Origin of the sequence: Bradyrhizobium cosmicum (assembly GCF_032290525.1) — a bacterium.
Taxonomy (GTDB): Bacteria; Pseudomonadota; Alphaproteobacteria; order Rhizobiales; family Xanthobacteraceae; genus Bradyrhizobium; species Bradyrhizobium cosmicum_A.
Window position 1 is genome coordinate 112,932 of the sequence record NZ_JASXTA010000004.1, and the last position, 113,978, is coordinate 226,909.

At 64.3% G+C, this 113,978-nt stretch carries 104 protein-coding genes and 1 pseudogene (2 of these 105 cut by a window edge); 61 read left to right on the forward strand and 44 right to left on the reverse strand.

Translation table 11 applies throughout. The features are described from left to right. Positions 1-263 carry the end of a DMT family transporter gene (locus tag QSV46_RS09060; protein WP_314949978.1) on the forward strand. Its footprint begins 679 nt before the window's first position, so the window shows 263 of its 942 coding nt (coding positions 680-942); its start codon lies off the left edge, out of view; the stop codon is at positions 261-263. Between the two features lie 132 nt (positions 264-395). Here the strand turns inward: QSV46_RS09060 and QSV46_RS09065 are convergent, their stop codons facing one another. Next, positions 396-857 carry an Lrp/AsnC family transcriptional regulator gene (locus QSV46_RS09065; protein ID WP_314949458.1) on the reverse strand — a complete coding sequence of 154 codons (462 nt, stop codon included), beginning with the start codon at positions 855-857 and terminating at the stop codon, positions 396-398. A gap of 135 nt (positions 858-992) precedes the next feature. Here QSV46_RS09065 and QSV46_RS09070 point away from each other — a divergent pair, with 135 nt between their 5' ends. After that, positions 993-3,356 (forward strand): transketolase, encoded by a 2,364-nt coding sequence (locus QSV46_RS09070; RefSeq protein WP_314949460.1) that lies wholly within the window; start codon positions 993-995, stop codon positions 3,354-3,356. A gap of 301 nt (positions 3,357-3,657) precedes the next feature. Then, positions 3,658-5,088 (forward strand): aldehyde dehydrogenase family protein, encoded by a 1,431-nt coding sequence (locus QSV46_RS09075; protein WP_314949462.1) that lies wholly within the window; start codon positions 3,658-3,660, stop codon positions 5,086-5,088. A gap of 169 nt (positions 5,089-5,257) precedes the next feature. On the opposite strand, the gene QSV46_RS09080 is transcribed toward QSV46_RS09075, so the two are convergent. Then, the gene (locus QSV46_RS09080; RefSeq protein ID WP_314949463.1) at positions 5,258-6,226 is read right to left on the reverse strand and encodes an SMP-30/gluconolactonase/LRE family protein; all 969 of its coding nucleotides are present in this window, start codon (positions 6,224-6,226) and stop codon (positions 5,258-5,260) included. An 88-nt stretch (positions 6,227-6,314) separates the two neighbouring features. On the opposite strand from QSV46_RS09080, the gene QSV46_RS09085 reads away from it, so the two are divergent. Next, entirely contained in the window at positions 6,315-7,139 is an 825-nt protein-coding gene (locus QSV46_RS09085) for an NAD(P)-dependent oxidoreductase (RefSeq protein ID WP_314949464.1), read from the forward strand. A gap of 708 nt (positions 7,140-7,847) precedes the next feature. On the opposite strand, the gene mddA is transcribed toward QSV46_RS09085, so the two are convergent. From mddA to QSV46_RS09105, 4 genes are all read right to left on the reverse strand, one after another. Continuing rightward, positions 7,848-8,621: a methanethiol S-methyltransferase gene (gene mddA / locus QSV46_RS09090; protein ID WP_314949466.1), complete on the reverse strand. Its 774-nt coding sequence runs from the start codon at positions 8,619-8,621 to the stop codon at positions 7,848-7,850. Between the two features lie 77 nt (positions 8,622-8,698). Beyond that, complete coding sequence (locus tag QSV46_RS09095; RefSeq protein WP_314949468.1) at positions 8,699-8,980, reverse strand: hypothetical protein; 282 nt, start codon at positions 8,978-8,980, stop codon at positions 8,699-8,701. Between the two features lie 139 nt (positions 8,981-9,119). Next, a complete protein-coding gene (locus QSV46_RS09100) occupies positions 9,120-9,533 on the reverse strand; it encodes a hypothetical protein (protein WP_314949470.1) in 414 nt (137 codons plus the stop codon). 47 nt (positions 9,534-9,580) lie between these two features. Continuing rightward, the gene (locus QSV46_RS09105; RefSeq protein WP_314949472.1) at positions 9,581-9,886 is read right to left on the reverse strand and encodes a nickel-binding protein; all 306 of its coding nucleotides are present in this window, start codon (positions 9,884-9,886) and stop codon (positions 9,581-9,583) included. Positions 9,887-10,041: 155 nt separating this feature from the next. Between QSV46_RS09105 and QSV46_RS09110 the strand changes: the two genes are divergently transcribed. Further along, entirely contained in the window at positions 10,042-11,835 is a 1,794-nt protein-coding gene (locus tag QSV46_RS09110; RefSeq protein ID WP_314949473.1) for a winged helix-turn-helix domain-containing protein, read from the forward strand. A 77-nt stretch (positions 11,836-11,912) separates the two neighbouring features. Here QSV46_RS09110 and QSV46_RS09115 read toward each other — a convergent pair whose 3' ends face one another. Then, positions 11,913-12,620 (reverse strand): GntR family transcriptional regulator, encoded by a 708-nt coding sequence (locus tag QSV46_RS09115; protein ID WP_314949475.1) that lies wholly within the window; start codon positions 12,618-12,620, stop codon positions 11,913-11,915. 173 nt (positions 12,621-12,793) lie between these two features. Here QSV46_RS09115 and QSV46_RS09120 point away from each other — a divergent pair, with 173 nt between their 5' ends. Next, positions 12,794-14,512, forward strand: coding sequence for an IlvD/Edd family dehydratase (locus QSV46_RS09120; RefSeq protein WP_314949477.1), 1,719 nt, complete (start codon positions 12,794-12,796; stop codon positions 14,510-14,512). A gap of 29 nt (positions 14,513-14,541) precedes the next feature. On the opposite strand, the gene QSV46_RS09125 is transcribed toward QSV46_RS09120, so the two are convergent. Further along, positions 14,542-15,336, reverse strand: coding sequence for an enoyl-CoA hydratase/isomerase family protein (locus QSV46_RS09125; RefSeq protein ID WP_314949478.1), 795 nt, complete (start codon positions 15,334-15,336; stop codon positions 14,542-14,544). Positions 15,337-15,580: 244 nt separating this feature from the next. Here QSV46_RS09125 and QSV46_RS09130 point away from each other — a divergent pair, with 244 nt between their 5' ends. Then, a complete protein-coding gene (locus tag QSV46_RS09130; RefSeq protein ID WP_314949480.1) occupies positions 15,581-16,801 on the forward strand; it encodes an NAD(P)/FAD-dependent oxidoreductase in 1,221 nt (406 codons plus the stop codon). A 147-nt stretch (positions 16,802-16,948) separates the two neighbouring features. Here the strand turns inward: QSV46_RS09130 and rbsK are convergent, their stop codons facing one another. Together rbsK and QSV46_RS09140 are read right to left on the reverse strand one after the other, a co-directional pair. Further along, positions 16,949-17,866, reverse strand: a complete 918-nt coding sequence (gene rbsK, locus QSV46_RS09135) for a ribokinase (RefSeq protein ID WP_314949481.1) — start codon at positions 17,864-17,866, stop codon at positions 16,949-16,951. A gap of 17 nt (positions 17,867-17,883) precedes the next feature. Next, complete coding sequence (locus tag QSV46_RS09140; RefSeq protein WP_314949482.1) at positions 17,884-18,777, reverse strand: sugar kinase; 894 nt, start codon at positions 18,775-18,777, stop codon at positions 17,884-17,886. 209 nt (positions 18,778-18,986) lie between these two features. On the opposite strand from QSV46_RS09140, the gene QSV46_RS09145 reads away from it, so the two are divergent. The 11 genes from QSV46_RS09145 to QSV46_RS09195 all read left to right on the forward strand — a co-directional run bounded on the left by QSV46_RS09145 (position 18,987) and on the right by QSV46_RS09195 (position 32,393). After that, positions 18,987-19,835 (forward strand): VOC family protein, encoded by an 849-nt coding sequence (locus QSV46_RS09145; RefSeq protein WP_314949484.1) that lies wholly within the window; start codon positions 18,987-18,989, stop codon positions 19,833-19,835. Between the two features lie 231 nt (positions 19,836-20,066). Beyond that, the gene (locus tag QSV46_RS09150) at positions 20,067-20,726 is read left to right on the forward strand and encodes a TetR/AcrR family transcriptional regulator (RefSeq protein WP_314949980.1); all 660 of its coding nucleotides are present in this window, start codon (positions 20,067-20,069) and stop codon (positions 20,724-20,726) included. Between the two features lie 279 nt (positions 20,727-21,005). Beyond that, on the forward strand, positions 21,006-21,815 hold the full coding sequence (locus QSV46_RS09155) for an ABC transporter permease (RefSeq protein ID WP_314949486.1): 810 nt from the start codon (positions 21,006-21,008) through the stop codon (positions 21,813-21,815). Positions 21,816-21,872: 57 nt separating this feature from the next. Next, positions 21,873-22,865, forward strand: coding sequence for an ABC transporter substrate-binding protein (locus QSV46_RS09160; RefSeq protein WP_314949487.1), 993 nt, complete (start codon positions 21,873-21,875; stop codon positions 22,863-22,865). After that, positions 22,862-23,710: an ABC transporter ATP-binding protein gene (locus QSV46_RS09165; RefSeq protein ID WP_314949489.1), complete on the forward strand. Its 849-nt coding sequence runs from the start codon at positions 22,862-22,864 to the stop codon at positions 23,708-23,710. The genes QSV46_RS09160 and QSV46_RS09165 overlap by 4 nt, the downstream gene beginning before the upstream one ends. 4 nt (positions 23,711-23,714) lie before the next feature. Then, a complete protein-coding gene (locus QSV46_RS09170) occupies positions 23,715-25,112 on the forward strand; it encodes a hypothetical protein (protein WP_314949491.1) in 1,398 nt (465 codons plus the stop codon). Then, positions 25,109-26,260, forward strand: a complete 1,152-nt coding sequence (locus QSV46_RS09175) for a Gfo/Idh/MocA family oxidoreductase (protein WP_314949493.1) — start codon at positions 25,109-25,111, stop codon at positions 26,258-26,260. Before QSV46_RS09170 ends, QSV46_RS09175 begins: the two co-directional genes overlap by 4 nt. A gap of 9 nt (positions 26,261-26,269) precedes the next feature. Further along, on the forward strand, positions 26,270-27,460 hold the full coding sequence (locus tag QSV46_RS09180; RefSeq protein WP_314949496.1) for a dihydrodipicolinate synthase family protein: 1,191 nt from the start codon (positions 26,270-26,272) through the stop codon (positions 27,458-27,460). Continuing rightward, the gene (locus QSV46_RS09185) at positions 27,460-28,323 is read left to right on the forward strand and encodes a sugar phosphate isomerase/epimerase family protein (RefSeq protein ID WP_314949498.1); all 864 of its coding nucleotides are present in this window, start codon (positions 27,460-27,462) and stop codon (positions 28,321-28,323) included. The genes QSV46_RS09180 and QSV46_RS09185 overlap by 1 nt, the downstream gene beginning before the upstream one ends. A 239-nt stretch (positions 28,324-28,562) precedes the next feature. Continuing rightward, positions 28,563-29,003: a YybH family protein gene (locus QSV46_RS09190; protein WP_314949500.1), complete on the forward strand. Its 441-nt coding sequence runs from the start codon at positions 28,563-28,565 to the stop codon at positions 29,001-29,003. A 27-nt stretch (positions 29,004-29,030) separates the two neighbouring features. Then, positions 29,031-32,393, forward strand: coding sequence for an adenylate/guanylate cyclase domain-containing protein (locus tag QSV46_RS09195; protein ID WP_314949502.1), 3,363 nt, complete (start codon positions 29,031-29,033; stop codon positions 32,391-32,393). Between the two features lie 631 nt (positions 32,394-33,024). On the opposite strand, the gene QSV46_RS09200 is transcribed toward QSV46_RS09195, so the two are convergent. Next, positions 33,025-33,321 (reverse strand): hypothetical protein, encoded by a 297-nt coding sequence (locus tag QSV46_RS09200; RefSeq protein ID WP_314949504.1) that lies wholly within the window; start codon positions 33,319-33,321, stop codon positions 33,025-33,027. Between the two features lie 20 nt (positions 33,322-33,341). Here QSV46_RS09200 and QSV46_RS09205 point away from each other — a divergent pair, with 20 nt between their 5' ends. Continuing rightward, positions 33,342-33,578 carry a hypothetical protein gene (locus tag QSV46_RS09205; protein WP_314949506.1) on the forward strand — a complete coding sequence of 79 codons (237 nt, stop codon included), beginning with the start codon at positions 33,342-33,344 and terminating at the stop codon, positions 33,576-33,578. A gap of 170 nt (positions 33,579-33,748) precedes the next feature. Here the strand turns inward: QSV46_RS09205 and QSV46_RS09210 are convergent, their stop codons facing one another. Continuing rightward, complete coding sequence (locus QSV46_RS09210; RefSeq protein WP_314949508.1) at positions 33,749-34,945, reverse strand: Spy/CpxP family protein refolding chaperone; 1,197 nt, start codon at positions 34,943-34,945, stop codon at positions 33,749-33,751. On the opposite strand from QSV46_RS09210, the gene QSV46_RS09215 reads away from it, so the two are divergent. After that, the gene (locus QSV46_RS09215) at positions 34,937-35,278 is read left to right on the forward strand and encodes a hypothetical protein (protein WP_314949510.1); all 342 of its coding nucleotides are present in this window, start codon (positions 34,937-34,939) and stop codon (positions 35,276-35,278) included. The genes QSV46_RS09210 and QSV46_RS09215 overlap by 9 nt on opposite strands. Positions 35,279-35,874: 596 nt before the next feature. Here the strand turns inward: QSV46_RS09215 and rocD are convergent. Next, positions 35,875-37,089: an ornithine--oxo-acid transaminase gene (gene rocD, locus QSV46_RS09220; RefSeq protein WP_314949511.1), complete on the reverse strand. Its 1,215-nt coding sequence runs from the start codon at positions 37,087-37,089 to the stop codon at positions 35,875-35,877. Between the two features lie 121 nt (positions 37,090-37,210). After that, entirely contained in the window at positions 37,211-38,443 is a 1,233-nt protein-coding gene (locus QSV46_RS09225) for a cytochrome P450 (RefSeq protein WP_314949513.1), read from the reverse strand. Between the two features lie 106 nt (positions 38,444-38,549). Between QSV46_RS09225 and QSV46_RS09230 the strand changes: the two genes are divergently transcribed. The 9 genes from QSV46_RS09230 to QSV46_RS09270 all read left to right on the forward strand — a co-directional run bounded on the left by QSV46_RS09230 (position 38,550) and on the right by QSV46_RS09270 (position 49,403). Then, on the forward strand, positions 38,550-39,104 hold the full coding sequence (locus QSV46_RS09230) for a phosphonopyruvate decarboxylase (protein ID WP_314949515.1): 555 nt from the start codon (positions 38,550-38,552) through the stop codon (positions 39,102-39,104). Continuing rightward, positions 39,101-39,691, forward strand: a complete 591-nt coding sequence (locus tag QSV46_RS09235) for a thiamine pyrophosphate-dependent enzyme (protein ID WP_314949516.1) — start codon at positions 39,101-39,103, stop codon at positions 39,689-39,691. Before QSV46_RS09230 ends, QSV46_RS09235 begins: the two co-directional genes overlap by 4 nt. 88 nt (positions 39,692-39,779) lie before the next feature. Further along, positions 39,780-40,481, forward strand: a complete 702-nt coding sequence (locus QSV46_RS09240; protein ID WP_314949518.1) for a TetR/AcrR family transcriptional regulator — start codon at positions 39,780-39,782, stop codon at positions 40,479-40,481. Position 40,482: 1 nt separating this feature from the next. Next, positions 40,483-41,676 (forward strand): efflux RND transporter periplasmic adaptor subunit, encoded by a 1,194-nt coding sequence (locus QSV46_RS09245; protein WP_314949519.1) that lies wholly within the window; start codon positions 40,483-40,485, stop codon positions 41,674-41,676. Positions 41,677-41,744: 68 nt separating this feature from the next. Then, on the forward strand, positions 41,745-44,840 hold the full coding sequence (locus QSV46_RS09250) for a multidrug efflux RND transporter permease subunit (RefSeq protein WP_314949521.1): 3,096 nt from the start codon (positions 41,745-41,747) through the stop codon (positions 44,838-44,840). A gap of 125 nt (positions 44,841-44,965) precedes the next feature. Further along, a complete protein-coding gene (locus tag QSV46_RS09255; RefSeq protein WP_314949523.1) occupies positions 44,966-47,014 on the forward strand; it encodes an ATP-binding protein in 2,049 nt (682 codons plus the stop codon). Beyond that, positions 47,011-47,400, forward strand: coding sequence for a response regulator (locus tag QSV46_RS09260; protein ID WP_018315558.1), 390 nt, complete (start codon positions 47,011-47,013; stop codon positions 47,398-47,400). Before QSV46_RS09255 ends, QSV46_RS09260 begins: the two co-directional genes overlap by 4 nt. Further along, positions 47,397-48,647: an adenylate/guanylate cyclase domain-containing protein gene (locus QSV46_RS09265; protein ID WP_314949546.1), complete on the forward strand. Its 1,251-nt coding sequence runs from the start codon at positions 47,397-47,399 to the stop codon at positions 48,645-48,647. The genes QSV46_RS09260 and QSV46_RS09265 overlap by 4 nt, the downstream gene beginning before the upstream one ends. A 9-nt stretch (positions 48,648-48,656) precedes the next feature. Beyond that, complete coding sequence (locus tag QSV46_RS09270; protein ID WP_314949549.1) at positions 48,657-49,403, forward strand: hypothetical protein; 747 nt, start codon at positions 48,657-48,659, stop codon at positions 49,401-49,403. Here QSV46_RS09270 and QSV46_RS09275 read toward each other — a convergent pair. From QSV46_RS09275 to QSV46_RS09330, 12 genes are all read right to left on the reverse strand, one after another. After that, positions 49,400-50,287 (reverse strand): ABC transporter permease, encoded by an 888-nt coding sequence (locus QSV46_RS09275; RefSeq protein WP_314949552.1) that lies wholly within the window; start codon positions 50,285-50,287, stop codon positions 49,400-49,402. The genes QSV46_RS09270 and QSV46_RS09275 overlap by 4 nt on opposite strands. Before the next feature lie 3 nt (positions 50,288-50,290). Then, complete coding sequence (locus QSV46_RS09280) at positions 50,291-51,232, reverse strand: ABC transporter permease (protein ID WP_314949555.1); 942 nt, start codon at positions 51,230-51,232, stop codon at positions 50,291-50,293. Between the two features lie 31 nt (positions 51,233-51,263). Then, the gene (locus QSV46_RS09285) at positions 51,264-52,775 is read right to left on the reverse strand and encodes an ABC transporter substrate-binding protein (protein ID WP_314949557.1); all 1,512 of its coding nucleotides are present in this window, start codon (positions 52,773-52,775) and stop codon (positions 51,264-51,266) included. 23 nt (positions 52,776-52,798) lie between these two features. Next, complete coding sequence (locus QSV46_RS09290; RefSeq protein ID WP_314949559.1) at positions 52,799-53,899, reverse strand: dipeptide ABC transporter ATP-binding protein; 1,101 nt, start codon at positions 53,897-53,899, stop codon at positions 52,799-52,801. Then, entirely contained in the window at positions 53,899-54,888 is a 990-nt protein-coding gene (locus QSV46_RS09295) for an ABC transporter ATP-binding protein (RefSeq protein WP_314949561.1), read from the reverse strand. Before QSV46_RS09295 ends, QSV46_RS09290 begins: the two co-directional genes overlap by 1 nt. After that, complete coding sequence (locus QSV46_RS09300; RefSeq protein WP_314949562.1) at positions 54,885-55,595, reverse strand: DUF1028 domain-containing protein; 711 nt, start codon at positions 55,593-55,595, stop codon at positions 54,885-54,887. The genes QSV46_RS09295 and QSV46_RS09300 overlap by 4 nt, the downstream gene beginning before the upstream one ends. Positions 55,596-55,605: 10 nt before the next feature. Further along, the gene (locus tag QSV46_RS09305) at positions 55,606-57,411 is read right to left on the reverse strand and encodes a gamma-glutamyltransferase family protein (RefSeq protein WP_314949563.1); all 1,806 of its coding nucleotides are present in this window, start codon (positions 57,409-57,411) and stop codon (positions 55,606-55,608) included. Between the two features lie 87 nt (positions 57,412-57,498). Beyond that, positions 57,499-58,488: an oligopeptide/dipeptide ABC transporter ATP-binding protein gene (locus QSV46_RS09310; protein ID WP_314949566.1), complete on the reverse strand. Its 990-nt coding sequence runs from the start codon at positions 58,486-58,488 to the stop codon at positions 57,499-57,501. After that, on the reverse strand, positions 58,485-59,471 hold the full coding sequence (locus tag QSV46_RS09315) for an ABC transporter ATP-binding protein (protein ID WP_314949568.1): 987 nt from the start codon (positions 59,469-59,471) through the stop codon (positions 58,485-58,487). The genes QSV46_RS09310 and QSV46_RS09315 overlap by 4 nt, the downstream gene beginning before the upstream one ends. A 13-nt stretch (positions 59,472-59,484) precedes the next feature. Continuing rightward, positions 59,485-60,456: an ABC transporter permease gene (locus QSV46_RS09320; RefSeq protein ID WP_314949569.1), complete on the reverse strand. Its 972-nt coding sequence runs from the start codon at positions 60,454-60,456 to the stop codon at positions 59,485-59,487. Between the two features lie 10 nt (positions 60,457-60,466). Continuing rightward, a complete protein-coding gene (locus tag QSV46_RS09325; protein WP_314949570.1) occupies positions 60,467-61,447 on the reverse strand; it encodes an ABC transporter permease in 981 nt (326 codons plus the stop codon). A 103-nt stretch (positions 61,448-61,550) separates the two neighbouring features. Next, complete coding sequence (locus tag QSV46_RS09330; RefSeq protein ID WP_314949573.1) at positions 61,551-63,146, reverse strand: ABC transporter substrate-binding protein; 1,596 nt, start codon at positions 63,144-63,146, stop codon at positions 61,551-61,553. Positions 63,147-63,464: 318 nt separating this feature from the next. Between QSV46_RS09330 and QSV46_RS09335 the strand changes: the two genes are divergently transcribed. The 6 genes from QSV46_RS09335 to QSV46_RS09360 are packed head-to-tail and all read left to right on the forward strand — an operon-like array spanning position 63,465 to position 71,096. Then, positions 63,465-63,722 (forward strand): DUF6489 family protein, encoded by a 258-nt coding sequence (locus tag QSV46_RS09335; RefSeq protein WP_314949576.1) that lies wholly within the window; start codon positions 63,465-63,467, stop codon positions 63,720-63,722. Next, positions 63,722-64,522, forward strand: coding sequence for an esterase/lipase family protein (locus tag QSV46_RS09340; protein WP_314949577.1), 801 nt, complete (start codon positions 63,722-63,724; stop codon positions 64,520-64,522). Before QSV46_RS09335 ends, QSV46_RS09340 begins: the two co-directional genes overlap by 1 nt. 47 nt (positions 64,523-64,569) lie before the next feature. Next, a complete protein-coding gene (locus QSV46_RS09345) occupies positions 64,570-66,120 on the forward strand; it encodes a wax ester/triacylglycerol synthase family O-acyltransferase (RefSeq protein WP_314949579.1) in 1,551 nt (516 codons plus the stop codon). 10 nt (positions 66,121-66,130) lie between these two features. Next, entirely contained in the window at positions 66,131-67,126 is a 996-nt protein-coding gene (locus tag QSV46_RS09350) for an alpha/beta hydrolase (RefSeq protein ID WP_314949581.1), read from the forward strand. A 31-nt stretch (positions 67,127-67,157) separates the two neighbouring features. Then, positions 67,158-70,391, forward strand: a complete 3,234-nt coding sequence (locus QSV46_RS09355; RefSeq protein WP_314949584.1) for a bifunctional cytochrome P450/NADPH--P450 reductase — start codon at positions 67,158-67,160, stop codon at positions 70,389-70,391. Between the two features lie 30 nt (positions 70,392-70,421). Then, the gene (locus QSV46_RS09360) at positions 70,422-71,096 is read left to right on the forward strand and encodes a spermidine synthase (protein WP_314949587.1); all 675 of its coding nucleotides are present in this window, start codon (positions 70,422-70,424) and stop codon (positions 71,094-71,096) included. Between the two features lie 141 nt (positions 71,097-71,237). On the opposite strand, the gene QSV46_RS09365 is transcribed toward QSV46_RS09360, so the two are convergent. Continuing rightward, positions 71,238-71,702, reverse strand: coding sequence for a nuclear transport factor 2 family protein (locus tag QSV46_RS09365; RefSeq protein WP_314949589.1), 465 nt, complete (start codon positions 71,700-71,702; stop codon positions 71,238-71,240). 128 nt (positions 71,703-71,830) lie between these two features. Beyond that, positions 71,831-72,745, reverse strand: a complete 915-nt coding sequence (locus QSV46_RS09370; protein WP_314949592.1) for an alpha/beta hydrolase — start codon at positions 72,743-72,745, stop codon at positions 71,831-71,833. Between the two features lie 166 nt (positions 72,746-72,911). Here QSV46_RS09370 and QSV46_RS09375 point away from each other — a divergent pair, with 166 nt between their 5' ends. From QSV46_RS09375 to QSV46_RS09450, 16 genes are all read left to right on the forward strand, one after another. Continuing rightward, positions 72,912-73,295, forward strand: coding sequence for a hypothetical protein (locus tag QSV46_RS09375; RefSeq protein ID WP_314949595.1), 384 nt, complete (start codon positions 72,912-72,914; stop codon positions 73,293-73,295). Beyond that, a complete protein-coding gene (locus QSV46_RS09380) occupies positions 73,292-74,374 on the forward strand; it encodes a PHA/PHB synthase family protein (protein ID WP_314949598.1) in 1,083 nt (360 codons plus the stop codon). The genes QSV46_RS09375 and QSV46_RS09380 overlap by 4 nt, the downstream gene beginning before the upstream one ends. Then, on the forward strand, positions 74,371-74,964 hold the full coding sequence (locus QSV46_RS09385) for a GNAT family N-acetyltransferase (RefSeq protein WP_314949601.1): 594 nt from the start codon (positions 74,371-74,373) through the stop codon (positions 74,962-74,964). Before QSV46_RS09380 ends, QSV46_RS09385 begins: the two co-directional genes overlap by 4 nt. A 190-nt stretch (positions 74,965-75,154) precedes the next feature. Continuing rightward, complete coding sequence (locus QSV46_RS09390) at positions 75,155-75,610, forward strand: phasin (protein ID WP_314949604.1); 456 nt, start codon at positions 75,155-75,157, stop codon at positions 75,608-75,610. Positions 75,611-75,767: 157 nt separating this feature from the next. Further along, positions 75,768-77,054, forward strand: a complete 1,287-nt coding sequence (locus QSV46_RS09395) for a DUF445 domain-containing protein (RefSeq protein WP_314949605.1) — start codon at positions 75,768-75,770, stop codon at positions 77,052-77,054. A gap of 201 nt (positions 77,055-77,255) precedes the next feature. Further along, the gene (locus QSV46_RS09400; RefSeq protein ID WP_314949607.1) at positions 77,256-78,026 is read left to right on the forward strand and encodes an alpha/beta hydrolase; all 771 of its coding nucleotides are present in this window, start codon (positions 77,256-77,258) and stop codon (positions 78,024-78,026) included. Positions 78,027-78,158: 132 nt separating this feature from the next. Then, on the forward strand, positions 78,159-79,025 hold the full coding sequence (gene paaX, locus QSV46_RS09405; RefSeq protein ID WP_314949609.1) for a phenylacetic acid degradation operon negative regulatory protein PaaX: 867 nt from the start codon (positions 78,159-78,161) through the stop codon (positions 79,023-79,025). Between the two features lie 76 nt (positions 79,026-79,101). Continuing rightward, a complete protein-coding gene (gene paaA, locus QSV46_RS09410; RefSeq protein WP_314949611.1) occupies positions 79,102-80,094 on the forward strand; it encodes a 1,2-phenylacetyl-CoA epoxidase subunit PaaA in 993 nt (330 codons plus the stop codon). 10 nt (positions 80,095-80,104) lie between these two features. Beyond that, positions 80,105-80,392 carry a 1,2-phenylacetyl-CoA epoxidase subunit PaaB gene (gene paaB / locus QSV46_RS09415; RefSeq protein WP_008136594.1) on the forward strand — a complete coding sequence of 96 codons (288 nt, stop codon included), beginning with the start codon at positions 80,105-80,107 and terminating at the stop codon, positions 80,390-80,392. Beyond that, positions 80,392-81,168: a 1,2-phenylacetyl-CoA epoxidase subunit PaaC gene (gene paaC / locus QSV46_RS09420; RefSeq protein WP_314949636.1), complete on the forward strand. Its 777-nt coding sequence runs from the start codon at positions 80,392-80,394 to the stop codon at positions 81,166-81,168. Before paaB ends, paaC begins: the two co-directional genes overlap by 1 nt. Beyond that, positions 81,162-81,665 carry a 1,2-phenylacetyl-CoA epoxidase subunit PaaD gene (gene paaD, locus QSV46_RS09425; protein ID WP_314949638.1) on the forward strand — a complete coding sequence of 168 codons (504 nt, stop codon included), beginning with the start codon at positions 81,162-81,164 and terminating at the stop codon, positions 81,663-81,665. The genes paaC and paaD overlap by 7 nt, the downstream gene beginning before the upstream one ends. A gap of 2 nt (positions 81,666-81,667) precedes the next feature. Then, positions 81,668-82,750, forward strand: a complete 1,083-nt coding sequence (gene paaE, locus QSV46_RS09430) for a 1,2-phenylacetyl-CoA epoxidase subunit PaaE (RefSeq protein ID WP_314949640.1) — start codon at positions 81,668-81,670, stop codon at positions 82,748-82,750. Positions 82,751-82,805: 55 nt separating this feature from the next. Then, positions 82,806-83,255, forward strand: coding sequence for a hydroxyphenylacetyl-CoA thioesterase PaaI (paaI, locus tag QSV46_RS09435; protein ID WP_314949641.1), 450 nt, complete (start codon positions 82,806-82,808; stop codon positions 83,253-83,255). A gap of 32 nt (positions 83,256-83,287) precedes the next feature. Beyond that, on the forward strand, positions 83,288-84,619 hold the full coding sequence (gene paaK / locus QSV46_RS09440) for a phenylacetate--CoA ligase PaaK (protein WP_314949642.1): 1,332 nt from the start codon (positions 83,288-83,290) through the stop codon (positions 84,617-84,619). A gap of 51 nt (positions 84,620-84,670) precedes the next feature. Further along, positions 84,671-85,675, forward strand: coding sequence for a zinc-binding alcohol dehydrogenase family protein (locus tag QSV46_RS09445; protein WP_314949643.1), 1,005 nt, complete (start codon positions 84,671-84,673; stop codon positions 85,673-85,675). Positions 85,676-85,677: 2 nt separating this feature from the next. After that, the gene (locus QSV46_RS09450; protein WP_314949644.1) at positions 85,678-86,733 is read left to right on the forward strand and encodes a YeeE/YedE family protein; all 1,056 of its coding nucleotides are present in this window, start codon (positions 85,678-85,680) and stop codon (positions 86,731-86,733) included. Here QSV46_RS09450 and QSV46_RS09455 read toward each other — a convergent pair. Continuing rightward, positions 86,712-87,626: a DMT family transporter gene (locus QSV46_RS09455; RefSeq protein WP_314949645.1), complete on the reverse strand. Its 915-nt coding sequence runs from the start codon at positions 87,624-87,626 to the stop codon at positions 86,712-86,714. The two genes, QSV46_RS09450 and QSV46_RS09455, sit on opposite strands and share 22 nt — an antisense overlap. Positions 87,627-87,726: 100 nt before the next feature. Here QSV46_RS09455 and QSV46_RS09460 point away from each other — a divergent pair, with 100 nt between their 5' ends. Beyond that, positions 87,727-89,157: a PLP-dependent aminotransferase family protein gene (locus QSV46_RS09460; protein WP_314949981.1), complete on the forward strand. Its 1,431-nt coding sequence runs from the start codon at positions 87,727-87,729 to the stop codon at positions 89,155-89,157. A 10-nt stretch (positions 89,158-89,167) separates the two neighbouring features. On the opposite strand, the gene QSV46_RS09465 is transcribed toward QSV46_RS09460, so the two are convergent. Genes QSV46_RS09465 through QSV46_RS09485 form a run of 5 tightly spaced genes read right to left on the reverse strand, consistent with a single transcriptional unit; the run spans position 89,168 to position 93,929 of the window. Next, positions 89,168-90,391 carry a bifunctional alpha/beta hydrolase/OsmC family protein gene (locus QSV46_RS09465; RefSeq protein ID WP_314949647.1) on the reverse strand — a complete coding sequence of 408 codons (1,224 nt, stop codon included), beginning with the start codon at positions 90,389-90,391 and terminating at the stop codon, positions 89,168-89,170. 28 nt (positions 90,392-90,419) lie between these two features. Beyond that, a complete protein-coding gene (locus tag QSV46_RS09470) occupies positions 90,420-91,082 on the reverse strand; it encodes a sulfite oxidase-like oxidoreductase (RefSeq protein ID WP_314949648.1) in 663 nt (220 codons plus the stop codon). A gap of 3 nt (positions 91,083-91,085) precedes the next feature. Next, on the reverse strand, positions 91,086-92,408 hold the full coding sequence (locus QSV46_RS09475) for an MFS transporter (RefSeq protein ID WP_314949649.1): 1,323 nt from the start codon (positions 92,406-92,408) through the stop codon (positions 91,086-91,088). Positions 92,409-92,440: 32 nt separating this feature from the next. Then, entirely contained in the window at positions 92,441-93,661 is a 1,221-nt protein-coding gene (locus QSV46_RS09480; RefSeq protein ID WP_314949650.1) for a cytochrome P450, read from the reverse strand. Positions 93,662-93,719: 58 nt separating this feature from the next. After that, on the reverse strand, positions 93,720-93,929 hold the full coding sequence (locus QSV46_RS09485; RefSeq protein WP_045008980.1) for a ferredoxin: 210 nt from the start codon (positions 93,927-93,929) through the stop codon (positions 93,720-93,722). Positions 93,930-94,084: 155 nt separating this feature from the next. Here QSV46_RS09485 and QSV46_RS09490 point away from each other — a divergent pair, with 155 nt between their 5' ends. Further along, a complete protein-coding gene (locus QSV46_RS09490; protein WP_314949651.1) occupies positions 94,085-94,732 on the forward strand; it encodes a TetR/AcrR family transcriptional regulator in 648 nt (215 codons plus the stop codon). Here QSV46_RS09490 and QSV46_RS09495 read toward each other — a convergent pair. The 4 genes from QSV46_RS09495 to QSV46_RS09510 form a co-directional block, all read right to left on the reverse strand. Next, positions 94,729-95,379 (reverse strand): arylsulfatase, encoded by a 651-nt coding sequence (locus QSV46_RS09495; protein ID WP_314949652.1) that lies wholly within the window; start codon positions 95,377-95,379, stop codon positions 94,729-94,731. The two genes, QSV46_RS09490 and QSV46_RS09495, sit on opposite strands and share 4 nt — an antisense overlap. A 146-nt stretch (positions 95,380-95,525) precedes the next feature. Continuing rightward, complete coding sequence (locus tag QSV46_RS09500) at positions 95,526-96,539, reverse strand: amino acid ABC transporter substrate-binding protein (RefSeq protein ID WP_314949654.1); 1,014 nt, start codon at positions 96,537-96,539, stop codon at positions 95,526-95,528. A 12-nt stretch (positions 96,540-96,551) separates the two neighbouring features. Then, positions 96,552-97,901, reverse strand: a complete 1,350-nt coding sequence (locus QSV46_RS09505; RefSeq protein ID WP_314949656.1) for an aspartate aminotransferase family protein — start codon at positions 97,899-97,901, stop codon at positions 96,552-96,554. Between the two features lie 3 nt (positions 97,902-97,904). Further along, positions 97,905-98,774, reverse strand: coding sequence for a MurR/RpiR family transcriptional regulator (locus QSV46_RS09510; protein ID WP_314949657.1), 870 nt, complete (start codon positions 98,772-98,774; stop codon positions 97,905-97,907). 88 nt (positions 98,775-98,862) lie between these two features. On the opposite strand from QSV46_RS09510, the gene QSV46_RS09515 reads away from it, so the two are divergent. Next, positions 98,863-100,050 carry an ABC transporter permease subunit gene (locus tag QSV46_RS09515; protein ID WP_314949659.1) on the forward strand — a complete coding sequence of 396 codons (1,188 nt, stop codon included), beginning with the start codon at positions 98,863-98,865 and terminating at the stop codon, positions 100,048-100,050. A 2-nt stretch (positions 100,051-100,052) separates the two neighbouring features. Then, positions 100,053-101,159 (forward strand): amino acid ABC transporter permease, encoded by a 1,107-nt coding sequence (locus QSV46_RS09520; protein ID WP_314949660.1) that lies wholly within the window; start codon positions 100,053-100,055, stop codon positions 101,157-101,159. Between the two features lie 156 nt (positions 101,160-101,315). On the opposite strand, the gene QSV46_RS09525 is transcribed toward QSV46_RS09520, so the two are convergent. Then, positions 101,316-102,734, reverse strand: coding sequence for an amidase (locus QSV46_RS09525; protein ID WP_314949662.1), 1,419 nt, complete (start codon positions 102,732-102,734; stop codon positions 101,316-101,318). 126 nt (positions 102,735-102,860) lie between these two features. Beyond that, positions 102,861-103,638, reverse strand: a pseudogene (locus tag QSV46_RS09530) (SDR family oxidoreductase). A gap of 156 nt (positions 103,639-103,794) precedes the next feature. Between QSV46_RS09530 and QSV46_RS09535 the strand changes: the two are divergent. Next, positions 103,795-104,868, forward strand: coding sequence for a tartrate dehydrogenase (locus QSV46_RS09535; RefSeq protein WP_314949665.1), 1,074 nt, complete (start codon positions 103,795-103,797; stop codon positions 104,866-104,868). A 71-nt stretch (positions 104,869-104,939) separates the two neighbouring features. Here QSV46_RS09535 and QSV46_RS09540 read toward each other — a convergent pair whose 3' ends face one another. The 4 genes from QSV46_RS09540 to QSV46_RS09555 all read right to left on the reverse strand — a co-directional run bounded on the left by QSV46_RS09540 (position 104,940) and on the right by QSV46_RS09555 (position 109,234). Continuing rightward, the gene (locus QSV46_RS09540; protein ID WP_314949666.1) at positions 104,940-106,013 is read right to left on the reverse strand and encodes a malate/lactate/ureidoglycolate dehydrogenase; all 1,074 of its coding nucleotides are present in this window, start codon (positions 106,011-106,013) and stop codon (positions 104,940-104,942) included. Between the two features lie 11 nt (positions 106,014-106,024). Next, entirely contained in the window at positions 106,025-106,936 is a 912-nt protein-coding gene (locus QSV46_RS09545) for an NAD(P)-dependent oxidoreductase (protein WP_314949668.1), read from the reverse strand. 12 nt (positions 106,937-106,948) lie between these two features. Further along, positions 106,949-108,199 carry a Zn-dependent hydrolase gene (locus QSV46_RS09550; RefSeq protein WP_314949670.1) on the reverse strand — a complete coding sequence of 417 codons (1,251 nt, stop codon included), beginning with the start codon at positions 108,197-108,199 and terminating at the stop codon, positions 106,949-106,951. Positions 108,200-108,316: 117 nt separating this feature from the next. Continuing rightward, positions 108,317-109,234, reverse strand: a complete 918-nt coding sequence (locus tag QSV46_RS09555) for a LysR family transcriptional regulator (protein ID WP_314949672.1) — start codon at positions 109,232-109,234, stop codon at positions 108,317-108,319. A gap of 119 nt (positions 109,235-109,353) precedes the next feature. Here QSV46_RS09555 and QSV46_RS09560 point away from each other — a divergent pair, with 119 nt between their 5' ends. From QSV46_RS09560 to QSV46_RS09580, 5 genes are all read left to right on the forward strand, one after another. Continuing rightward, positions 109,354-110,169 (forward strand): putative hydro-lyase, encoded by an 816-nt coding sequence (locus QSV46_RS09560; RefSeq protein ID WP_314949673.1) that lies wholly within the window; start codon positions 109,354-109,356, stop codon positions 110,167-110,169. 89 nt (positions 110,170-110,258) lie between these two features. Beyond that, the gene (locus QSV46_RS09565) at positions 110,259-111,503 is read left to right on the forward strand and encodes an ABC transporter substrate-binding protein (protein WP_314949675.1); all 1,245 of its coding nucleotides are present in this window, start codon (positions 110,259-110,261) and stop codon (positions 111,501-111,503) included. A 195-nt stretch (positions 111,504-111,698) separates the two neighbouring features. Beyond that, positions 111,699-112,532 carry a branched-chain amino acid ABC transporter permease gene (locus QSV46_RS09570; RefSeq protein ID WP_314949982.1) on the forward strand — a complete coding sequence of 278 codons (834 nt, stop codon included), beginning with the start codon at positions 111,699-111,701 and terminating at the stop codon, positions 112,530-112,532. Next, complete coding sequence (locus QSV46_RS09575) at positions 112,532-113,515, forward strand: branched-chain amino acid ABC transporter permease (RefSeq protein WP_314949677.1); 984 nt, start codon at positions 112,532-112,534, stop codon at positions 113,513-113,515. The genes QSV46_RS09570 and QSV46_RS09575 overlap by 1 nt, the downstream gene beginning before the upstream one ends. Then, a protein-coding gene (locus tag QSV46_RS09580; RefSeq protein ID WP_314949678.1) for an ABC transporter ATP-binding protein crosses the window boundary here: on the forward strand, positions 113,512-113,978 show its 5' portion. The gene runs 265 nt beyond the window's last position; only the first 467 of its 732 coding nucleotides appear in the window; the start codon lies at positions 113,512-113,514; its stop codon lies off the right edge, out of view. Before QSV46_RS09575 ends, QSV46_RS09580 begins: the two co-directional genes overlap by 4 nt.

The following is a 113,978-nucleotide window of genomic DNA, read 5'->3' on the forward strand; positions in this document are numbered from 1 at the left end:
TGATCGGCGTCGCCTCAACCGTCGGCCAGTGGATCATCGTGCTGGCCTATCGCTATGGCGATGCTTCGGTGCTGGCGCCGTTCTCCTACACGCAGCTGCTCTGGGTCAGCATCTTGGGCTTTTTCCTGTTCGGCGAAGTGCCCGACGTCTGGACCGTTACCGGCGCTGCGTTCATCGTCGCCAGCGGTCTCTACATCGCCCATCGCGAGCGCATCCGCCGCGCCCAGCTGCTGGTGCTGGAAGAGCGTTCCCCGAACCCCTGACGCAAGATCGCACGTCCCGCTTCGTGCTATCGTCGGCTCCAACGCCATGGGAGGAGCCGGATGCGCGCTGCGATTTTCAGGAACGGCGAGATCGTCGTCGACAGCATGGCTGAGCCCAATCCGGCGACGGCGTCACACCGGCAGCGCAATCGAGTACTTCACCTGGCTCAGCGCAAAGCTCGACTCGATCGAGGCGATCCCGTCGAGCCGGGTCAGCTTGGTCTTCAGGAAGGTCTCGTAGGAGGCGAGGTCGGCCGCCACCACGCGCAGCAGATAGTCGCGGTTGCCGGTCATCAGATAGCACTCCAGCACCTCGTCCCATTTCGAGATCGCGCGCGCGAAGCGGTTGAGGTCCTCCTCCTTCTGTCGCGCCAGCTTGATCGAGATGAACACGCTGACATGCAGGCCGAGCGCCTTCTGGTCGACGGTTGCGACATAACGCGAGATCACGCCGCGCTGTTCCAGCAGCTTGACCCGGCGATGGCAGGGCGACACCGAGAGCCCGACCTTGTCGGCGAGCTCCTGCATGGTCAGCCGGCTGTCGTTCTGGAGCAATGCGAGGATCTTGCGGTCGATGGCGTCGAGTTCGGGCATTGGGATGAAACCTGTCTGAGGCGCAGTTCCACTGATAAACTATCCCAATATTTGGGGGTATAGCGCGAAAAATTGAGAAGTTTGGCGCCCTCCGCAGGCGTATCATGGTGCAACCTGTTTCCGGGAACATTTGCCATGCCCGTTGATACCGCCCGTTTGGACACATTGACCGCGCTGGCCCGCAAGGCGCTGTGGCTGTCGTCATGGACCATCCACCACGCCAACCACATCCGTTCCAACGCGGACGGCCTCAAGGTCGGGGGACACCAGGCCTCGTCCGCCTCGCTCGCCACCATCATGTCTGCGCTGTATTTCAGCGTGCTGCGGCCCGAGGACCGCGTCGCGGTGAAGCCGCATGCGAGCCCGGTGTTCCACGCCATCCAGTATCTGTTCGGCCGGCAGAGCCGCGAGAAGCTGGAGAACTTTCGCGGCTTCAAGGGCGCGCAGTCCTATCCGTCGCGCACCAAGGACGTCGACGACGTCGATTTCTCGACCGGCTCGGTCGGCCTCGGCGTCGCGCAGACGTTGTTCTCGTCATTGGTGCAGGACTACGTCAAGGCGCATGGCTGGATGAAGGACCGCCGCGAAGGGCGGATGATTGCGCTGGTCGGCGACGCCGAGATGGACGAAGGCAATATTTGGGAGGCGCTCGCCGAGGGCTGGAAGCACGGCCTGCGCAACACCTGGTGGGTGGTCGACTACAACCGCCAGTCGCTCGACGCGGTCGTGCGCGAGGGTCTCTGGGAAAAATTCGAGACCATGTTCCGCAATTTCGGCTGGGACGTGGTGATCGTGAAATACGGCCGCCTGATGCGCGAGGCCTTTGCGGAAGCTGGCGGCGAGGCGCTGAAGCGCTGGATCGACAATTGCCCCAACGCGCTCTACGCCGCGCTGTGCTTCCAGGGCGGCGCCGCCTTCCGCAAGCATCTGCACGACGAGATCGGCGACCAGGGCCCGATCACGAAACTGATCGACAAGCGCAGCGACGACGAGTTGCTGGCGCTGATGTCGAACCTCGGCGGCCACGACATGGCAAGCATGCTGGACGCCTTCGAATCCATCGACCACGATCGCCCGGTCTGCTTCATCGCCTACACCATCAAGGGCGTCGGCCTGCCGTTCCAGGGCCACAAGGACAACCATGCCGGCCTGATGACGGTCGCGCAGATGGAGAAATATCGCGAGAGCCAGAACATCCGGCCCGGCCACGAATGGGACAAGTATGAGGGCCTCGCGTTAGCTCCCGCCGAGCTCGATGCGTTTCTCGCGCGCGTGCCGTTCAACCGGGACGGTCGCCGGCTCACCGCGCCAGTCGTCGAGGTGCCCTCGCAGCTCACCTTCAAGCCGTCGGCGCAGATGTCGACCCAGCAGGGCTTCGGCCTCGTGCTGAACGAAATCGCGCGCGGCGACAGCGAGCTCGCAAAGCGCATCGTCACGACTTCGCCCGACGTCACCGTCTCGACCAATCTCGGTCCGTGGGTCAACCGGCGCGGCCTGTTTGCGCGTGCGGAGAAGGCGGACTTATTCCGCAGCGAGAAAATTCCGTCCACATTCAACTGGGATGCCTCGCCCAAGGGCCAGCATCTCGAGCTCGGCATTGCCGAGATGAACCTGTTCATCATGCTCTCGGCGCTCGGCCTGTCGCACCAGATCAACGGCGAACGGCTGCTGCCGGTCGGCACGCTCTACGATCCCTTCATCGAGCGCGGCCTCGATGCGCTGAACTATGCCTGCTACCAGGATGCGCGCTTCATGGTGGCGGCGACGCCATCGGGCATCACGCTCGCGCCGGAAGGCGGCGCGCACCAGTCGATCGCAACGCCTTTGATCGGCATGGCCCAGGACGGCCTTGCCTCGTTCGAGCCGGCCTTCGTCGACGAGCTCGCCGTGATCATGGCATGGGGGTTCAATCACATGCAGCGCGATCCGGGCGAGGGCGGTTCCGTTTACTTGAGGCTCTCGACGCGCAGCATCGAACAGGCGCAGCGCATCATGACGGGCGAGCTCGCGCAGGGCATCACCGACGGGGCCTACTGGCTGCGCAAGCCGGGCCCGAATGCCGAACTCGTGATCGCCTATACCGGCGCGATTGCGCCGGAGGCGATCGAAGCGACCGGCTTCATCGGCGAAAGCCGGCGCGACATCGGCCTGCTCGCGATCACTTCGGCGGATCGTCTCCATGCGGGCTGGACCGCCGCACGGAAATTACGTCGCGACCGGCGCGGCGTGCAGCATCTCAGCCACATCGAAAAACTGCTGGCGCCGCTGCCGCGCGACTGCGGCATCGTGACCATCATCGACGGCCATCCGGCAACCCTCGGCTGGCTCGGCAGCGTCCGCGGCCATCGCGTCGAGGCGCTCGGCGTCGAGCAGTTCGGCCAGACCGGCACGATCGCTGACCTGCATCGGCACTACGGCATCGACGCCAACGCCATCATCGATGCGGCCGAAAGCCTCACCACCGGCGCGCCGGTGCTGCATCGGAAGATGGCGGTGTAGTGGGGGTAACCCGGACGCATGGGCCCCGGCTCTGCAGCGCATCACTGAAGAAGTGCTGCGCTGCGTCCGGGGCACGAGAGGTGTTTGCGCTCGTTCTAATCTCGTGTCCCGGACGCGGCGCGGCATGAAATGACGCGACGCTGAGCCGGGACCCACGGCGCTTGCCTCGGTTCAAACCAAGTCCCATATTCCGCCCGTCCGCAGCAACGCTGGCCCCGCATATGGCGGGTTCAATTGCCGGCGCTTTCGTGCAAGGATGCCTCCGAAACGCCCCCACCAAGCCCCCAAGAAGAGGTTAACGATGGTCAATCGCATGCAATTCTACATCGATGGCGCCTGGGTCGATCCCGCCGTCAAGAAGTCCACCGCCGTGGTCAATCCGGCGACGGAAGAGGCGATGTACGAGGTTGCGCTGGGCTCGAAGGCCGATGTGGACAAGGCCGTTGCCGCCGCCAAGCGCGCCTTTGTGACGTTCTCCCAGACCAGCCGCGACGAGCGCGTCGCGCTGCTCACCAAGGTCATCGAAATCTACAAGGGCCGCCTCAAGGACATCGGCGCCGCCGTCTCCGACGAGATGGGCGCGCCGCTGCCGATGGCGGAGAAGCTGCAGGCCGGTGCCGGCCTCGGCCATCTCATGACCACGCTCGACGTGCTCAAGAACTATCATTTCGAGGAGCCGGTCGGCACCGCCATGGTGCTGCGCGAGCCGATCGGCGTGGTCGGCATGATCACGCCCTGGAACTGGCCGCTCAACCAGATCGCCTGCAAGGTCGCGCCTGCGCTTGCCGCCGGCTGCACCATGATCCTGAAGCCGTCGGAGTTCACGCCGACCTCGGCCTTGATCTTTGCGGAAATCCTCCACGAAGCCGGCGTGCCGAAGGGCGTGTTCAACCTCGTCAACGGTCTCGGCCCCGAGGTCGGCGCCGCCATGAGCGAGCACCCCGACATCGACATGATCTCGTTCACCGGCTCGACCCGCGCCGGCATCGACGTGGCCAAGCGCGCGGCTCCGACCGTGAAGCGCGTCAGCCAGGAGCTCGGCGGCAAGTCTCCGAACGTCATCCTCGAAGGCGCCGACCTCACGAAGGCGGTGACCGGCGGCGTGATGCACATGTTCAACAACTCCGGCCAGTCCTGCAACGCGCCCTCGCGCATGATCGTGCCGCTGTCCAAGATGAAGGACGTCGCCGCGATCGCGAAGGCGGTCGCCGACAAGACCAAGGCCGGCGATCCCCGCGCCGAGGGCACCACCATCGGCCCGGTCGTCAACCGCGGCCAGTGGGACAAGATTCAGGGCCTGATCAAGAAGGGCATCGACGAGGGCGCAACGCTCGTCGCCGGCGGCCCGGGCCTGCCCGAAGGCGTCAACAAGGGCTTCTATGTCCGCCCGACCATCTTCGCCGACGTCACCCCCGACATGACGATCGCCCGCGAGGAAATCTTCGGACCGGTGCTGACCATCATCGGCGCCAAGGACGAAGCCGACGCCGTGCAGATCGCCAACGACACGCCCTATGGGCTTGCCGGCTATGTCTCGGGCGCTTCCGTCGAGGACGCCAAGCGCGTCGCCCGCCAGATCCGCGCCGGCAACGTCAACCTGCAGGGCGTGCCGAACGACCGCACCGCGCCGTTCGGCGGCTACAAGCAGTCCGGCAACGGCCGCGAGTGGGGCAAGTACGGCCTCGAGGACTTCCTCGAAGTGAAGGCCGTTGCCGGCTTCAACGCGGCGTAAGTCTTATCGCCTGAACGAACGAAACGCCGGAGCGGGAAACCGCTCCGGCGTTTTTGTTTGTTCGTCATTGCGAGCGAAGCGAAGCAATCCAGGAATCTTTCCGCGGAGACAGTCTGGATTGCTCTCGTCGCAAGTGCTCCTCGCAATGACGAGGAGGGAGTTGGGGGGTCTATCCCCCGACCGCGCCCTGCGTGTTCACATACAGCGCGTAGATCGACTGGCTTGCGGCCATGAACAGGCGGTTGCGCTTGACGCCGCCGAAGCAGAGATTGGCGCAGCGCTCGGGCAGCGCGATGCGGCCGATCATGACACCGTCGGGCGCGAACACCACGATGCCGTCGAGCTCGGGATCGCCCATGCCCCAGCCGCACCAGAGATTGCCGTCGATGTCGCAGCGCATGCCGTCAGGCGTGCCCGGACCGGCATCGATGTGCACGCGCTTATTGGAAATCGTGGTGCCGTCAGCGGAGACGTCATAGGCGAGGATTTTCCGGTTCGGCACGCCGCGGGATTCCACGACGTACAAAATCTTCTCATCCGGCGAGAAGCACAGCCCGTTCGGCCCGAGCACGCCTTCGGCGACGATGGTCGCCTTGCCTGTCTCCGGATCGAGCCGGTAGACATTTGGATCGATCTCTGGCTCCGCCTTGTAGCCCTCGTAATTGCCGAGCAGGCCGAAGGTCGGATCAGTGAACCAGATCGAGCCGTCGGATTTCACCACGACGTCGTTCGGCGAGTTCAGCCGCTTGCCGCCAAACGAGTCCATCAGCACGCTGATGCTGCCGTCATATTCGGTACGCACCACGCGCCGCCCACCATGCTCACAGGTGACGAGCCGGCCCTGGCGATCCCTGGTATTGCCATTGGCGAAATTGGAAGGCTTGCGGAACACCGAAACGGTGCCAGTCTCTTCCTCCCATTTGATGATGCGCTGGTTCGGGATGTCGCTGCACAAGAGATAGCGCCCGTCGCCGAACCACACCGGCCCTTCGGCCCAGCGCAGGCCGGTCGTCAGCCGCTCCACCGCCGAGAGCTTCAGCCAGTATTTTTCGAAGCGGGGATCGAGTGTTTTTATCGCGGGATCCGGGTAATAGGTCGCCGGCCGCCAGCCTTGGTTACGGGACGATGCCTCATTCATGTCGGTTCTCTCGTTTCGTTCCCTCTGGACAATCCTGCTATCATTAGAGACATGTGACCGCAAATCGGTTGCACATACGAGGAAAGACATGCTGCGCATCTTGATGACGGGAGCTTCGGGCGGGATTGGAACGCGTCTGCGAAAACTATTGCCGCCGATCTATCCGGACCTGCTGCTCAGCGACATCCGTCCTCCTGCGGATCTCGGTGCGAACGAGCAGTTCAAGGCGGCGGACCTGTCCGACCTTTCGCAATGCGAGGCGATCTGCGAGGGCGTCGACGGCATCATCCATTTCGGCGGCTATTCGGTCGAAGGCCCGTGGGACGACATCCTTCAGGCCAACATCATCGGCGGCTACAATCTGTTCGAGGCCGCCTACCGCAAGGGCGTCAAGCGCGTGGTGTTCGCCTCGTCCAATCACGTGGTCGGCTTCTATCCGCGCCACCACAAGATCGGCACCGACGTCACCGTGCGCCCCGACGGCCGCTACGGCGTCAGCAAGGTGTTCGGCGAGGCGGTCGGCGCGCTCTATGCCGACAAGCACGGGCTGAAGGTCACCTGCATCCGCATCGGCAATTGCGACGAGCGGCCGCTCGACCATCGCCGCATCGCGATGTGGCTGAAGCCGGAAGACCTGGTGCAGCTCTGCCAGATCGGCCTCGAGCATCCCGACATTCATTTCGAGGTGTTCTACGGCGTCTCGCTGAACGAGCGCGCCTGGTGGGACAACAGTCGCGCCTACGAATTCGGCTATCGCCCCACCGGCCGTTCCGAGGATCACGTCGCGCACGCGATGGCTGAGCAGGCCAAGCTGAAGCCCGATCCGATCGGCGACCATTTTCAGGGCGGCTCGTTCGCCAGCAACGAGTTCGATGGCGACACGAGCCGGATTATCGACTGGAACAAGCGGTAACGGACAGGTTGACGATTGCGGCGAACAGCTGCGCTGCCTCGCCCCGCTCACGGAGAGAGGGCGAGGTGAAACGGAGTCTTAGGGACGGTAGCGGCCGGACCCGCGAAGACGGCGGCGCGACTCCGCTGAGGTCCTGAACGCGCCGGATGTCTATCGACGGTTCTTGTTTCGCTCGCAGAACAGCAATCCAGCGGTCTTGGATGTTTTTGCGCTACCAGATGCGTCGGCCACCGCCGTGTTGGCCGGGCCCCCGGCACCTCGTCCAAGCTGGAAAGAGTCGCCAACTCCGACGACAAAGGCCCCTGCGGCGGGGGCATATTCCGTCCAGCCCTTCGGACAGGCAGGCAGATTGAATGCCAGGACCGTATGCTCCGGCAGATCTTGTGCAGTGGCGGGAAAAGTGGCGGCGCTGAGAACGACTGTCGCAAGCAAAGCTGCAATTCGCATTTGAAAAACCCCAGTTGGCCGCCAAAACGGCGGTGGCCAACCATAATTCGGAGTGCGCAGCTCCGCCCGCCTAAATAAGGACGTCGGTGCCTATAATCGCGCCATGCCGGCAAAAGCATACCGGCCGTCGCCGGGTCCTGTTTGTTGGCGGTCAGGTTCTAAGCGCGGCCGCTCCGGCGTCGTTGCAAGCGGACCCTCAACGCCAGGAAGAGGTAATCAACCCCTCCTGATCGTCGAGCGGCATGGTAAGCGTTTGCCCAATCAGAACAGACCCGGGATCAACATGGCGACCTTCTCTCTGTAATGACGGTACTGATCGCCGAACAGCGCCACCAGATCGCGTTCCTCGAGCCAGATGCCGACGAAGATGTAGGCCGTCGTGACAACCGCAAAAAACAAGTGCCCGAGCGTCATGTGCGGCGTCGACCAGAACGCAACGATGAAGCCGAGATAGATGGGATGCCGGATCAGGCCATACCGCCCCGGCGTCCTGAACATCATCGGGTGGGCGAGCCGCCCCACAAAATGACTGATGACCTGTGTCAGCCCGAACAACTCGAAATGACTGATCAGGAACGAGCTGTACAGCACGATCAGCCAGCCCGCGAAGCCGCCCGCAACTGCGGCATAGGCAAGCGTCGGCGTATCGATGGACCAGATGACGGCCGTCATCGGCTGCCATTGCCAGAATAGCAGGATCAGGCTCAAGCTCGCCAGCAATACATAGGTGCTGCGCTCAAGTGCTGGCGAGGCGACGCTCGCGAACAATTTCTTGAAGCCTCGGCGCGCCATGCCGCTGTGCTGGACGGCAAAGAGCGACATCAGCGCGAGATTGACGATGAAGGCATGTGCCGTAGAGGTCGTCGCTCCACTGTCGATCGTCTTCGGCACGATGAGCTGTGAGATGAAACCGGCTGCGTAGAGGAAGGTGCCGAAGAAGACGAAGTAGGCGAGCACGCCGTAGCCCAGCACAAAGCTTCGTGCGGCGAGCGAGCTCTGGGCCTGGGTCGGTCCGTGCTGCAGGGTGATGGACATGACGGATCTCCTGATGTGCGGTGGGGTATCGACGGCCGCGGGCGACAGCTGACATTCGCCCGCGGCTCAGGTCGGGGTTAGATGCAGGCGGGCCCAATGCAGACCTTCTTCACGTTGCAAAGGTTGCCGAGGCAATCGACCGGGTTGCGGTTGCCCGGCCTTTCCCGGACGGTGACTCCACCACCGCCTGCGCTGCGATGATCGCGAACGTCGGGCTGCCCTTCGCGATGTTCGCGGACGACCGGCTTGTCGCGGTGGTCGCGGACCGTCGTCGCAGCCGACGCCGCGGCGAGGCTCATCACCACGCCGATGATTGCAATGGTCAGGGTGGTTGTCTTGGACTTCAGGAGCGAGTTCATGGGTTCTTCCTCATGTGGGGGACTCTGTTGCAGTGACGCGTGCTCTGACGGCGACGGCCGATTTGCCTTCGCCGGCGGAGTTGGTGATGTACGACGCTTGATGCGTCGGTCGAATCTTCAAGAAAGGCACGGGCCGGACTCAGCGCGAACGATGGTCGCGAATTGTCGGGTTGCCCGCTGGCGTGACGCAGCCACCATCCGGCGTATGGGTGTGGTTGCGCGTGTCACAGACCGTCCGGGACGCCTGCTGGGCTCGGCCGCCGCGATGATCGCGGACGACCGGCACGTCCGCTTTGGCCGCGGCAGGCGAAAGCGACCCGGCAACGATCATACCGAACAGCGCGGCGCGGACACTCAGGCGGCGGCCATAGCGGCTGTCGTCTTTCAACCGGCCATGCCCAGGTTTCGTCAGCATGAATTGCGTTGCCGCCCGTTCGCGCTTGGCCAGCATGCCGGCAACCGACCGATCGATGAACCGCCGCAGGCGGATGAGGACGGCGGCAAGATAATTGTGCGACGAGTTCAGCGCGGGCGCTTGGAATGGCGTAGGCATTTGGTTTCTCTTCGATGAGTTGGTGAGGACGGCACCCGCGCTGAATGCTATTCGGCGGCGGCCGTTTGTTGAGCGGGATCGCTGCGCACGACGACGGTGGCGGCGACCTTGTAGAATTCCTCGCCTGGCATGCCGACGCGACGCGCATGCTCGCGGATGGAATCGCCGTCGCGGGCCTCGTAGATGCAGAAGGTGCCGATGCGACCGTCCGCCTCGTGGACCACGTAGCTGCGGATCCAGCGGACGCGATCTGCCATCTGCTCGTTGCCGATCTGCGCTGACTTCGCGCCGGCGGCTTCCAGTTCACCCAGGTTGGCCCAGGCGTTCGGGCGACGAATGACGTAGAGTTCCATTTGATATCTCCTCTGTGTTTGGATCGTTTGACCCAGCCGGCCGCGAGGACCGCATGAGGAGCTATAGGCGCAGGCAGCGCTGACCGTCCTTACCGCGGCCTGATCATTTCCTGATCCTTGTCTGAACCTTCTCCGTGCTGCCCAGACATAACGACATGACCCTCAGGTTTGGGCCCTTCGAGCTCCACGAAGCGAGCCGCGTCGTCCTGTACGCGCGGCATGAAGTGCCGTTGCAGCCGCGGGTGTTCGACCTGCTCGTGTATCTCATTCGCAACCGAGAGCGGGTCATCGCGAAAGACGAGCTTCTGGACGCCGTCTGGCCGCGCGTGACCGTCACCGACAATTCGCTGCAGCGGGCCGTGAGCATGCTTCGCACCATGCTGCGCAAGGGCGGCATGGACAGCGCGATCCGAAGCGTGCCGGGGAAGGGATATCGGTTCTGTCTCGAGGACGAATGCGGGCCCCAAGGTCAGGCGCCGGACATCTTCGCTGAGAACGCGTCAGACGCGCGGACCCGGGCGCGGGGCGCCGCCGCCTCGCATGCGTGGGTCGAGGCCGCAACGCTGTTCGAGACTGCGGACGCCGCGCAGCTGCTCGAGGGCGAAGATCTTCATCAATGGGCTCTGGCTCTTCAGTGCACCGGCAAGACCGATGCCGCCATTCCGCTTTTGGTCCGCGCCGTCACCGCACACACCAAGGCCGGTAATGTGACGTACGCCGCAATGGACGCCGTCGCGCTCTCGGGCCTGCACTTCGAGCGTGGCCAGGCGGCGATCGCCAAGGGCTGGCTGGCGCGTGCGGAGGATTGGGCCGCCGAGGTCGACGATCCCGCGACGACAGCACTGATCCTGTGGATGAAGTCAAAGGTCGCCGCGTTCGACGGCGAGCCGGAGTTCGCGTTGTCACTCGCCGACGCGGCCTACAGCGCGGTCCGGCACAAGGACGCCCTCAATATCGAGGCACTGTCCCTGGCCTACCGCGGCTTCTATCGGCTATGCCTCGGCGATACACGCGCAGGACTGGCCGACCAGGATCATGCCGCCACGCTCGCACTCTCCAGCACCCAGCTCGATCCGATCATGGGCGGCATCCTCTACTGCAACATCCTGTGGGCGTCGCGGATGTTCGGCGATTGGGCGCGCGCCGACCAATGGACGCTGGGCTATCAAAAATTCTGCTCCGAGAATGGCATGGAACTGACTGGCTCGTGCCAGCTCCACCGCTCGGAAGTTCTCGGCGTCAGAGGGTCGCTCGGCGAAGCCCTGTCTCGTGTTCAGGACTCGCTGGCACGCCTCCACAGCGATGCGCCATGGTCGATCGGAGATGCCAATCGTGTCCTGGGCGATATTCAGGCCGCCATCGGCAACGACGACGCAGCGCTCGAAGCCTACGACAAGGCTTACTCGTTCGGCTGGTGTCCTGAGCCGGGCCGCGCGATGCTGTTGCTGGAGCGGGGCGAAGCAGAAGCGGCCTATGCGAGCCTTGAACGCAGCCTGATTGGCAAGACCTGGTGGACATTGCAGCGACGGGGAATTCTGTTCGCGCATCTCGCGCTGCTTGCAGCGCATACGGGCCGGCGTGACCAGGCCCTGGAATTGATCGACGAACTGTCCGGAAGTCCCGATCGCTGGCCCATGCCGTCAATCCGCGCGCTGACGAACGAGGCGCAGTCCGTGCTTGCACACGTCAGTGGCGACCACGAGACTGCCCTGCGGCACCTGCATCTCGCCCGGCAGCTCTGGTCGAGCATCGAGGCAAGGGTGCAGGCCGTGAGGCTGAGACTTCGGATTGCGAAGCTCCAGCTGGAACGTGATGACGTCCGAGGTGCCTCGGCGGAAATACATGCGGCCCAGCTCATGACCGGCGAACTGGGCTCCCACAAGCTGCAGGCCGATTGCACTGCCTTGCAACGCGAGCTCGACATGCGGGCGCCCGGACGCGCCGCTTAGAGGCCTTTGGAAAAATCGTGTCGGTCGGTTCGCACGACGTGCTCCGCTCTGTTCTCGTCAGCGGACAGAGTGGCGTCTCAGACTTGTGATTGCGCGCCCACGCGTTCAGCTTCCTCGCCCGCGATCCGCGCCAGATAATCCTTCTTGCTGAACTGCATGTGATCCACGCAGAGCTGCGCCAGCGCCCAGCTATCGCGGCCCTTCAGCAGCTCGATCATCAATTCATGCTGGCGGCGCGATTGCGCGAGACCTTCGCGGTCGGCGAGGTTCTTGGCGCGCATCGGCAAGGTCAGGTTCATGTAGTCTTGCAGCGAGCCCACCAGATAGGGATTGCCGCAGGCCGAGAACAGCGCGAGGTGAAAGGCGTCGTTGGCCTCGTGGATGCCGCGCAGGTCCTGCGCGTCCGCTCTCGCGCAATACCGCAATTGCAGTGCGGTCAGCTCGTCGATCAGGCTTTGCGGGGCGGGCAGGGGGATCATCAGCGCGGCCTGCCGGGTCAGCATCTCCCGGACCTCGTAGATCTGCCGGACCTCCTCGGCCGAATAGAACCGTACGGTGGCGCCGACGTTCTTCTCGCGGCGGACGATGCCGCGCCGCTCCGCATCCACCAGCGCCTGGCGCACGAAGTGGCGCGAGGTGCCGTAAGCCGACATCAACGCGTCCTCGGTCAGGCGCGCGCCCGGCGGCAGGCGGCCGAAGATGATGTCCTCTTCCAGCCGCGCAACAATGTCGTCCGGATCGTCGCGCCGGACCGGCGTTGCCTCAGCGGCGCGAATGTCGGACATGCCCTCAGTCTCCCGGCGCCTGGCCGATGGCTCCTGTGGAGCAGGGAAGGCGCAGATTGTCAATAATTTGTGCGCCAAGCGGTGCCTGGAGCCCAGAAACGGGGCAAATTGGCTCAACCTTATTGACAATCAGGGGGCAGGCTGTACCACAATGGCAAGCAAGGAGTGGCATGATGACGAGTGGGTTGCGCAAGGGTTTGACGAGCTATGGCGATGCCGGCTTCTCGCTGTTCCTTCGCAAGGCATTCATCAAGGCCATGGGCTATTCCGACGACGCGCTGGAGCGTCCGATCGTCGGCATCACCAACACCTACAGCGACTACAATCCCTGCCACGGCAACGTCCCCCAGATCATCGAGGCCGCCAAGCGCGGCGTGATGTTGTCGGGCGCGATGCCGTTCGTGTTCCCGACCATCTCGATCGCCGAGAGTTTTGCGCATCCGACCTCGATGTATCTGCGCAATCTGATGGCGATGGACACCGAGGAGATGATCCGCGCGCAGCCGATGGATTCGGTGATCGTGATCGGCGGCTGCGACAAAACGCTTCCCGCGCAGGTCATGGCCGCGATCAGCGCCGATCTGCCGACCGTGGTCATCCCGGTCGGGCCGATGGTGGTCGGCCATCACAAGGGCGAGGTGCTGGGCGCCTGCACCGACTGCCGCCGTCTCTGGGGCAAGTATCGCGCCGGCGAGATGGACGATTCCGAGATCGAGGCGGTGAACGGCCGCCTTGCACCATCGGTCGGCACCTGCATGGTGATGGGTACGGCTTCGACCATGGCCTGCATGATCGAGGCGATGGGCCTGTCGCTGCCGATGAGCGCGACGATCCCGGCGCCGCATGCCGAGCGTTTCCGTCTGGCGGAGGCCAGCGGCAAGGTCGCCGCCGAGATGGCCAAGACCAAGGGGCCGAAGCCGAGCGAGCTGTTGACGCCGGCGTCCTTCAAGAACGCGCAGGTCGTGCTCCAGGCGATCGGCGGCTCGACCAACGGCCTGATCCATCTGACCGCGATGGCGCATCGCTCGCCGCACCGGCTCGATCTCGGGGTGTTCGACCAGATCGGCCGCGAGGTGCCGGTGCTGGTCGATCTCAAGCCGTCCGGCGAGCACTACATGGAGCACTTCCATCACGCCGGGGGCGTGCCGAAACTGCTGGCGCAGCTCGGCGACCTCGTCGATCTCGATGCGAAGACCATCAGCGGCCAGACGCTGCGCGACGTTGTCGCCAATGCGGAGGACGTGCCCGGCCAGGATGCGATCCGTTCGCGCGATAATCCGATCAAGAAGGAAGGCGGCCTTGCCGTCCTGCACGGCAATCTCGCGCCGCGCGGTGCTGTCATCAAACAGTCGGCCGCGAGCCCGAAGCTGCTGCAGCACACCGGGCGCGCCGTTGTGTTCGAATCCGTCGAAGACATGACCCTGCGGGTCGACGATCCCGATCTCGACGTGAACTCCGACGACGTGCTCGTGCTGCGCAATGCCGGACCCAAGGGCGCGCCGGGCATGCCCGAGGCGGGTTATCTGCCGATCCCGAAGAAGCTCGCGCGCGGCGGCACCAAGGACATGGTGCGCATTTCGGATGCGCGCATGAGCGGCACGGCATTCGGCACCATCGTGTTGCACATCACTCCGGAATCCGCCGTCGGCGGCCCGCTGGCGCTGGTGAGGAACGGCGACATGATCCGCCTCGATGTTGCCAAGCGCAGCATCGAGTTGCTGGTCGATGCCGCCGAGCTGGAACGGCGTCGCGCCGCCTTGAAGCCGGCCGCGGCGCCCGAGGAGGCGCGGCGCGGCTACGCCTGGCTGTTCAACGAGACCATCATGCAGGCCGACGATGGCTGCGATTTCGATTTCATGCAGAGGACTGGGAAGCAGAGCGAAAAGGGGTGATCGGTCACCCAAACTGTCCGCAGTGAGCGCTACTTGCCCTTGCTGGTGAATTTCTTCACGGCAGCACGAAACTCCTCGGTGTTCATTGCCATGATGATCTTGTGCTCCTCGGCGTCGAGCTGTTGTTTTACGGGCGTGATGGCCGCCTGGTAGACCAGCGACTTGGTGCCGGCGATCGCCGCCTGCGGGTTCTGCGCAAGACGCTCGGCGAGCTGTCGCGTGGCCGCCTTCAGCTCGGCTGCGGGGACGACCTTGGCAACCAGGCCCCATTCATAGGCCTGCTGCGCGGTGAAGTTGTCCTCGGACAGGAAGATCTGCAGCGCGCGGCGGGAGCCGACCGTGCCGACGATCCCGACCGTAGAGCCGCCGTCGGGCGATACGCCAATCTTCGCATAGGCCGGCGTGAATTTGGTGTCCTCCGCGGCAATGCAGAGGTCGGTGACGAAGGCGAGGCCCATGCCCGCGCCGGCCGCGGAGCCGTGGACGCTGGACAGCGAAATCTTCGGCATCCGCCGGATGATCTCGATGAAGGCGTGATAGTGCTTCAGGAGCTCGCCGACGACCGGCGTCACCTTGCCCGCTTCGGCGGCGGCTCCAATCGTCTGAAGATCGCCACCGGCGGAGAACGCGCGGCCTTCGCCTTCGAGCACCACGACCCTGATCTCGTCGGCGCTTTCGATATGGGAAGCGAGCTGCTCGAGCTTTTGCGCGATCGGAAGGTTGATCGAGTTGAACGCGGTGGGGCGGTTGAGGGTGATGGTCGCGATCGGACCGTCGACCCGCAGCAGAGCGGGATCGTCGGGCTGGGAGACGGGAGCTGGCATTGGAAAAATCCCCGGCTAGAGGTTCGTTGCTGCAACTAAATCGCAGAAGGCGAGGGGTGACAATCCCTGGCCGCCAGTGCCCCGCGTACGGGGCCTTGCGTCGCGCGGAATGATCGGCTCAAATGGGCCGCCTTCGTTTAGGAACGGACACGAGCGCCGGCTCCTCCTAGGCTAGCCAAGCCAATATCAGCGAGAGAGGAGACGACATGGGTGACGCTCGTGTCTTGCGGAAAAGGGCTGTCCAATGACGGATGGTCCGGTGATCATTGTCGGTGCCGGCCATGGCGGCTACCAGGTCGCGGCATCCCTGCGCCAGGCGGGCTTTTCTGACCGGATCTGCCTCATCAATGACGAGGCGCATTTGCCCTATCAGCGGCCGCCGCTGTCCAAGGCCTACATCAAGGGTTCCGCCGGGCCGGAGAGCCTGATGTTCCGGCCGGAGAAGTTTTACCAGGAGCAGACCATCGAGCTGATCGCGGCCCGTGCCGTGTCGATCGATCGCGCCGGACGCAAGGTTCTCCTCGCATCCGGCGAGACGCTGCCTTACGGCCACCTGATCCTGGCTACCGGGGCGCGCAACCGGCTGCTCGACCTGCCCAACGCTAACCTGCCCGATGTGAAATATTTGCGCATCCTCGACGACAGCGAGGCGCTGCGAAAGATCATGCCGTCGAAGACCCGCGTCGTGGTCATCGGCGCCGGCTTCATCGGCCTTGAATTTGCGGCCACCGCGCGGGTCAAGGGGCTCGAGGTCGACGTGCTCGAACTCGCCCCGCGCGTGATGGCGCGCGCGGTGACGGCGGAGGTCTCGGAATACTTCCAGCAGCGTCATCGCGAGGCCGGCATCCGCATTCATCTCGGCGTGCAGGCAACCTCGATCGAAGCCGATGGCGGCAAGGTCACCGGCGTTTCTTTGAGCGACGGAAGGCATCTGCCAGCCGACCTCGTCGTGGTCGGCGTCGGCGTGCTGCCGAACATCGAACTCGCGGCGGAGGCGGGACTTCCCGTCGCCGCCGGCATCATCGTCGACGAATATCTCTCGACGGCTGACCCGGATATTTCCGCGATCGGCGACTGCGCGCTGTTCGCAAGCCCGCGCTTCGGCGGATCGCTCCGGCTGGAATCGGTGCAGAACGCCACCGATCACGCGCGCTGCGTGGCGACGCGGCTGACCGGCAACAGCAAAGCCTATGACGGCCACCCCTGGTTCTGGAGCGACCAGGGCGAGGACAAGCTCCAGATGGCTGGCCTCACCACCGGCTACGACCGCGTCGTGCTGCGCGGCGATCCCGCCAAAAAGGCATTCTCGGCGTTCTGCTACAAGGGTGAAAAACTGCTCGGCATCGAGTCGGTCAACCGCGCCGGCGACCACATGTTCGGCCGCCGGTTGCAGAGCATGGATCGTTCGATCACGCCGGCGCAGGCCGCGGATGAAAGCTTCGACCTGAAGAGCGCGCTAGCGTGATCTTCTCCCTCTCCCCGTTCTTACGGGGAGAGGGTCGGGGTGAGGGGCTCTCTCCGCAGATGAGATGATCGCGAGACCTGTACCCCCTCACCCGGATTGCTTCGCAATCCGACCTCTCCCCGCAAGCGGGGCGAGGTAAGAAAAGCATCAGCCTGCGCTGATGATCGCCGCCACTTCCTTCGCCGTCGGCATCGACGGCCCGGCGCCCATGCGCTGCACGCTGATCGAAGCGGCGGCGTTGGCGAAGGCGAGGGCCGTGCGCAAGGCGATGCCGTCAGCCAGTTGCGCGGCGAGCGCGCCGACGAAACAATCGCCGGCGCCTGTGGTGTCGACCGCCTTCACCACGCGGCCGGGCACTGCAAGTTCCTCGCTGGCGGCGAGCGCCAGCACACCGCGCTTGCCGAGCGTGATGCAGATGGTCTGGTCCTCGCGCGCCTGAAGTTTTCGCGCGACGCCGATGATTGTCGCGGCCGCGTCGCTGTCGGAAAGCTCGGCGCCTGCAAGAAAGCCGAGCTCGGTCTCGTTCAGCACGAGGATGTCGACGAGTTCCAGCAACTCGCGCGAAAACGACTGCGCCGGGGCCGGGTTGAGCAGCGTCGTGGCGCCGGCTTCGCGCGCGCGCCGGAAGAACGCGGCAATCGTCGGCAGCGGAATCTCGAACTGGCTGACGGCGACGTCACCCGGCACGAGCGGCACGACGCGAACATCCTCGGCACTGAGCAGCGCATTGGCGCCGGGGATGACGACGATGGTGTTGTCGGCCTCCGCCACCGTGATGATCGCAGTGCCGGTGTGGGCCTGGGGGGTCTGCTGGAGATAGCCGAGGTCGATGCCCTGGTCGCCGAGGAACGTCCTCAGTTCAGCGCCGAAGGAATCCTTCCCTAGCCGACCGATCAGCGTGGTGCCCGCACCGAGCCGCGCGGCCGCGACCGCTTGGTTCGCGCCCTTGCCGCCCGGAAAGTACAGCACCTGCTTACCCGCGACGGTCTCGCCGACTTTCGGATGGCGATCGGCTGTCGCCACCACATCCATATTGATGCTGCCGGCGACGTAGACGCGCCCCATACGAACCTCTGCGAACACTAGACCCTGACTTCGAACTCGTGCCTGACCTTGGCGATGTCGACCAGCGTCGGCAGGCCGGCCTCGTTGCCGAGCCGCTGGATCTTGAAGGTCGAGGCGGCGCGGGCAAAGTCAAAATGCTCGCGCCAGCTTTTGCCGGGATGGGCGAGGTAGGAATAGACGTAAGCGCCGTGGAAGACGTCGCCGGCGCCGTTGGTATCGATCACGCGCTCGCGCGGGATCGGCATCGCCGGCATGACCTGCACCGTCCCGGTTTCGTCATACCAGAGCAGGCCCTTCTCGCCCATGGTGATGCCGCCAATCTTGCAGCCGCGGCTCTTGAGGTAATCGAGCATCTTCTCCGGCGTCAGGTCCATCTGCTCGCACAGCCGCTCGGCGACGATGGCGACGTCCATATATTCCAGCAGCTCATGCGTGTTGGTGCGCAGGCCGCCGCCGTCGAGCGAGGTCAGGATGCCGGCCTCGCGGCAGACCTTGGCATAGTGGAGCGCGGCATCGGGCTGGTGGCCGTCGACGTGCAGCGCGCGGCAGCCGCCGAGATTGAGCATCGGGAACGGATGGATGTGCTCGTCGTCGCGGCAGCGGACGATGGCGCGCTTGCCGTCCTTGGGCATGATGAAGGAGAGCGAGGACTGGTTCACTTTCCGCCCGTGCAGCGAGATTGCGTATTTCGCGCACATGTCCTGGAACATGCGCCCCAGCCAGTCGTTGGCGGCGGTCGCGATCAGGTCGGGCACGATGCCGAGCTTGGCGCAGCAGAACGCCGCCGTCACCGCGTTGCCGCCGAAGGAAACCGCGTAGTCGGAGGCCACGTGCTTCTCGTCGCCGGTCGGCATGTGGTCGGTAATGAAGACGACGTCGATATAGGTCTGTCCGATGAAGAGAGCCTGCATTGCTTGTCCGTGATGCGCTTGTGGTCCCGGCCGGCGCGCTTACTGTAACACCGGTTCCGCCGAGGGACCGCTGAAATTATTCGCAAACCGCCGTCCGAAGCGCTTGAGGTCGGCATGGTGCCGGAATACGACCATGACAGGGCAATGCCAAGCCCGGACAAACGCCGTCCTTCGGTCCACGGTTCCGAGGCGATCAAACAGGGGGCAATATGATCACCGGCCTCGATCACATCGTCGCTCTGGTCAGGGACATCGATGCGGCCAAGGCGGCCTATCAGACGCTGCTCGGGCGCGCGCCGGCCTGGCAGAATTCGGGCGAGGGTGCCGACCGGGTGTTGTTCACTCTTGCGAACATGACGATCGAGTTGATGGCGCCGAGCGGTTTCAATGTTGCTGCAGACCGGATCCGCGCGCTGCTCGATGACCGTGAGGGCGTCCTCGCCAGCCTGTGCTTTCGTGTCGCGGACATGAGCAGGATGCACCGGCGGCTGGAGCGGGTGGCGCTCAAGCCGGACCCGGTCGCCGAGGTCGAAAGCAGCGATGCCGTCACCGATGCGGTGCTGCACTGGAAGCGCACGCGCGCCGCCACGGAGCTCACGCGCGGCGTGCGCATGTTTTTCCTCGAGCTCGCCGAGGAGCGCCCGCGGTCTGCTGCGACCGACATCGCGCCGATCGACGGGCTCGACCACGTCGTGATCACCACCGAGGATTCCGACCGCGCCGCCGCGCTTTATGGCGCGCGGCTCGGCCTCGATCTCGCGCTCGACCGCTCGCACCAGGATTGGGGCCAGCTGATGTTCTTCCGCTGCGGCGACCTCATCGTCGAGGTCGTGCGCCGTCCTGTCGCGGGCGGCGATTCCGAGCATGACCGTCTCTGGGGCCTGAGCTGGCGGGTGGCCGATATCGACGCCACCCGCGACCGCCTGATCGCCGGCGGACTCGACGTCAGCGAAGTGCGCAGCGGCCGCAAGCCGGGCACACGGATCATGACGGTGCGGAATGGTACCTGCGGCATCCAGACTGTGCTGCTGGAGCGCTCGCCGAAGCCGGTGGATTGAGGGAGTCATTCCGGGGCATTGCGAAGCGACGAGCCCGGAATCCATTCCTCCACTTGCCCTGCCGCACGATGGATTCCGGGCTCGCGCTCAAGAGGGCGCGCCCCGGAATGACGACGTTTCTCAAATGCGCGCTCCCGTGTTACACGCTGACCTGAGATCACCCAGCGAGCAACCGGTTTGGCGAAAGCAGCGGCAAAGCGAACTCTGAAATGGCAGCGCGACCCCGAGGGGATGCGGCTGCGCATTCTCGAAGCCGCCAAGCAGGAGTTTTCTACCCACGGGCTCGCCGGCGCGCGCGTCGACCGCATCGCGGCCAAGGCCGGCGCCAACAAGCGCATGCTCTACTACCACGTCGGCAACAAGGACGAGCTCTATCTGGCGGTGCTCGAAGGCGCCTATGACAAGATCCGCAGCGAGGAGCGGGGGCTGGATCTCGAGCATCTCGATCCGCCCGAGGCGATCCGGCGCCTGATCGAGTTCACCTGGAGTTACTTCCTGCGTAACCCCGAATTCCTGTCGCTGCTCCAGACCGAGAACCTCGCGCGGGCAAAGCATCTGAAGCGCTCGACCAAGGTCAAGTCGATGCACTCGCCCTTCGTCGAGATGATCCGCACCGTGGTACGGCGCGGCGTCGAGAGCGGCGACTTCCAGGTCGCGGTCGATCCGGTGCAGCTCTACATCTCGATCGCAGGGCTCTGCTTCTTCTATCTCTCGAACTCGGCCACGCTGAGCGTGATCTTCGGCCGCGATTTGCTGGACAAGAAAGCCAAGGACGAGCGATTGGCCCACATGGTCGGCCTCGTGCTGGCGGCGCTGACGGGACAGTCGGCCGCGCTGTTCGATGCAGTGAAGGCGCCGACGAAGCGCGCCGCGGTGGCGCAGACGGTTTAGCTGCGCAGTTCGCTGGCTGGGATCTTCCACTGTTTCCTCAATCTCCGCCGTCATTGCCCGCGGAAGCGGGCAATCCAGTATTCCAGAGACGCTGGTGGGATACGGGGAAGCTGCGGCGTACTGGATTCCCCGCCTGCGCGGGGAATGACACCGAGGTGAGGCGGTCTCGCCCGCAAAAGTCCCGGAACCGGGCGCAAAACGTCACAGGGAAAGGGCTGGACAGTATTTATCCAACGGGTTAATTTCTCCTCCGAAGAACAAGAATGCCGGGAGTGAGACGTGGCTGAATTGAAGCCGCAAAGTGCGGTGTCCAAGATGCTGAATGCGGCCTGGATCCGGCCGTTTTTGTTTCTGGTCTTCATCATCGTGGCCTGGGATCTCGCGATCCGGCTGTTCAAGATCCCCGCCTATCAGATCCCGGCGCCGGGCGATGTCATTGCGGTGCTGCGCACCGAATGGCCGGAACTGCTACGCCAGTCCTGGCCGACCACCTATGCGACCGTCGGCGGTTTCGCGCTCTCCGCGCTATTCGGCATTCCCGTCGCCATGCTGATCGCGGGGTCGAAGACGGTGGAGAGCTATGTCTATCCGCTGCTGGTGTTCTCGCAGTCCGTCCCCAAGATCGCGATCGCGCCGCTGTTCGTGGTGTGGTTCGGCTTCGGCATTATTCCAAAGGTGATTTCGGCATTTCTGCTCGGCTTCTTCCCCGTGGTGGTTTCCGCCGTGCAGGGCTTCAAGTCCGTCGATCCCGACATGGTCGATCTCGCCCGCGCCATGCAGGGCAGCCGTTTCCAGGTATTCCGTGCGGTGAACCTGCCGCACGCGCTGCCGGCGATCTTCTCCGGCCTCAAGGTGTCGGTGACGCTCGCCGTGGTCGGGGCCGTCGTCGGCGAATTCGTCGGCTCCAATTCCGGCATCGGCTATGTGATGCAGCGATCGATCGGCACCTTCGACCTGCCGACGATGTTCGCAGCGCTGGTGATCCTGGCGCTGCTCGGCGTCGTCCTGTTCTGGATCGTGGACCGGATCGAGAAGCTGGTCATTCCCTGGCATGTCAGCCAGCGCGAGGACGTGATTTTCGCGTCTTAACCAAAGCAACGAACGGCCGCCAACGGCCGACACAAACAACGACAAGGGAGAGTGACGATGAAGCGATGGATAGGAGCTGTCTCGGCAGCGCTGATGGTGCTTGCGGCGATGCCGGCGCAGGCGGCCGACAAGGTCGTGCTGATGCTGAACTGGTACGTCTATGGCGAACATGCGCCGTTCTATTACGGCAAGGCCAAGGGCATTTACGCAGCCGAGGGCATCGAGCTCGAAATCCAGGAAGGCCGCGGCTCGGCTGCGACCACGCAGGCGGTCGCCGCCAAGACCGCCGACTTCGGCTATGTCGACGTGCCCACCATGATGCGCGCCGCGATCAAGGGCGCGCCTGTGGTTGCGACCGGCGTGCTGCTCCAGACCAGCCCGATGTCCGCCATGGGCTTTGCCGACAAGAACATCAGGAAGCCCGAGGACATCAAGGGCAAGACGGTGGCGATCACCCCGGCTGATTCCATGACCCAGATCTGGCCGCTGTTCCTGAAGAAGACCGGCCTGAAGGAGAGCGACTTCCAGACGGTTGCCGGCGACGGCCAGACCAAGCTCAACGCCGTCATCAACGGCCAGGCCGATCTGTTGCTCGGCTACGTCATGGACCAGTCGATGAAGATCAAGGACGCCACCGGCAAGGACGTCTATCCGATCAAGTTCGCCGACTACGGCATCAACATGGTTTCGTCGGGCATCATCGCCAACTCCGACTATGTGAAGGCCAATGCCGACCTCGTCCGCCGCTTCATGTCGGCGACGACCAAGGCGGTCGAAGCCGCCGAGAAGGAGCCGAAAGCGGCGGCACAGTCGATCCTCGATGCCAACCCCAAGGGCGGCAAGATCGACACGCTGACGCAGGGCTTTGAGCTGACCATTCCGCTCTACCGGACCGCTGAGACCAAGAGCAAGCGCCCGTTCCAGGTTACCGACCAGAACATGACGGACTCGGTCAATCTGATGGTCGAATATGGCGGGCTCGATGCCAAGGCCAAGGACAATCCGAAGGCGTTCTATACCAACGACTATCTGCCGAAGAGCGGCTCGTGAAACCAGCGAAAATTGTGAGTGACACCGTGCAGTCGGCCGCCCATCTGAGACTGGTGAGCGACCGGGCTGCCGGCGATGCGTCGGGCATCAAGCTGTCCGGCGTGTCGAAGACCTACCGGACGCGCGACGGCGATGTGCCGTCGCTGCGTCCGCTCGACTTTGACATCAACGACGGCGAGTTTTTCGTCGTGGTCGGGCCAAGCGGCTGCGGCAAGTCCACGCTGCTCAAGCTGATCTCGGGGTTGCTGCCGCCGACCACGGGAGAGATCCTGGTCGAGGGCGAGAAGGTGACGAAGCCGCACGGCAATGTCGGCATCGTCTTCCAGAACGCGCTGCTGCTGCCTTGGCGCAACATCCTCAACAACGTGATGCTGCCGATCGACATGAAACGGCTGCCGCGGCAAACATATCTCGAGCGCGCCAAGGCGCTGCTGAAGCTGGTCGGGCTCGACGGCTTCGAGAAGAAGCTGCCCTGGCAGCTCTCCGGCGGCATGCAGCAGCGCGCCTCGATCTGCCGTGCGCTGGTGCACGATCCCAAAATCATGCTGATGGACGAGCCGTTCGGCGCGCTCGATGCGCTAACGCGCGAGCGCATGAATGTCGAGCTGATGCGGATCCAGCGCGAGACCAGGAAGACCGTGCTGCTGATCACGCATTCGATTCCCGAAGCCGTGTTCCTGGCCGACCGCGTGCTGGTCATGACCGAACGTCCCGGCGCAGTCGCCGCGATCTACGACGTGCCGCTGCAGCGTCCGCGCTCGCTCGACGTCATGGCCGATCCCGTTTTCACCGAGCTCGTGCAGCGCATCCGCAAGCACTTTTTCTCGCAAGGTTCATTGGACTGAAGCCATGGCACCGCGCCTGAAGCTGCGAGACATCGCCTTCTTCGAACGTCCCGTGCAGTTCGCGCGGCCGTTCCGCTTCGGCGCGATCACGATCAACGCGACGCCGCAGCTGTTCGTGCGGGTCGAGATCGAGGTCGAGGGCAGGGGCGGTGCAGTCGGAGCCAGCGCCGAGTTGCTGGTTCCAAAATGGTTCGACAAGCGGCCGGAGCTATCACCGGCGCAGACGATTGACGGCTTGCGGCGCTCGCTGGCGATCGCGCGCGGGCTCTATTTGGCGCGAACCGGGTTTCTGACCGCATTCGATCTGCATGCCTCGTGCATCGGTGCTCAGGTCGCGACGTGCGCGAAGAAGAACATTCCGGCGCTTGCGGCGGCCTATGGCCCCGCGGAGATCGACAAGGCCATCCTCGACGCGCTGCTGCGCGGCGTCGAGACCAACTTCTTCGACGGGATGGCCGGCAACATTGCCGGCATCGATGCGCGGCTGTCGCCCGACCTGAAGGAAACCGATATCACGACGTTTTTATCTGGCCGGAAGCCGCTGCCGGGTGTTGCCATCAGGCATACGGTCGGCCTCGATGACACCGTTGAAGGCGAGGGCGGGGTTGCCGATGCCCGCGAGAACTCCGGTGCAGGGTACTTCAAGCTGAAGCTGTCGGGTGACCCCGTAGCCGATGCAGCGCGGCTGGCGCGCATTGGCAAGGAGCTCGATGCGCTGGAGCGTGACTATAAGGTGACGCTCGACGCCAACGAGCAGTACGCCGATCTGGCCGCACTGCGGGCCTTGATGGACCGGCTCGATCGTGATCCCGCGTTGCGCCCGGTCTCGTCGCGTCTGCTCTACATCGAGCAGCCGATGCCGCGCGACATCACCCGGCAGTCGCCGCTCGGATCGCTGGCCGCGCGTGGCTTCATCATCGACGAGGCCGACGATTCCTACGACGCCTTCCCGGCGGCACGGGCGCTCGGCTATCACGGCATCTCCTCGAAGTCCTGCAAGGGCCTTTACAAGTCCATCGTCAACGCAACGCGTGCGGCGAAATGGAGCGCGGGCGGCGAGAGGTTCTTCGTGACTGGAGAGGACCTGACCTGCCAGGCCGGGCTTGCCGTGCAGCAGGACCTCGCGCTTGGCGCCTTCATCGGCGTCACCCATGCCGAGCGCAACGGCCATCACTATGTCGACGGCTTCGGTGACACGCCGCCCGCAGAAGCACAGGCCTTCGCCGCCGCGCATCCCGATCTCTACGCCGATGCCGGGCAGGGCATCCGGCTCTCCATTCACGACGGCGATCTCCTGACGGGATCGCTTCATGCTGCGGGCTTTGCGACGTCGGTCCATCCGGACTGGTCGGCGCTCCGCCCGCTCGAACAGCCAACATCACTTCAGGAGCAATTGGCATGACCACCCAACGCCTCGGCCTCATCATGAACGGCGTCACCGGCCGCATGGGGCTCAACCAGCATCTGATCCGCTCGATCGTCGCGATCCGGGAGCAGGGCGGCGTCCGCTTGAAGAACGGCGACCGCGTGATGCCCGATCCGATCCTGGTCGGCCGCAGCGCCGAGAAGGTCGAGGCGCTCGCCAAGCGCTACAACATCACGCGCTGGACCACCGACCTCGACGCTGCGCTCGCCGACAAGAACGACACCATGTTCTTCGATGCCGCGACCACGCAGGCCCGGCCGGGCCTTTTGACCCAGGCCATCAATGCCGGCAAGCACGTCTATTGCGAGAAGCCGATCGCCACGAATTTCGAGGAAGCGCTCGAGGTCGTCAAGCTTGCGAATGCCAAGGGCGTCAAGCACGGCACGGTGCAGGACAAGCTGTTCCTGCCCGGCCTGAAGAAGATCGCCTTCCTGCGCGACTCCGGCTTCTTCGGCCGCATCCTCTCGGTGCGCGGCGAGTTCGGCTATTGGGTGTTCGAAGGCGGCTGGCAGGAGGCGCAGCGGCCGTCCTGGAACTACCGCGACGAGGACGGCGGCGGCATCATCCTCGACATGGTCTGCCATTGGCGCTACGTGCTCGACAACCTGTTCGGCAACGTCCAGAGCGTGAGCTGCATCGGCAACACCGACATTCCCGAGCGTTTCGACGAGCAGGGCAAGAAGTACAAGGCGACCGCGGATGATTCCGCCTATGCGACCTTCCAGCTCGAGGGCGGCGTCATCGCCCACATCAACATGTCCTGGGTCACCCGCGTCTACCGCGACGACCTCGTCACCTTCCAGGTCGACGGTACGCTCGGCTCGGCGGTGGCCGGCCTTTCCGACTGCATGATCCAGGCGCGGCAGGCTACCCCGAGGCCGGTGTGGAATCCCGACGAGAAGCGACTGCATGATTTTTACGGCGACTGGCAGAAGCTGCCGGACAACGTCTCCTACGACAACGGCTTCAAGGAGCAATGGGAGATGTTCATCCGCCACGTCTACGAGGACGCGCCCTACAAGTTCACGCTGCTCGAAGGCGTCAAGGGCGTGCAGCTCGCCGAATGCGCACTGAAGAGCTGGAAGGAGCGGCGCTGGATCGATGTCGCCCCGATCAAGGTCTGAGGAGGACACATGAACAAGTCCGTCCTGTCGATGTCGTCCCTTTCGTTGAAGCTGCCGAAGGCCGATCGCTCGATCGAGATCTACCGGCTCGCGGCCTCGCGAACGTTTCCCGCAAAGCTCGAGGGACCGCTGAACCGCATCGCGTTCTCGGCCGTGCACACGGTGGTCGATCCCTTCGCCGACAACGATCCCTGGCTGTCTGTCACTGTCGACTGGGACAAGACCATCGCTTTCCGCGAGCATGTCTGGGATCTCGGCCTCGGCGTCGCCGAAGCCATGGACACCGCGCAGCGCGGCATGGGGCTGGACTGGCCGACCTCGCTGGAGCTGATCACGCGCTCGGTGTCGGCCGCCAAGCGGCGCAACGCGCTGGTGTTCTCTGGCGCCGGCACCGACCATCTCGCGGTCGAGGATGCCAAAACGATCGAGGACGTGATCCGCGCGTATGAAGAGCAGATCTCGGCGGTCGAGAAAGTGGGCGGCCGCATCATCCTGATGGCTTCACGCGCGCTCGCAAAACTCGGCCGCAATGCCGACGACTACGCCAAGGTCTATGACCGCGTGCTGTCGCAGGTTCGCGAGCCGGTGATCATCCACTGGCTCGGCGACATGTTCGACCCGGCGCTAACGGGCTATTGGGGCACGAACGATCTCGACGAGGCGATGGACACGGCTGTCGCCATCATCAATGGCAACGCCGCCCAGGTCGACGGCGTCAAAGTCTCGCTGCTGGACAAGCAGCGCGAGATCGACATGCGCCGCCGCCTGGACAAGCGCATCAAGATGTACACCGGCGACGACTTCAATTACGCGGAGCTGATCGCCGGCGACGATCAGGGCTTTTCGCACGCGTTGCTCGGAATTTTCGACGCGATCGCGCCGGCAGCATCGTACGCGCTGTCGCGGCTGGCGGCCGGCGACGAGGCCGGCTTCCACGACGTGCTGGGACCGACCGTGCCGCTGTCGCGCCACATCTTCAAGTCGCCGACGCGCTTCTACAAGACCGGCGTGGTGTTCATGGCTTATCTCAATGGTCATCAGGACCACTTCACCATGGTCGGCGGCCAGGAGAGCACGCGCTCGACGCTGCATCTGGCCGAGCTGTTCCGTCTGGCCGACAAGGCTGGGCTGCTGGCCGATCCGGAATTGGCGACGCGGCGAATGAAGACGGTGCTCTCGACGCGCGGGATCGAAGCCTGATGCGCGACTTCTCGTCCGATCATCGCTGGCTGTCGCTGAACACCGCGACGGTCCGCAAGCAGGGTGATCTCGTCGAGATCATCGACGCCTGTGCGAAGCACGGCATCCAAGCCATCGATCCCTGGCGCGATCAGGTCGCTGCCGTCGGTCTCGACCGCGCCGCGCGTGCGGTGCGCGAGGCCGGCCTCGAGCTATCAGGCTATTGCCGCGGCGGCATGTTCACCTCGGACGCATCGCGCCGGGGCGAGGTCCGCGACGACAACCGCCGCTGTGTCGATGAAGCCAAAGCGCTGGGCGCGCCCTGCATCGTTCTCGTCGTCGGCGGCCTGCCGCAATATTCGCGCCCGGGCAGCGAAGCGTCCAAGGACATCGCCGCAGCGCGCGGACAGGTCGAGGAGGCGCTGGCCGAGATGCTCGACTATGCCAAACAGGCAAAGCTGCCGCTGGCCATCGAGCCCCTGCATCCGGCCTATGCGGCCGACCGCGCCTGCGTCAACACGACAAAGCAGGCGCTCGATATCTGCGACCGGCTCGATCCCGGCCGCAGCGGCATGCTCGGCGTCGCACTCGACGTCTATCACATCTGGTGGGATCCGGAGCTGGTGGGGCAGATCGCGCGCGCCGGAAAGGACCGCCTGCTCGCGTTCCATGTCTGCGACTGGCTCGTGCCGACAAAAGACATCCTCAATGACCGCGGCATGATGGGCGACGGCGTCATTGACATCAAATCGGTGCGCAAAGCGGTCGAAGCACAGGGCTTTGCCGGCTATTCCGAGATCGAGATCTTCTCCACCGACTGGTGGGCCATGCCGATGGACGAGGTGCTGCGCACCTGCATCGCGCGGCACATGACGGTGGTGTAGCTCCCACGAGCGCTGCGCGCAGGGGCTGCGACCTGTTGCAGCGCGTTGAAGCGCGCCTGTTGTTTGCTGCAGCGTGGCAAAGAACTCATTCAGAGCGGGTTCGACCAGCTTGGCGGCCGTCAGGACGCGCCTGGTCGTCGGGCGCGTCCCCTAGCCGCAATGCACTGCGCTTTACGATAGAGCGCCATGGGAGTAAATTTCATGCGCTTACAATTGCAAAATTAAACAGGGAGGATTTCATGCGTGTAATTCATGCAACGGCATTCGCTCTTTGTTTGCTCACAGTCGCTCCGGTGGGATGCTTTGCCGGGGACGCCAAGAGCGATGTCTCGGCCGCTTACGCAGCATTTGATACGACGTTCAACAAGGGCAATGCGAAGGCCGTTGCCGCCTTGTATCTGCCGAACGCGAAGGTGCTTCCGCCAACCCACGAGGTGGCGTCGGGTCCGACGGAGATCGAGAAGTTTTTCGCCGGGTTCTACGCCAACGGCGTAACGGACCACAAGCTTGAGCTGATCGACGCGGGCGGCGATGACAAGGTCGTCTACGGCACGGCAAACTGGAGCGCCAAAGGTAAGGACAAGGATAGCAAGCCTGCAAACTTCTCTGGCATTGCCACCCACGTGTTCGAGCGGCAGGCGGATGGTTCGCTGAAGTTGAGGTTACATACCTTCAACTGAGCTGACGGCCCCGCGAGGAGGCTTCGCTTGGAAATCGCGGAATGGCTTCGTAATCTCGGGCTGGAGCGCTACACGCAGGCTTTCCAGGATGCCGAAGTCACGCCTGAGGTCCTGCCAGAACTGACCGAAGCCGACCTGCGGGAACTTGGCTTGCCGCTCGGCCCGCGCAAGACGGTGCTGAAGGCGATTTGCGATGGCGCTTCATCGATCGCTTTCGTGCCCATTGAGGCTGGTGCGTCGGCGGCAAAACTAAAGCCGGCACTGCCGTCGGAGGCTGAGCGGCGGCAGCTCACGGTCATGTTTGTCGATCTGGTCGGCTCGACTGCGCTCGCCTCGGGGCGCGACCCTGAGGAGCTGGGTGACCTCATGCAGCTCTACCAGAGCACCGTAGCGGGCGAGATCACCCGGTTCGAGGGCCACATAGCCAAGTTTCTGGGCGACGGTGTCCTCGCATATTTCGGCTGGCCCCGCGCCCATGAAGATGAAGCGGAACGTGCTATTCGCGCCGGGCTTCGAGTAACCGCGGCGGTCGCGGCCCTTACCGAACGAGGTGGTTCAGCGCTTGCCGCTCGCGTCGGCATTGCAACTGGTCTGGTCGTGGTCGGCGAACTGATTGGTGAGGGGGAGGCCCGCGAGCGGGCCGTCATCGGCGAGACCCCGAACCTGGCCGCGAGATTGCAAGGGCTCGCCGAGCCCGGTAGCGTGGTGATCGCCGAGTCAACGCGCCACCTACTCGGCGACGCCTTCACATACCGCGACCTAGGCAGGGTCCCTCTCAAGGGTTTCCCTGGCCCGGTGCAAGCTTGGCTGGTCATCGGCGAGGGCGCCGCGGAGAGTCGATTCGATGCCCAGCACGGGGTCTCGACCGCGCTAGTCGGGCGCGATCAGGAACTCGCACTGCTCTGGAACCGCTGGGAGCAGGCGAAAGAGCAGGAGGGACAGATCGTCCTGCTCGGCGGCGAGCCAGGCATCGGCAAATCCCGCCTCGTGCGGGCCCTGCGCGACCGGCTCGCGGACGTGCCGCACACACCGCTGAGCCATTTCTGTTCGCCATTCCATACCAACAGCGCGCTCTACCCTGTCATTGGGCTCCTGGAACGCGCGGCGGGAATACGGCGGGAGGACCCTCCCGACAAGCAGCTGGATAAGCTCGAGGCGATGCTCGCTCTTGCGACAGACGACGTGCATGAGAGCGCGCCGGTTCTCGCCGATCTGTTGGCAATCCCGACTGGTGAGAGATATCCGCCACTGGCACTTAGTCCACACCAGAAGAAGGAGCGAACGTTTCAGGCTCTTTTGGAGCAGGTACGAGGCCTAGCGGCGAGACAGCAACTCCTTGTCACGTATGAGGATGTCCACTGGGCTGACCCCACCACGCTCGAATTTCTCGACCGGGTTGTTGACGAAGTGCAGCGGCTCCCGGTTCTCATGATGATTACCTTCCGACCGGAATTCGTTCCGCGCTGGACGGGACATGGACACGTGACAGCGCTCTCTTTGAGCCGCCTGGGACGCAGGCAAGGGGCTGCTGTGGTCGAGCGCATAACCGGCGGTAAAGCGCTCCCACAGGAGGTGCTTGAGCAGATTTTGGCCAAGACGGATGGCGTGCCCTTGTTCGTCGAAGAATTGACCAAGACGGTCCTCGAATCCGGTCTGCTTAGGGAGCGGGGCAACTGCTATGAGCTGATAGGTCCGTTGCCGCCGCTGGCGATCCCGACAACGCTCCAGGATTCGTTGATGGCCCGTCTGGACCGGTTGGCACCGGTGAAGGAGGTCGCCCAGATCGCAGCTTGCATTGGGCGGGAGTTCGGACACGACCTTCTGAAAGCAGTAGCTCCGCTCGATGAGGACGCGCTCCAGCTTGCTCTCAATGAACTGCTGGAGGCGGAACTCATATTCCGGCGTGGAACACCGCCGCATACTGGGTACAACTTCAAACACGCGCTGGTGCAGGATATCGCGCATGAGAGTCTATTGAGGAGCAAGCGGCAGCAAATCCATGCTCGTATCGCCGCTGCCCTCGAAGAGCTTTATCCTGCCCGTGCGGAGATGGAGCCGGAGACAATTGCTTTGCATCTGACGGAGGCTGGGCTCGCTGGCAAGGCGGTGGACTATTGGCTGCGCGCCGGCCGGACCGCCGCGGGCCGTTCCGCCAATCTCGAAGCGATCATTCATCTCACAAGAGGCCTGGAGGCGCTCAAGTCCTGCCCAGGGGGGCCGGAGCGAGATCGCCAGGAACTCGCGCTGCAGACAGCAATCGGAGGTCCTCTGATCGCCATTCATGGTTACACGGCTCCGCAGCTCGGTACTGCGTTCAACAGGGCTCATGCGCTCTGCTATGAACTCGATGATACGGACGCCTTGTTCGCCGCGCTCAGCGGCAAGTTCATTTTCCATTTCGTGAGGGGCGACTATATCGCCATGCAAGGCCTGGTAGCCGAGGCCTGCCTGGCTGCCGAACGCACCAGGGACATGGCGCTCGAACTCGGCGCGCATCGTCTCGCGGCTCTCACTGCCATGCACGCAGGTGACTTCGTTACGGCTCGCTCCGAACTCGAGGCGATATTGCATCGCTATGATCCCGATGCCCACCGGCCCTCGCCTGTACACTATGTCCATGACCCAAAAGCCTCTGCGCTACCCTATCTGGCGATCGTGCTTTGGATCCTTGGCTACCCCGAGCAAGCCCAGAGAACGAGCCGCGAGGCGTTTGAATATGTTCGGGAGCTGAACCAGACGAACCTGACCGCCCACGTGGAGGTCTATGCCGGGGCGGCGCCTGCGGAGCTGATGGGTGACGTGGCGGCTGCGCATGCGCGCGCGGACGCCATCCTCGAACTCGCCGATCAGCACAGCCTGAACTACTGGCGATTGAGCGGGCTCATCCTGCGAGGCTGGGTCATGGCACAGCAAGGCAACGTGGAGCGTGGCTTGGCGCTCATGCGCCAGAGTTTGAACGAGCGGGACCGGCTCGGAGCTAGTTGGTACCAGGTTCGGTACTTGTGCATGCTGGCGACGACGTATCTGCAATTGGGTCATGGCGAGCAGGGTCTCACAGTCCTGGCTGAAGCAAAGGACCTCGCTGCGCGCAGTGACGAGCATATGTGGGAGGCAGAGCTCGCATGTATCTCTGGCGAGCTGCGGCGCATTCGTGGGGATGAACCAGACGAGGTCGAGGGGGATTTGCAAACCGCGCTCGAGGTTGCACAGAGCCAGAGTGCCAAGTCATTCGAGTTGCGGGCCGCGATCAGTTTGGCTCGACTGCGGCGTGATCAGGGCAAGCATTCTGAGGCCCGCGCTCTGCTCGCGCCGGTCTACGGCTGGTTCACCGAGGGCTTCGACACCCGTGATCTAAAGGAAGCGAAGGCGCTGCTCGACGAACTCTCGTGACAAGCCGATCGAATGACCAACAACTTCCGTGTTGGGCCCATCTCGGATATTCGCCCGTGGAAACCAGTCCGTGCCAAGCACCAAAGGCTTGCCTAGGCCTGGCAATTTTGAAGTTGGCAAGCAATGGCACCATTTCTATTCCTGAAAAGACGGTGCAGCGCGCGATAACGACGCGGCAGCCAAGATCCGCGAGCGTCTTTCGGCTCAGATCGTTGAGTTCAAGCAAGCGATCATCCGTCAACGCGGCTGGCCGATCGACCGGTTCGGGAAGCTGGTTGGAGTACTACCAACGCGAGCTGGACAGCCTTCAGCTTTCAGGCAGAATATCATCACCCCGATGCCGCAGCCGCGCCACAGTCTGCGCCGGATCGGATGCGGTAATTGGTGGCATCAACGATCGGCAGGCACGGCGGATGTACCCTGCCTGACGATTTTGAATGGCCCCGACGTGCAATCGTCGGGGCCATTGTTGTGATCGGCGTGGCAAGGCTGGCGACTTTTGCCAAAGGCCCCGGCGTGGTCGGGGCCGGCTCGTTTTATTGCGGCGGCAAGGAAAGACCGCCCGAAGGCGGTCTTGCAGTCCAATGGGCCGGGCCAAAATAGTTTCGGGATCAAACTTTGTCCGGTCCGGTCACAAGCTAACCACCATCCAGGAAGGGCCGCTCACAATTAAAATTTCAGTCCTGAAATGGAATGCGCCTGCGACCTTCGTCCGATGCGCGCTTTGCTGCATGTGCGTAGAGCAGGCGGAAAGGCTGTCATTCGGCGCAGCACCTTTTTGCTCATCAAAGCCCGCGCGTTCTGCCTTGCTATTCGGTGAAAAGTCAGACGATTGCGCTATCATCGATTGACCGTCAAACACCGGACTATCACTCGTCAATTCAATCTGCGAAGCTGTGGCAACACGAATGCGCTTGTAAACAAACAAGCGCGAAGGGAGGGTTCGCAGTGGAGAAGGTGCAACGCTTGCGTGCGATGAGTTCGCTGTGCCGTCAACAGGCCGCCTACAACAGCATGAACAAATGGAAGCTGCTCGCAGAAGCAGAATACTGGGATCACCTGGCTGATCGTGAGTTGTCTTCCTACTTCCAGCAATGCAACGCCGTTAGCGCAAATGAGATAGAGCGGCCTCCATCAATCACAAACACGAATGACGCTGGAGCGAAGACGATTTCGGCCGCGTGAGGACGGAACAAGGCTGTCGTTTGCATTCCGTGCCACACACTTCCAGAGAGAAGTGGCCCGGACCCGCATGTTCTCGTCGAGTTTTGAAGCAGGACGATCACGTCACCCCACGCCGTTCGGCTGCTGTGCAAACTGCAACGAGAGAATGCCAAGAGAATGCGATGTCGCCCTCACGGGCTTGCGACCTGTTGCAGCGTGTTGAAGCGCGCCTTCTGCTCGCTGCTCAGCGTGGCATAGAACTCGTCGAGGGCAGGTTCGACCAGCTTGGCGGCCGTCAGCATGGCCTCGAGCCGGTGCTGCATCGCCTCCAGCCGTCCGACCGGCGTCAGCGGCACATCGTTCGGACAGGCCGTCTGCAGGACTTCAACGCCCGTGGTTGTCGCTTCGCTGAGGCGGTCGAGCGCTTCCTTCTGTTTGCCGGCGGGATGGATCACGGCCTCGATGCGCTGGATCGGGAACTGGGTGAGACCGGACTTCGGATCGCCGCAGCTCTCGGCACTGGCTTCCTGCTGCTTCGGCGGCGGCGAACGTTCGCCGACATTGGGCCCGAGCGCGTTGAAGCGGGCCTGCTGCTCGTCGTTGAGCGAATTATAGAAGTTCTCCAGTGCCGGTCGCACGATCTTGACCGCTTCCAGCGTTGCGCTGATGCGGTTCATCATCGCCCGCAAGCGGCCAGGCGGAGTCATTGCATAAGTCTCTGCGCAGGAATCCTTGAACACTGCAGCAGCGTTGGTTGCCGCGGTCTTCAACTCGTCGAGCAGCGCGCGTTGCTCCGGCGTCGGTCGCACCGCCTGCGCGATATCGGCAAGCGGCCATGCGGTGACGCCCTTGTCCGGCGTGCCGCACAATTGCTGTAGCGTTTGTGGGCTCACGCTGGCGCGCTGGCGCGCGCGGGAGCCGCGGCCGGCTTGCGGATAGTCATATGGATCGGTGCTCGCGTAAGCGGAATACGGACTGTCACCGCCCCAGAACACGGTATCGACGAAATCGTCATACGCGTACGCCCAATAGCCGGGTTCGTAAGCATAGGACCAGAACGTGTAGTCAAAAATGTCGGAATAGGCGTAGGGCCAGAACACCGGCCCGAGCCACGCCACGAAGGCCGCGGGATGGCGGTGCCGCCAGGCCTGCCGGGGCGCCCAGCCGCTTTGGCGGGCGACGAGGGCCGCTCGGTTTGGTGCAGCGGCTGCGGTGGCCTGCTCGCGGAAGCGCGCGGCAAACCGTCCGCGCTCGGCGGCCTGCACGGCGGCCGCAGCAGCTGGGCCGCGCCCGGCCGGAGCCTGTAATCCAAGGCGCTGCTGGCGCGCCAGATCGCCTTGCTGCGCGCGTTGCTCACGCTGTAGCAGGCGGTTCTGCGATTGCAGCATGCGCTCTTGCGCACGTTGCGCCCGCGCGCCGTCCGGCTTTTGCGACTGCAATTGCTGTACGCGCTGCTGCAGCCGGTCGATGCGGGTCTGGCGCTCCGCGGTCTGGCGCGACAGCATCTCGCGCTGCCGCTGCTGCTGCACCTGCTGGCGCTGCTCGACGTTCTGCTCGCGCTGTTGGACGCGTTGCTCGCGCTCAAGCAGGCGGCTCTGCGACTGCAGCAACCGTTGCTGCGCGTGTTGCGCCCTTGCGCCTTCCGGCTTTTGCGACTGCAATTGCTGCACGCGCTGCTGCAAGCGGTCGATGCGGCCTTGGCGTTCCGCGGATTGGCGTGAAAGCATCTCGCGCGGCCGTCCCGGCCGGTCGCTCACGGCCGGCGTTGTGCTCGGGCGCGAGGGGGCGGCGATGTGCGGCGTCGGCCGCGGTGCCGTGGCCGGGCGTTGCGGTGGTGCCGGTGCCCGATGGAATTCAGGCCGCGGCGCCGCCACGTGCGGGGCCGCCCGCGGTGGCGGTGCAGCGAAATGTGGGGTCGGGCGTGGTGGCGGTGAGGCAATACGCGGCGCAGGATGTGGCGCCATGGCCGGCCGCTGCGGCATGGAAGGTGGATGGAATGCGGGGGCGGCGGGACGTGCCATGGCCGGCGGCGGCGCCGGACGGACCATGGCAGGTGGTGCGGCTGGCCGAGCTGCCGGCGCTGCGGCCGGCCCCGGTGGTCCACCCCTTCCGTGTCCCTGCCCGTGTCCCTGAGCGGACGCGCTGACGCTCGCCGCCAGCATCGAGGTACCTACCAAAAAGGCCGTCAGGCAAACGCCACGCGGAAGCATGCTCGTCGCTCCCAGCTCGAAATCGCCCACAATTTTCAACGCACAGGCGGCGGAATCGTTCGTTGTTGGCCGCGGCCGGCATTGCGATCTTCCGACGCAGGCAGGCTCTAGGAGAAATCCTGCGTCAGGGTCGTGGCGATCCGCTCCAGCGCCCAGTCCACCTCGTCGCTGGTGATCACCAGCGGCGGGGCGATGCGGATGGTGTGCTCGTGGGTGTCCTTGGCGAGGATGCCCTTGCCCTGGAGCACCTCGCAGTAGCGGCGTGCGCGGCCCGCCTCCGGATGCAGCTCAACCGCCAGCATCAGGCCGCGTCCGCGCACCTCGCGGATCGTGTTGGCGCGGATGTCCTTAAGGCCTTCCAGAAAGCGCGCGCCTTGCCTGGCCGCGTTCTCGATCATGCCTTCCTCGACCAGCACGCGCATCGACGCGCGCGCGACCGCGCAGGCGAGCGGGTTGCCGCCGAAGGTCGAGCCATGCTGCCCGGGTCGGAGTGTGCCGAGCACGTCGTTGTTCGAAAGCACGGCCGACACGGGGTAGAAGCCGCCGGACAGGGCCTTGCCGAGCAGCGTGACGTCCGCCTCGATGCCCTCGTGCTGTTCGGCCAGCAGCTTGCCGGTGCGGCCGAGCCCGGTCTGGATCTCGTCGAGCACCAGCATGACGTTGTTGGCGGTGCAGAGCTCCCGCACCTTGGTGAAATAGCCGGCCGGCGGAATGATGACGCCGGCTTCGCCCTGGATCGGCTCGACCAGAAAGGCGACGGTGTTTTGCGTGATCGCTTCTTCGAGCGCTGCGGCGTCGCCGAACCGGATGATCCTGAAGCCCGGCGCGAACGGTCCAAAGTGGGTGCGGGTCTCAGGGTCCGTCGAAAAGCCGACGATGCCCAGCGTGCGACCGTGGAAATTATCGGCGCAGACGATGATCTCGGCCTGGCCGTCCGGCACGCCTTTCACCTCATAGCCCCATTTGCGCACCGACTTGATCGCGCTTTCGACCGCCTCGGCACCGCTGTTCATCGGCAGCACCTTGTGCGAGCCGGTCAGCGCCGCGATCTCCTCGTAGAACCAGGCGAGCTGGTCGTTGTGGAAGGCGCGCGAGGTTAGCGTCAGCCGGCGCGCCTGCTCCACCATCGCAGCCAGGATCTTGGGGTGGCAGTGGCCCTGGTTGACCGCCGAATAGGCCGAGAGGCAATCGAGATAGCGGTTGCCCTCGGTGTCCCACACCCAGACACCTTCGCCGCGCGACAGGACGACCCCGATCGGTTCGTAATTATGGGCGCCAAGGCGCGCTTCCGTCGCGAGGAAATCAATGACGGACGAGTTCATCTGTCGTCACTCCATTGCTGCGCCTTCTCTTATCAAATGGTTATGCGGCCCCACAGAGGCAATCTTCCGCCAGCCGCCGCTACTGTGCATGGGGTTGTTTTTCGATTTTTTGTTTGAGGCCTCAGCCGATCGCGCAAGGCACGCTCAGAAAGCCGCGGAACCGCACCCGCCCGCCGCGCACCGGCTGGCCGTTCACGGCATAGTTCGGGAAGCGCGCCAGGAAGCGCGAGATCGCGATGGCACCCTCCAGCCGCGCCAGCGCCATGCCGGCGCATTGATGGGCGCCAGTGGCGAAGGCGAGGTGCCGGTTCGGCGTCCGCGCGACGTCGAAGCTCTCAGGGTCCGGAAACTGCGCGGGATCGCGGTTGGCAGCTCCAATGCACAGCGTCACCGACGTGCCGGCTTCGAGCATGACGCCGCCGAGCTCGACCCGTTCGGTGGTCATGCGGTTGCCGAGCTGGTTGGAGCTCTCATAACGCAGCATCTCCTCGACGGCGGTCTTGATCATATCGGGGTTGTCGATCAGGCGCTGCTTCTGGTTCGGATTGCGGTGCAGGGCGACGAGGCCGTTGCCGATCAGATTGGTGGTGGTCTCGTGCCCGGCATTGAGCAGGAAGATGCAATTGTGCAGCAGCTCCTTCTCGGTCAGCCGCTCGCCGTTCTCCTCACCGTTATCCTCTCCCTGGATCAGGCGCGTCAGCACGTCACGTTCGGGATTGCCCGGCTTCTCGCGCCGGCGCGCAACCAGCGTCTGGAGATAGCCGAGGAAATCCGTCACCGCCTTGTTGCCGCGCGCCGCGACGTCAGCTGACACGACAGGTTCGAGCGCACCGAGGATCGCCAGCGACCAGTCGCGCAGCGGCGCGCGCTCATCGTGGGGGACGTCGAGCAGATTGCCGATCACCTCGATCGGGATCGATGCGGCGAAATCCTCGATCACCTCGCAAGCCCCCTTGGCGGCGATGGCGTCGAGCAGTCCGTCGACCAGCTTGATGATATCGCCCTCCATCCCGGCGATCGCGCGCGGCGACAGCGCGCCCATGATCAGGCGGCGCACGCGGGTGTGGGCGGGCGGGTCGTTGAAGACGAGGCTGGTGGTGTGATGCTCGTAGAGCGGGGTGTCGCCGTATTTCGGTGCGAACTCGCGCTTCTTGTCCGAGCTGAACGATTTGGTGTTCTTGTAGGTGGTGACGAGATCGTCATAGCGGGTCAGGAACACGGTGCCGTTCGGCAGGCGCTTGACCGGCTCGTTCTCCCGCAGTGCACGATAGGTCGCGTAGGGATCGTCGTAGAATTCCGCGGTCAGCTTCTCCAGATCGAAATTGGCCGCCAGTTCTTTCGCACTTGCGTTCATCCGCCATACTCGCCGGTTGAGACCGATATGCTGTTTTCGCTCTTTCGAGCGGCGTGGGTCACCGTCTACAGTCGTGCCGTGATTTGCAAGCCGATCGGACAGGAAAATGCACGCCCGCGCTGATGCTGCCAACACGGCCGCCGAGTCTAGCACTCATTGGCCCGACGATATTTTCGCGGCGTTGCAACGCTTCGACGTTCGGCAGGTGCCTTACGTGCCCGACGCCGGACATTCGAAGCTGATCCAGCGTGTGCTGGGCTCGTCCACGATGCGCGGCATTCCGCTGACGACGGAGGAGGAGGGCGTGGCGCTTCTCGCCGGCGCCTGGGCCGGCGGACAGCGCGGCGTCCTGCTGATGCAGTCGAGCGGCGTCGGCAATTGCATCAACATGCTCTCGCTGATCCCGATCCTGCGCTTTCCGTTCCTCACCCTCGTGACCATGCGCGGCGAGTGGGGCGAGTTCAATCCATGGCAGGTGCCGATGGGATCGACCACGCAGGGCGTGCTCGAGCTCTCGGGCGTCCAGGTGCTGCGCGCCTCGCACGCGGCCGAGGTGCCCGCCGTGCTGGAGGCAGCCGCGGCGCAGGCCTACAACGCGCTGACGCCGACCGCGGTCCTGCTGTCGCAGCGCCTGATCGGCGCCAAGGTTTTCACCAAATGAGCAAGGCCAATCTCCTCGACCGCCGTCAGGTGGTGTCCACACTTCTTGCGAACCGCAAGGACGCGGTTGCGATCGGCGGCCTCGGTGCCTCCACCAACGACATGTGTGCCGCCGGCGACCACGCGCGCAATTTCTATCTCTGGGGCGGCATGGGCGGCGCGGCGATGATCGGGCTCGGGCTGGCGCTGGCGCAGCCAGAACTGCCGGTGCTGGTCATCACCGGCGACGGCGAGATGCTGATGGGCGTGGGCAGCCTGGCCACCATCGGCCTGCAGAGGCCGTCCAACCTCTCGATCGTGGTGCTGGACAACGAGGCCTATGGCGAGACCGGCGGCCAGACCAGCCACACCTCCGTGGCAGCCGACCTCGTCGGCGTCGCCAAGGCCTGCGGCATAGAGGATAGCCGGGCTGTTACGACCATGGCCGAGGTAGAAGCCTTCGCCAAAGCCGTCCACGACGTCGCGGCCGGCCCGCGCTTTGCCAATGTGAAGATCGACAGCGCTAATCTGGAGCGGATCCTGCCGACCCGGGACGGGACTTACATCGTCAACCGGATCCGGGGCGATCTCGGTTTCCAGCCGATTTAGAGCCGGTAGATACCGTCAAGATATTCCTTGTAGGTTGCATCGCACCATTTAGCTTGACTTTGGCGTGGGTGAGTGCTTACTCACTCGCATGAGCTCACTGCGAATGACGAGCGACCTGAGGCGTCAATTGATCCTCGGCGCCGCAAAGCGCTGCTTTGCCCGACACGGCTATACCGGCACCACGACCAAGAGCGTGGCGGCCGCCGCTGCCATTTCCGAGGCGCTGCTGTTCAAGCATTTCCCGTCCAAGGCGGCGCTTTACGCCGAAATTCTCAGCGACGAGTGCGAGGCGGATCCGGCGCTGACGGACCTGCGCGAGCGGGAGCCGTCGACGGCTACCCTGGTCGAGTTGGTCCGCGGCATGGTCCAGCATTTCCTCCACATCGCCGATGGTCCCGATCAGGAGGAGGCTCAGCGCCTGCGACTGATGGCCACGAGCCATTTGGATGATGGTGAATTCGCCCGTTTGCTATATGCCAAGGTCGAGAAGCTGATCGGGGCGATCTTCCTTGCCTCGCTCGAGCGTGCGGTGGCCGCCGGGGACGCGCGGCCATTCAGCGGCGATCCTCTCAACCTGTTCTGGTTTGCGCATCACACGGTGATGACGGCTGCGCTGACCAGGCTGCCGGCCACGCCGTGCCTCGTCTACGGCATGGCGAACGACCTCGAGCGCCAGCTCTGTGAGTTTCTCCTGAGGGGTGTTGGACTTAACGACGCCGCAATTGTTTCGCATTTGGGCCGCGATCAGGCCGGTTGTGCGGGCAAGTCGGCGATTGCAGAAAGTGCATGACATGAACATCGTAACCGAACACAAGATTTCGGGCGAACCGATCGACAACAAGGCTCCCAAGCGTCCGGTCCGGCCGGTGCTTTGGTTCGTCATCGTGGGCACGCTGCTGGCTGTGCTCGTTGGTGGGCTCGTCTGGTTCAATTTTTTCCGCGGCCAGATGATCAAGCAGTTCTTCGCCAATAACAAGCCGCCGCCGACTGCGGTCAGTGCGGCCGAAGCGAAGTCGGAGGTGGTGCCGAACCTGCTCACCGCGGTCGGCGGCCTTGTCGCCGTCCACCAGGTCGACGTCAGCGCCGACGTCAACGGCCGCGTCACCGAGATCAAGTTCCAGCCGGGTACGCATGTCGAAGTCGGCACGCCGCTGGTGCAATTGTTCGACATGCCCGAGCAGGGCGACCTCGCCAATTACAAGGCGCAGGCGACAGTGGCCCAGCTGTCGCTCGACCGCGCCAAGCAGCTGGCGTCGCGCCAGTTCGGTCCCCAGGCGACCGTCGATACTGCGCAAGCCGCCTACGACCAGGCGCAGGCAGGCATCGCCAAGACCGAGGCGCTGATCTCGCAAAAGCTGGTGCGTGCGCCGTTCTCCGGCGATCTCGGCGTCCGCAAGGTCGAGGTCGGACAGTATCTGACGGCCGGCACAGCCATCGTGTCGCTGACGGACCTGTCGGAGCTGTGGGCCAACTTCACGGTGCCGGAAAAGGACTCGGGCAATCTCAAGGTCGGCCAATCGGTTCGGCTGAAGGTCGACGCCTATCCGGGCCGCATTTTCGATGCCAAGATCACCACCATCGAGCCGCAGATCTCGACCGACACCCGCAACATCCGCGTGCAGGCGACCGTCGCCAATCCCGAGAAGATCCTGAAGCCCGGCATGTTCGTGACCACCACGGTGGTGCTGCCGGACAAGCCGGCCGTGATTACGGTGCCGGAGACCGCGGTTGACTACACGCTGTACGGCGATTCGGTCTTCGTGATCACCGAGAAGAAGGAAGAGGACGGCAAGACCAGCCTCTCGGCGGTGCGTACCTTCGTGCAGACCGGCAGCCGGGTCGAAGGTCGCGTCGAAATCATCAAGGGCCTGAAGGCGGGCGACAAGGTCGTCGCCGTCGGCCAGCTCAAGCTGCAATCCGGCGCCGCAGTCGCGATTTCGACCGATCCGGCTCCGCAGATCCCGGCGCAGCCGCCGCGCTACTAACCATACATTCGCGTGATCCGGCCTGGCCGGATCACGCTTCTTGAGACAAAGAAATCGAGATCGCCGCGATGGCCCTTACCGATATTTTCATCAAGCGTCCGGTCCTGTCGGTCGTCGTCAGCCTGCTGATCCTCCTGATCGGCCTGCGCGCGGCAATGGTGCTGCCGATCCGGCAATATCCGAAGCTCTCGAACACGGTCATCAACATCACGACCGTCTATCCGGGCGCGTCCGCCGACCTGATCCAGGGCTTCATCACCACGCCGATCGAGCAGGCGGTCGCTTCCGCCGAGGGTGTCGATTACATCACCTCGTCGTCCGTGCTCGGCACCTCGACGATCCAGGTCTACATCAAGCTGAACTTCGATCCGAACCAAGCGCTCACCGAGGTGCTGGCCAAGACCAACTCGGTCAAGTACCTGATTCCGAAGGAATCCAACGACCCGATCGTCACCAAGACCACGGGTCAGACCACGGCCGTGATGTATCTCGGCTTCTCCTCCGAGGAGCTGTCGGGCTCGGCGATATCAGACTATCTGACGCGCGTGGTGCAGCCGGTGCTGTCGACCGTCGACGGCGTCGCCTCCGCCGACATCCTCGGCGGCCAGACCTTTGCGATGCGACTGTGGCTTGACCCGACGAAGATGGCCGGCCGCAACGTGTCCCCGGCTGACGTCTCGGCCGCGATCGCGGCCAACAACTTCCAGTCCGCCGCGGGTCAGACCAAGGGCTACCTCATCGTCTCGAACATCTCGACGAATACGGGTCTCACCGACGTCAACCAGTTCAAGAAGATGATCGTGAAGGCCAAGGACGGCGGCTTCGTTCGGATGGAAGACATCGCCACTGTCGAGCTTGCAGCTCAAAGTACGGACGCGAGCGTCGCCTTCAATGGCGAGCACGCGATCTTCATCGGCGTTCAGGCAACCCCGCAGGGCAACCCGCTGACCCTTGTGAAGGGCGTGCGCGCGCTATTCCCCGAGCTCGAGCGCAATTTGCCGCCGTCGATGAAGATGAAGGTCGCCTACGATTCGACCAAGTTCATCCAATCGTCGATCGACGAGGTGGAGAAGACGCTGGGCGAGGCCGTGATCATCGTGATCGTGGTGATCTTCCTGTTCCTGGCTTCGCTTCGCTCGGTCATCATTCCGGTTATCACTATCCCGCTGTCGATGATCGGCGTCTGCACGCTGATGCTGGCGCTGGGCTTCAGCTTCAACCTGCTGACCCTGCTGGCGATGGTGCTCGCGATCGGCCTCGTCGTCGACGACGCCATCGTCGTGGTGGAGAACATCCATCGGCATCTGGAAGAGGGCAAGACGCCGGTACAGGCATCGCTGCAGGGCGCGCGCGAAATCGTCGGTCCCGTCATCTCGATGACGATCACGCTCGCCGCCGTGTATGCGCCGATCGGCTTCCTCGGCGGTCTCACCGGCTCGCTGTTCCGCGAATTCGCCTTCACGCTTGCGGGCTCGGTGATCGTATCCGGGGTGATCGCGCTGACGCTGTCCCCGATGATGTGCTCGGTGCTGCTGAAGAACACCGAGGAAGGCCGGTTCGCCAAGCTGGTCAATAAGGTGTTCGGCGCCATGACGCGCTGGTATGGCCGCAGGCTCGATCGCTCGCTCGACTACAAGGCGATCACCGGCCTGTTCGCCGTGACGATCCTCGGACTGGTCGGCTTCCTTTACATGCACACCTCGAAGGAGCTGGCGCCCGAGGAGGACCAGGGCATCGTGTTCGCGGTGACCAAGGCGCCGAAATACGCCAACATCGACTACGTCGATTTCTATGGCGAGAAGCTCGACGAGAAATTCCAGCAATTCCCCGAGACCGACTTGCGCTTCGTGCTGAACGGTATCAACGGACCGCAGGGCGGCATCGCCGGCATGCTGCTCAAGCCATGGGAGGAGCGCAAGCGCTCGTCGATCCAGCTGAAGTCGCTGGTGCAGGCCGAGCTCTCCAAGATCGAGGGCGTGCAGGCCTTCGCGTTCAACCTGCCGCCGCTGCCGGGCGGGCCGGGCGGCCTGCCGGTGCAGATGGTGATCAACTCGACCGCCGGCTTCCAGACGGTCTATGAGCAGATGGAGAAGCTGAAGGACGCCGCGCGCAAGAGCGGCATGTTCATCGTCTCCGACAGCGACCTCGCCTACAATCAGCCGACTGTGAAGGTGACGATCAATCGCAGTAAGGCGCAGGATCTCGGCATCAACATGCAGAACCTCGGCTCTACGCTCGCGGTGCTGCTCGGCGGCAACTATATCAACCGCTTCAACCTCGAGGGCCGTTCCTACCAGGTGATTCCGCAGGTGCCGCGCGGCCAGCGGCTCTCGCCGGAATCGCTCGGCGGCTACTACGTGACGACCAACACCGGTCAGCAGCTTCCGCTGTCGACCGTGGTGTCGATCGAGACCAAAACCGATCCGAATTCGCTGACGCACTACAATCAGCTCAATTCGGCGACGTTCTCGGCCGTGCCGATGCCCGGCGTGACCGTCGGCGCGGCAGTCGACTTCCTCGAAGGCGAGGCCAAGAAGCTGCCACAGGGCTTCAGCCACGACTATCTGGCCGACAGCCGGCAGTACGTGCAGGAAGGCAATCAGCTCGCTATCACCTTCGGCTTCGCGCTGATCATCATCTTCCTGGTGCTGGCTGCGCAGTTTGAGAGTTTGCGCGATCCACTGGTGATCATGATCTCGGTGCCGATGGCGATCGTCGGCGCGCTGATCCCGCTGTTCTTCGGCGCTGCGACCATGAACATCTACACCCAGGTCGGTCTGCTCACCCTGGTCGGTCTGATCACCAAGCACGGCATCTTGATGGTGGAGTTTGCCAACGAGCTCCAGGTCAAGGAGCGGCTCGATCGCCGCTCGGCCATCGAAATGTCGGCCCGTATTCGTCTGCGTCCGATCCTGATGACCACGGCGGCGATGGTGACCGGCCTGATCCCGCTCCTGACTGCGTCGGGCGCAGGCGCGGCCAGCCGTTTCTCGATCGGCCTCGTGGTCGTCGCCGGCATGTCGATTGGCACGCTGTTCACGCTGTTCGTGCTGCCGGCGGTCTACGTGGTGCTGGCGACCGACCATCGCGCGGCGGCCGATTCCGAACGGAACAAGCAGGTCGCCGATCTCGATCTCGGCTCCAAGGCGCTACGGCCGACCTGAGAGCGCCAAGGAAGCGAACCACGGGCGGCAGCGGCAATCCGCTGCCGCCTTTTTCGTTCGCGTCCGGCGTCATCCGCGGTTCCGTCAGCGAGACAAGGAGCGGCCTTCTTGCTAGGTTCGGCGGGATGAGCTTCTCCGTCCACCCCGATACCCCGCAAGCCAGGACGCTGCCCAGCGCGGCGGCGGATGGCGTCGTGTCCGGAGCGGCGGCGGGGCGGGGGTTTGGGACCCGGCTGTTCACCAAATATGTCGCGCTGTTCGTGGCCGTCGTTGCCGTCGCGCTGCTGGCCAACGGGTTGTTCGAGGTCTTCTTCTATTATCGCGAGCACAAGGCCTCGCTGATCCGGGTCCAGCATGAGCAGGCCGAGGCGGCCGCGGCCAAGATCGGCCAGTTCATCAAGGAGATCGAGAGCCAGCTCGGCTGGACGACGCAACTGCCCTGGTCGGCGGCCTCGATCGAGCAGCGCCGCTTCGACGCGCTGCGGCTGCTCCGTCAGGTGCCCGCAATCACCGAGCTTGCCCAGGTGGACTCGACCGGCAGGGAGCGGTTGCGCGTCTCGCGGCTGGCGATGGACGCGATCGACAGCGGCATCGACCTGTCGAGTGATCCCAAGTTCACCGAGGCGGTCGCACACAAGGTCTATTACGGGCCGGTCTATTTCCGTCGGGAGTCGGAGCCCTACATGACGCTGGCGCTCGCAGGCGCGCGCAGGGACGCCGGCGTCAGCATCGCGGAAGTGAATCTCAAACTGATCTGGGACGTCGTCTCCCAGATCAAGGTGGGCCAGCACGGGCACGCCTATGTGGTCGGCCCGGAGGGGCGCCTGATCGCGCATCCCGACATCAGTCTGGTGCTGCGCAACACCGATATGTCCAGGCTCGGGCAGGTGCGCGGTGCCCAGGCTGGCGGCGGCACGATGCCGGACGCATTGCAGGAGGCGACCAACATCCAGGGACAAAAGGTCCTGACGGCGTCCGCGCCGATCGCGCCGCTCGGCTGGACCATGTTGGTCGAATTGCCGGTCGAAGAGGCCTATGCCTCGCTCTACGCCTCGCTGCAGCGGCTCGTGATCGTGTTGCTCGCGGCCTCGATCTTCGCGGTTCTCGCAGGAATCTTCCTGGCGCGCCGCATGGTCGGCCCGATCCAGGCGCTGCGGATCGGCGCCGAGCGGATCGGCGGCGGCGACTTCTCCCAGCGCATTTCGATCCGAACCGGCGACGAGCTCGAAGGCCTCGCCGACCAGTTCAACGACATGGGCGCGCGGTTGCAGGAGTCCTACGCCGACCTCGAGAACAAGGTGGAGCAACGGACCGCGGAATTGCGGCAATCGCTGAACGATCTACGCGCCGCCCAGGACCGTCTGATCCAGACCGAGAAGCTCGCCTCCCTCGGCCAGCTCACGGCCGGCATCGCCCACGAGATCAAGAACCCGCTCAACTTCGTCAACAATTTCTCCTCGGTATCGACCGAGCTAATCGACGAGCTCAAGGAGGTCCTGCAATCGGCCTCGCTCGATGGCAAGACGAAAGAAGAGGTCGGCGAGCTGACCGGCATGCTCAGGAGCAATCTCGAGAAGGTGGTACAGCACGGCAAGCGCGCCGATTCCATCGTCAGGAACATGCTGCTGCATTCGCGCGAGGGCTCAGGCGAGCATCGCGCCGCCGATATCAACGCGGTCGTGGAGGAGAGCCTGAACCTCGCCTATCACGGCGCGCGCGCCGAAAAACCGGCCTTCAACGTCACGCTCCAGCGCGCGTTCGACCCCGCCGCGGGCATGGTCGACATCTATCCGCAGGAGATCGCCCGCGTGCTCCTTAACCTGATATCGAACGGCTTCTATGCCGCGGCCAAGCGTAAGGAGAGCGCCGAACGAGATTTCGAGCCAACGCTGAGCGCGACAACAAAAAACCTCGGAAACAGGGTCGAGATCCGGATCCGTGACAACGGCACTGGAATTCCGCCAGAGGTGAAGGAGAAGATGTTCAGTCCCTTCTTCACAACCAAGCCGGCCGGCGAGGGCACCGGGCTCGGCCTTTCCATGAGCCATGACATCGTCGTGAAACAGCATCGCGGCACGATCGACGCCGATACCGAGCCCGGCGTATTCACCGAATTCATCATCACCCTGCCGCGCGTGATGGCGGCTGGCGGCACTCCCGGAGGCGAGAGTTGAACGTTTATATCCTGGTCGTCGATGACGAGCCCGACGTCGAGGCGCTGTTCCGGCAGCAGTTCCGGCGCGAGCTGCGCGCCGGCCGCTTCCAGATGGAATTTGCGTCCTCCGCGCCCGATGCGCTCAAGCGCGCCGCTGAGGTTCGCGATCCCTCATTGATTCTGATTCTGTCGGACATCAACATGCCCGGCATGAGCGGACTGGACATGCTGCCGAAGGTCCGCGCCGCGCATCCGGACGTTCCCGTGATCATGATCACGGCCTATGGCGACGCCGAGACGCGCCGCAAGGCAATCGAGCGCGGCGCGGTCGGGCTCCTGACCAAGCCGATCGACTTCGCCCTGCTGCGGCAGGAAATCGACACGAGGCTCGAGCAAGCCGCATGACTGCGACCATCCTCTTCGTCGACGACGAGCCGGATCTCGAGGCGCTGGTCCTGCAAAAGTTCCGTAGGCAGATTCGCGACGGAGACGTCGACATCATGTTCGCGCGCGACGGGCTCGAGGCGCTGCAATCGCTCGAGCAGAATCCGCATGTCGACATGGTGGTCTCCGACATCAACATGCCCAGGATGGACGGGCTGTCGCTGCTCGCAAAACTGCAGGAGGCCGAGGACAAGAAGTCGACGATCATCGTCTCGGCCTATGGCGACATGAGCAACATCCGTACCGCCATGAACCGTGGCGCGTTCGACTTCCTTACCAAGCCGATCGACTTCGTCGATCTGGAAGCCACGATCCAGAAGACCATCCGCCATATCGAGATGCTGCGCGAGGTTCGGCGCCGCCAGATGGAGGCGGAGCGGGCCCATGCTGCGCTGTCGCGTCATTTCTCGCCCGAGCTTGCCAAGCGCCTGGCGGCAAGCGGCGAGGGCGAGGGGATCGAGGTACAGTGGCGCGATGTCGCGACTATTTTTACCGATATCACCGGCTTCACCTCGCTGGTCGAAACCGCGCCGCCGGAGACGCTGGGCGCGCTCCTCAACGAATATGTTGGCGGAATGACCGATGTCGTCTTCGCGCATGAGGGAACGGTCGCGAAAATCATCGGCGACGCGATCCAGGTGCTGTTCAACGCGCCCGGCGATCAGCCGGATTATGCGACACGCGCGATCGCCTGCGCGCATGATCTCGATTCCTGGGCACAGGATTTTTGTGCACGGCAGAGCGCAAAGGGCGTGAATTTCGGCACCACCCGCATCGGCATTCACGCCGGGCCGGCGCTGGTCGGCAATTTCGGCGGCAATCGCTTCTTCGACTACACCGCGTATGGGGATTCCATCAACATCGCGGCGCGGCTGGAGGCCGCCAACAAGCAGCTGGGAACGCGCATCTGCGTCAGTGCCAGCGTCGCCATGGCAGCGGAGAATTTTCAGGGCCGCCCCGTGGGCGAGCTGATGCTGCGCGGACGCAGCGAACCGTTGCCCGCCTTCGAGCCGTTGCCGCGGGATAAATTCGAGGCGCCGGCGACGGCGCTGTATTCCGAGGCCTTTGCCAAGTTGGAGGCCGGCGACGTCGCCGCCATGCCGGCTTTTGCCGCGCTGGTCGGCATGCACGCCGACGATCCGCTCGCCGGCTTTCACCTGAAACGCCTGCTCAACGGCGCCAAGGGTATTCGCATCCAACTGGACTAGGAGCTCGAGATGATTCGTGACTTCTCCGCCGGCAATTATCGCTTCATTCCTTCCGTGTTTCAGTATTCGGCGGGCGCCGCCGCCGACGCCGGTTACGAGATCGAACGTATCAGGTTCGATCGCCTGGTGCCGCTGGCCGAGGGATTTGCGCTGGCAGCGAAGTACATCCAGGAGGTGGGCCGGCCATTGACTGCCTTTTGCGCCTGCGAGCTGCGCTCGCCGGCGGCCTTCAGCGAGGAGGGTTTTCGTGCGTTCAATTTGCATTATGTGAAAACCCTTTCGGAATGGGGCATCTTCGACGGCACCACCAATCCGGTGGCGCGCAGCAATGTCTGCCCGGAGATCGACCCGCCCTCCGAGCCGTCGTTTTACGCGTTCTCCTTCACGCGCTCGACGACTTCGAAGAGCCCGAGCTTCGTGATATCCGGTGGCGCCGAAGCACGCGAGGGCAGCGGGACCTATGTCGAGCGCACGGTGCGCTACCGCGACCTCAGCCCGGAAGGCCTGCGCGAAAAGGTACGATTCACCACCACGTCGCAGATGGAGAACCGGTTGACGGCGTTCGGCTTCGGCTGGAAGGACACGACGGGTGTGCAGGCCTATTCCGTGCATGACTTCCACCACGCACTGGTCGACGAGCTGGTCCGCCGCGGCGCGCTGCGCTCCGGCCTGACCTGGCATTTCGCGCGGCCGCCGGTGGTCGATCTCGAATACGAGATGGATTGCCGCCGCGTGCTGTGCGAGACCGTGATCTAGCGCTGGCGCGGGTCGAGGGCGTCGCGCAGGCCGTCGCCGAGCAGGTTCAGCGACAGCACCACGAGGAAGATCGCAAGCCCCGGCCAGATCGCCATCCATGGCGCCTGGGTCAGGAAGCGCTGAGCCGAATTGAGCATGCTGCCCCAGGACGGAGCCGGCGGCTGCTGGCCGAGACCGAGAAATGACAGCGCCGCTTCGGCGATGATGGCGGCGGCGATCGACAGCGTCGCCTGTACCAGCAACGCCGGTAGGATGTTCGGCAGGATGTGCGAGAACGCGATCCGCCACGGCGGATTGCCGAGGGCGCGGGCGGCCTCGACATACTCCTCCGCCTTCACGCTCAGCACCTGGCCGCGCGTCAGCCGAATGAAGATCGGGGTGGCGGAGATGCCGATCGCGATCATGGCGTTGCCAAGGCTCGGGCCCAGGAATGCGGCGAGCGCAATCGCCAGGATCAGGAACGGGCAGGCCAGCATCGCATCGGTGATCCGGCTGATCAGCACGTCGACAAATCCGCCGCGATAGCCGGCGAGCAGGCCGAGCGGCACGCCGATGCCGAGCGCAATCGCGACCGAAATCAGACCCGCCATCAGGGAGGCCCGCGCGCCGTAGACGACGCGGCTCAGGATGTCGCGGCCGAGATCGTCGGTGCCGAACCAGTGCGCCGCGGTAGGCGGCTTGCGCACCAGGCTCCAGCTCGTCGCGATGGGATCGTAGGGCACGACCAGCGGTGCAAGGGCGGCAAGCAGGATGAACGCCGTGATCACGACGAGCCCGAACACAGCGGCTTTGCGTTTGAATAGGCGCCGCCGCGCGCGGCGAGCCGGGCTGTCGAGCTCGTAGCTTTGTGTTGCGGGACTGGCTGGCAGCGCAGCGGCGGTCATCGCCTAGCCCCTCAGCCGTGGATTGACCAGGACGTAAGCGACGTCGGCAACCAGGTTCAGCGTGATATAAACGGTGGCCGTCACCAGTACCACACCCTGCACCACGGCGTAGTCGCGGTTGAACACCGCGTCCACGATCAGCTTGCCGAAACCGGGAATGGAGAAGATTTGTTCGGTCAGCACGGCGCCCGACAGCAGCGTGCCGAGCTCGAGCGCGCCGAGGGTGATGATCGGCGTCAGCGCGTTGCGCATCGCGTGCTTGAGAATCACCGAACGCTCGGAGAGGCCCTTCGCGCGCGCGGTGCGGACGTAGTCGCTTTCCAGCACCTGGAGCATGGCGCTGCGGGTATGCCGCATCAGAATCGCGGAAATCGCATTGCCGAGCACGAACGCCGGCATGATAGTGGCGGCCAGGCTTGCGCGCCAGTCCTCGGTGAGCGGTACGTAGCCGGAGGCCGGCAGCCAGCCCAGGTGAATCGAGAACAGGAAGATCATGAGGATTCCGAGCCAGAAATTCGGCGTCGAGATGCCCCACAGCGCGAACAGGTTGGCGCCGTAGTCCCAGGCCGTGCCCTTCTTCACCGCCGATACGATGCCGGCGGGAATGCCGATGAAGAACGCGAACAGGATCGCCATCGAGCCGAGCTGGAGCGTCACCGGCAGTTTCTGCGCGATCAGCTCGCGCACCGGCATCTTGTTGCGCAAGGATTCGCCGAAATTGCCTGTTAGCACGCCCTTGAGCCAATAGGCGTATTGCACGGGGACAGGCTGATCGAGCTTATATTGCTGACGGATCTGCTCGATGACGGCGGGATCACGTTCCTCGCCGGCCATCACCAGCGCGGGATCACCCGGCAGCAATTGCTGGAGCGAGAAGATCAGCACCGACACGAAGAACAGCGTCGGCACGATCTGCGCGATGCGGCGGGCGAGAAAGTTCAGCATGGTTCGGCTCGCGTCGCCGGCGCAGCCCCGATCACTTGAACTTCAGCCCGACCACGCGCACCAGCCCGTCGGGCATCTGCCGGTAGCCCTGGAGCTTGGTCGTGTGTGCGATCAGGAGCTTGCGGTGATAGATATAGATGATTGGCAAATCGTCGAGCACGATCTTGGCCAGTTTTTCGTAGATCGCCTTGCGCTCGTTGACGTCTGAGGTCAGCCTGCCATCTTCCATCAGCTTGTCGGCTTCCGGGTTCGAATACCCGCCGTCGTTCTGCGGAGCCTTGCTGCGCATGAAGATATAGGAGTTGCCGTCGGGATCGATGCGGCCGCTCCAGTTGATCTGGAAGACCTGGAATTCGCCGGCCTGGGCCTGCTTGAAGGTGGTCGCAAATTCGACGGCGCGGATCTTGATGTCGAAGCCCGCTTCCGCGGCCATTGACTGGATGACCTGGGCGACGGCTTCGTTCTCCGCGCCCTTGGGAATCATGTAGTCGACGGTCACCGGCGAGGTGACGCCCGCTTCCTTCAGAAGTGCCTTCGCCTTCGCAATGTCGCGGCCACGGACCGGAAACGCCTTCTGGTAATAGGGATGCGTGGGGCTGACCCATTGATTGCCTGGGGTGAACTCGCCGTTGAAGACCACTTGGTTGAGAGCTTCGCGATCGATCGACAGATCGAGCGCTTGGCGTACTTTCGCCGACTGGCCTAGCGGCCCCTTCGCTTTGTCGTTGCCGATATTGACGGTCAGGCCGTAATAGCCGAGCTCGGGCGCCGTCGACAGCACGAGCCGCGAATCTGCACGCACGTCCTTGATGTCGGTGGCCAGCACCCGCTCGATCAGATCGAGCCCGCCGGACTTCAAATTGGCCAGGCGCACCGTGGCGTCGACGATCGGCAGGAACACCACACGGTCGATGTGGATGCTGTCCTTGTTCCAGTAGTCGGCGAACTTCTCGAATACCATGCGGTCCTGCTGGACGCGCTCGACGAATTTGTACGGGCCGGCGCAGACCGGATGCAGGCCGAACTTGTCGCCGGCCTCTTTCGCTGCCTTGGGCGACACCATCATGCCGGAGCGGTCGGTGAGCTGGGCGATCAGCGGCGAGTAGGGGGTCTTGAGCACCAGCTTGATGGTCAGGGGATCGACGACCTCGACGTGATCGACGCTGGCAAGCTCGGACTTGCGGAACGAGGTCGGCAGCGTCATGTGACGTTCGATCGAGAATTTTGCGGCTTCCGCATCGAGCGGCTCGCCGTCGTGGAATTTGACGCCCGGCCGGAGCTTGATCGTCATCTCCTTGCCGTCGGCCGAGGTCTCGTGGGACAGCGCGAGCTGCGGCACGATGTTGAGCTTCTCGTCGATGTCGAACAGCTTGTCGCAGAAGGCGGAGAACACGATGCGGCCGACATAGGTGCGGCCGATACTGGGATCGAGGATATCAGGGTCCTCGGCGATGCCGATGCGAAGCGTTGTCTGGGCCTGGGCGGCGCCCGCGAGCGACGTCAGCAGGGCCGACGCCATGATTGCCAAACGCATGAAACTCATCGCTCTCAACCTCTGTTTTGCGGCTATGCCGGGTCTGTTCCCAATGAACTAACCCCGCTCGCGCGCGCTGCTTCCGGGCCGCCGCTGAAGGCGGCGACCAATTTTTCAAGGACCGGCGAGAAGCCGCCGTCGGACGGGACGATCGCCGCGGAGGAGGGCAGTTCCGACGTTCGGTGGCAGGCTGTTGCATGTCCGATGCCATCCGGCACCAGTTGCGGCATTTCACTGCGGCAGCGCTCGATCACATAGGGGCAACGGGTGTGGAAGCGGCATCCCGGCGGCGGATTGAGTGCGCTGGGGATCTCCCCTTGCAGCACAATCCGGCTGCGCTTTGCCCGCGGCTTAGGCACGGGGATCGCGGACAGGAGCGCGCGGCTATAGGGGTGGCGGGGCGCTGCGAACAGCGCGTCCGCCTCCGCGGTCTCGACGATCTGGCCGAGATTCATCACCGCGACGTGGTCGGCGATGTGTTTGACCACGGCCAGATCATGCGACACGAAAATATAGGCGAGGCCGAGCCGGTCCTGCAGCTCGCGCAGCAGGTTGAGAATTTGCGAACGGATAGAGACATCGAGAGCCGAGACCGGCTCGTCGCAGATGATCAGCTTCGGCTCGACCGCGAGCGCGCGGGCAATGGCGATGCGCTGGCGCTGGCCGCCGGAGAATTCGTGCGGATAGCGCCGCTCGAGCCGCGGCTCCAGGCCGACTAGCCGAAGCAGTTCGGCGACCCGCTCGCGCCGTCGCGCCGGCGGCACCAGATCGTGCAGCGCCAGCGGCTCGGTCAGAATCTGGCCGACCGTCATGCGCGGATTGAGCGAGGCGTAAGGGTCCTGGAAGATGATCTGCGCCTCGCGGCGGAACTTTCGGAGCGCACCGGCATCCAGCGAGAGCAGGTCGCGGCCATTGAAAAGCACCGTGCCCGCGTCCGGCTCGATCAGGCGCAGCACGAGGCGGCTGACGGTCGATTTGCCGCAACCGGATTCGCCGACCAGGGCCAACGTCTTGCCGGCTTCCACGGAGAATGAAACGCCATCGACTGCTTTGACATGCGCCAGCGCCCGGCCGAACAGCGAGCGCTCGGCGACGAAATGCTTGACCAGGCCTTCGACCTCGAGCAGCGCCATCACGACACCAATAGTTCGAGCGGCGCGCGGATGCAGCGCGAGAGGTGGCCAGGGCTGATTTCGACCAGCGGCGGCGGCGCCGTGGTGCAGGCCTCCAGCACGAACGGGCAGCGCGCGGCGAAGCGGCAGCCGGCGGGCGGCTGCGCCATGTTCGGCACCATGCCTTCGATCGTCGCAAGCTGCTCGGCGCGATGGTCGAGGCGCGGGATCGAGCCGAGCAGGCCGACCGTGTAAGGATGCTGCGGCGCGGAGAACAATTCATCCACCGGCGCGCGCTCGACGATCTCGCCGGCATACATCACCGCGACTTCGTCGCAGACCTCGGCGACCACGCCGAGATCGTGGGTGATCAGGATAATCGCGGCGCCGCTCGCCGCCTTCAGCTCACGCATCAGCTCCAGGATCTGCGCTTGCAGGGTGACGTCGAGCGCGGTGGTCGGCTCGTCCGCGATCAGAAGGCGGGGGTCGCAGGCCAGTGCCATCGCGATCATGACGCGCTGGCGCATGCCGCCGGAGAGCTTGTGCGGATATTCGTCAATCCGCCGCTCCGGCGAGGGGATGTGGACACGGCGCAGCAGCTCGATCGCGCGGTCCCGTGCGCTACGCCGCGAGCCGCCGCGATGGCGCAGGATGGTTTCGGTGATCTGGTCGCCGATGGTAAAGCTCGGATTGAGCGAGGTCATCGGCTCCTGGAAGATCATCGCGAGCCGGTTGCCGCGCAGGTCGCGCAGGGTCTGGTCCGGGGTCTTCAGCAAGTCAAAGCCGTCGAAGCGGATCGCGCCTGATATCTCTGCGCTTTGTTTCGGCAGAAGGCCCATAATCGCCAGTGACGTCACGCTCTTGCCGCAGCCGGATTCGCCGACAAGGCCGAGCGTCGCGCCATTGGCGACGCTGAGATCGACGCCATCGACGGCGTGGGTGATGCGGCCGTCGTCGCCATGGAAGCGGATGCGGAGATCCTTGATTTCGATGAGAGGGGCCGCGCTCATGGTTGTTTTGCACGCGCCGCGGCGATGCTGGTCTCGATGATGCTGCGATCGGTGTTGCCGGCCGGGTTCTGCCGCGTCGGCATGGACGAGCGGAAGTGCACCCAGAGCTCGTGGCTGACGCGTTCGAGTCGTTCCAGTTCGCCAAGCGGATCGGGATGGTCGTCGGTGCGAATGTCCAGTGCCGGCCATTCCTCCTCGCCGTGGATCAGGAGCGCCGCAGACTGCTTGCCGCGCTTGTCGCCGCCGGCAGCTTCGCCCGCACGCATCGCCGCGAGCAGGCGGCGCGGGAAGGGAAGGCTGTCATTGGCGATGTAGGTTTTTGCGGTCTCGTCGAGTACATCGGCGCCAGCCAGCATGTTGCCGGCAATCGAAAAACCGCTGCCAGCGATGTGTCCGCACCAGTCGATGCAGTCGTTCCCGGTATGCGCGGCGATCTCACCGCTTGCGTCCATGATGTGGATCTGGCGGCTTTCGCGGCCGTGGTCGGTCGCGAGCAGGGTGGCGAGCACGTCATGTGCATTCAGGCCCTCGCGCAAGAGATTGACACCGTCGATGCCGTAGTAGGGATTGACGAAGGCCTGCGTCGCGATGGCGCCGAGGCCGGCAGCGATATACGGGACGCGCGCGCCGACGGCGAAAAAACGGGTCGCAACCGCGATGCCGAACTGGCCGGTGGCGGGATCGCGCGCGATGATCGACCAGGTCATATTTTGCCCATCAGCGTCCTGCTGCGTAGCCCTGCATGCCGCGCGGATTGGCGGCGGCGCGGCGGCGTACTCCGACGCGCGAGGCTGCGGTGAGGCGGCCTTCGGACCAGTCGGGGCCGATCTCGACGATATGCCCGCGCTCGCGCAGATTCTCGATCGTCGCTTTCGGCACGCGGTTCTCGACCACGAGCACGCCGGGGCGTGCGGTGCGCGGCCAGAACGAGATGGGGAAGTGTTCGGAGTGCCAAGCCGGCGCGTCGATCGATTCTTGAAGATTGAGATTGCAATGGACGTGGCGCAGGAAGAATTGCGTGATCCATTGGTCCTGCTGGTCGCCGCCGGGCGAGCCCCAGGCGAGATACGGTTCGCCGTCGCGCAGCGCCATGGTCGGCGATAGCGTGGTACGCGGCCGCTTGCCCGGCGCGAGCGAGCTCGGTTGGTTCTCCTCCAAATCGAACATCTGTGCGCGGCTGCCGAGGCAGAAACCCAGCTCGGGAATGACAGGTGAGGATTGCAGCCAGCCTCCCGACGGCGTCGAGGACACCATGTTGCCGGCCTTGTCGATGATGTCGAAATGCACGGTGTCGCCGTGCACCTCGCCGAAGCGCCCCACGGTTGGTTCGCCGGCGCCGAGCGCGCCGACGGCCTCGCGTTGGCCTTCGGCGCGGCGCAGCTTGACCACGCCGCCAAGGCCCTCGACCGCGCCAGGCCGGAGATCGAGCGAAGCTCTCTCGGTAACCAACTTGCGGCGTTCGTCGTTGTAGGCGTCCGACAGCAGCGTCGCGATCGGGATCTCGCTGAACTTGGGATCGCCGTAGAATTTTTCGCGGTCGGAAAATGCGAGCTTTGCGCATTCGATCTGAAGATGGATGAATTCCGGCCCGGTCGGGTCGAGCCCGTCGAGCGCAAAGCCCTTGAGCAGTGCGAGCTGCTGCAGCGTCACCGGGCCCTGGCTCCAGACGCCGGCCTTGCAGACGGTGTAGTGGCCATAATCATAGGTGAGCGGGGCCTCGACCGTCGGCTGCCAGCGCGCCATGTCGTCCGCCGAGAGCACGCCGCGATGCGGCGAGCCGCTGACGTCCATCATCTCTTGCGTCCGGCAGAATTTGTCGATGGCCTCCGCAACGAAACCCTGCGACCAGGCCTTTCGCGCGCGCTCGATCTCGGCGTCGCGGCCACCACCGCCGCTCTCGGCCTCGGTAAGAATGCGGGTGTAGGTCGCAGCCAGCGTCTTGTTGGTGAAGAGCGTGCCGGGCCGCGGCACTTCGCCGTTCGGAAGATAGACCGCGGCCGAGGTCGGCCAGTGCTTGCGGAACAATTGCTCGACGGTCTGGATCGTGTTGCAGGCGCGCTCGACCAGCGGATAGCCGTCGCGGGCATAGGAGATCGCGGGCTCCAGCACATCGCGTACGCGCATCGTGCCGTAGTCGCGCAGCAGCATCATCCAGGATTCGAAGGTGCCGGGAACGCAGGCGGCGAGCAGGCCGGTGCCGGGCACCATGTCGAGGCCCTCGCTCTTGTAGTGCGCGATGGTGGCGCGCGCGGGCGCGGGCCCCTGGCCGCAGATCACTTCGGTGCGGCCACGCTTGACGTCGTGGACGATGATGGGCACGTCACCGCCGGGCCCATTCAGGTGCGGCTCGACCACCTGGAGGGTAAACGCGGTCGCGACGCCGGCATCGAAGGCATTGCCGCCCTTCTCCAGGATGGCCATGCCGATAGCGGTTGCGATCCAGTGCGTGGTAGCGACGACCCCGAACGTGCCCTCGATCTCCGGGCGCGTCGTGAAAGGATCGGGATTGACGTTGCTGGCCATGGGACTTCGCTACCTTATTTATCGCGCGCGCAATTGATCACAGGCGACGCCGTGCCGCCAATGCGCAGGCTGCATGGCACGCGCGCGTCACGCCGGGACCGGAGCGGTGTTGACCGCGTGACAGGCGACGCCGTCGATCAGCTCCGGGCCTTCCTTGCGGCAGAGATCGAACGCCAGCGGACAGCGTGGATTGAAGGCGCAGCCGGGCGGCGGATTGATCGGGTTCGGGATCTCGCCCTTCACCGGAATGCGCTGGCGGCCGCTCATGGCAAGATCGGGCACGGCCCCCAGCAGCATCTTGGTGTAGGGCATGCGCGGGCGGGCGAACAACTCTTTGCCCTCCGCGATCTCGACGATGCGGCCGAGATACATCACGCCGACCCGGCTCGCCATGTGGCGGACCACGGCGAGGTTGTGGCTGATGAACATATAGGTCAGGCCGAACTTGTCCTGGAGATCGCGCATCAAATTGAGGATCTGCGCCTGCACGGAGACGTCGAGCGCCGATGTCGGCTCGTCGCAGACGATGAATTCGGCGTCGGAGGCGAGCGCCCGCGCAATCGCGATGCGTTGGCGCTGGCCGCCGGAGAATTCGTGCGGAAACTTCAGCCGGTCGTCGGGGTGCAGGCCGACGAGGCTGAGCAGCTCGCCGACGCGAGCCTGGATGTCGCGTTCGCCCTGGATCAGGTCGAAAGCGCGGATAGGCTCGGAGATGATGGCATCGATCCGGAAGCGCGGGTTCAGACTCGCATACGGGTCCTGGAAGATCATCTGGATGCGGCGGCGCAGCTTTCGCCGCGCTTGGGCCTGCCGCGGATCCGTCATCGAGACACCGTCGATCAGCACGTTGCCGGAGCTCGGCGGCAACAGGCCGACCACCATCCGCGCCACCGTGGTCTTGCCCGAGCCGGACTCGCCGACCAGCGCAAAGGTCTCGCCCTTCCTGATGTCGAAGGTGACGCCGTCGACGGCCTTGAGGTATTCGAGATGCCCGCCCTCGAGCACGCGATTGAGCCAGGGCTTCGAGACGTCGAAGACGCGGCGCAGATTCGTGGCTTGGACGAAAGGAGCGCTCATGCCGCGCTCTCCGCCGGCACGGTGTCGTAGAGGTGGCAGGCGACCGATTGCGTGCCGCGCGGCAGCGGCTCCGGCCGCTCGACGCGGCAACGGTCGAAGGCGAATGCGCAGCGCGGATTGAACGAGCAGCCGCGCGGGATCGCCGATAGGCGCGGCATCGAGCCGGGGATCTGCACCAAGCGCTTGTCGTCGCCAGCGAGCGTCGGAATCGCGCCCATCAATCCCTTCGCATAGGGGTGCAGCGGATTCCTGACGACGTCCTGCACGGGACCGATCTCGGCGATACGGCCGGCATACATCACCGCCACGCGGTCGGATGTCTCGGCGATCACGCCCATGTCATGGGTCACCAGCATCACGGCGGTGCCGTGATCACGGCCCAGGCGTTTGATCAACGAGATGATCTGCGCCTGCACGGAGACGTCGAGCGCGGTGGTCGGCTCGTCCGCGATGATCAGCTCGGGCTCGGCGCAGATCGCGAGCGCAATCACCACGCGCTGGCGCATGCCGCCGGAGAATTCGTGGGGATAGCCGTCGATGCGCTTTTCCGGCGCGGGGATTCCGACTTCGGCGAGCAAATCGATGGCGCGGCGACGGGCCGCCGTCTCGGACAGGTTCAGGTGGGTCTTGATGGTCTCGATGATCTGGTCGCCGACGCGGTAGAGCGGATTGAGCGAGGTGAGGGGATCCTGGAAGATCATGCCGATGCGTTTGCCGCGGATGCGGCGCGTCTGCTCCGGCGGCAGATTGTCGATGCGCAGGCCTGCAAGGCGAATCTCGCCGCCGGCGATGCGGCCTGGCGGATCGATCAGGCCGATCACAGCAAGCCCGGTGACGGATTTGCCGGCGCCGGATTCGCCGACCACACCCAGCACCTCACCCTTGGCGATGTCGAAGGAGACGCCGTCGATCGCGCGGAGCGTGCCGCGGCGGGAGGCGAACTCGACCTGGAGATTGCGCACGGAAAGAACGGGTTCGGTCATCAGCGGCGCATACTCATCGGAGCTTCGGGTTGAGCGCGTCGCGCAGCCAGTCGCCGAGCAGGTTGATCGACAGGATCAGCGCGGCGAGCGCAAGCCCGGGGAAGGCGACGATCCACCATTCGCCTGCGAACAGATAGTTGTTGCCGATGCGGATCAGCGTACCGAGCGACGGCATGGTGTCGGGCAGGCCGACGCCGAGGAAGGACAGGGTCGCCTCGGTGATGATGGCAAGCGCGAGGTTGATGGTGGCGATGACCAGGATCGGGCCCATCGTGTTCGGCAGCACGTGGCGGAACATGATCATTGGTGCGGGCAGGCCGATCAGCTGCGCTGCGGCCACGTAGTCCTTGTTCTTCTCGACCATCACGGAACTGCGCACCGTGCGGGCATATCCGACCCAGAAACTCAGGCCGATCGAGATCACCAGCACCACCAGCATGCTGGTGGCATCCAGTCGGTTGCCGAGGATCGACTTCGCGATGCCGTTGACCAGCAGCGCGATCAGGATGGCGGGGAAGGTGAGCTGCACGTCGGCTATCCGCATGATCACGCCGTCGACCACGCCACCGAAATAGCCGGCGATCAGGCCGAGCGCGATTCCGAGCGCCCCGGCGAAGATGACGCCGGCCACGCCGACGGCAAGCGAGATGCGCATGCCATAGAGGATGGCGGAGAACACGTCGCGGCCCTGCTCATCGGTGCCGAGCAGGAACGGGCTCTGGCCGTCGGCGGTCCATAGCGGCGAGATCCGCGAGTTCATCAGTTGGAGCTGCGCCGGATCGAACGGGTTCTGGACCGCAAGCCATGTGGCAAAGATCGCAAGCAGGAAGAACAAGACCGTGATGGCAGCCGCAACCATGGTGAGCTTGGAGCGGCGGAAGGAATAGAAGACGTCGCTGTCGAGCGCGCGGCTAAGCCAGCCGCGCGCGGCGTGCGTCGGCTGCGTGCTCGGCTTGTCGGAACTGGAGGCAACTGCGTCAGACATGAAGGCTGCCTTATGCGGCGCGGCCGATGGTCGAGCGCAGACGCGGATCGACCACGGTGTAGAGGATATCGACCACCAGATTGATGGTGACGAAAATCAGAGAAACCATCAGCAAGTAGGCGGCCATAATCGGGATATCGACGTTTTGCACGGCCTGCACGAACAGAAGTCCCATGCCCGGCCATTGGAATACGGTTTCGGTGATGATCGAAAATGCAATAACCGAGCCAAATTGCAGTCCGGCCACCGTGATCACGGGAATGAGCGTGTTCTTCAGCGCATGGCCGAAATGGATGGCACGGGTGGTCAGCCCGCGAGCCCGGGCGAAGCGAATATAGTCGGTCCGCAGCACTTCCAGCATCTCCGCGCGCACCAGCCGCATGATCAGGGTCATCTGGAACAGGCCGAGCGTGATCGATGGCATGATCAGCGCCTTCAGACCCGACAGCGTGAGCAGCCCCGTCGTCCACCAGCCGAGCTTGACCACCTCGCCGCGGCCGAACGAGGGCAACCAGCCCAACGTTACCGCGAACAGATAGATCAGGAGAATGCCGATCAGGAAAGTCGGCAACGAGATGCCGATCAGCGAAACCGCCTGGAATAATTTGGCAAGCACCGTGTCGCGCTTCAGCGCCGAATAGACGCCCATCAGGATGCCGAACACCATTGCGAATACGGTCGCGCATATCGCAAGTTCCAACGTCGCGGGCATACGCTCCACCAACAGCGTCGAGACCGGCTGGCGGAATTGATATGAGACGCCGAATTTGAACTGCGCGGCATTGCCGAAATATCGCACGAACTGCACCGGCACGGGATCATCGAGACCGAGCGACTTGCGCACGGCTTCGCGTTCGGCCGCCGACGTGTCGATCGAGACGATCTGGTTGACGGGGTCGCCGGCGAAGCGGAACATCGAGAACGCGATGATGCCGACGGCGAACATGACGCCGATGGCCTGGAGGGCGCGGCGAAGAGTGAAAGCGAGCATGTCTTCCACTATCCTCAGGTATGCGTTTGGTTGACGTCTTTGTCAGCCGGAAAAGGAAAAGTCCCGGAAGCCTGGCGCTGCCGGGACCTCGTGTTCACTGACGCTATTCCTTCTTGGTCGCCCAGTGGAACATGACCAGATTGTCGGCGCGCTGCGGCAGGTTGACCTTCTTCGAGACACCCCAGGCCAGCGCCTGCTGGTGCAACGGGACGTATGACCAGTCCTTGTTGCCGATTTCGTAGGCCTGCTTGATCAGCTGGTTGCGCTTGGCGGTGTCGGTCTCGACCAGCACCTTGTCGGTAATTGCGTCGAACTCCTTGTTGCAATAGCCGCCGAGATTGGCCTCTCCCCGCGAGGATTTCGCATCGTCGCGGCAGCCCATGATGTCATAAAGCACGTTGTGGGAGTCCATCGTGCTCGGCGTCCAGCCCAGCATGTAGAACGAGGTCTGATAGCCGCCTTGCTTCAACACCTTGGCGAAGTATTGCGCCTTCGGCTGCGCCAGCAAATTGATCTTGACGCCGATGCGGGCGAGCATGCCCACGACGGCCTGACAGATCGCGGCGTCGTTGACGTAACGATCGTTCGGGCAATCCATGGTGACCTCGAAGCCATCGGGGTACCCGGCCTCGGTCAGGAGCTTCTTGGCGCCGTCAGGATCGAATTTCGGCCGGGTGAACTCCTTGGACAGCGCGAACAGTTCCGGAGCGATCATCAGCGCCGACGGCGTCGACAGCCCGCGCATCACGCGCGTCTTGATCAGTTCGATGTCGATCGCCTTGTAGAAGGCCTCGCGGACCTTGGCGTCCTTGAACGGGTTCTTGCCCTTGATGTTGGAGTAGAGCAGCTCGTCACGCGTCTGGTCGAAGCCGATGAAGATGGTGCGCAGCTCGGGTCCCTTCAGCACCTGGGCGTTCGGGCTTGAATCGACGCGGGAGATGTCCTGGATCGGCACCGGCTCGATAACGTCGACTTCACCCGAGAGCAGCGCGGCAACCCGGGTGGCATCGGACGAGATCGGGGTGAAGATGATCTCCTTGAGGTTACCTTCAACCTTGCCCCAATAGTTGGGGTTGGCCTTGAAGACCGTCTTCACGCCGGGCTGGTGGCTTTCGATGATGAAGGGGCCGGTGCCGTTCTCGTGGAGCGAGGCGTAGCTCGGCGTGGTCGCCGCCACCGGCGTCGGGTCGACGACGTTGTTCTCCTCGGCCCATTTCTTGTCCATGATGTACCAGACATCCCACGACGAATGCAGGATGGGATTGGGCGAGGGCAGGACGAAATCGACGGTGTAATCGTCGACCTTGACCACCTTGATGTCGGGCGCAAGGCGGGTCTGCATGTTGGACCCCTTCTTGCGGACGCGATCTGCGGAGAACAGCACGTCGTCGGCGGTGAAGGGGTCGCCGTTGTGGAACTTCACGCCCTTGCGCAAGTGGAAGCGCCAGCGGGTCGGTTCGGGAGTTTCCCAGCTCTCCGCCAGCGCCGGGATGATCTTGAGGTCCTTGTCGCGCGCGGTGAGGCCTTGATAGACGTGGCCGAGATGGGCGTGAGTGGTGCTCTCGTTAAGGGTATAGGGATCGAGCGACTTCAGGTCACCCTGGTTGGCATAGCGCAGCGTCTGGCTCGACGCCGGCGAAACCGTAATCGCAACCATACCGGCGAGCGCCGCCGCAAACAGACATCGACCGACTGACATTCTTGACCCTCTCCACTCTGCCGCGCCGCGATTTTTGATTATTCGGCGGGCGACCTAATCCATGTTGCCCAGAGTTCTCGACCCGTGCAAGCGCCATTCCAGCAAGGAACGCGCCAAGTTGCGCCGCTGTGCAGCAATGCTCACCGGCAATCCGGGCGACAAGCCGGGTGCATGGAGGCTCGCGGCATTCGACTTTTGATTGACTATATCCGCCGATTGCCGAGCCCGGTGCCCGGCCGCCCGCCTCAGGTCGCTTGCGTCGCATGCCATGTCGAGACGATACTATGTCAGGCCGCTCGAATCTCATCTGGAGGGGACATGAAAGTTAACATCGAAATCGACTGCACCCCCCTTGAGGCCCGCCAGTTCTTCGGATTGCCGGATGTCTCGCCGATGCAGATTGCCGTCATGGAAAAGCTGCAGCAGCAGGTCTTGAGCAATATCGACAAGGTCTCGCCGGAATCTCTGATCCAGAGCTGGTTCACCTTCGATCCCAAGATCGCCGAGCGGTTTCAGGACATGTTCGTCACCATGGCCGGCCTCGGCGGGACCCGCAGCAGCGACAAGAAGAAGTAATGTCGTCCGGGCCGGACGGGCCGCAGGCTTCGGGCCGGCTGCGTCCGCCGAGCCTTGGTTTGCTGCTGGCCGAAGCCCGTGGGCTCTTCGAATTCAATGCCAGCCTGTTGCTGTCGCCGGTCCTGATGCGCGCGCCCAAGGGCGATGGCCATCCGGTGCTGGCGCTGCCGGGCTTTCTCGCCAGCGACCTCTCGATGGCGCCGATGCGGCGCTACTTCAGCGAGCTCGGCTATGAGGCACATGCCTTGCGGATGGGCCGCAATTTCGGCGGACTGGGACGAATGCGGGATTCGCTGCGGGCCCGTCTCGCCGAAATCCATGCAGCGAGCGGACGCAAGATCAGCCTTGTCGGTTGGAGCCTCGGCGGCGTCTATGCGCGCCACCTCGCGCTCCAGGCGCCGGAGATGGTCCGCAATGTCATCACGCTCGGCAGCCCCTTTGCCAACGACGTGCGCGCGACCAATGCCACGCGGCTCTACGAGATGATGTCCGGCGAGCGGGTGGAGGATTTTGCCGAGCTGCGCACGGCGATCGCCGGCGATCTGCCGGTGCCGGCGACGTCGATCTATTCGCGCGCCGACGGCGTCGTGAACTGGCGGACCTGCCTGCTGCGTCCTTCCGACCGTGCCGAGAACATCGAGGTGCACCTGGCGAGCCATATCGGGCTCGGCGTGAACCCCGCGGCGCTGTGGGCGGTGGCCGACCGGCTGGCGCAACCGGAGGGGGAGTTCTGGCCATTTGACCGGGCAGGGCCGTTTGCCATTGCATATGCCCCGCCGGAACAGGCAGTATCGGCCTGACGAGAAGCGCCGGCAAAGGCGCCCGTCAAATATGAGCGGAGGGAACCATGGCTGACGGTAAGAAGCTGTCGTCGCTGGACGCGTCATTTCTTTATCTGGAAACGCCTGAGATGCCGATGCATGTCGGGAGCATGGCGATCTTCCGCCTGCCCGACGGCTACAAGGGCGACTTCTTCGAAGACTTCAAGGCGATGATCGTCTCGCGCCTGCACATCGCGCCGATCCTCAAGGCGCGGCTGGAGAAGGCGCCGCTCGATATCGATCATCCGTCCTGGGTCGAGGACGACCAGTTCGATATCGACCGCCACATCTTCCGCGCCAGTCTGCCGCAGCCGCGCGACCGCGCCACGCTCGAGCGCATCGTCGGCTGGATGCACGCCAAGCTCTTGAACCGTGCCCGCCCGCTCTGGGAGTTCTACGTGTTCGAGGGCATGAAGGACAACGAGGTCGGGCTCTATTCAAAGATGCACCATGCCGCGATCGACGGCGGCGCCGGCGCGGCGCTGACCAACATGATCTACGACATCTCGCCGATCCCGCGGCAGGTCGACCCGCCGACAGCGGGAGCCAAGCCCGGGCAGGAGCCGCGCGATATCGCCGCGAACCTGCTCGATTCCTATCAGCAGCTGTTCACCCAGCCGCTCGATGCCTCGGCGGCCGCGAAGAACCTGCAACTGCCGCGCACCGGCAAGAGCGACATCGGCTCGATCCTGTTCGACAACGCGATGTACCAGATCGAGAGCGCGGTGCGCTTTGCCGGCAACATCCCGACCATGGTCAAGAGTGTCTCCGACGTGCTCGGCAAGATCTCGGATCCGAAGTCGCGCGAGAGCCTCGCCAGCATGGTGTCGCCGCCGACCATGCTGAACAAGACGATTTCCTCGGAACGCAGCTTTGCCGGGGTTTCGATCTCGCTGTCGCGTTCCAAGGCGCTCGCCAAACTGGCCGGCGGCAAGCTGAACGACGTGGTGCTGGCGCTCGCCTCCGGCGTGGTCCGGCGCTACCTCCAGCAATTCGGCGCGCTTCCGGCAAAATCGCTGACCGCGGCCGTGCCGATCTCGCTGCGCGAGGAGGGCAACACCGAGGCCAACAACCAGGTGTTCGGCATGATCTGCTCGATCGCGACCAACATCGACGATCCCAAGGCGCGGCTCGAAGCCATCATCGCGCAGTCGACCAAGTCCAAGGAGATGTCGCATCCGCTGCGGGCTCTGATGCCGCAGATTTCCAACATCTCGATGCTCGGTGCGCCGATGATGGTCCAGGTTCTGGCGCTGCTCTACAGCCGCTCGAACCTGTCGGATGTGCTGCCGCCGGCCGCCAACATCACGGTGTCCAACGTGCCGGGGCCGCGGCAGACGCTCTATGCCGCCGGCGCGGAGCTGCTGCACATCTTCCCGGTGTCGATCTCGACGCACGGGCAGGCGCTCAATATCACCGTGCAGAGCTATCGCGACCAGCTCGATTTCGGCTTCATCGTCGGCGCCAACATCATTCCGCACGTGCAGGTGATGTGCGACATGCTGCCGGAGGAGTTTGCCGCGCTGGAGGCTGCCTACGCGCCCCCTGCGGCCGATATCAAGGGCGCTGCGGAATAGGAATGCTGAGATGATTGAAATGCCACCGCTCAAGTTCGTGCAGACGAACGGAATTCGCATGGGCTACTACGAGGCAGGCCCGGTTACTGACAAGCCGCCGATGATCCTGTGCCACGGCTGGCCCGAACTCGCCTTCTCCTGGCGCTACCAGATCAAGGCGCTGAGCGAGGCCGGGATCCGTGTGATCGCGCCGGACCAGCGCGGCTACGGAGCGACCGATCGGCCCGAGCCGGTCGAGGCCTACGACATCGAACATCTGACTGGCGACCTCGTCGGGCTGCTCGATCATCTCCAAATCGACAAGGCGGTCTTCGTCGGCCACGACTGGGGCGGCTTCGTCGTCTGGCAGATGCCGCTCCGGCACATCGATCGCGTCGCGGGCGTGGTCGGCATCAACACGCCGCACACCAACCGGGCCTGGGCCGATCCGATCGAGCTGCTGCGCGCCCGCTTCGGCGACAAGATGTACATCGTGCAGTTCCAGGACCCTGCGCGTGAACCCGACAGGATCTTCGGCAGCCGCGTCGAGCAGACCTTCGATGCGTTCATGCGCAAGCCGGCGCCGCGTCCCCCCGACGCACCGGCAGAGGAGGTGGTTGCCGGTGTCGGCGCTTCGCCGCGGGTCAATCTGGCGTTTCCGCAGATGATCGCCGGCTACGACGCCAAGCACGATCCGCGTGCGCCGATCCTGTCGCCGGAAGAGAAAAAGGTGTTCGTCGACAATTTCACCCGGACCGGCTTCACCGGCGGCATCAACTGGTACCGCAACATGTCGCGCAACTGGATGCGCGCCGAAGGGCTCGATCATACTGTGCGCGTGCCGTCGCTGATGATCATGGCCGAGAATGACGCGGTGCTGCCGCCGTCTTCCGCCGATGGCATGGACAAGTTGATTCCCGATCTCGAAAAATATCTGGTCCACGACAGCGGCCATTGGACGCAGCAGGAGAAGCCGGAGGAGGTCAGTGCCAAGCTGATCGAATGGCGTAGAAGGCGGTTCGGCTAACGTTGACGGCCAAGGCAGGGAAGCACGCTTAATGTCATCCAAGAACCGTCTGGATCCGATTCCGCAACCGCCGACCAAGCCGGTGGTCGGCAACATGCTGTCGCTGGACTCGGCTGCACCGGTGCAGCACCTGACTCGGCTCGCCAAGGAGCTCGGTCCGATCTTCTGGCTCGACATGATGGGCTCGCCGATCGTCGTCGTCTCCGGCCACGATCTCGTCGACGAGCTCTCCGACGAAAAGCGCTTCGACAAGGCGGTACGCGGGGCGCTGCGGCGCGTGCGCGCAGTCGGAGGCGACGGCCTTTTCACGGCCGACACCAGGGAGCCGAACTGGAGCAAGGCGCACAACATCCTGATCCAGCCCTTCGGCAACCGCGCCATGCAGTCCTACCATCCGAGCATGGTCGACATCGCCGAGCAGCTTGTGAACAAATGGGAGCGGCTCAACGCCGACGACGAGATCGACGTCGTCCACGACATGACCGCGCTGACGCTGGACACGATCGGCCTGTGCGGCTTCGAGTACCGCTTCAATTCGTTCTACCGGCGCGACTACCATCCCTTCGTCGAGTCGCTGGTGCGCTCGCTCGAAACCATCATGATGACCCGCGGCCTGCCGTTCGAGCAGCTCTGGATGCAGAAGCGGCGCAAGACGCTTGCCGAAGACGTCGCCTTCATGAACAAGATGGTCGACGAAATCATCGCCGAGCGCCGCAAGAGTGCGGAGGGGATCGACGACAAGAAGGACATGCTGGCTGCGATGATGACCGGCGTCGATCGCTCGACCGGCGAGCAGCTCGACGACGTCAACATCCGCTACCAGATCAACACGTTCCTGATCGCGGGGCACGAGACCACCAGCGGCCTGTTGTCGTGCACGATCTATGCGCTGCTCAAGCATCCGGACATCCTCAAGAAGGCCTATGACGAGGTCGATCGCGTCCTCGGTCCCAATGTCGACGTGCGTCCGACCTATCAACAGGTCACGCAGCTCACCTACATCACGCAGATATTGAAAGAGTCGCTGCGGCTGTGGCCGCCGGCGCCAGCCTATGGCATCTCGCCGCTCAACGACGAGACCATCGGCGGCAAGTACAAGCTCAGGAAAGGCACGTTCACTACCATCCTGGTGACCGCGCTGCATCGCGATCCCTCGGTCTGGGGGCCGAATCCGGACGCATTCGATCCCGAGAATTTCAGCCGCGAGGCCGAGGCCAAGCGGCCGATCAATGCCTGGAAGCCGTTCGGCAACGGCCAGCGCGCCTGCATCGGCCGGGGCTTTGCCATGCACGAGGCCGCGCTCGCGCTCGGTATGATCCTCCAGCGCTTCAAGCTGATCGACCACCAGCGCTACCAGATGCATATGAAGGAAACGCTGACGATGAAGCCGGAAGGCTTCAAGATCAAGGTGCGCCCGCGTGCCGATCGCGAACGCGGTGCCTATGGCGGTCCCACGGCGGTGACGGCTTCGGGGCCGAAAGTGCCGCGTCAGCCGACGACGCGGCCCGGCCACAACACGCCGATGCTCGTGCTCTATGGCTCCAATCTCGGCACCGCCGAGGAGCTTGCCACCCGCATGGCCGACCTCGCGGAGATCAACGGCTTTGCCGTGCATCTCGGGCCGCTCGACGACTATGTCGGCAAGCTGCCGCAGGAGGGCGGCGTGCTGATCATCTGCGCCTCCTACAACGGCGCGCCGCCGGACAATGCGACACAGTTCGTCAAATGGCTCGACGACGATCTGCCGAAGGATGCCTTCGCCAATGTCCGCTACGCCGTGTTCGGCTGTGGCAACAGCGACTGGGCGGCGACCTATCAATCGGTGCCGCGCTTCATCGACGAGCAATTGTCGGCGCATGGCGCCCGCGCAGTCTATCCGCGCGGCGAAGGCGATGCGCGCAGCGATCTCGACGGCCAGTTCCAGAAATGGTTCCCGGCGGCAGCCCAGGTTGCGACCAGGGAATTCGGCATCGACTGGAATTTTACGCGCATCGCCGAGGACGATCCGCTCTACGCGATCGAGCCTGTCGCGGTGACCGCCGTCAACACCATCGTCGCCCAGGGCGGCGCGGTCGCGATGAAGGTGCTGGACAATGACGAGCTTCAGAACAAGGCCGGCTCCAATCCGTCAGAGCGTTCGACGCGTCACATCGAGGTGGAGCTTCCGTCCAACATTGCGTACCGCGTCGGGGATCATCTGAGTGTGGTCCCGCGGAACGACCCGACGCTGGTGGATTCGGTCGCCCGTCGCTTCGGCTTTCTGCCGGCCGACCAGATCAGGCTCCAGGTCGCCGAGGGCCGCCGCGCGCAATTGCCGGTCGGCGAGGCGGTGTCGGTCGGCCGCCTGCTCAGCGAGTTCGTCGAGCTGCAGCAGGTAGCGACCCGCAAGCAGATCCAGATCATGGCCGAGCACACCCGCTGCCCGGTCACCAAGCCGAAGCTGCTGGCCTTCGTTGGCGAGGAGCCCGAGCCGCTCGAGCGCTACCGCACCGAAATTCTGGCCAGGCGCAAATCGGTGTTCGACCTGCTGCTCGAACATCCGGCCTGCGAATTGCCGTTCCATGTCTATCTGGAAATGCTCTCGCTGCTGGCACCGCGTTATTACTCGATCTCGTCCTCGCCGTCGGTGGATCCGGCGCGATGCAGCGTTACGGTCGGCGTGGTCGAGGGACCGGCCGCCTCCGGGCGTGGCACCTACAAGGGCATCTGCTCGAACTATCTCGCCAACCGGCGTGCGGGCGATGTGATCTACGCCACCGTGCGCGAGACCAAGGCCGGCTTCCGCCTCCCCGATGATTCATCGGTGCCGATCATCATGATCGGGCCCGGGACAGGGCTTGCACCGTTCCGCGGCTTCCTCCAGGAGCGCGCCGCGCGCAAGGCCAAAGGGGCCGCGCTCGGTCCGGCCATGCTGTTCTTTGGCTGCCGCCATCCCGACCAGGATTTTCTCTATGCGGACGAGCTGAAGGCGCTCGCCGCAGGCGGCATCACCGAGCTCTTCACGGCATTCTCTCGGGCGGATGGACCGAAGACCTATGTTCAGCACGTGCTCGCCGCGCAAAAGGACAAGGTCTGGCCGCTGATCGAGCAGGGCGCGATCGTCTACGTCTGCGGCGATGGCAGCAGGATGGAGCCCGACGTGAAGGCGGCGCTCGTCGCGATGCACCGCGAGAAGAGCGGCAGCGATGCCGTCACAGCTGCGCGCTGCATCGAGGAGATGGGCGCGAAGAACCGCTATGTGCTGGACGTCTGGGCGGGCGGGTGACGTCCGGCCGGATCATGCTAAACCTCTGGCATGATTCCCTGGGAAAAGATCGACACCGCCAAAATCCCCGGCTCCGACGAAGAGCTCCGCCTGATGCGGCGGGGCAAGGAGTTCTCCATCAAGCTCGGCACCAACGAGCTGATGAACAGCCGCCTGTCGGGTTCTGAGGCTGCACTTGCCACGCTCGCGGCGAAGCAGATTGAGAACGTCGCAAAGCCTGTCGTCCTCATCGGCGGGCTCGGCATGGGCTTTACGCTGCGCGCGGCGCTCACCGTGCTCGAGAGCAAGGCGAAGATCGTGGTCTCCGAGCTGGTGCCGGCCGTGGTCGCCTGGGCGCGAGGTCCGATGGCGGAGGTCTTCGGCAACAGTCTTGATGATGCAAGGGTGAAGATCCGGGAAAGCGACGTCGGCGAAATCATCCGGGCGCAGCGATCGGCCTTCGACGCCATTCTGCTCGACGTCGACAACGGGCCGGAGGGGCTGACGCGGAAGGGCAATGACGCGCTCTATAGTGCAAGCGGGTTGAAAGCGGCGAAGATGGCGCTGCGGCCGGGTGGCGTGCTCGCGGTCTGGTCATCGGGACCCAACCCGGCATTCACCAAGCGCCTTGGCAACGCCGGTTTCGACGTCAACGAAGTCAATATCCGCGCTACCGGAAGAGGCGGTGGCGCCCGCCATGTGATCTGGATGGCGAAGAAAAAGTAGGGTGGTCAAAGCGGCTTGTCCGCCGGAGCTCAACGAGCGAAGATGGAAGCGTGCCCATCATTCCCGTCGTCGATGCGGATGGATGGTGGGCACGGCGCGAAGAGCGCGCCTTTGCCCACCCTACGCAGCTACGTCTTTGAGCTAGAACATTGTGTTGTTGTTCGCCGGATTTTCCGGGATCGGCTGCACGACGTCCCAGTGCTCGACGATCTTGCCGTTTTCCAGCTTGAAGATGTCGACGATGGCGTTGCCCCTAGTGCCGGGCTCGCGAACCGCGTGAACGTGCAGGATCACATAGTCGCCGTCCACGAACGAGCGCTTGATCTCGCTGTGGGAGTTCGGAAATTTTTCGCGTAGGAAGCCGATGAACTTGCGAAAGCCGTCGGGTCCGTCCGCGGCGTTGGGATTGTGCTGGACGTAGCGGTCGCCGACATAGGCGAGGGCCGCATCGACGTCCTTCTGATTGAGCCCCTTCTCGTAGAAGGCAAGCACTGCGGTGCGGTTGGCTTCTTCCTGGGCGCTGGCGGCGATTGCGGCGCCATTGCCGAGGGACAGCATGAGGATGAAAGCCGCAATCATTGCGACAGGCCGGACGATGAGATTCATGTGAGCTCCGAGAGGCTGCAGCCTCTGCCTTGCGATTGCGGTAGGCCTGTATAGCTTTCGTGCCGGCCTGCGTTAAGACAGTAACCGGAAGCTCACATGGTCACCGTGAGGAGACTGTTCGCGCCGGTCTACGCCGCCTGCGCCGCCGCGCCATGCGCGTGCTGGTCGATGGCGCGGATGATCGCCGGCCAGAACCGCATCGGCAGTGCGTGGCCCATGCCGTCGATCATCAGCAGCTTTGCGCCCGGAATTGATTCTGCCGTGTCCTTGCCGCCTTCAGGCCGCACCAGTGGATCGACGGTGCCGTGTATCACCAGCGTCGGCGTCGTCACGCCACGCAGCCGCTCTTTCCTGCTGCCGGAGGCGAGCACGGCGCGGAGCTGCCGGCCGACGCCGGCCGGATTGAGCCCGCGCGCGAACACGCGCTCAGCACGATCAGGATCGAGCGCTTCCTCTTCCGGAAAGGACCCGGCACGCAACACCTTCCAGGTCTGGCCGTAGCGGACGATGAACTCCTGCTTGCTGCGCGGCGGCGGCGCCATCAGCATCGCGGCGGCCTCGCGGGTCGGCGGCGGCACGCGCGGATTGCCGGTCGTCGACATGATCGAGGTCAGCGAGCGTACGCGCTCGGGAAACGACAGCGTCACCTCCTGCGCGATCATGCCGCCCATGGATGCCCCGACCAGATGCGCCGACTTGATGCCGAGCGCATCCATCAGGCCGACCGTGTCCTTGGCCATATCGATCAGCTTGTAGGTCGCAGCGACGGGAATCCTGAGGAAACGCAGCTTCAACAGCTCGAGCGGCGTGAGGCGCTTGCCGCCGGCCAGATGGCTCGACTTGCCGATGTCGCGATTGTCGAACCGGATCACGCGAAAGCCGCGCGCGGCGAGCTGTTCGCAAAAGCCGTCGTCCCAATGGATCATCTGGGCGCCCAATCCCATGATCAGCAGCAGCGGCTCGGCATTGTCGTTCCCGAAGATCTCGTAGCAGATGTCGATGCCGTTGGCGCGGACGGTCTGGGGCGGCTGATGAGCGGTCACGGGCGCGTTCCCTTGGCTTCTGGTCCGTCGTGTATCGCATGGTTTCACGCCGCAAAGAAGCCGTGTGCGCCGCACCGGGCGACCTGCCGGTTGACCGTTTCCGCGCAACGGTGTGGTATGGCGAAAAAGAAGGGCGTCGAAGCTCGCGATATCAGGGAGGACGCCGATGACCGACAAGATCAACGACCCCGTCGCCATGTGGCAGAAGATGATGGGCGAGATGGAGAAGGGGTTCAACTCCTTCGCCAACCAGGCCATGTCCTCGCCCGAGTTTTCGCAGGCAATGAACCGCGCGGGCGGAGTTGCTGCAGGTGCTCAGAAACAGCTCGGTGAGCTCATGGAGAAATATCTGGTCTCCATGAATCTGCCGAGCCGGGAGCAGGTGACGAGTCTCGCGGAGCGGCTACAGACCATCGAAGGACAGATCGGTGAGATCAAGTCGATGCTGAGCCAGCTGGCGGCAAGTTCCGGCATCTCACAAGGCTTCGACGGGGCGCCAAGGCCGCCGCGGACGAAGCGTCCACCCTCCGAAAACGGAGGACAAACATGAACGCGCCAACGGGACTCGATGTCGCATCCATCCCGGAGCGCATCCAGTCCGAGGTGCAGCGCGCCATCCAGCGCAGCATCAAGGGCGTCGAATATTTCTCGACCTCCGGGCCCACCCTCGGCTCGACGCCGAAGGACGTGCTGCATTCGCGCGGCACCATGAGCCTCTATCACTACCGGCCGACGTCGGACGAGATCTACCGCGTGCCGGTGCTGATCGTGATGGCCACCACCAACCGCGGCTACATCCTCGATCTCGTGCCCGGCCAGAGTTTCATCGAGTTTCTGCTCAAGCGCGGCTACGACGTCTACATGCTCGACTGGAGTGCGCCGCGCCCGGAGGAGAAGAGCCTGCGGATGGAGGACTATGTCCTCGACTTCATTCCGGACTGCGTCCGCCGCGTGCAAGCTGATTCCGGCGAGCACGACGTCTCCGTCATCGGATATTGCTTCGGCGGCGTGCTGTCACTGCTCTACGGCTCGATCCACAAGGATGGGCCGATGAAGAATTTGATCTGCTTCACCACGCCGATCGACTTCCGGGAGATGAAGCTGTTCTCGAATTTCTCCGACCGCCGCTATTTCGACGTCGACCATCTCGTCGATAGCGTCGGCAACGTGCCACCGGAGATGATCCTGTCCTCTTTCGAGATGCTGCGCCCGGCTTCGCGCACGGTGAGCCAGATACAGCTCTGGGAGAACATCTGGAACGACGAGTTCGTCAAATCCTACCGGATGTTCGACCGCTGGGCGACCGACACGCTGCCGCTCGCGGGCGAATATTTTCGCACCATCACCAAGGACCTGATGTGGGACAACAAGCTCTACAACGACACCATGTCGGTCGGCGGTCGCGCGGCGAAACTGGAAGATATCAAGGTGCCGTTCCTGCATGCCGTTGCCGAGCACGATCATATCGTGCCCTATGACGCCGCAAAGCACCTGATCGCCAAGATCGGGTCCGAGGACAAGGAAGAGGTGATGCTGAAGGGCGGTCACGTCTCGCTCGTCGCCGGCGCCAACGCGGTGAAGCGGCTGTGGCCGAAACTGGACTCCTGGCTGGGGAAGAGATCGACATGAGCGAGCAGCGTTCCTATCCGCGTCACATCAAGACGGACGCCGGCGATATCGAGATCCGCGTGATGTCGCCCGCGGACGAGGCCGCGGTGCTCGCCTTCGGCAAGGGCCTGCCGACCCACGATCTGTTGTTCCTGCCGCGCAACATCAGCGAGCCGAAAGTGCTGTCGGCCTGGGTCAAGGAGATCGAGCGCGGCGCGATCACGAGCCTCCTCGCAGTGAAAGATGGCAACGTCGTCGGCTGCGGCACGCTGGTGCGCGATCCGCACTCCTGGTCGCCGCATGTCGGCGAGATCCGCATGGTGGTCTCGCTCGACGTGCGCGGGAAGGGGGTGGGACGCGCGCTGTCGCAGGAGACTTTTGCGCTCGCGCTTGGCGCTGGCCTGGAAAAGCTCTCGGTCCAGATGACGGTGGACCAGCAGGCGGCGATCACCCTGTTCGAGAGCCTCGGCTTCAAGGCCGAGGCTTTGCTGCGCGACCATGTTCGGGACGTTGATGGCAAGACCCACGACATCGTGGTGCTCGGGCACAACATCGCGCAGGTGCAGGCCCAGATGGAGGCTTATGGACTTCCGGGCGCCGTCCAGCACTAGGTTCCCGGCGGCTCCGACTGGCTACGGAGGCACCAAATTGCCGCTCATTAAGGCTGTTCACGAATTCGTGATATCGCACTGCAGCATTGATATTGCGTCGCACAATTAACTATGCCATATAAGCCGTGCCCCGGGCCAACGCGGACGGGGTGAGCCCATAGCTCAACCCAATGAGGATGGAGAGAACCCCATGACCACCGAAACCAACACCGCTTTCGAAGGCTTCAAGGACGCTTTCAAGAACATCCAGAACCTGGAAGTTCCCGAGGCCGCCCGCGAGTTCGTCAAGAAGACCGCCAACACCGCCAAGGACCGTGCTGCCGAGGTGTTCGCTGGGTCCGAGCGTGTGACCGCCGCCGTCGAGAACGCGGTGACCGAGTCCGTCACCGAGGCCGGCAAGATCAGCCGCAACATCCAGCAGGCGATCTACGAGGACGCCGAGGCGTTCTTCTCGGGCATCGACAAGCTTGCCTCCGCCAAGTCGTTCAGCGAAGCCGTCGAGATCCAGTCGAGCCTGCTCCGCTCGCGCGGCGAAGTGTTCGTCTCGCGCGCCAAGGCGACCGCCGACTATGTCGGCAAGCTCGCCGCCAACGGTGCGAAGTCCGCTCAGGACAATTTTGCCAAGGTCTACACCAAGCCCGCCTGATCTGTCTGAGACGACAAACTGAATTTGAGGCCCGCTTCGGCGGGCCTTGTTTTGCGCTGCCGTCTTTGCGAGCGAAGCGACGCAATCCAGAGTCTTTCCACGGAGACAGACTGGATTACTTCGCTTCGCTCGCAATGACGGGTAGGGTGATGCAGTGATGACTCCCCCCGCCACCTTTTCCTTCGACAGCCCCGGCGATGCCGAACGCGCGGCCGAGTTGCGCCGCGTCAAGATGCTGGCGACGCTGGTGCTGGCGTCGACGCTTGCCCTGTTCGTCGTGGCGAAATGGCTGCTGCCCGTGCATCCCGTGTTCGGCTTCATCGCGGCCTTCGCGGAAGCTGCGACCATCGGCGGGCTCGCCGACTGGTATGCGGTGGTTGCGCTGTTCAAGCGGCCACTGGGCCTGCCGATCCCGCACACCGCGATCATTCAGAGCAACCAGGCCCGCATCGCCGACAAGCTCGGCGAGTTCATTCAAGTGCATTTCCTCGAAGCGGGCCCCGTGGAGGCCAAGCTGAAGGAGATCGATTTCGGCTCGTTCGTCGCCGACTGGCTGCGTGACCGCAAGCGCAGCGACGATCTCGCGAGGTTTGCGCTGCGCCTGCTGCCCGAGGCTGTCTCCGCGACCGAGACCTCGGGGCTGATGACCTTCATCATCCGCCGCCTGTCCTCGCAACTCCAGGCGATCGACCTTGCACCGCTCGCGGCCGGTACGCTCCGCGGCTTCGTGGCGGAGGGGCGCCACCAGATCCTGTTCGACGATCTCCTGCGCGTGATGCACGAGACGCTGAACCGGACGGAGACGATGGCAATGATCCGCGAGAAGGTGCGCGCGGAATTGCCGACCCTGCTCAGGCTCTATCGCGCTGACAAGTTTCTGGTGAACAAGATCGTCGCGTCCGCCACCGCTTTCTTCAACGAGGTGCGCAGCGATCCCAAACATCCGTTCCGCGGCGAGTTCGATCGCATGGTGCTGGGCTTCGTCGACCGGCTCGGCACCGATCGGGCCTATATCGATCGCATCGACGGATTGAAGCGCGATCTGCTCGCGCGGCCCGAACTCACCGATCTCGCCCGCACCGTCTGGGCCAACACGCGCTCCTTCATCGAGCGCAGCGCGAGCGGTGAGACGCAGGTGTTGCAGCATCATCTCGCCGGTGTGTTCGTCGCCGCGGGCGAAGCGCTCGCCGGCGATGCCGAGTTGCGCGGCGAGATCAACCAGGGCCTGGTGGCGGTGCTGCGCAGCTTCGTCGCCGACCAGAAGAGTGGCGTCTCGATCTTCATCTCGGACCAGGTCAAGGCGTGGGACATGGCCCAGCTGATTTCGCTGATCGAGATCAACATCGGCCGCGACCTGCAATACATCCGCTTCAACGGTTCGCTGATCGGCGGGCTCGCCGGACTTGCGCTCTACTCCGTAGAATTCCTGCTTCGATTGCTGTGACTTTTGCGTCACGGACGTTAGCATTCACGCGCGGGCCTATTGTGGCCTCTGGTTTCAGCCGCTTGAATGTCGGGAACCGGCCGCTTAGCTGATTCATGCTGCGCTGCGGAACGTTCGAAAAGCTGGCATGTTGGAATTCATACCCATTTGCCGGCATCGCAGCCGGTGACGTTTTTCAGCAATTCTCCCGAGGGACCATTGATGACCGCTACTGCCCTGACGCTGCGTCCGCCGTCCCGTACCCTGATGTTTCTGGAAGGGCGCGCGATCCACGAGTTCGGCGCATTCCTCGGCGCGCTGCCGCTACTGAGCCTTGCGCCGCGCGGCGACGGGCATCCGGTGCTGGTGCTGCCGGGCCTGGTGGCCTCCGACGCGTCCACGCGCGCCCTGCGCACCTTCCTGTCGGGCAGAGGCTACGCGGTGAGCGGCTGGCGCCAGGGCCGCAACTATGGCCTGCGCGAGGGCGTGCAGCACGCGATGGTCGACCTGGTCCAGGAACTCAACGACAGGAACGGCCGCAAGATCAGTCTGGTCGGTTGGAGTCTCGGCGGCCTCTATGCGCGCCAGCTCGCCAAGATGATGCCCGAGCGCGTGCGCCAGGTGATCACGCTCGGCAGCCCGTTTGCGGGCAATCCCCATTCGACCAATGCCTGGCGCGTCTATGAATGGGCGAGCGGGCGGAAGTCCGACGAGGTCGATCCAGAGTTTGGCGGAGAGCTCGCCGTGCCGCCGCCGGTGCCGACCACCGCCATCTTCAGCCGCACCGACGGCGTCTGTGCCTGGCAGGGCTGCATGGAGAAGACGGGCGCGCTGACCGAGAGCATCGAGATCGAGAGCAGCCATTGCGGCATGGGGCATCATCCGGCCGCGGTCTACGCGGTGGCCGATCGCCTCGCGCAGAAGGAAGGCCAATGGCGGCCGTTCGACCGCAGCGGCTGGCGCAGCCTGGCGTACCCCGATCCGCATCGGTAATCTCTTCGCCTCTCCCCGCGCATGTCCGCCGAAGCTTTAGCGAAGGCGGATGCGGGGAGCAGGGCGTTGGGGCCGCGAAAGTGTCGCTCGCATCCATTGTCGCGCCCGCATCAAACGCGCTATGCCTCGCGCATGGCGCATCCGTTGTCCCGCATCATCGACCAGCTCAAGCGCGAGCCATCGCGCACCGGCTCCATCGTCATCACAATGTTCGGCGACGCCATCGTGCCGCGCGGCGGCTCGGTGTGGCTCGGCACGCTGCTGGAATTCTTCGAAAGTCTTGATATCGACAGCGGCGTCGTTCGTACCGCGATGTCGCGGCTCGCCGCCGATGGCTGGCTGACGCGCGAAAAGGTCGGCCGCAACAGTTTTTATCGTCTGGCCGACAAAGGAAGTCAGACTTTTGAGGCCGCGACGCGCCATATCTACGATCCGCCGCCGTCGGACTGGACCGGGCGCTTCGAGCTGCTCCTGATCGGCAATGGCGAGGATCGCGACGTCTCGCGCGAAGCGTTGCGCAACGCCGGCTTCGGCAGTCCGCTGCCGGGCGTGTGGGTCGCGCCGTCGGGCGTTGCCGTGCCGGACGAGGCTGCGGGAGCGATCCGCCTCGAAGTCTCAGCGGAGGATGACAGCGGCCGCCGCCTGCTCAGCGCCAGCTGGCCGCTGGACCGCACTGCGGATGCCTATCTCAAATTCATGAAAACGTTCGAGCCGTTGCGTGCTGCAATTGCACGCGGGACTGACCTGTCCGAGGCCGATGCCTTCACCGCACGTATCCTGCTGATCCACTATTATCGCCGCGTCGTGCTGCGCGATCCATTGCTGCCCGAAAGCCTGCTGCCCGGCGATTGGCCGGGGAGGGCAGCTCGCGAACTCTGCGGCGAGATCTATCGGGCGCTGCTTGCCCCGTCCGAACAATGGCTCGATGGCCATGGAATCAACGAGAAGGGCCCGCTGCCGCCGGCCCGGAAGCTTCTGGAAAGGAGGTTCGAGGCCTGATTTTTATGTTACAGAAATATCTTGCATGAACTCATTTTTGTTATATATTGCCTCCCGATCAAACGGGAGGATGCGCATGTATACCCAGGCGCTGAACACGGCCGAGGCGGACGATCGCGGTCTTGAAGACGCGGCCAGGGCTGCGCAGTTCCAGGCCCGCATCGATGCCGAGGAGCGCATCGAGCCGAACGACTGGATGCCGGCGGCCTATCGCAAGACGCTGACCCGCCAGATCTCACAGCACGCCCACTCCGAAATTGTCGGCATGCTGCCCGAGGGCAACTGGATCACGCGTGCGCCGACGCTGCGCCGCAAGGCAGCGCTACTCGCCAAGGTGCAGGACGAGTGCGGTCATGGGCTTTATCTCTATGCCGCCGCCGAGACGCTCGGGACCTCGCGCGAAGAGCTGGTCGACGCCATGCTCGCCGGCAAAGCCAAATACTCCTCGATCTTCAACTATCCGACGCTGATCTGGGCCGACATCGGCACCATCGGCTGGCTGGTCGACGGCGCTGCGATCATGAACCAGATTCCGCTGTGCCGCTGCTCCTATGGCCCCTACGCGCGCGCGATGATCCGCGTCTGCAAGGAGGAGTCCTTCCATCAGCGCCAGGGCTACGAGATCATGCTGACGCTGTGCCGTGGCTCCGACGAGCAGAAGGCGATGGCGCAGGATGCGCTGAATAGGTGGTGGTGGCCGGTGCTGATGATGTTCGGCCCGCCCGATGCGACGAGTCAGCACAGCGATACTTCGACCAAGTGGAAGATCAAGCGCTTCTCCAATGACGAGCTGCGTCAGAAATTCGTCGATGCCACCGTGCCGCAGGCGCAATATCTCGGGCTGACCATTCCCGATCCCGGCATGATTCAGGATGCCGAAGGGCACTGGCGCTACAGCGAGATCGACTGGACCGAGTTCAAGCAGGTGCTCGCCGGCAACGGACCCTGCAACCGCGATCGCATCGCCGCGCGCCGCAAGGCGCACGAAGAAGGCGCCTGGGTGCGCGAGGCGGCGGCCGCCTACGCCGAAAAGCGCGCGCGTCGTCAGACCGCACAAGCCGCGGAATAGGGAGATCGGGATGGCCACGCCGAATACGCCGCTGTGGGAAGTCTTCATTCGCAGTCGCAACGGGCTCGCGCACAAGCATGTCGGATCGCTGCATGCGAGCGACGCGACCATGGCCCTGCAAGCCGCCCGCGACATCTACACCCGGCGCGGCGAGGGCCTCTCGATCTGGGTCGTGCCGTCCACCGCGATCACGGCCAGCGATCCCGCCGAGAAAGGCATGATGTTCGAGCCGGCGGAATCGAAGATCTACCGGCATCCGACGTTCTACGAGGTGCCCGAGGAAGTGGGGCACATGTGATGGCAACCGCCAACATTCAGGTCGCCGAAACGCCGCTGGTGCTCTACGCATTGCGCCGTGCCGACGATGCGCTGATCCTCGGCCACCGGCTGTCGGAATGGTGTGGGCATGCGCCGATGCTGGAAGAGGACATGGCGCTCTCCAATATCGCGCTCGACCTCATCGGCCAGGCCCGCGAGCTCTACGGCTATGCCGCCAAGGCTGAAGGCCGCGACAACGACGAGGACAAGCTCGCCTATTTGCGCGACGTCAGGCAGTACCGCAACTTGCTGCTAGTCGAGCAGCCCAATGGCGACTTTGCCCAGACCCTGGTGCGGCAGTTCTTTTATTCCGCTTTCGCCGACCTCTATTGGCGCGCGATGATGACATCGCGCGACACGACGCTGGCGGCGATTGCCGCCAAGTCGGAGAAGGAGAGCGCCTACCATTTGCGGCACGCCTCGGAGTGGATCATTCGGCTCGGCGACGGCACCGACGAGAGCCACGCGCGCGCGCAAGGAGCCATCGATCATCTCTGGGCCTTCACCGGCGAGATGTTTGCCGTCGACGACGGCGAGCGCGCCCTGATCCATGCCGGTATCGCCATCGATCCCGGCACCTTGCGCGGCCGCTGGCTGATGACGCTTTCCGATGTGGTCGGCGAAGCAACCCTTCAACTGCCGCAGAACGACTGGATGCAGCAGGGCGGCCGCGTGGGCCGGCACAGCGAGCATCTCGGGCATCTCCTGTCCGAGCTGCAATCGATGCAGCGCACCTTCCCGGGGCAGACATGGTGAGCGTGCTGGACCGCGACAGCGATCTGCGCCGGCGCGCCTGGGATGCTGCGGCAAACGTGGTCGATCCGGAAATCCCGGTGCTCACCATTGCCGATCTCGGCGTCCTCCGGGATGTCGTTCTCAACGGAGATCAAGTCGAGGTTGCGATCACGCCGACCTATTCGGGCTGCCCGGCCATGAACATGATCGCATTCGAAATAGAGGTCGCGCTGGAACGCGCCGGTTTTCGCCAGCCAAAAGTGCGCACGGTGCTGTCGCCGGCCTGGACCACCGACTGGATGAGCGAGGAGGGCCGCCGCAAGCTGCGTGCCTACGGCATCGCGCCGCCGCAGGCCTCAAGCTCGCGCCGCGCGCTGTTTGGCGAGCAGGCGGTTGCGTGCCCCCAATGCGGATCGGACAGGACCGAACTCCTGTCCGAATTCGGCTCGACCTCCTGCAAGGCGCTGTGGCGCTGCAAGGCCTGCCGCGAACCCTTCGATTATTTCAAGTGTCATTGACCATGTCAGCAGCAGCACCGCGCTTCCATCGCTTGGCCGTCGAAGACCTCCGCCGCGAGGCCTCCGACGCTGTCTCGATGACCTTTGCCATCCCGACGGACCTGAAGAGCGACTATGCCTTCACCCCCGGCCAGTATCTCACACTGCGCACCATGCTGGACGGAGAAGAGGTGCGCCGCTCCTATTCGATCTGCTCTGGCCCCGACGACGGTGAGATCCGCATCGCCGTGAAGAAGGTCGACGGCGGCGCGTTTTCAAGCTGGGCCGCGGACGAACTGAAATGCGGCGACGAGCTCGACGTGATGACGCCGACGGGCCGCTTTGGCGTGGTCGCGCCGGCCGGTAGTGCGCGCATCCATGTCGGCTTTGCCGCCGGCTCCGGCATCACGCCGATCCTGTCGATCGTGAAGGGCGTGCTCGCACGCGAGCCGGACAGCCGCTTCTTCCTGTTCTACGGCAACCGCGCCACCGACAACATCATGTTCCTCGAAGCGCTCGAGGAATTGAAGGACCGCTTCATCGATCGCCTCTCGATCTTCCACGTCATCTCCGGGGAGGAACAGGACATTCCGATCCTGCATGGCCGGCTCGATGGCGACAAGGTGAGGGTGCTGCTGCGCTCGCTGGTGCCGGCGGCAAGCGTCGATCACGTCTTCGTCTGCGGTCCCCTCGGTATGAGCGAGGACATCGAGGCGACCTGCCGCGATCTCGGTATCGCGGAGGAGCGCATCCACGTTGAGCGCTTTGTTTCCGAATTCGGCGGCAAGCCGCGGCCGAAGAAGGCCATCGCCCCCGACGCGCCGCCGAAGGCGATCGCCTCGCTCATCATCGACGGCAAGCGCCGCGAGGTTCCGGTCGCCGAGGATGAAGCCATCCTCGACGCCGCGCTGCGCGCCGGCATCGACCTGCCCTTCGCCTGCAAGGGCGGCATGTGTTCGACCTGCCGCGCCAAGCTGGTCGAGGGCGAGGCGCCGATGGACCTCAACTATTCGCTGGAGCCCTGGGAGCTGAAAGCCGGGTTCGTCCTGACCTGCCAGGCGAAGCCGTCGTCGGAGCGGGTCGTGGTCGATTACGACCACGTTTGACAGTTAGCGCCAGGCAGCAGAGCATTATGGGTAAACATTTGGCCGGGAGAAGCGCGTGAACCTCAAAGCCATCCTGTCGCCTGAGGACATTGCCCGCGCCTGTGCAGATGCGATGTGGGCGGAGGACGATGCCTCCAAGGGGCTTGGCATGGAGCTCGTCGAGATTGGGCCGGGCTTTGCGATGCTGGCAATGACGGTGCGGCCGGACATGGTCAACGGCCAGCGCATCGCGCATGGCGGCTTCATCTTCACACTCGCCGATTCCGCCTTCGCCTTCGCCTGCAACTCGCACAACGATCGCGTCGTCGCGGCGCAGGGCCAGATCACCTTCATCAAGCCCGGCAAGCTCGGCGACCGCCTCGTCGCGAAGGCGCGGGAGGTGACCCGCGGCGGCCGCTCCGGAATCTATGACGTGCGCGTGACTGCCGGCGACACCGTCATAGCGGAATTCCGCGGGCATTCGCGCGTCATTCCCGGCACCTGGCTGCCGGCACAAGACCAATAAAGAAAAGAACGAACCAATGTGGGGAAACGAGGATGGCTCTGACGAGGCTCAAGGAAGGTGGCAACACCTATAGTGCCGAGATGGACGCGCACGAGCGCGCGTCGCGCGACGAGATCATGGCGTTGCAGACGCAGCGGCTGGCCTGGTCGCTGAAGCATGCCTATGACAACGTCGCGCATTATCGCAAGGCATTCGACACGGCCGGCGTGCATCCGTCCGATTTTCGCGAGCTCACCGATCTCGCGAAATTTCCGTTCACCGTGAAGACGGATCTTCGCGACAACTATCCCTTCAACATGTTCGCCGTGCCGCGTGAAAAGCTGGTGCGCGTACACGCCTCCTCCGGCACGACGGGCAAGCCGATCGTGGTGGGTTATACGCAACGCGACATCGACACCTGGTCGGAGGTGATGGCGCGCTCGATCCGCGCCGCCGGCGGCCGCACCGGCATGATCATCCACAATGCCTATGGCTACGGCCTCTTCACCGGCGGATTGGGGGTGCACTACGGCGCCGAAAAACTCGGCTGCACAGTGGTACCGATCTCGGGCGGCATGACCGAGCGGCAGGTGCAGCTCATCAACGACTTCCGGCCCGACATCATCACGGTGACGCCGAGCTACATGTTGGCGATTCTCGATGAGTTCAAGCGCCAGAAGCTGGATCCGCGCCAATGCTCGCTCAAGGTCGGCATTTTCGGCGCCGAGCCTTGGACCAATGCGATGCGCGGCGAGATCGAGGACGCCTTCGACATGGATGCGACCGACATCTATGGTCTCTCCGAGGTGATCGGCCCCGGCGTCGCACAGGAATGCATCGAGACCAAGGACGGCCTGCACGTCTGGGAGGACCATTTCTATCCGGAGGTGATTGACCCTGAAACCGGCGCAGTGCTCCCCGACGGCGAGAAGGGCGAACTCGTCTTTACGTCGCTCACCAAGGAAGCCTTTCCGGTGATCCGCTATCGCACCCGCGATCTCACGCGGCTGCTGCCGGGCACGGCCCGACCGGGCATGCGACGCATGGAGAAGGTGACGGGCCGCTCCGACGACATGATCATCCTGCGCGGCGTCAATTTGTTCCCGACCCAGATCGAGGAAGTGCTGCTCGCGACCGACTGGTGCGGCGGGCACTTCATCCTCGAACTCACCCGTGAAGGCCGCATGGACGAATTGACCATCATTGCCGAGGCGCGGCCCGAGAGCTGGGACGGACGGGGTCTCGTCGATCAGGCCGACCGGATATCGACCCACATCAAGAACACGATCGGAATCAGTTCGAGGGTGCAGGTGGTCGCGCCCGCCACGCTGGAGCGCTCGCTCGGCAAGGCCAAGCGCCTCTACGACAAGCGGCCGAAGGATTGACTTGATCCTCCGCAGAGGCGACAAGGCCCGCGAGAAATCGCAGGTCTTTCCATGTCAACAGCCGATACCAAAGCCGTCGATGCGCGCTGTGTGCGTCTCAATGCCAAGGCCGGGAACGCGGCTGCGGTTGCGCCGGTAGTCGAGCGTCAGACGCTTGCTCGCGGCCCTAACGATCTCCTGATCGAGGTGAAGGCCGCCGCGGTCAATCCCTCCGACGTCAAGGCCGCAACCGGCCTGATGCCCTATGCCGTCTTCCCCCGTACGCCCGGTCGCGACTATGCCGGCGTGGTCATCGACGGCCCGGCCGGCACGATCGGCCGCGAGGTGTTCGGCTCCTCCGGTGATCTCGGCGTTCGCCGTGACGGCACCCATGCCAGCCATCTCGTCGTCGAGGCCGATGCCGTGGTGGAGAAGCCGAAGACGGTGTCTTGGGAAGAGGCCGGAGGCATCGGCGTGCCCTTCGTCACCGCGATGGAAGGCTTTCGCCGCGCCGGCGTGCCCAAGAGTGACGAAACTGTTCTGGTGTTTGGTGTCAACGGCAAGGTCGGTCAGGCCGCGGTGCAGATCGCGACCTGGCAGGGCGCTCGCGTCATCGGCGTGGTACGCAAGGCGGAAGCCTATGAGGGCCATGCCAACGCGCCTATCGAGGTGATCGATGCGTCCGCAACCGATGTCGCCGCACGCGTGCGCGAAGTGACCGGCGGCAAGGGCGCCGACATCGTCTTCAACACGGTCGGCGATCCCTATTTTCAGGCGGCGCACAAGTCGCTCGGCTTGCGCGGCCGTCAGATCCTGATCGCAGCGATCGATCGCATCGTGCAGTTCAACATCCTCGAATTCTACCGGGGCCAGCACACCTATGTCGGCATCGACACGCTCGGGCTGTCCTCGGCCGCAACCGGCGAGGTGTTGCGCGATCTCGGCGCCGGCTTTGCCAGCGGTCACCTGAAGCCGTTTCCGATCAGCGCAAATGCCGTCTATCCGCTGGAGCGCGCCAAGGAGGCGTATGTCGCGGTCGCTGGCTCCTCGCGGGATCGCGTGATCCTGAAGCCCTGATCATGGAATCCGCTCAACTCGTCATCCTCGCCGGCCTCGTCATCGGCCTGATCTACGGCGCCGTGGGCCTGCTCAGCGGCTTCTGTTTGATGAGCAGCATGCGCGGCTTTGTTGCTGACGGAGACGGCCGGCTGGTCCGGACCTATGCGCTGGCGATCGCGGCTGCGGTCGCCGCCAGCCAGCTCCTCGCCGGCAGCGGCACGGTCGATATAGGCAAGTCGATCTACCTGCAGCAATCCTTTTCGGTGCCGGTGCTGTTCCTCGGCGGCCTGCTGTTCGGCTATGGCATGGTGCTGTCGAACGGTTGCGGCTCCCGCGCGCTGGTGCTGCTCGGCCGCGGCAATCTCCGCTCCTTCATTGTCGTGATCGTGCTCGCCATCGCCGCACAGATGACGCTCAAGGGCCTGATCGCGCCGGCGCGTATCGCGCTAGTTCAGGCGTCGCAGACCACCGTCAGCACCAATTCGCTGCCGTCGCTGCTCGCGACGCTTGGTGCTGCCGAGGCCGTTTCGCGCGCACTGGCCGCTGCCGTGATTGTCGTCGCGCTCGTTTTGTTTGCTTTTGCCCATCCGGCATTCCGCCGCTCGCCGGGCCAGATCGCTGCGGGGGTCGTCGTCGGTCTTCTCGTCGCCGCCGGCTGGTTCGTTACCGGCTATCTCGGTGCCGATGATTTCAATCCCGTCGCGGTGACCTCGCTGACCTTCGTCGCGCCGATCGCGGACGCGCTGCAATACGCGATGCTCTCGACCGGCCTGACCCTCAACTTTGGCATCGCGACCGTCGCCGGCGTCTTCGCCGGAAGTCTGGCCACTGCGCTTGCAACCGGCCGCTTTCACCTCGAAGGCTATTCCTCGCCGCGTCACATGCTGCGCTCGGCGAGTGGCGCCGCGCTGATGGGGATCGGCGGCGTGATGGCATTCGGCTGCTCGATCGGGCAGGGGCTCACCGGCGTATCGACGCTCGCGCTCGGCTCGTTCGTCGCGCTAGCCGGCATCCTGCTCGGCACGACGGCAGGCCTGCGCGGAAGCTTGCGCGTTCAGCCGCTCGCGGTGGCCTGACCGCGCAGCAACCGGTCGCCCAGCGTCGCGAAACCGATGCCGGTGACGATCAGTCCGGCCGCGATGGCAAGACTCACGTCGATCGGCTCGCCCAGCAGGATCGCAGCGCTGGCGATGCCGACGAGCGGCGTTGCGGTGGTGCCGAGCGAGGTCGTCAGCGCCGAGATGCTCTTGTTCACCATCGACATCGCCCAATAGGCCAGCACCGTTCCGATCAGCCCCGAATACAGGAACAGCAACACGAGCCTCCACGACCACTCCACATGCGGGAGGCCATCCACGATTGTCGCGCTCGCCGACAGCACGATTGTTGCCACGAGCACCTGCCAGATCAGAAGTTGGAGCGGCGAGGCGATCCAGCGATGCGCGCGGATATAGATGATGTTCGCGGCCCAGGAGATCGCGGCCAGGATAACCATGCCGGCGCCGAGCACGACGTTCGCATTGGTCCAGTCGATCGAAGCCGGGTTCAGGATGACGACAAGGCCGATCAGCCCCAGCAGGCCGCCGGCGAGCTTTGGCGCCGTCAGGATTTCCTTCCCGAGCAGAGGTGCGGCGAGCGCGACCCAGAGTGGCGTGGTGTAGCCGAGCACGACGCCCTTGCTGGCGGGCAGGAAGCGCAGGCCCGCGGCGACCAGGATCGAGAACAGCGTCATGTGCAGCAGCGCAACGCTGAGGACGACCGGAATGTCGCGCCGGTCCGGGATCACCAGATTATTACTCAGCCCGAGGATTGCCGCGAGGCCGATCAGAGCGATCCAACTTCGGATCGCAGCGCTCCATAGCGGTGGGACGAACTGCACCAGTTGTTTCGTCACCGACCAGTTTATGCCCCAGGCCAGCACGACGATGAGGAATAGGCCCACGGCCGCGCGGGGTGACAGGGAGGTCATCTCGGAGGTCCTTGAAGCAGTCCAGTTCAGCGGATAGCATCCGCTTGGCACCTGAAAAAGTGCCAGATTGGAAAGGAATAAGGTGCCAGTTTCAGATGATATGATCTCTGCTCTGATCGACCTGAGGCGGGCCGATGACGCGGGGCTGGTGGCGCACCTGACGAGCCAGCTCCGAGCCCTGATCGCGACCGGCCGTCTCGGCAAGGGACGCGTCCTGCCGTCGAGCCGCCGGCTTGCGCATGATCTCGGCGTTTCGCGCAACACCGTCACCCATGCGTTCGAGCAGCTTGCTGCCGAGGGATATCTCGAGGCGTCACACGGGCGCCGTCCGGTGGTGAAGGTCGACGGCAGCGAGCGTATCGAAGGGGGCGGCGCCGTCGCATCTGGCGTCCGCCCGCGCAAGCCGCGGCTCTCATCCTGGGCATCGAAGCTCAAGCAGACCGACTGGCCGATGTCCTATCAGGCGCCTCTAAAGCCGCTACGTCCAGGACTTGGCGATGCAAGGGAGTTTCCGCATGAAGTCTGGGCGCGCTGCCTGCGCCGCAGCGCCGTGCTTGCGGCCAGGCGTGAGCTTGGTCCGATCAACCGACCGCACCTGCGTGAGGCGCTGGCGCGCTATCTCACCACCAGCAGAGGCGTCCGCGCCGCTGCGGATCAGATCCTGATCCTGCCGAGCGCGCAGGCCGCGCTGAGCTTGATTGCGGCTGCCATCGTTACGCCCGGCGATGACGTGTGGGTCGAGGATCCCGGCTATCCCGGAGGCGCAGCCGCCTTCCATGCGTCCGGCGCGCGCGTGGCGGGCATCAGGCTGGACGAGCAAGGCATGCAACGGATGCCGGGGATGGCTGCGCCAAAGCTCATCTTCATGACGCCCTCGCATCAGCACCCGACCGGGCGACTGATGTCGCTGGCCCGCCGCACCGAATTTCTTGGGCTGAGCAGGCCCGGCAAAACCTGGATCGTCGAGGACGATTACGACGGCGAATTCCACTATGACAGCCGGCCCGTGCCGGCCTTGCAGGGTCTCGATGCCCATGGCCGCGTATTCTATGTCGGCACCTTCTCGAAGGCGATGACCTCGGATATCCGGCTCGGCTATCTCGTCGTGCCGCCGGCGTTGATCGGCACCCTGGAGATCGCTCAGCGGCACATCGGGCTGATCGCGTCCAGCCACATCCAGGAAGCGCTGGCAGAGTTCATTGCCGATGGGCATTTCCTCGCGCATCTGCGCCGGGCGCGCCGCCTCTATCACATGCGCCGCGATCATCTCGTCGAGGGACTGCAGCGCCATCTCGCCGAAGTGCTCTCGGCCGAGGTGCCCTCGGGCGGCATCCAGCTCGTCGCCCGCCTCAAGCGCGGTCAGGCCGACCAGGCAGCGGTCAAGCGGCTGGTTGCCGCGGGCGTCGAGACGCGAGCCCTATCCAGTCTGGCACTGGGTCGGCCGCGCGATCATGGCCTGCTGCTTGGCTTTGCCGCTTGGCGTGAGAGCGAAATCAGCGCGGCGCTGCGAACGATGGCATCGTGCTTCTGACGCAGTCGCGCTAGCCTTTCGCCGTCGTCACGATGCGGATCTCCGACGTCAGCGTCCGGTGCACCGGGCACTTGTCCGCGATCTCCATCAGCTTCTTGCGTTGCTCGGCGTCGAGCGCACCGTCAATTGCGATGTCGCGCTCGATCTGGTCGAGCAGGCCCTCGCGCGTCTCGCACTCCGCGCAGTCCTTGGCGTAGATCTTGGAGTGTTTCAGCGTGACCGTGACGCGGTCGAGCGGCAGCGACTTCCGGTCGGCATAGAGGCGCATGGTCATGGACGTGCAGGCACCGAGGCCGGCGAGCAGGAAATCGTAGGGGCCGGGGCCGGCATCTTCGCCGCCCGCCGCAACCGGCTCGTCTGCCACCAGATGATGCGGACCGACGGTGATGATCTGGTTGAACTTGCTCTTGCGGGTTTCCTGAACAACGACGTTGCGCGGCACTTCAGCGAGGTCCATCGCTTTCGCAGGCTTTGCCGTATCGATGTAGCGGCTGGCCCACGCCGCGATCACATCGGCCGCGTAGAGCGCGTCGGCCGGCCTGCTCACGAGATGATCGGCGTGGTCCAGCGAGACGAAGCTCTTGGGATGTCTGGCTGCAAGGAAGATCTTGGTCGCATTGTCGATGCCGACGGTGTCGTCGAGAGGTGACTGCATGATCAGCAGCGCCTTGTGCAGGGCAGCGACGTCCTTCATCAGCGCGTGCTCGGCGATGTCCTCGAGGAATTCGCGCTTGATCCGGAATGGGCGCCCGGCGAGCGAGACCTCGACCTCGCCCTGCGTGCGGATGTTGTCGATGTGGTCCTTAAACAGGCCGGTGACGTGGGCGGGATCGGATGGCGCTGCAATGGTGACCACCGCTTTCGCCTCGGGAATCTTCCCGGCCGCCGCGAGGATTGCCGCACCGCCGAGGCTGTGGCCGATCAGAATCGACGGTGCCTTGCGAGTTGTGCGCAGATGATCGGCTGCACGCACGAGATCAGCGACGTTGGAGGAGAACGTCGAATTGGCAAAATCGCCTTCGCTGGAGCCTAGCCCGGTGAAGTCGAAGCGTAGCACCGCAACGCCCTTGGCGGCGAGCGCGACCGAGATGCGCTTGGCGGCCAGCGTGTCCTTGCCGCAGGTGAAGCAATGCGCGAACAGCGCAAAGGCGACGGGCTCGCCGTCGGGCAGCTCCAGCGCGGCTGCCAGCTGATGGCCGCCTTCGCCCGCGAATTGAAAGCGCTCCGTCGGCATTGGGCTTCCCCCCTGTCCTTGCTTGAACCTAATCGCCCGAGTAGCGCTGCTCGGCCCAGGGATCGCCGCGGTTATGATAGCCGCGGACTTCCCAGAAGCCCGGCGCGTCGTCAGTCAGGAATTCGATGGCCTGGAGCCATTTGGCGCTCTTCCAGAAATACAGATGCGGCACGACGAGGCGCACCGGGCCGCCATGCTCGTCCGTCAGCGGCTGGCCCGACCAGCTATGGGCGAGCAGCGCGTCCTCGGCGGCAAAGTCTTCCAGCGCGAGATTGGTGGTGTAACCGTCATAGGAATGCAGCACGACGAAGCGCGCATCCTCGCGCGGCTGGCAGGCCGCGAGCAATTCGCGTGTCGCGAGCCCCTCCCACTGATTGTCGTAGCGCGACCACGTCGTTACGCAATGGATGTCGGACGTGAATTGCGTCTGCTTCTGTGCGGCGAACTCGGCAAAGGTCCAGAATACCGCGTTCTCGATCGCGCCATAGACATCGAGTCGCCAGCGCTCGCGCGAAACCGGCGGCACGACGCCGAGATCGAGCACCGGCCAATCCTTGGTGAGGTGCTGTCCGGGCGGCAGGCGCTGGTCCTCCGGACGCGTGATCTTGCCGGTGAGGAAACGGCCCTCGCGCGCCCACTTCTCCTTGGTGCGGGTCAGCTTGCTGTCGGGAGGCTCGTGATCGTCGGCCATGAGCTACTCGTGTCGGTGCATCGCGGAGGCGTGTTTGGTGTCGCGCATCGTGGAATAGATGATCAGCGACAGGCAGATGATGCCGCTGAGATAGAAGTAGAACCAGTCTTCGTGCCCGATGCTCTTGAAGTAGAGCGCGATTGCGGGAGCGGTGCCACCGAAGATCGAGACCGTGATGGCATAGGGCAGGCCGACGCCGAGCGCGCGGACATTGGTCGGGAACAGTTCGGCCTTCACCACGGCGTTGATGGAGGTGTAGCCGGCGACGAACAGCCAGGCGGCGCAGATCAGGATGAAGGCCATGAAAGGCGATTTGGTCTCCCTCAGCGTCATCAGCAGCGGCACGGTTGCGAGTGTGCCGGCGACACCGAAGAAGATCAGCAGGGGCTTGCGTCCGATCCTGTCGGAGATGGCGCCGTAGATCGGCTGGAGGATGGTCGCGAAGATCAGTGTGCCGAAGATCACGAAGGTGGTCTGGTCCTCGGTCAGCCCCACCGAGAGTTTGACGAAGGTCTGCATGTAGGTGGTGAAGGTGTAGAACGCCGCGGTGCCGCCGGCGGTGAGGCCGACGACCAGCAGCAGCTCGCGCGGATAACGCAGAAGGTTGGCGATCGAGCCCGTCGGCATCACGACCTTCTTGGCTTCCTCGAAAGCCTCGGTCTCGTGCAGATTGCGCCGCATCACTGCGGCGAAGATCGCAAGGGCAGCGCCGATTGCAAACGGGATGCGCCAGCCCCACGCCTTCAGCTCCTCCGGCGTCAGAAAGACCTTTTGCAGGAGCAGCAGCACGATGATGGCGGTGAGCTGGCCGCCGATGAGCGTGACGTACTGGAAGCTCGAATAGAACCCGCGGTGCTTGGGATCGGCGACCTCGCTGAGATAGGTCGCGCTGGCACCATATTCGCCGCCGAGGCTCAGGCCCTCGATCACCCGGGCGAGTGCCAGAATCACCGGCGCGGCGAAACCGATGGTCGCATAGGTCGGTGTCAGCGCGATGATCAGCGAGCCAAAGCACATGAAGACGACAGACAGCGTCAGCGAGATGCGCCGGCCAAAATGGTCGGCGATATAGCCGAACAGCCAGCCGCCCAAGGGGCGCATCAGAAAGGTCGCCGCGAACACGACGGCGACGTTCAATTGCTGGACGACGGGGTCGTTGCCTGGAAAGAAAGCCGGAGCGAAATAGAGCGCGAATGCCGTATAAGCGTAAAAATCGTACCACTCGACCAGATTGCCGATCGAGCCGATGAAAATCGCCTTGATCCGCCGCTGGGCGTCGGCGATGTCGAGGTGGTCGGAGGCGGGTTGGGTTGCTTGCTCAGTCACGTCCGGCCTCTCCGCGTCGCTTTTGGAGAGGCCTACATCGCCTTTCCCAGCAGAAATGGCAACTGGCGGGGGCCTCGCACGGTGCCTTGCGACCAGGTCACGGTGCCTGCGGGATCGAGCCGGAAGTCCGGAATCCGCTTCAGCCATTCTTCCAGCGCAACCTGCATTTCCATGCGCGCAAGGTTGGAACCAACGCAGCGATGGATGCCGAGGCCGAAGGCGGCATGGCGGTTCTCCCGCCGGTCGATCACGACTTTGTCAGCGTCCGGAAACATTTTTGGATCGCGGTTCGCGGCCGGGAAGGACAGCAGCACCATGTTGCCCGGCTTGACCGGACAGCCGGAGATCGTCGTGTCCTTGACCACTTCGCGGGCCATCGTCACCGGCGAATAGGCGCGCAGCAGCTCCTCCACGGCGATCGGGATCAGGCCGGGCTCGGCAATCAGCCGCTCGCGATCGGCCGGGGTCCTGGCGAGATGCCAGAGCGAGGACCCGATCGCGCTCCAGGTGGTGTCGATGCCGGCGATCAGCAGCAGCCGCAGCGAGCCGAGCACGTGCGACTCTTCGAGCGGCTGGCCTTCCTTGTCCTTGGCATTCATCAGATAGGAGATGAGATCATCGGTCGGCTTCGTCTTGCGCTCCTCGATATGCGTCCTAAAATAGGCGCTCATCTCCTGCACCGCCTGGAGCAGCTTGCTCTCGTCCTTGATGCCGAGCTCCAGGATCATGTGGATCCAGTTGATGAAGAGATCGCTGTCAGACTCGGGAATGCCGAGCATGTGCGCGATGGCCCGAACCGGGATGTATTTGGCGTAGCGCGCCGCGGCGTCGACCTTGCCGTCGGAGATGAAGGCGTCGATCAGCTCGTTGCAGATCGCGCGCATCCGCGGCTCCAACTTCTTCATCGCGTCGGGCGTGAAGGGCGGCAGCAGCAATTGCTTGGCCGGCTTGTGCACGGGCGGATCGGAGGTGATCGGCGGGGCGGCGTTCCTGGCAACCTCGGGCCGGACGTCGCGGACGATGATCCGGCGCGACGAGAAATGTTCGGTGTCGTTGGCGATCTCGCGCACGGCTTCATAGGTCGTCGGCATGTAGCAGCCGAGGAAGCGTTCAGTGTGCACGACCGGGCTTGCGGCGCGCAATTCTTCCCAGATCGGGAAGGGATCGTCGGTCCATTGCGGATCGGTGTGGTCGAAATCGTTGACCCAGTCGGTGACGGGCGGATGGGCGACGGGTTGGCTGACGTCGGACATGGCAGGAGATCCCCTGAGGCTCGTGTTCGCTGAAAGCTCGCAAGCGGCACAGGCCGCGCTACTCCTCGATCACATCGATCGCGATTTCCGGGCAGTTGGATTTGGCAAGCCAAGCCTTGTCTTCGAGCCCCGGCGGGACGGTGCCGTCGCCGGCTTCATGGGCGTTACCGTATTCGTCGAGCTCGAACAGCTCCGGCGCCAGCGCCTTGCAGCGCGCGTGGCCCTGGCACTTGTCGGGATCGACGCGAACCCTCAGTCGCTCTGTCATGGCGGCTTCCTCGGTCGTGTGCGCGGAGCCCGAAGGCCGTCGCGTTCCTCATGTCAATTTTATAGGCGGCATTTGCCGTCTGCTTAAAGTTATATACTATTACATTCGCGAGAGGCTTCCCCTGTCAAGTGCAAACTTATAGGCTTGCCTTCAACATGCGCTCACAACTCGCCCGTAAGCCCGAAAACACCTACCACCATGGCGATCTCCGCGACGCCCTGATCAAGGCCGCGTTGCGCGAGGCCGAGCAGGGCGGGATGGAAGCGATCAGCATCAAGGCCCTGGCGAAACAGCTCGGCGTCTCGCAGCCGGCGCCGTATCGGCATTTCGCCGACCGTGATGCGCTGCTAACGGCGGTGACGGCGGAGGCGTTCCGGCAGCTGAGTGCACGTCTGCGCGAGGCAATGGCGAAGCCGTCGAAGCAGTCAAAACTGTCGCGGCTGGCGCAGGCGACACTCGACTTCGGCCTGCGCCGCAACGGCATCTACCGCCTGATGTTCGCTTCGCGCACGGTGTCATGCGCGGCCAAGGGCAGCGAGCTGCACGAGGCCACGCGAGAAACCTTTGGACTTGTGATCGAAGCGTTGGAAGCGCCCCCAGTCGGTTTCTTGCGCGAGCGGCAAGCGCTCAAGATCTGGGCGGCGCTGCACGGCGTGGTGATGCTGGCCGAGCAGGGTCTGTTCACCGGCGAGGCCGCACATGCGACGCGCGAGGAGCTGGTCGAGGATTTCGTCAACGAGACAAAGGCGGCACTCGCGGTGGCGATCAAGGATGCGCAGCGGCGGAAGAAGACCGGCGCCTAGAGCTTCGCCTTCAGCAGCTTCATCAGCTTGTCGACTGCACTGTCCGGCGTGGTTACGACCGGGCAGCCGGTGGCTTCCACGACCAGGGGCGCCGTGGCCGCGATGCTGAATTGCGCCAGCGCGATGACGTCGCAATCGCGCAAATCGCGTGAAGCCTCAGCGATCAGTCTGTCATGCGTGACGCGATCGCCACGGTCGAGTGCGGCCAGCGCACCCTCGGCGAGTTTCGGGATGACCGCGACGGAGTCGGGAAACTCCGGCGGCATCGAGGCGAGCGTCGGCGGGAAGGTCGAGAGTAGGCCGATCCGCTTGCCCATCGTCACCGCCTGTTCGATCATGGCCTCGTTCGGCTTGAGCACTGGCATCGGCGCATGCGCGCGTGCGACCGCCTCGATGCTGGGGCCGAAGGCGGAGCAGGTGAACAGGATCGCGTTCGCTCCCGTTGCGACCGCATAATCGCCGAGCGCGAGGAAGCGCGCGGTCATGGCGTCGGTGAGCGCGCCGTCGCGTGCCAGATCCGCCGACAGGCTGTCGTCGAGCAGGTTCATCAGCCGCGCCTCCGGCCAGGCTGTCGCAAACGCCGCCTCGATCGGAGCGATGGAGTGCTTGAGGGCGTGGATCAGGGCGATGCGAGGGGGCGTCGTCATTGAACCTGACTTCCTGGAAAGCTCTCGTGCCCCGGACGCAGCGCAATACGCAGTATTGCGCTGCCGAGCCGGGGCCCATCCTCGCCGCCGGGTCCCGGCTCTGCGCAGCAGCGTTGCACGCTGCAGCGCGTCCGGGACACGCGTGTTTACTTGAACGGCACCGCATACATCAGGCCGCCCTTGCTCCAGAGGCCGTTGAGGCCGCGGTCGAGCTTGAGCGGGCTCGCCTTGCCGACATTGCGCTCGTAGATCTCGCCGTAATTGCCGGTGGCCTTGATCGCGGTGACCAGCCATTTGTTGTCGAGACCGAGCCGCGAGCCGAGATCGCCCGAGGTGCCGAGGAGCCGCTGAATCGAGGGTGTCTGCGACTTCGTCATCTCGTCGACATTAGCTTGCGTGACGCCGAGCTCTTCGGCTTCGATCAGGCCATAGTGCAGCCAGGCGATGATGTCGCTCCAGACCTCGTCGCCGTTGCGGGTGAAGGGGCCGAGCGGCTCCTTGCTGATGGTCTGCGGCAGCACGACATAGTCGGCAGGGTTGGGCGCTGCGGTGGTCACGGCGCCTGCGAGCGCGGAGGCGTCCTGGGTCATGGCATCGCAGCGGCCGCCGAAGAAGGTCTGGTACATGGTATCGACGCGGTCGAACACCAGCGGCTTCCAGTCGATGCCGTTGGCGCGGCCGTAATCGCCGAGCGTGACCTCGTGCGTGGTGCCCTGCGCGACGCAGACGGTAGCGCCCTTGAGGTCCTTGATCTCCTTCACGCCGAGATCCTTCTTAACGACAAAACCCTGGCCATCGTAGAAATTGACCGGCCCCTGCCGCAGGCCCAGCGTGACGCCGCGCAGATAAGTCTGCGTCGAATTGCGGTAGAGCACGTCGATCTCGCCCGATTGCAGCGCGGTGAAGCGGTTCTGCGCGGTGAGCGAGACGTAGCGGACCTTGCTGGCATCGCCGAGCACGCCGGCGGCGAGCGCGCGGCAATAATCGACGTCGAGGCCCTTGTAGTTGCCTTGCGAATCCGGCGCCGAGAAGCCGGCAAAGCCCGCGCTGACGCCGCACACCAGGGTGCCGCGACTCTTCACAGTGTCGAGCGTTGCCGCCGACGCCACAACCGTCGATGCCGCGAGCACGCCCGCTGCGATGGTCACTTTCCTCATCATGCTACTCTCCCCTCAGTGATTGACACTACGCAACACGTTGTCGACGGCCGTGCCGAGCTTGTCGACGATGAGGTCGATCTCGTCAGCTGAAGCGATATAGGGCGGCGCGAGCAGCACATGATCGCCGCGGACGCCGTCCACGGTGCCGCCGCCCGGATAGCAGCCGAGCCCGTTGGCGAAAGCTTCGGCCTTGATCTTCTGGTTCAGCTTCAGAGCGGGATCGAAGGAGGTGCGGCTGGCGCGATCGGCGACGAGCTCGATCGCCCAGAACAGGCCGCGCCCCCTGATGTCGCCGACATGGCGGTGATTGCCGAAGCGCTCGATCAGCCGCTGTTCGAACTGGCGGCCGCGCTCCTTGACGCGGTCGAGCAAGCCGTCCTCGCGGATCACATCCTGCACCGCGAGCGCGGCGGCGCAGGCGAGGGGATGCGCGAGATAAGTGTGGCCATGCTGGAACGCGCCGGAGCCTGAGCGGATTGTGTCGATGATCTTGCCGCTCGCGAGCATCGCGCCGATCGGCTGGTAGCCGCCGCCGAGCCCCTTTGCGATGGCCTGGATATCCGGCGCGACGCCTTCCTGCTCCCAGGCGTGCGTGGTGCCGGTGCGGCCCATGCCGCTCATGACCTCGTCGAGGATGAGCAGCGCGCCATGCCGGTCGCAGATCTCGCGCACCGCTCTGAAGTAGCCGTCCGGTGCCGTCACCGCGCCGGCGGTGGCGCCGACGACGGGTTCGGCGAGGAACGCCGCCACGGTATGGGGACCGAGTCGCTGAAACTCGGCGTCGAGCTCGGCGGCCAGCCGTGCCGCGAACTGCGCATCGGATTCACCGTCGTGCTTCTCGTGATAGGCAAAGGCCGGCGTCACATGGCTGAAGGCGCCAGATAGCAGCGGCGCATAGGGCGCGCGCCGCCAGGCATTGCCGCCGGCCGCGAGCGCGCCGAGGGTGTTGCCGTGATAGCTCTGCCGCCGCGCGATAAAGTGCTGCCGCTGCGGCTCGCTGCGCTCGAGGAAATATTGCCGCGCCAGCTTGATGCTGGCTTCGATCGCTTCCGATCCGCCGCTGACGAAATAGGCGTAGGCAAGACCGCCGGGCTCGTGACCGACCAGCGTCTCGGCGAGTGCCTCTGCCGGTTCGGACGAGAAGAAGGCGGTGTGGGCATAGGCAAGCGTCGAAGCCTGCTTCGCCATCGCCGCGATCACGCGCGGATGCTGGTGGCCGAGGCAGGAGACCGCCGCGCCGCCGGAGGCGTCGATGACACGCCGCCCGTCCTCGGCGAAGAGATAGACGCCTTCGCCGCCGATCGCCTTGGGCGGCGTCTCGCGGAGCGATCGGTGCAGCACGCGGCTGGTGCCGGTGGCCATGGGTCAACCTTTCTCTGAGACGTAGGTGGAGGCCGCGGCAAGCCGCGCCTCGGTATTTTCCAGGCGTTTCTTCGCGGCGGTACCGCCGAGCGAGAACGTCACCGCGGCCAGCGACTGCGCGATCGCAATCGCGCCGGTGAGGCTCGGGAAGAAGCCGGGCGAGGAGGCTGCCTCGAACAGCAGCACATGGTCGGCACCTTCGGCCATCGGTGCCGAGAGGCCGTCCGCGACCGCGATCAGCGTTGCGCCGGCGCGATGCGCGGCTTGCGCGACGCGGACGCTCGCATGCGTGTAAGGCAGGAAGCCGATGACGATGACGGCCTCGCCGGGCCGGAAGGCGCCGAGATCGAGATCGTCGGGGCCGGACGCGCCGACGAGCTGCACCTGCTCGGGACGGAACAGACGGAGCTCGTAGTTCAGCAGCTCGGCAACACTGCGGCAGCTTCGATAGCCGGCAATCCAGATCCGCTTTGCGTCGTGCAGCGCGCGGGCAGCTTCCGCGATCGGGAGCGCCGCGATGCGTGGAAGGCCCATAGCCTCTGCATCGAGCTTGTCGCTGACGAGCGCGACATCCGCGTGCGGACCGTGACGGCGGCTCTTGGCGCGGCCGGAGAAGGGCGAGATCTGCGGCCGCCGCGCCTCGGTCAGCGCCGCGCGCAATTCGTCCCAGCCGGAATAGCCGATGGCTTTTGCAAGCCGCGTGAACGCGGCGGGGTCCGCGCCGGCTTCCGCGGCGAGATCGCGCATCGAACGGGTGGTGGCGTCGTAATCATTGGCGGCGACGAAGCGGCCGACCTCCTGCAGGCGCAGGGGGAGCGATGGCAATGCAATGCGTAGTTCGCTCAGCGGCGAGGATTTCGCGGGCTCGGCCATGAAACATTTGTTGCACGATTTTTGGATTGGTGCAACAATTGACGTGCGCCGCCGGAAATCACCGCCTTTTGAGAAGGATTTTTGTGCTGTGACGTCAGACACTCCCAGGCCGCCGCCACGCCGCCGCTTCTTCGGCGCCTTCGGGCGACGCGAGTTGAAGGGCCTGTTCTGGCAGGTGCTCGTCGTCGGGATTGCGGTCGCCGTCATCGCCTTCCTCTGGTCCAACACCGTCACCAACCTCTCGGCCCGCCGCATCACGACCGGCTTTGCCTTCCTCGGTCGGGAGGCCGGCATGCCCATCGCTGACAGCCTGCTCGCGTACAATCCGAGAGACAGCTACCTCTGGGCCTTCGTCGTCGGCATCGCCAACACTTTGCGCGTCGCCGTGATCGGCATCGTGCTCGCGACCATTTTGGGCACGCTGGTCGGCATCTCGCGATTGTCGGCCAACTGGTTGCTGTCGCGGCTTGCCGCCGCCTATGTCGAAACACTGCGCGACATTCCGCTGCTGCTCCAGCTCCTGTTCTGGTACGTGCTGATGCAGGCCCTGCCGGCCGCACGCGCGGCGTTCAGGCCGGTGGAGGGCGTGTTCCTGTCCAATCGCGGCCTGATCCTGCCGGCGATCCCGCTCGGGCCGCCGCAGCTCTGGGTGCTTGGCACTGCGGTGCCGGGGCTTGCCGCGTTCTTTCTGATCCAGCGATGGCTGATCGCGCAGCAGATGCGGGACGGCAAGCCGCGGCCGGCCTGGCCCTTTGCGGTTGGCCTCGTCCTTGCGCTGCCGACCGCAGTGTCCGTGGCGCTTGGCGTGTCCTGGACAATCGAATGGCCGGCGCTGCGCGGCTTCAATTTCGTCGGCGGGCTGACGCTTGCGCCGGAATACTTTGCACTGCTGATCGCGCTGGTCACCTACACCTCGGCCTTCATCGCCGAGATCGTGCGCAGCGGCATCCAGTCGGTGCCGCGCGGGCAGTGGGATGCTGCTAATGCGCTCGGCTTGCGCCGCAGTTTCATGCTGCGGCAGATCATCCTGCCGCAGGCGCTGCGCGTCATCGTGCCGCCGATGACGAGCCAGTACCTCAATCTGACCAAGAACTCCTCGCTGGCGGTGGCGATCGGCTATCAGGACGTGGTCTCGATCGCCAACACCACGCTGAACCAGACCGGGCAGGCGATCGAGGCGATCGCGCTGATCATGGCGGTATTCCTCACCATCAGCCTCGGCATCAGCTTCTTCATGAACTGGTACAATTCGCGCATCGCGCTGGTGGAGCGCTGAGCATGACGGCGATCACCGACATGCCGGAGCTGCCGCGCGCGGCTCGCCGCCCGCAAATCGGAAACCCCGTGCTGCGCTGGCTGCGCACCAATTTGTTCTCGTCGATCCCTAACGGCATTCTTTCCGTCGTGCTGCTGGCGGTGCTCGCCAAGGGCATTTTCAGCTTCGTGCAGTGGGGCCTCGCGAATGCGGTCTGGCTGACGCCCGTCAACGACTCCAGCGCCTGCCGGGCGGTGCGCGGCGCGGGCGCCTGCTGGGCGATCATTCCCGAGAAGTATCGCTTCATCCTGTTCGGCACCTATCCGTTCGACGAGCAATGGCGGCCGGCGCTGTCGGTGGTGCTGTTCATCGCGCTGTTCTATCTTTCCAGCCGTCGTGCCTTCTGGCGGCGCGAGCTGGTCTATCTCTGGATCGGTGCGCTGGCACTGATCAGCGTGCTGATGTGGGGCGGCGTGTTCGGGCTTTCCTTCGTCTCGCAGGACCGCTGGGGCGGCCTGCCGGTGACGCTGATCCTGGCGACGTTCGGTCTCGCCTTCGGCTTCCCGCTCGGCATCCTCGTGGCGCTCGGCCGCCGGTCGAAGCTGCCGGCGATCCGCTCGCTCAGCGTGATCTATGTCGAGCTGATCCGCGGCGTGCCGCTGGTGAGCCTGCTGTTCATGGCGAGCGTGATGTTTCCGCTGTTCATGCCCAGCGGATTCAACATCGACAAACTCCTGCGTGCGCAGATCGCGATTATCCTGTTCGCGGGCGCCTACCTCGCCGAGGTCATCCGTGGTGGCCTCCAGGCCGTGCCGCGCGGACAGTATGAGGCCGCCGAAGCGCTGGGGCTGTCCTACTGGCGCAAGCACCGCCTGATCATCCTGCCGCAGGCGATCCGCCACGTCATCCCGCCGCTGGTCAACACGTTCATTGCTTTCTTCAAGGACACCAGCCTCGTGCTGATCATCGGCATCTTCGACCTGCTGACGACGGCCAAGACCGCCATCATCGATCCGGCCTGGCAGCAGTTCTCGGTCGAGGTTTATATCTTCGTCGCCGCGATCTATTTTGTCTTCTGCTTTGCGATGTCGCGGTACAGCCGAGGCCTGGAGGCGACGAGCGCGCGGTGATTATCTCTCGTGTCCCGGACAAGGCGCAGTGCGAAAGCGCTGCACCGCAGAGCCGGGACCCAGAGGAAGCACGGGAGCTACGGAGAACTCGACCCCGGCTCTGCAGCGCACCGCTGAAGAAGCGCTACGCTGCGTCCGGGGCACAGGGGAGAGAGGCTATTTCTTCACCCGCGGATCGATCGGCGTCGTCCCGCGCAGGCCCAAAATTTCCTCCAGCACCTTTGCTCCCGCGATCACCTGCGCATCCGCACGGGGCGCGCCGACCACCTGCAGGCCGACCGGCAGCCCCGAGGCCGTGAAGCCGCAGGGCAGCGACAGCGACGGGCAGCAGGCGAGCGTGATGGCATAGACGATGCCGAGCCACTCGACGTAATTCTCGAATTTCTTGCCGGCGCATTCGGCGACATAGCGGTGCTCGATCGGGAACGGCGGCACGATCGTGGTTGGCGCCAGCAACAGATCGTACGTCCTGAAGAACTTGATCGCGCGCGCGGTCATGCCGACGCGTTGGGCCTCAGCGCGCGCGAGTTGCTCGACGGTCAGCTTGAGACCCTCTTCGATGTTCCAGATCACTTCAGGCTTAAGCAGATCGCGCTTGGTGCGCAGCAGATTGGCCTTGGTGATCGCGTAATCGAAGGCGCGCAGCACGTGGAAGCATTCGTGCGCCTCGCGCCAGTCCGGATGCGCCTCCTCGACAATGGCACCGGCTTCCGCGAAGCGTTCCGCGGCTTTGCGGGTGATCGCTTTCACCTCGGGATCGACAGGCGTGATGCCGAGGTCGGGCGAATAGGCGATGCGCTTCGGCTTCTTGCCTGATTGGGCCGCGGACAGGAAAGAGGTCAGAGGTGCCGGTAGCGACAGTGGATCGTCCGCATAGTCGCCGCTCATCGCGTCTAACAGCAGTGCGAGATCCTCGACGTTGCGCGCCATCGGCCCGACGACGCCGAGATTACGATCGATACCTGATTTGGGCGTATGCGCGACGCGGCCGATGCTCGGCCGCATGCCGACGACGCCGCAGAAGGCCGCGGGATTGCGCAAGCTGCCGCCCATATCGGAGCCTTGCGCGAGCCAGGCCATGCCGGTGGCAAGTGCCACGGCCGCGCCGCCGGAGGAGCCCGCTGCCGATTTCGATGTGTCCCAGGGATTGAGCGTCGCGCCGAACACTTCGTTGAAAGTGTTGGCGCCGGCGCCGAATTCCGGCGTGTTGGACTTGGCGTAGACGACCGCGCCATTGGCCTCAAGGTTCTCGACCATGACGTCTGAATTCGCCGGAATATGATCCTTGAAGATCGGCGAGCCCTGCGTGTTCAGCACGCCGGCGACGTCGGTCAGGTCCTTGATCGGCACCGGCAGGCCGGCCAGCAGCCCGCGCGCGCCCGCCGGCTTCCGCATCAGCGCTTTCGCGTTGTCCCGTGCGCGGTCGAAGCACAGTGTCGGCAGCGCGTTGACCCTGCCGTCGACCTCACTGATGCGCCTCTCCACCACGTCCAGCAATTCGAGCGGTGAGACGTCACCGGACCGTAGCTTGTCGACGACGGCGCATGCGGTTTCGCGGATCAGGTCTTGAGACAACTATTTTACTCCTAGCTCTGGACTGTCATTCCGGGCCGACCGAAGGGCGAACCCGGAATCTCGAGGTTCCGGGCTCGATGCTTCGCACCGCCCCGGAACGACGGCGTCTAAATAATCTCGGGGCAATCAACCCCAACCCGCGCTAATGCCGCCATCCACCGTGTAGATGACGCCCGACGTATAGCCGGCGCGATCCGACGCGAGGAAACGCCATGAGATCGCCGATCTCGCGCGCATGCGCGGGGCGGCCCAGCGGCAGGCCCTTCTGGAATTCCTTGTAGCGGGTTTCGTCGCCGAACTGATTTTTTGCCCTGGTCTTGAGCAGTGTGACATGGCGATCGGTGCCGACGGGGCCGGGATTGATGCCGACCACGCGGATGTTGTCGGCGAGGCTCTTGCCGCCGAGCGCGCGGGTGAAGGCCATCAGTGCAGCATTGCCGGTGCTGCCGCAGATGTAGTTGGCATCGAATTTTTCGCCGGCAGCCCCAATGTCGTTGACGATGACCCCGCCGCCCTTCGCCTTCATCTGCGCATAGATCTGCCGCGTCAGGTTGATGTAGCCGAATACTTTCAATTCCCAGGCGTGCCGCCAGGTCGCCTCGTCGATCTTTTCGATCGAGCCGCCGGGGATATCGCCCGCATTGTTGACGAGCACGTCGATATCGGCGGCTTCCCTGGCAAGCCGCGCCAAATCCTCGGCCTTGCGCAAATCCACGATGCTCGTCGTGGCATCGATCTGATGCGCGGAGCGCAGGCGCTCGGCCAGCGCCTTGAGCTGCTCGCCGTTGCGTGCCGCGAGCAGGAGATTTGCGCCTTCCTCGGCAAACGCTTCGGCGGCGGCCGCGCCAATGCCTTTGGACGCGCCCGTGATCAGGACACGCTTGCCGCGCAGATGCAGATCCATGGTGCTACTCGCTCGGTGGGAACAGGATGAAACCAGTAGGCGCTCGGCCGCGCCATGGTCAACATTGCAGTGCAGCGTTGCACTGCCGCCGAGTTTGGTCCATTGCAGTGCGGTCAAAAAAGCGGCGGCTGCCGGACCAAAAAAGGGACGTTCTCGATGAGCAAGAAACAATACCGGATCGCAGTCATTCCCGGCGACGGCATCGGCAAGGAAGTCATGCCCGAGGGGCTGCGCGTTCTGGAGGCCGCGGCGAAAAAGCACGGCGTGTCCCTGCATTTCGACCATTTCGACTTCTCGTCCTGGGATTATTACGAGAAGCACGGCCAGATGATGCCGGACGACTGGAAGGAAAAGATCGGCAAGCATGACGCGATCTATTTCGGCGCGGTCGGCTGGCCGGCGAAAATCCCAGATCACGTCTCGCTGTGGGGCTCGCTGATCAAATTCCGCCGCGAGTTCGACCAGTATGTGAATTTGCGTCCGGTGCGTCTGATGCCCGGCGTGCCGTCGCCGCTGGCGGGACGCAAGCCCGGCGACATCGATTTCTGGGTGGTGCGCGAGAACACCGAGGGCGAGTATTCCTCCGTCGGCGGCCGCATGTTCCCGGACACCGATCGCGAGTTCGTCACGCAGCAGACGGTGATGACCCGCGTCGGCGTCGACCGCATCCTGAAATTCGCCTTCGAGCTCGCGCAGTCGCGGCCAAAGAAGCATTTGACCTCGGCGACGAAGTCCAACGGCATCTCCATCACCATGCCCTATTGGGACGAGCGCGTGGAGGCGATGGCCAAGAAGTTTCCGGGTGTGAAGTGGGACAAGTACCACATCGACATTCTGACGGCGAACTTCGTCCTGCATCCGGATTGGTTCGACGTCGTGGTCGGCTCGAACCTGTTCGGGGACATTCTCTCCGATCTCGGCCCGGCCTGCACCGGCACCATCGGCATCGCGCCATCCGGCAACATCAATCCGGACGGCGATTTCCCCTCGGTGTTCGAGCCGGTGCACGGCTCGGCGCCCGATATCGCGGGGCAGGGGATCGCCAACCCGATCGGCGCGATCTGGTCGGGCGCGATGATGCTGGAGCATCTCGGCGAGAAGGTCGCAGGAAAATCGATCGTCGATGCGATCGAGCGCACGCTGGCCGAACGCACGCTGCGCACCAAGGACCTCGGCGGTAACGCCGACACCACCGCGTGCGGCAAGGCGGTTGCGGAGATGGTGGATTAGGGCAAGCTAGCAACCACGGCGTCGTCCCGGATCTGCGCTTTGCTTGTCCGGGACGACAGCCGTGGCGATTGCTAGACCGCAATCTTTTCGATCGAGGCCGGATCCAGCCCGAACTTCTTTCCGGCCTCAAGAATCTCCTGCCAGGTGGTCGGATCGACCGGGATGCCTTCGGCCAGACGCTTTTTCCTGGTCTCGCGCTCGGGCTCGCCCGCGATCTTCACCTTGTCGACACCGGGGGCGGGCGGCGAGCCGGTGTGCCACGCGACGAAGCTCTCGACCTCGCGCGCGAGGTTTTCGCCGGTGCCGAGCTTGCCCGGGTCAATGATGATCGAGAGCATGCCGTTGAGGACGTTGTGCTTGCCGTCGGACGGGCCCTTGACCACCTGCCCGCCGGAGAGCGCGCCGCCGAGGATTTCGCACACCAGCGCGAGCCCCGACCCCTTGTGCTCGCCGAACGGCAGGATGGCGCCGTGCGGCGGGATCACGGTGTAGCGCGGGTTGGTGGTCGGCTTGCCTTTATTGTCAATGATGGTGCCGGGCTCGAGTTCGACGCCCTTGTTGTGGGCGACGCGGGTCTTGCCCTGCGCGATCCTGCTGGTGGCGAAGTCGAGCACGATCGGGTCCTTGCCCCTGCGCGGGATACCGACGCAGAATGGGTTGGTGCCGTGGCGCGCATCGCTGCCGCCCCAGGGCGCCACGATCGGGCGCGAGATCACGTTGACGAAGTGGATCGAGACCAGCCCGTGGTCGATGCACTGTTCGGCCCAGTGGCCGATGCGGCCGATATGGTGCGAGTTGGAGAGGCCGACGAGACACACGCCGTTGCGCTTGGCGCGCTCGGCTGCCAGCTCCATGGCTTCATGGCCGATCACCTGGCCGTAGCCGGTAAGGCCGTCGAGGGTGAGAAGCGGACCGGTGTCGAGCACGATCTTGACGTGCTGGTTCACGGCCAGGCCGCCCGTGGTGACGCTCTGGACATAGCGCGGGATCATGCCGACGCCGTGGGAGTCGTGTCCCCTGAGATTGGCCTCGACGAGATTGGTGGACACGAGCTCGGCTTCGCGGTCCGTAGACCCGCCGGCCTTGACGATGGCCCGGACGACGTTGGTGAGCGGCTCTGCCTTGATGGTGCGATAGTCGGCCATTGTTGTTGCTCTTATCCTTTCACGATCCGGCGGCAGTGCTCCCACGCCGCTTGAATGAGGTTCTCGCTCGCCTCCGGCGTGCGGAAAGCCGAATGCGCCGACAACGTCACGTTCGGAATCTTGGTCAGCGGATGATCGCCGGGCAGCGGCTCGATGTTGAAGACGTCGAGACCGGCATGGCGGATGTGGCCGGACTTCAACGCGTCGATCATCGCGGCCTCGTCGACGACCGCGGCGCGGGCGGTGTTGATGAGGACGCCGCCGGGCTTCATCGCAAGAATCTTCTCGCGTGTGATCATGCCGCGCGTCTCGTCGTTGAGGAGCAGGTGCAGCGACACGACGTCGCTCTTCGCCAGCACCGTGTCGAGATCGGTGAATTCGACACCCGGAAAACTCTTCGGCGAGCGGTTCCAGGCGATCACCTTCATGCCGCTGCCGGATGCGATGCGCGCGACCTCGGCGGCGATGCCGCCGAATCCGATGAGGCCCAGCATCTTGCCGGTGAGCTGCATGCCGTCCTCGCGCAGCCAGTTTCCGGCGCGCATTTCGCGGTCCATCATCGCGATCCCACGGGCCGAGGCCCACATCAGCGCGATCGCGGATTCCGCGACCGCCGTGTCGCCGTAGCCCTTGATCAGATGCACGGAGATGCCGAGCTCGGCCAGCTCCTCCGGGTTCATGTAGCTGCGCGCGCCGGTCCCGAGGAACACGACGTGCTTGAGGCCGGCGCATTTCTTTGCGACGTCCGTCGGCAGCGCGGTGTGATCGACGATGGCGATCTCCGCACCGTCGAGGATTTCAGGATACTGTTCGGGCTTGATATCGGGGTCCCTGTGAATCCGTACCTTGGGATCGCCGGGCTGCTCCAGCCGCTCCATGATCACGGCCAGGGCTTCGTTGGCGTCGACGAAAACTCCGCGCATGGCTCTCTCCGGTCAGGATGCGACGCCGGCGATCGCCAGCACTGTATGCATGAGGACATTGGTGCCCGCGGCGCAATCGGGCTGCGTGGCGTCTTCGAGCTCGTTGTGGCTGATGCCGTCCTTGCAGGGCACGAACACCATCGCCGCCGGCATGATGGTGTTGAGGTTGCAGGCGTCGTGGCCGGCGCCGGAGGTGATGCGGCGCGAGGAATAGCCCAGCGTCTTCGCCGCGTTCTCGACCGCTGCAATGAGCTTGGGATCGAAATGGGTCGGCGGCTTGCGCCAGACCAGATCGATTTTGACCTCGACCTTGCGGCGCGCAGCAATCTCGGCAATGGCTGCGCGCAGATCGCGGTCGAGCGCATCCATGATGGCGCCATCAGCGCTGCGGCAGTCCATGGTGAAGGCGATCTCGCCGGGAATGACGTTGCGCGAGGGATTTGCGATCACGGCCTCGCCGATGGTGCCGACCGCGTTCGGACCGTGCTTCTTCGCAATGGCCTCCATCGCCAGCACGATCTCGGAGAGCGTTGCCAGCGCATCGCGCCGCAGCGGCATCGGCGTCGAGCCCGCATGGCTCTCGAAGCCGGAAATCTTGCCATCGTACCACAAGACACCCTGGCCGGAATCGACCACGCCGATGGTCTTGCCTTCGGCCTCCAGAATCGGGCCCTGCTCGATGTGCAGCTCGACGAAGCAACCGAGCTTCTGGAAGCCGACCGGCTTGTCGCCGCGATAGCCGATGCTGTCGAGCGCCTGGCCGACGGTCGTGCCCTCGATATCCTTGCGCGACAGAATGTCGTCGGTGGTGAAATCGCCGACATAGGCCGCAGACGCCATCATCGCCGGCGCGAACCGCGAGCCTTCCTCATTGGTCCAGTTGACGACACAGATCGGCGCCTCGGTCTCGATGCCGGCGTCGTTGAGCGTGCGGATCACTTCGAGCGCGCCGAGCGTCCCCAAAATGCCGTCATACTTTCCGCCGGTCGGCTGGGTGTCGAGATGCGAGCCGATACCGACCGGCAGCTTCGACATGTCGCGTCCCTTGCGCAGGCCGAACTGTGAGCCGAGCGCATCGGTGTGCACTTCGAGCCCGGCATCCTCGCAAGCCTTGCGGAACCAGTCGCGTACCTGCTTGTCTTCGCTGCTGAGCGTCAGCCGCCGCACGCCGCCCTTGGCCGTCGCGCCGAATTGCGCGGTCTCGTGGATGGAGCCCCAGAGGCGGGCGGAATCGATCTGCAGGTTGGTGGCGGCTCGGCTCATGCGTCAGTCCATCTTAGCTGTCATTCCGGGGCTCGCGAAGCGAGACCCCGGAATCTCGAGATTCCGGGTTCGCTCTTCGAGCGCCCCGGAATGACGAAAGAAAATCCGGCGCCTGTTTCAATGACCCGCCAGCGCGGGCGCGTCAACCGCGAGGCTGCTCTGCGCAATCTGACATGCAAGCTCCGCAACGCGCTCCACGGCGACGATATCAGGGGAGGCGAGCCAGCTCGCGGTGAATGTCAGCGGGGCGATGGCGAGATCGGTGTCGAGCAGCTGCAGCCGCCCGTCGGCGAGCTCGTTCTCGACGATGGCGTCCGGGATCACGGCGATGCCGAGCCCTTCGACTGCCATGTGGATGACGGTCGCGAGTGAAGCGGACGCGTGCAGGCGGATCGGCGGCAGCTCGGGCCGGTCGAACACCTCGCGCACGACCTCGTAAGGTTTGGTCTTGCGCGGGAAGGTGATGATCGGAAACCGCGCGAGCTCGGCCGGCGTCACCCGGCCCTTGCCGAGCCCGAGCGAGGGGCTGGCGAGAAAGCCGATCGGGTAATCCGCGAGCACGCGGTTGTGGACGCCCGAGGCTGACAATGGTCCCACCACGAAGGCAAGCTCGATCTCCTGCGCGAGCAGCCGCGCCGTGAGGTTCGGCGTGATGTCGACCTCGATCTCCAGCGACAGGTTCGGATAGACCTCGTTCATGCTCTTCACGAGCCGCGGCAGCCAAGTATGCACGATGGTTTCGGCGACGCCGAGCCGCATCACGCCGCGCATCGCGGAACGATCGCCGACCTCGGCCACCATCTGGGCGCGCAGGCCAATCAGCTTCTCCGCATAGACCATCATCTGCCGGCCGCTCGGCGTCGGCGAGGCGACGCGATGATCGCGGTTGAGGAGCTTGACGCCCATCTCGCGTTCAAGCTGGGCGATCCGTTGGGAGATCGCCGGCTGGGTCGTATTGAGCCGTGCTGCAGCGCCGCGAAAGCTGCCGAGCTTCACAACCCAGAGGAATGTCTCGATCGATCTGAAGTCCAGCATTGGAAGGATTTTCCCGATCGATAAGCCAAATTTATCGATATTGATTAGAAAGGAAGATTAGACTTTATAGCACGCCTAGTGTTGGCTGTCTTTGTCGAGTTTATAGGCAGGTCGATCGCATGACTGTTTTGGTGGCAGCGCAGCAAACTGAAACGCCCGACACCCTCCCGAGTCGCCAAGCCCGGCTCGCTTATCGTGGCGGCCAGGTCGGTTCCACGGCAGGGGTCGCCCCCGGCTTCGTTCAGGGCAACCTCGCGATCCTGCCGGCCGAATATGCCAGCGCCTTTCATCGCTTCTGCCAGCTCAACCCGAAGCCGTGCCCGATCATCGGCATGTCCGACGTCGGCAGTCCGTACATCCCCGCGCTGGGCGCCGACCTCGACATCCGCACCGACGTGCCGCGCTATCGCGTCTGGCGCGACGGCGAGGTGGTCGACGAGCCGACCGACGTGAAGAGCTACTGGCGCGACGATCTCGTGACTTTCGTGCTCGGCTGCTCGTTCTCGTTCGAGGAGGCTTTGCTCGACGAGGGCATGCCGATCCGGCACATCGAGCAGAACGTGCGCGTGCCGATGTACCGTACCAACATCGCCTGCGGCGAGGCCGGTCCTTTCGCAGGTCCCATGGTGGTGTCGATGCGCCCGTTCAAGCCGGCCGATGCGATCCGCGCGGTGCAGATCACCTCGCGCTATCCCGCCGTGCACGGGGCGCCGGTGCATCTCGGCCACCCGGATCTGATCGGCATCAAGGATATCGCCAAGCCGGACTACGGCGACCCGGTGCCGGTTGCCGAGGACGAGATCCCGGTGTTCTGGGCGTGCGGCGTGACGCCGCAATCGGTGATCAACGCCGCGAAGCTGCCGTTCGCGATCACGCATTCGCCCGGCCTGATGCTGGTGACCGATCTCAAGAACAGGACCATGGCCGTGATTTAGTGGGCAGCATTTGCTGCTTGTTCAGGCTTTACCGCATCCATCAATCGCTTCATTCGATCAGCCGAAATTCAGTAACAGGGGACTTTGCCATGACGATCTCTCGCCGCGACGTGCTGCTAGGAGCCACCGCCGCTGCCGCGCTGGTGCCGCTTGCTGCACGCGCGCAGACCTCGGAAGTCGTGATCGGCGTGATCTATCCGTTCTCCGGCGGCAGCGCGCAGCAGGGCGTCGACGCCCAGAAGGCCTATGAGACCGCGCTCGAGGTCATCAACAAGGACACCGATTTCGATCTGCCGCTGGCGAAGGGCGAGGGCCTGCCGGGCCTCGGCGGCGCCAAGATCCGCCTCGTGTTTGCCGACCACCAGGCCGATCCGCAGAAGGGCCGGGCCGAGGCCGAGCGCCTGATCACGCAGGAGAAGGTCTCCGCCATCATCGGCACCTATCAGAGCGCGGTCGCGGTCACCGTCAGCCAGATCTGCGAACGCTACCAGATCCCGTTCGTCTCGGCGGACAATTCGTCGCCGAGCCTGCATCGCCGCGGTCTCAAATATTACTTCCGCGCCTCCCCGCATGACGAGATGTACTCGGCCGCGATGTTCGACTTCTTCGACGCCATGAAGAAGAAGGGCACCAAGATCGAGACGCTGTCGCTGTTCCACGAGGACACCATCTTCGGCACCGACTCCGGCAATGCCCAGGCCAAGATCGCCGGCGAGCGCGGCTACAAGATCGTCACCGACATCAAGTATCGCGCCAACTCCCCCTCGCTGTCGGCCGAAGTGCAGCAGCTCAAGACCGCGAATGCCGACGTGCTGATGCCGTCGAGCTACACCACCGACGGCATTCTGCTGGTCAAGACCATGGGTGAGCTCGGCTACAAGCCGAATGCGATCGTGGCGCAGGACGCCGGTTTCTCCGAGAAGGCGCTCTACGACGCCGTCGGCGACAAGCTCGAAGGCGTGATTTCGCGCGGAACCTTCTCGCTCGACCTCGCGCAGAAGCGTCCGATGGTCGGCAAGATCAACGAGATGTTCAAGGCGCGCTCGGGCAAGGATTTCAACGACCTCACCTCGCGCCAGTTCATGGGCCTGATCATCCTGGCGGACGCGATCAACCGCGCCAAGTCGGCCGACGGCGAGAAGATCCGTGATGCGCTGGCCGCGACCGACATCCCGGGCGAGCAGACCATCATGCCCTGGAAGCGAGTCAAGTTCGACGAGATGGGCCAGAACAACGACGCCGACCCGGTGCTGCTGCAGTATGTCGGCGGCAAGTTCGTCACCATCTTCCCGCCGCAGGCCGCGATCGCCGAGGCGATCTGGCCGATGAAGTAGGGTTTCGCGGAGCGGGAGCTCAGACGTAGCTCCCGCCCTCATCCTGAGGAGCGGGCATGGCCCGCGTCTCGAAGGACGAGGGTGGGCCATCTCGAGACGCGCGCCGGTGCGCGCTCCTCAGGATGAGGACGTATTTCGGGGGACAGACTTTTGACAGCCCAAGCCATTATCCAGAGTCTCGCGAGCGGCCTTCTCATGGGCCTGCTCTACGGGTTGATCGCCGTCGGCCTTGCGCTGATCTTCGGCCTGATGGACGTCACGAACTTCGCGCATGGCGAGTTCCTGATGATCGCGATGTATCTGTCCTTCTTCCTGTTCGCATTCTTCGCGATAGACCCGTTGCTGTCGGCGCCGTTGGTCGCCGCAGCAATGTTCGTGTTCGGAGCGGTGATCTATCTACTCATTGTACGCTTCGCCATGCGGGCCAAGGCCAATGCCGGCATGGTGCAGATCTTCACCACCTTCGGCCTTGCCATCCTCATGCGCGGCCTCGCGCAGTTCTTCTTCACGCCCGACTATCGCAGCATTCCGCAGTCCTGGGTCGGTGGCAAAACCATCTCCATCGGGGGGATCTTCCTGCCGGAGCCGCAGCTGATCGGTGCGCTGGTCTCGATTGCGGCCTTTGCCGGCCTCTACTTCTTCATCCACCGCACCGATTTCGGCCGCGCGATCGAAGCGACGCGCGAAGATCCCGGTGCGGTCGCACTGGTAGGCATCGACAAGAACCGCGTATTCGCATTCGGCTGGGGTCTCGGCGCGGGATTGGTCGGTCTCGCCGGCGCGATCATGGCGGTGTTCTTCTACATCTATCCCGATGTCGGCGCGTCCTTCGCGCTGATCGCCTATGTCACGGTGGCGCTCGGCGGCTTCGGCAGCGTGTTCGGTGCCTTCGCCGGCGGCATCATCGTCGGCCTTGTCGAGGCGAGCACCGCGTTGCTGCTACCGCCCTCGCTGAAGTCGGCCGGCATCTACGCCGTCTACCTTCTCGTTGTCTTCATCCGGCCGCGCGGCCTGTTCGGATCGATGTAATGGACAAGGATTTCGCAGCGCGGCGCCGCCGCGACCTCATCATCGCCGCGGTGCTCGCCGGGATTGCCGCGGTTACGCCATTGTTCGTGAAGGACGTCGTCGTCCAGAACATCCTGATCCTGACGCTGATGTATGCAGGACTGTCACAGAGCTGGAACATCCTGTCCGGCTATTGCGGGCAGATCTCGCTCGGACACGCGCTGTATTTCGGCCTGGGGGCCTACACCACCGAGCTGCTGTTCATGAAATTCGGCGTGCTGCCCTGGTTCGGCATGCTGGCGGGCGGCGTGGTGTCGGCGCTGATCGCGATGGGGCTCGGTTATCCCTTCTTTCGCCTGCGCGGCCATTACTTTGTGATCGCCACCATCGTCATCGCCGAAATCGGGTTGCTTCTCTTCCATAACTGGGAATGGGCCGGTGCCGCGATGGGCATCACCATTCCGATCCGCGGCGACAGCTGGCTGAAATTCCAGTTCGTGCGCACCAAGCTGCCATACTTCTATTTCGCGCTGGCGCTGTGCTGTCTCGCCTGGTTCGTCACCTGGTGGCTGGAAGACTCCAAATGGGGCTTTTGGTGGCGCGCGGTGAAGGACAATCCGGAAGCCGCCGAGAGCCTCGGCGTCGTCGTGTTCAACTCGAAGATGGGTGCCGCCGCCGTCTCCGCCTTCCTGGTCGCGGTGGGTGGCAGCTTCTACGCCCAGTTCGTCTCCTACATCGATCCGGAAAGCGTCATGGGCTTTCAGTTTTCGTTGTTGATGGCGCTGCCCGCCGTGCTCGGCGGCATCGGTACCCTGTGGGGGCCGGTGCTAGGCGCCGCCATTCTGATCCCGCTGACCGAGCTGACGCGCTTCAAGTTCGGCGGCTCGGGGCGCGGCGTCGACCTCATTGTCTACGGCACGCTGATCGTCCTGATCTCGCTGGCCCTGCCGCGGGGGCTGTTGAGCCTGTTTTCACGCCCGAAGAAGACGGGAGTCGCACGATGACCGCGCTGCTTGAAACCCGCGGTGTTTGGCAGCGGTTCGGCGGCCTCGTCGCCAACAGCGACGTCTCGATCTCGGTCGGCCGCGGTGAGATCGTCGGGCTGATCGGCCCGAATGGCGCCGGCAAGTCGACGCTGTTCAACCTCATCGCCGGCGTGCTGCCGCCGACGCAAGGCTCGATCTGGTTCGATGGCGAGGACGTCACCCACATGCCGGCAGCCGAGCGCTGCCAGCGCGGAATCGGGCGTACCTTCCAGGTGGTCAAGAGCTTCGAGACCATGAGCGTTGTCGACAACGTCATCGTCGGTGCCCTGGTCCGCAACACCGTGATGCGCGAGGCCCGACGCAAGGCGCATGAAGTGCTGGAGTTCACCGGCCTTGCCGCGCGTGCCGATGTGCTCGCGAGCGACCTCGTGCCGGCCGAGAAGCGCCGCCTCGAAGTCGCGCGTGCGCTTGCGACCGAGCC

Excerpts from the sequence above, each read along its gene's own strand:
- QSV46_RS09065 (WP_314949458.1), bottom strand. The coding sequence starts at position 857 with ATGCCCGAACTCGACGCCATCGACCGCAAGATCCTCGCATTGCTCCAG.
- QSV46_RS09070 (WP_314949460.1), top strand. The coding sequence starts at position 993 with ATGCCCGTTGATACCGCCCGTTTGGACACATTGACCGCGCTGGCCCGC.
- QSV46_RS09075 (WP_314949462.1), top strand. The coding sequence starts at position 3,658 with ATGGTCAATCGCATGCAATTCTACATCGATGGCGCCTGGGTCGATCCC.
- QSV46_RS09080 (WP_314949463.1), bottom strand. The coding sequence starts at position 6,226 with ATGAATGAGGCATCGTCCCGTAACCAAGGCTGGCGGCCGGCGACCTAT.
- QSV46_RS09085 (WP_314949464.1), top strand. The coding sequence starts at position 6,315 with ATGCTGCGCATCTTGATGACGGGAGCTTCGGGCGGGATTGGAACGCGT.
- mddA (WP_314949466.1), bottom strand. The coding sequence starts at position 8,621 with ATGTCCATCACCCTGCAGCACGGACCGACCCAGGCCCAGAGCTCGCTC.
- QSV46_RS09095 (WP_314949468.1), bottom strand. The coding sequence starts at position 8,980 with ATGAACTCGCTCCTGAAGTCCAAGACAACCACCCTGACCATTGCAATC.
- QSV46_RS09100 (WP_314949470.1), bottom strand. The coding sequence starts at position 9,533 with ATGCCTACGCCATTCCAAGCGCCCGCGCTGAACTCGTCGCACAATTAT.
- QSV46_RS09105 (WP_314949472.1), bottom strand. The coding sequence starts at position 9,886 with ATGGAACTCTACGTCATTCGTCGCCCGAACGCCTGGGCCAACCTGGGT.
- QSV46_RS09110 (WP_314949473.1), top strand. The coding sequence starts at position 10,042 with ATGACCCTCAGGTTTGGGCCCTTCGAGCTCCACGAAGCGAGCCGCGTC.
- QSV46_RS09115 (WP_314949475.1), bottom strand. The coding sequence starts at position 12,620 with ATGTCCGACATTCGCGCCGCTGAGGCAACGCCGGTCCGGCGCGACGAT.
- QSV46_RS09120 (WP_314949477.1), top strand. The coding sequence starts at position 12,794 with ATGACGAGTGGGTTGCGCAAGGGTTTGACGAGCTATGGCGATGCCGGC.
- QSV46_RS09125 (WP_314949478.1), bottom strand. The coding sequence starts at position 15,336 with ATGCCAGCTCCCGTCTCCCAGCCCGACGATCCCGCTCTGCTGCGGGTC.
- QSV46_RS09130 (WP_314949480.1), top strand. The coding sequence starts at position 15,581 with ATGACGGATGGTCCGGTGATCATTGTCGGTGCCGGCCATGGCGGCTAC.
- rbsK (WP_314949481.1), bottom strand. The coding sequence starts at position 17,866 with ATGGGGCGCGTCTACGTCGCCGGCAGCATCAATATGGATGTGGTGGCG.
- QSV46_RS09140 (WP_314949482.1), bottom strand. The coding sequence starts at position 18,777 with ATGCAGGCTCTCTTCATCGGACAGACCTATATCGACGTCGTCTTCATT.
- QSV46_RS09145 (WP_314949484.1), top strand. The coding sequence starts at position 18,987 with ATGATCACCGGCCTCGATCACATCGTCGCTCTGGTCAGGGACATCGAT.
- QSV46_RS09150 (WP_314949980.1), top strand. The coding sequence starts at position 20,067 with ATGCGGCTGCGCATTCTCGAAGCCGCCAAGCAGGAGTTTTCTACCCAC.
- QSV46_RS09160 (WP_314949487.1), top strand. The coding sequence starts at position 21,873 with ATGAAGCGATGGATAGGAGCTGTCTCGGCAGCGCTGATGGTGCTTGCG.
- QSV46_RS09170 (WP_314949491.1), top strand. The coding sequence starts at position 23,715 with ATGGCACCGCGCCTGAAGCTGCGAGACATCGCCTTCTTCGAACGTCCC.
- QSV46_RS09175 (WP_314949493.1), top strand. The coding sequence starts at position 25,109 with ATGACCACCCAACGCCTCGGCCTCATCATGAACGGCGTCACCGGCCGC.
- QSV46_RS09180 (WP_314949496.1), top strand. The coding sequence starts at position 26,270 with ATGAACAAGTCCGTCCTGTCGATGTCGTCCCTTTCGTTGAAGCTGCCG.
- QSV46_RS09185 (WP_314949498.1), top strand. The coding sequence starts at position 27,460 with ATGCGCGACTTCTCGTCCGATCATCGCTGGCTGTCGCTGAACACCGCG.
- QSV46_RS09190 (WP_314949500.1), top strand. The coding sequence starts at position 28,563 with ATGCGTGTAATTCATGCAACGGCATTCGCTCTTTGTTTGCTCACAGTC.
- QSV46_RS09210 (WP_314949508.1), bottom strand. The coding sequence starts at position 34,945 with ATGCTGCAATCGCAGAACCGCCTGCTACAGCGTGAGCAACGCGCGCAG.
- rocD (WP_314949511.1), bottom strand. The coding sequence starts at position 37,089 with ATGAACTCGTCCGTCATTGATTTCCTCGCGACGGAAGCGCGCCTTGGC.
- QSV46_RS09225 (WP_314949513.1), bottom strand. The coding sequence starts at position 38,443 with ATGAACGCAAGTGCGAAAGAACTGGCGGCCAATTTCGATCTGGAGAAG.
- QSV46_RS09230 (WP_314949515.1), top strand. The coding sequence starts at position 38,550 with ATGCACGCCCGCGCTGATGCTGCCAACACGGCCGCCGAGTCTAGCACT.
- QSV46_RS09235 (WP_314949516.1), top strand. The coding sequence starts at position 39,101 with ATGAGCAAGGCCAATCTCCTCGACCGCCGTCAGGTGGTGTCCACACTT.
- QSV46_RS09240 (WP_314949518.1), top strand. The coding sequence starts at position 39,780 with ATGAGCTCACTGCGAATGACGAGCGACCTGAGGCGTCAATTGATCCTC.
- QSV46_RS09245 (WP_314949519.1), top strand. The coding sequence starts at position 40,483 with ATGAACATCGTAACCGAACACAAGATTTCGGGCGAACCGATCGACAAC.
- QSV46_RS09250 (WP_314949521.1), top strand. The coding sequence starts at position 41,745 with ATGGCCCTTACCGATATTTTCATCAAGCGTCCGGTCCTGTCGGTCGTC.
- QSV46_RS09255 (WP_314949523.1), top strand. The coding sequence starts at position 44,966 with ATGAGCTTCTCCGTCCACCCCGATACCCCGCAAGCCAGGACGCTGCCC.
- QSV46_RS09265 (WP_314949546.1), top strand. The coding sequence starts at position 47,397 with ATGACTGCGACCATCCTCTTCGTCGACGACGAGCCGGATCTCGAGGCG.
- QSV46_RS09270 (WP_314949549.1), top strand. The coding sequence starts at position 48,657 with ATGATTCGTGACTTCTCCGCCGGCAATTATCGCTTCATTCCTTCCGTG.
- QSV46_RS09275 (WP_314949552.1), bottom strand. The coding sequence starts at position 50,287 with ATGACCGCCGCTGCGCTGCCAGCCAGTCCCGCAACACAAAGCTACGAG.
- QSV46_RS09280 (WP_314949555.1), bottom strand. The coding sequence starts at position 51,232 with ATGCTGAACTTTCTCGCCCGCCGCATCGCGCAGATCGTGCCGACGCTG.
- QSV46_RS09285 (WP_314949557.1), bottom strand. The coding sequence starts at position 52,775 with ATGAGTTTCATGCGTTTGGCAATCATGGCGTCGGCCCTGCTGACGTCG.
- QSV46_RS09290 (WP_314949559.1), bottom strand. The coding sequence starts at position 53,899 with ATGGCGCTGCTCGAGGTCGAAGGCCTGGTCAAGCATTTCGTCGCCGAG.
- QSV46_RS09295 (WP_314949561.1), bottom strand. The coding sequence starts at position 54,888 with ATGAGCGCGGCCCCTCTCATCGAAATCAAGGATCTCCGCATCCGCTTC.
- QSV46_RS09300 (WP_314949562.1), bottom strand. The coding sequence starts at position 55,595 with ATGACCTGGTCGATCATCGCGCGCGATCCCGCCACCGGCCAGTTCGGC.
- QSV46_RS09305 (WP_314949563.1), bottom strand. The coding sequence starts at position 57,411 with ATGGCCAGCAACGTCAATCCCGATCCTTTCACGACGCGCCCGGAGATC.
- QSV46_RS09310 (WP_314949566.1), bottom strand. The coding sequence starts at position 58,488 with ATGAGCGCTCCTTTCGTCCAAGCCACGAATCTGCGCCGCGTCTTCGAC.
- QSV46_RS09315 (WP_314949568.1), bottom strand. The coding sequence starts at position 59,471 with ATGACCGAACCCGTTCTTTCCGTGCGCAATCTCCAGGTCGAGTTCGCC.
- QSV46_RS09320 (WP_314949569.1), bottom strand. The coding sequence starts at position 60,456 with ATGTCTGACGCAGTTGCCTCCAGTTCCGACAAGCCGAGCACGCAGCCG.
- QSV46_RS09325 (WP_314949570.1), bottom strand. The coding sequence starts at position 61,447 with ATGCTCGCTTTCACTCTTCGCCGCGCCCTCCAGGCCATCGGCGTCATG.
- QSV46_RS09330 (WP_314949573.1), bottom strand. The coding sequence starts at position 63,146 with ATGTCAGTCGGTCGATGTCTGTTTGCGGCGGCGCTCGCCGGTATGGTT.
- QSV46_RS09335 (WP_314949576.1), top strand. The coding sequence starts at position 63,465 with ATGAAAGTTAACATCGAAATCGACTGCACCCCCCTTGAGGCCCGCCAG.
- QSV46_RS09340 (WP_314949577.1), top strand. The coding sequence starts at position 63,722 with ATGTCGTCCGGGCCGGACGGGCCGCAGGCTTCGGGCCGGCTGCGTCCG.
- QSV46_RS09345 (WP_314949579.1), top strand. The coding sequence starts at position 64,570 with ATGGCTGACGGTAAGAAGCTGTCGTCGCTGGACGCGTCATTTCTTTAT.
- QSV46_RS09350 (WP_314949581.1), top strand. The coding sequence starts at position 66,131 with ATGATTGAAATGCCACCGCTCAAGTTCGTGCAGACGAACGGAATTCGC.
- QSV46_RS09355 (WP_314949584.1), top strand. The coding sequence starts at position 67,158 with ATGTCATCCAAGAACCGTCTGGATCCGATTCCGCAACCGCCGACCAAG.
- QSV46_RS09360 (WP_314949587.1), top strand. The coding sequence starts at position 70,422 with ATGATTCCCTGGGAAAAGATCGACACCGCCAAAATCCCCGGCTCCGAC.
- QSV46_RS09365 (WP_314949589.1), bottom strand. The coding sequence starts at position 71,702 with ATGAATCTCATCGTCCGGCCTGTCGCAATGATTGCGGCTTTCATCCTC.
- QSV46_RS09375 (WP_314949595.1), top strand. The coding sequence starts at position 72,912 with ATGACCGACAAGATCAACGACCCCGTCGCCATGTGGCAGAAGATGATG.
- QSV46_RS09380 (WP_314949598.1), top strand. The coding sequence starts at position 73,292 with ATGAACGCGCCAACGGGACTCGATGTCGCATCCATCCCGGAGCGCATC.
- QSV46_RS09385 (WP_314949601.1), top strand. The coding sequence starts at position 74,371 with ATGAGCGAGCAGCGTTCCTATCCGCGTCACATCAAGACGGACGCCGGC.
- QSV46_RS09390 (WP_314949604.1), top strand. The coding sequence starts at position 75,155 with ATGACCACCGAAACCAACACCGCTTTCGAAGGCTTCAAGGACGCTTTC.
- QSV46_RS09395 (WP_314949605.1), top strand. The coding sequence starts at position 75,768 with ATGACTCCCCCCGCCACCTTTTCCTTCGACAGCCCCGGCGATGCCGAA.
- QSV46_RS09400 (WP_314949607.1), top strand. The coding sequence starts at position 77,256 with ATGACCGCTACTGCCCTGACGCTGCGTCCGCCGTCCCGTACCCTGATG.
- paaX (WP_314949609.1), top strand. The coding sequence starts at position 78,159 with ATGGCGCATCCGTTGTCCCGCATCATCGACCAGCTCAAGCGCGAGCCA.
- paaA (WP_314949611.1), top strand. The coding sequence starts at position 79,102 with ATGTATACCCAGGCGCTGAACACGGCCGAGGCGGACGATCGCGGTCTT.
- paaB (WP_008136594.1), top strand. The coding sequence starts at position 80,105 with ATGGCCACGCCGAATACGCCGCTGTGGGAAGTCTTCATTCGCAGTCGC.
- paaC (WP_314949636.1), top strand. The coding sequence starts at position 80,392 with ATGGCAACCGCCAACATTCAGGTCGCCGAAACGCCGCTGGTGCTCTAC.
- paaD (WP_314949638.1), top strand. The coding sequence starts at position 81,162 with ATGGTGAGCGTGCTGGACCGCGACAGCGATCTGCGCCGGCGCGCCTGG.
- paaE (WP_314949640.1), top strand. The coding sequence starts at position 81,668 with ATGTCAGCAGCAGCACCGCGCTTCCATCGCTTGGCCGTCGAAGACCTC.
- paaK (WP_314949642.1), top strand. The coding sequence starts at position 83,288 with ATGGCTCTGACGAGGCTCAAGGAAGGTGGCAACACCTATAGTGCCGAG.
- QSV46_RS09445 (WP_314949643.1), top strand. The coding sequence starts at position 84,671 with ATGTCAACAGCCGATACCAAAGCCGTCGATGCGCGCTGTGTGCGTCTC.
- QSV46_RS09450 (WP_314949644.1), top strand. The coding sequence starts at position 85,678 with ATGGAATCCGCTCAACTCGTCATCCTCGCCGGCCTCGTCATCGGCCTG.
- QSV46_RS09455 (WP_314949645.1), bottom strand. The coding sequence starts at position 87,626 with ATGACCTCCCTGTCACCCCGCGCGGCCGTGGGCCTATTCCTCATCGTC.
- QSV46_RS09460 (WP_314949981.1), top strand. The coding sequence starts at position 87,727 with ATGATCTCTGCTCTGATCGACCTGAGGCGGGCCGATGACGCGGGGCTG.
- QSV46_RS09465 (WP_314949647.1), bottom strand. The coding sequence starts at position 90,391 with ATGCCGACGGAGCGCTTTCAATTCGCGGGCGAAGGCGGCCATCAGCTG.
- QSV46_RS09470 (WP_314949648.1), bottom strand. The coding sequence starts at position 91,082 with ATGGCCGACGATCACGAGCCTCCCGACAGCAAGCTGACCCGCACCAAG.
- QSV46_RS09480 (WP_314949650.1), bottom strand. The coding sequence starts at position 93,661 with ATGTCCGACGTCAGCCAACCCGTCGCCCATCCGCCCGTCACCGACTGG.
- QSV46_RS09485 (WP_045008980.1), bottom strand. The coding sequence starts at position 93,929 with ATGACAGAGCGACTGAGGGTTCGCGTCGATCCCGACAAGTGCCAGGGC.
- QSV46_RS09490 (WP_314949651.1), top strand. The coding sequence starts at position 94,085 with ATGCGCTCACAACTCGCCCGTAAGCCCGAAAACACCTACCACCATGGC.
- QSV46_RS09495 (WP_314949652.1), bottom strand. The coding sequence starts at position 95,379 with ATGACGACGCCCCCTCGCATCGCCCTGATCCACGCCCTCAAGCACTCC.
- QSV46_RS09500 (WP_314949654.1), bottom strand. The coding sequence starts at position 96,539 with ATGATGAGGAAAGTGACCATCGCAGCGGGCGTGCTCGCGGCATCGACG.
- QSV46_RS09505 (WP_314949656.1), bottom strand. The coding sequence starts at position 97,901 with ATGGCCACCGGCACCAGCCGCGTGCTGCACCGATCGCTCCGCGAGACG.
- QSV46_RS09510 (WP_314949657.1), bottom strand. The coding sequence starts at position 98,774 with ATGGCCGAGCCCGCGAAATCCTCGCCGCTGAGCGAACTACGCATTGCA.
- QSV46_RS09520 (WP_314949660.1), top strand. The coding sequence starts at position 100,053 with ATGACGGCGATCACCGACATGCCGGAGCTGCCGCGCGCGGCTCGCCGC.
- QSV46_RS09535 (WP_314949665.1), top strand. The coding sequence starts at position 103,795 with ATGAGCAAGAAACAATACCGGATCGCAGTCATTCCCGGCGACGGCATC.
- QSV46_RS09540 (WP_314949666.1), bottom strand. The coding sequence starts at position 106,013 with ATGGCCGACTATCGCACCATCAAGGCAGAGCCGCTCACCAACGTCGTC.
- QSV46_RS09545 (WP_314949668.1), bottom strand. The coding sequence starts at position 106,936 with ATGCGCGGAGTTTTCGTCGACGCCAACGAAGCCCTGGCCGTGATCATG.
- QSV46_RS09550 (WP_314949670.1), bottom strand. The coding sequence starts at position 108,199 with ATGAGCCGAGCCGCCACCAACCTGCAGATCGATTCCGCCCGCCTCTGG.
- QSV46_RS09555 (WP_314949672.1), bottom strand. The coding sequence starts at position 109,234 with ATGCTGGACTTCAGATCGATCGAGACATTCCTCTGGGTTGTGAAGCTC.
- QSV46_RS09560 (WP_314949673.1), top strand. The coding sequence starts at position 109,354 with ATGACTGTTTTGGTGGCAGCGCAGCAAACTGAAACGCCCGACACCCTC.
- QSV46_RS09565 (WP_314949675.1), top strand. The coding sequence starts at position 110,259 with ATGACGATCTCTCGCCGCGACGTGCTGCTAGGAGCCACCGCCGCTGCC.
- QSV46_RS09570 (WP_314949982.1), top strand. The coding sequence starts at position 111,699 with ATGGGCCTGCTCTACGGGTTGATCGCCGTCGGCCTTGCGCTGATCTTC.
- QSV46_RS09575 (WP_314949677.1), top strand. The coding sequence starts at position 112,532 with ATGGACAAGGATTTCGCAGCGCGGCGCCGCCGCGACCTCATCATCGCC.